General features: G+C 33.3%; 102 protein-coding genes and 1 riboswitch (1 of these 103 cut by a window edge). Of the genes, 56 read left to right on the plus strand and 46 right to left on the minus strand.

The window, feature by feature from the left end; translation table 11 throughout:
• From FT986_RS03085 to FT986_RS03105, 5 genes are all read left to right on the plus strand, one after another.
• Positions 1 to 1383 carry the 3' portion of an ATP-dependent DNA ligase gene (locus FT986_RS03085; protein WP_147863783.1) on the plus strand. It extends 213 nt beyond the left edge of the window, so 1383 of the gene's 1596 nt are visible here — the last part of the coding sequence; the start codon falls outside the window, past its left edge; it ends in the stop codon at positions 1381 to 1383.
• A 1-nt stretch (position 1384) separates the two neighbouring features.
• Complete coding sequence (locus FT986_RS03090) at positions 1385 to 3871, plus strand: ligase-associated DNA damage response DEXH box helicase (RefSeq protein WP_147863784.1); 2487 nt, start codon at positions 1385 to 1387, stop codon at positions 3869 to 3871.
• Between the two features lie 168 nt (positions 3872 to 4039).
• A complete protein-coding gene (locus FT986_RS03095) occupies positions 4040 to 4495 on the plus strand; it encodes a protease complex subunit PrcB family protein (protein ID WP_147863785.1) in 456 nt (151 codons plus the stop codon).
• A 3-nt stretch (positions 4496 to 4498) separates the two neighbouring features.
• The gene (gene pdeM / locus FT986_RS03100) at positions 4499 to 5128 is read left to right on the plus strand and encodes a ligase-associated DNA damage response endonuclease PdeM (RefSeq protein WP_147863786.1); all 630 of its coding nucleotides are present in this window, start codon (positions 4499 to 4501) and stop codon (positions 5126 to 5128) included.
• Between the two features lie 158 nt (positions 5129 to 5286).
• The gene (locus FT986_RS03105; RefSeq protein ID WP_147863787.1) at positions 5287 to 6075 is read left to right on the plus strand and encodes a tryptophan-rich sensory protein; all 789 of its coding nucleotides are present in this window, start codon (positions 5287 to 5289) and stop codon (positions 6073 to 6075) included.
• Positions 6076 to 6268: 193 nt separating this feature from the next.
• Here the strand turns inward: FT986_RS03105 and FT986_RS03110 are convergent, their stop codons facing one another.
• Genes FT986_RS03110 through FT986_RS03120 form a run of 3 tightly spaced genes read right to left on the minus strand, consistent with a single transcriptional unit; the run spans position 6269 to position 8852 of the window.
• Complete coding sequence (locus tag FT986_RS03110) at positions 6269 to 7624, minus strand: NAD(P)/FAD-dependent oxidoreductase (protein WP_147863788.1); 1356 nt, start codon at positions 7622 to 7624, stop codon at positions 6269 to 6271.
• Positions 7625 to 7639: 15 nt separating this feature from the next.
• Positions 7640 to 8419 carry an SDR family NAD(P)-dependent oxidoreductase gene (locus FT986_RS03115; protein ID WP_147863789.1) on the minus strand — a complete coding sequence of 260 codons (780 nt, stop codon included), beginning with the start codon at positions 8417 to 8419 and terminating at the stop codon, positions 7640 to 7642.
• Entirely contained in the window at positions 8397 to 8852 is a 456-nt protein-coding gene (locus FT986_RS03120; RefSeq protein WP_255505889.1) for a DoxX family membrane protein, read from the minus strand. The genes FT986_RS03115 and FT986_RS03120 overlap by 23 nt, the downstream gene beginning before the upstream one ends.
• 100 nt (positions 8853 to 8952) lie before the next feature.
• Between FT986_RS03120 and mfd the strand changes: the two genes are divergently transcribed.
• Together mfd and FT986_RS03130 are read left to right on the plus strand one after the other, a co-directional pair.
• On the plus strand, positions 8953 to 12342 hold the full coding sequence (gene mfd, locus FT986_RS03125; RefSeq protein WP_147863790.1) for a transcription-repair coupling factor: 3390 nt from the start codon (positions 8953 to 8955) through the stop codon (positions 12340 to 12342).
• Entirely contained in the window at positions 12332 to 12967 is a 636-nt protein-coding gene (locus FT986_RS03130) for a hypothetical protein (protein WP_147863791.1), read from the plus strand. The genes mfd and FT986_RS03130 overlap by 11 nt, the downstream gene beginning before the upstream one ends.
• Positions 12968 to 12975: 8 nt before the next feature.
• Here FT986_RS03130 and FT986_RS03135 read toward each other — a convergent pair whose 3' ends face one another.
• The 5 genes from FT986_RS03135 to FT986_RS03155 form a co-directional block, all read right to left on the minus strand.
• The gene (locus FT986_RS03135) at positions 12976 to 13335 is read right to left on the minus strand and encodes a YraN family protein (RefSeq protein ID WP_147863792.1); all 360 of its coding nucleotides are present in this window, start codon (positions 13333 to 13335) and stop codon (positions 12976 to 12978) included.
• Between the two features lie 31 nt (positions 13336 to 13366).
• A complete protein-coding gene (locus FT986_RS03140) occupies positions 13367 to 15451 on the minus strand; it encodes a TonB-dependent receptor (protein WP_187248560.1) in 2085 nt (694 codons plus the stop codon).
• A 17-nt stretch (positions 15452 to 15468) separates the two neighbouring features.
• Positions 15469 to 16770 (minus strand): sorbosone dehydrogenase family protein, encoded by a 1302-nt coding sequence (locus tag FT986_RS03145; RefSeq protein WP_147863794.1) that lies wholly within the window; start codon positions 16768 to 16770, stop codon positions 15469 to 15471.
• A 95-nt stretch (positions 16771 to 16865) separates the two neighbouring features.
• A complete protein-coding gene (locus tag FT986_RS03150; RefSeq protein ID WP_147863795.1) occupies positions 16866 to 17762 on the minus strand; it encodes an LD-carboxypeptidase in 897 nt (298 codons plus the stop codon).
• A 56-nt stretch (positions 17763 to 17818) separates the two neighbouring features.
• Positions 17819 to 18334 carry a hypothetical protein gene (locus FT986_RS03155; RefSeq protein ID WP_147863796.1) on the minus strand — a complete coding sequence of 172 codons (516 nt, stop codon included), beginning with the start codon at positions 18332 to 18334 and terminating at the stop codon, positions 17819 to 17821.
• Between the two features lie 368 nt (positions 18335 to 18702).
• On the opposite strand from FT986_RS03155, the gene metG reads away from it, so the two are divergent.
• Entirely contained in the window at positions 18703 to 20763 is a 2061-nt protein-coding gene (gene metG, locus FT986_RS03160) for a methionine--tRNA ligase (RefSeq protein ID WP_147863797.1), read from the plus strand.
• A 144-nt stretch (positions 20764 to 20907) separates the two neighbouring features.
• Positions 20908 to 21810 (plus strand): histone deacetylase, encoded by a 903-nt coding sequence (locus tag FT986_RS03165; protein WP_147863798.1) that lies wholly within the window; start codon positions 20908 to 20910, stop codon positions 21808 to 21810.
• On the opposite strand, the gene FT986_RS03170 is transcribed toward FT986_RS03165, so the two are convergent.
• The 4 genes from FT986_RS03170 to FT986_RS03185 all read right to left on the minus strand — a co-directional run bounded on the left by FT986_RS03170 (position 21807) and on the right by FT986_RS03185 (position 24490).
• Positions 21807 to 22271, minus strand: coding sequence for a CBS domain-containing protein (locus FT986_RS03170; RefSeq protein WP_147863799.1), 465 nt, complete (start codon positions 22269 to 22271; stop codon positions 21807 to 21809). The genes FT986_RS03165 and FT986_RS03170 overlap by 4 nt on opposite strands.
• 120 nt (positions 22272 to 22391) lie before the next feature.
• Positions 22392 to 23234 (minus strand): ferritin-like domain-containing protein, encoded by an 843-nt coding sequence (locus tag FT986_RS03175; RefSeq protein ID WP_147863800.1) that lies wholly within the window; start codon positions 23232 to 23234, stop codon positions 22392 to 22394.
• Positions 23235 to 23279: 45 nt separating this feature from the next.
• On the minus strand, positions 23280 to 24002 hold the full coding sequence (locus FT986_RS03180; protein WP_147863801.1) for a ferritin-like domain-containing protein: 723 nt from the start codon (positions 24000 to 24002) through the stop codon (positions 23280 to 23282).
• 152 nt (positions 24003 to 24154) lie between these two features.
• Positions 24155 to 24490 (minus strand): single-stranded DNA-binding protein, encoded by a 336-nt coding sequence (locus FT986_RS03185; RefSeq protein ID WP_147863802.1) that lies wholly within the window; start codon positions 24488 to 24490, stop codon positions 24155 to 24157.
• A gap of 200 nt (positions 24491 to 24690) precedes the next feature.
• Here FT986_RS03185 and FT986_RS03190 point away from each other — a divergent pair, with 200 nt between their 5' ends.
• Entirely contained in the window at positions 24691 to 25464 is a 774-nt protein-coding gene (locus FT986_RS03190; protein WP_147863803.1) for an amidohydrolase, read from the plus strand.
• Here FT986_RS03190 and FT986_RS03195 read toward each other — a convergent pair.
• Both FT986_RS03195 and FT986_RS03200 read right to left on the minus strand, forming a co-directional pair.
• On the minus strand, positions 25451 to 27070 hold the full coding sequence (locus FT986_RS03195; RefSeq protein ID WP_147863804.1) for an Ig-like domain-containing protein: 1620 nt from the start codon (positions 27068 to 27070) through the stop codon (positions 25451 to 25453). The genes FT986_RS03190 and FT986_RS03195 overlap by 14 nt on opposite strands.
• 50 nt (positions 27071 to 27120) lie before the next feature.
• Positions 27121 to 27585 carry a ComF family protein gene (locus FT986_RS03200; RefSeq protein WP_255505890.1) on the minus strand — a complete coding sequence of 155 codons (465 nt, stop codon included), beginning with the start codon at positions 27583 to 27585 and terminating at the stop codon, positions 27121 to 27123.
• A gap of 277 nt (positions 27586 to 27862) precedes the next feature.
• Here FT986_RS03200 and FT986_RS03205 point away from each other — a divergent pair, with 277 nt between their 5' ends.
• Together FT986_RS03205 and FT986_RS03210 are read left to right on the plus strand one after the other, a co-directional pair.
• The gene (locus FT986_RS03205; RefSeq protein ID WP_147863806.1) at positions 27863 to 28744 is read left to right on the plus strand and encodes a hypothetical protein; all 882 of its coding nucleotides are present in this window, start codon (positions 27863 to 27865) and stop codon (positions 28742 to 28744) included.
• A gap of 53 nt (positions 28745 to 28797) precedes the next feature.
• On the plus strand, positions 28798 to 30339 hold the full coding sequence (locus tag FT986_RS03210; RefSeq protein ID WP_147863807.1) for a glycine--tRNA ligase: 1542 nt from the start codon (positions 28798 to 28800) through the stop codon (positions 30337 to 30339).
• Positions 30340 to 30404: 65 nt separating this feature from the next.
• Here FT986_RS03210 and FT986_RS03215 read toward each other — a convergent pair whose 3' ends face one another.
• The 3 genes from FT986_RS03215 to FT986_RS03225 all read right to left on the minus strand — a co-directional run bounded on the left by FT986_RS03215 (position 30405) and on the right by FT986_RS03225 (position 39528).
• Entirely contained in the window at positions 30405 to 32606 is a 2202-nt protein-coding gene (locus tag FT986_RS03215) for a BspA family leucine-rich repeat surface protein (RefSeq protein ID WP_147863808.1), read from the minus strand.
• Between the two features lie 393 nt (positions 32607 to 32999).
• Entirely contained in the window at positions 33000 to 36056 is a 3057-nt protein-coding gene (locus tag FT986_RS03220) for a BspA family leucine-rich repeat surface protein (RefSeq protein WP_147863809.1), read from the minus strand.
• Positions 36057 to 36114: 58 nt separating this feature from the next.
• Entirely contained in the window at positions 36115 to 39528 is a 3414-nt protein-coding gene (locus FT986_RS03225; RefSeq protein WP_147863810.1) for a hypothetical protein, read from the minus strand.
• 111 nt (positions 39529 to 39639) lie between these two features.
• On the opposite strand from FT986_RS03225, the gene FT986_RS03230 reads away from it, so the two are divergent.
• Positions 39640 to 40401, plus strand: coding sequence for an exodeoxyribonuclease III (locus tag FT986_RS03230; RefSeq protein WP_147863811.1), 762 nt, complete (start codon positions 39640 to 39642; stop codon positions 40399 to 40401).
• A gap of 9 nt (positions 40402 to 40410) precedes the next feature.
• Entirely contained in the window at positions 40411 to 41385 is a 975-nt protein-coding gene (locus tag FT986_RS03235; RefSeq protein ID WP_147863812.1) for an OmpA family protein, read from the plus strand.
• Positions 41386 to 41431: 46 nt separating this feature from the next.
• Here FT986_RS03235 and FT986_RS03240 read toward each other — a convergent pair whose 3' ends face one another.
• Genes FT986_RS03240 through panC form a run of 6 tightly spaced genes read right to left on the minus strand, consistent with a single transcriptional unit; the run spans position 41432 to position 47403 of the window.
• Positions 41432 to 42562: a M23 family metallopeptidase gene (locus FT986_RS03240; RefSeq protein ID WP_147863813.1), complete on the minus strand. Its 1131-nt coding sequence runs from the start codon at positions 42560 to 42562 to the stop codon at positions 41432 to 41434.
• A 46-nt stretch (positions 42563 to 42608) separates the two neighbouring features.
• Positions 42609 to 43982, minus strand: a complete 1374-nt coding sequence (gene radA, locus FT986_RS03245; protein WP_147863814.1) for a DNA repair protein RadA — start codon at positions 43980 to 43982, stop codon at positions 42609 to 42611.
• Positions 43983 to 44014: 32 nt separating this feature from the next.
• Entirely contained in the window at positions 44015 to 45166 is a 1152-nt protein-coding gene (locus FT986_RS03250; RefSeq protein WP_147863815.1) for an alpha/beta hydrolase, read from the minus strand.
• Between the two features lie 39 nt (positions 45167 to 45205).
• Positions 45206 to 46171, minus strand: coding sequence for a lysylphosphatidylglycerol synthase transmembrane domain-containing protein (locus FT986_RS03255; RefSeq protein ID WP_147863816.1), 966 nt, complete (start codon positions 46169 to 46171; stop codon positions 45206 to 45208).
• Between the two features lie 10 nt (positions 46172 to 46181).
• Positions 46182 to 46532: an aspartate 1-decarboxylase gene (panD, locus tag FT986_RS03260; RefSeq protein ID WP_147863817.1), complete on the minus strand. Its 351-nt coding sequence runs from the start codon at positions 46530 to 46532 to the stop codon at positions 46182 to 46184.
• 19 nt (positions 46533 to 46551) lie between these two features.
• Complete coding sequence (panC, locus tag FT986_RS03265; protein ID WP_147863818.1) at positions 46552 to 47403, minus strand: pantoate--beta-alanine ligase; 852 nt, start codon at positions 47401 to 47403, stop codon at positions 46552 to 46554.
• Between the two features lie 112 nt (positions 47404 to 47515).
• On the opposite strand from panC, the gene FT986_RS03270 reads away from it, so the two are divergent.
• The 5 genes from FT986_RS03270 to FT986_RS03290 all read left to right on the plus strand — a co-directional run bounded on the left by FT986_RS03270 (position 47516) and on the right by FT986_RS03290 (position 53699).
• Positions 47516 to 48334, plus strand: coding sequence for a glycogen/starch synthase (locus FT986_RS03270; protein WP_147863819.1), 819 nt, complete (start codon positions 47516 to 47518; stop codon positions 48332 to 48334).
• 4 nt (positions 48335 to 48338) lie between these two features.
• Positions 48339 to 49868: a DUF4270 domain-containing protein gene (locus FT986_RS03275; RefSeq protein WP_187248561.1), complete on the plus strand. Its 1530-nt coding sequence runs from the start codon at positions 48339 to 48341 to the stop codon at positions 49866 to 49868.
• A 2-nt stretch (positions 49869 to 49870) separates the two neighbouring features.
• A complete protein-coding gene (gene glmS / locus FT986_RS03280; RefSeq protein ID WP_147863821.1) occupies positions 49871 to 51718 on the plus strand; it encodes a glutamine--fructose-6-phosphate transaminase (isomerizing) in 1848 nt (615 codons plus the stop codon).
• A 114-nt stretch (positions 51719 to 51832) separates the two neighbouring features.
• Positions 51833 to 53344, plus strand: coding sequence for a F0F1 ATP synthase subunit beta (atpD, locus tag FT986_RS03285; RefSeq protein ID WP_147863822.1), 1512 nt, complete (start codon positions 51833 to 51835; stop codon positions 53342 to 53344).
• A 76-nt stretch (positions 53345 to 53420) separates the two neighbouring features.
• A complete protein-coding gene (locus tag FT986_RS03290) occupies positions 53421 to 53699 on the plus strand; it encodes a F0F1 ATP synthase subunit epsilon (protein ID WP_111539645.1) in 279 nt (92 codons plus the stop codon).
• A 37-nt stretch (positions 53700 to 53736) separates the two neighbouring features.
• On the opposite strand, the gene FT986_RS03295 is transcribed toward FT986_RS03290, so the two are convergent.
• Genes FT986_RS03295 through FT986_RS03310 form a run of 4 tightly spaced genes read right to left on the minus strand, consistent with a single transcriptional unit; the run spans position 53737 to position 55504 of the window.
• Complete coding sequence (locus FT986_RS03295) at positions 53737 to 53949, minus strand: helix-turn-helix transcriptional regulator (RefSeq protein WP_147863823.1); 213 nt, start codon at positions 53947 to 53949, stop codon at positions 53737 to 53739.
• A gap of 3 nt (positions 53950 to 53952) precedes the next feature.
• Entirely contained in the window at positions 53953 to 54483 is a 531-nt protein-coding gene (locus FT986_RS03300; RefSeq protein ID WP_147863824.1) for a DUF2975 domain-containing protein, read from the minus strand.
• A complete protein-coding gene (locus FT986_RS03305) occupies positions 54480 to 54992 on the minus strand; it encodes a DUF2975 domain-containing protein (RefSeq protein ID WP_147863825.1) in 513 nt (170 codons plus the stop codon). Before FT986_RS03305 ends, FT986_RS03300 begins: the two co-directional genes overlap by 4 nt.
• Positions 54989 to 55504, minus strand: a complete 516-nt coding sequence (locus FT986_RS03310; protein ID WP_147863826.1) for a DUF2975 domain-containing protein — start codon at positions 55502 to 55504, stop codon at positions 54989 to 54991. Before FT986_RS03310 ends, FT986_RS03305 begins: the two co-directional genes overlap by 4 nt.
• A gap of 176 nt (positions 55505 to 55680) precedes the next feature.
• Between FT986_RS03310 and FT986_RS03315 the strand changes: the two genes are divergently transcribed.
• The 14 genes from FT986_RS03315 (at position 55681) to FT986_RS03380 (ending at position 68347) form a co-directional block, all read left to right on the plus strand.
• Positions 55681 to 57996: a putative monovalent cation/H+ antiporter subunit A gene (locus FT986_RS03315; RefSeq protein WP_147863827.1), complete on the plus strand. Its 2316-nt coding sequence runs from the start codon at positions 55681 to 55683 to the stop codon at positions 57994 to 57996.
• Positions 57997 to 58410, plus strand: a complete 414-nt coding sequence (locus FT986_RS03320) for a Na+/H+ antiporter subunit B (RefSeq protein WP_147863828.1) — start codon at positions 57997 to 57999, stop codon at positions 58408 to 58410.
• 1 nt (position 58411) lies between these two features.
• Positions 58412 to 58765, plus strand: coding sequence for a Na+/H+ antiporter subunit C (locus FT986_RS03325; RefSeq protein ID WP_147863829.1), 354 nt, complete (start codon positions 58412 to 58414; stop codon positions 58763 to 58765).
• The gene (locus FT986_RS03330; protein ID WP_147863830.1) at positions 58762 to 60273 is read left to right on the plus strand and encodes a proton-conducting transporter membrane subunit; all 1512 of its coding nucleotides are present in this window, start codon (positions 58762 to 58764) and stop codon (positions 60271 to 60273) included. Before FT986_RS03325 ends, FT986_RS03330 begins: the two co-directional genes overlap by 4 nt.
• A 3-nt stretch (positions 60274 to 60276) precedes the next feature.
• Entirely contained in the window at positions 60277 to 60753 is a 477-nt protein-coding gene (locus FT986_RS03335; RefSeq protein WP_147863831.1) for a Na+/H+ antiporter subunit E, read from the plus strand.
• Complete coding sequence (locus FT986_RS03340) at positions 60750 to 61058, plus strand: cation:proton antiporter (protein WP_111539635.1); 309 nt, start codon at positions 60750 to 60752, stop codon at positions 61056 to 61058. Before FT986_RS03335 ends, FT986_RS03340 begins: the two co-directional genes overlap by 4 nt.
• Positions 61051 to 61452: a monovalent cation/H(+) antiporter subunit G gene (gene mnhG, locus FT986_RS03345; RefSeq protein ID WP_111539634.1), complete on the plus strand. Its 402-nt coding sequence runs from the start codon at positions 61051 to 61053 to the stop codon at positions 61450 to 61452. Before FT986_RS03340 ends, mnhG begins: the two co-directional genes overlap by 8 nt.
• Before the next feature lie 7 nt (positions 61453 to 61459).
• A complete protein-coding gene (locus tag FT986_RS03350; protein ID WP_147863832.1) occupies positions 61460 to 62599 on the plus strand; it encodes an 8-amino-7-oxononanoate synthase in 1140 nt (379 codons plus the stop codon).
• Between the two features lie 2 nt (positions 62600 to 62601).
• Complete coding sequence (locus tag FT986_RS03355) at positions 62602 to 63015, plus strand: DUF2007 domain-containing protein (protein WP_147863833.1); 414 nt, start codon at positions 62602 to 62604, stop codon at positions 63013 to 63015.
• Positions 63012 to 63635, plus strand: a complete 624-nt coding sequence (gene bioD, locus FT986_RS03360; protein ID WP_147863834.1) for a dethiobiotin synthase — start codon at positions 63012 to 63014, stop codon at positions 63633 to 63635. The genes FT986_RS03355 and bioD overlap by 4 nt, the downstream gene beginning before the upstream one ends.
• The gene (bioA, locus tag FT986_RS03365) at positions 63632 to 64915 is read left to right on the plus strand and encodes an adenosylmethionine--8-amino-7-oxononanoate transaminase (protein ID WP_147863835.1); all 1284 of its coding nucleotides are present in this window, start codon (positions 63632 to 63634) and stop codon (positions 64913 to 64915) included. Before bioD ends, bioA begins: the two co-directional genes overlap by 4 nt.
• A gap of 214 nt (positions 64916 to 65129) precedes the next feature.
• Positions 65130 to 66290, plus strand: coding sequence for a beta-ketoacyl synthase N-terminal-like domain-containing protein (locus FT986_RS03370; protein ID WP_147863836.1), 1161 nt, complete (start codon positions 65130 to 65132; stop codon positions 66288 to 66290).
• An 89-nt stretch (positions 66291 to 66379) separates the two neighbouring features.
• Positions 66380 to 67468: a biotin synthase BioB gene (bioB, locus tag FT986_RS03375; RefSeq protein ID WP_147863837.1), complete on the plus strand. Its 1089-nt coding sequence runs from the start codon at positions 66380 to 66382 to the stop codon at positions 67466 to 67468.
• A gap of 48 nt (positions 67469 to 67516) precedes the next feature.
• Positions 67517 to 68347, plus strand: coding sequence for a cupin-like domain-containing protein (locus tag FT986_RS03380; protein WP_255505898.1), 831 nt, complete (start codon positions 67517 to 67519; stop codon positions 68345 to 68347).
• Between the two features lie 102 nt (positions 68348 to 68449).
• Here FT986_RS03380 and FT986_RS03385 read toward each other — a convergent pair whose 3' ends face one another.
• The 3 genes from FT986_RS03385 to FT986_RS03395 all read right to left on the minus strand — a co-directional run bounded on the left by FT986_RS03385 (position 68450) and on the right by FT986_RS03395 (position 71101).
• Positions 68450 to 68917: a regulatory protein RecX gene (locus FT986_RS03385; protein WP_255505891.1), complete on the minus strand. Its 468-nt coding sequence runs from the start codon at positions 68915 to 68917 to the stop codon at positions 68450 to 68452.
• A gap of 67 nt (positions 68918 to 68984) precedes the next feature.
• Positions 68985 to 70526 (minus strand): Rne/Rng family ribonuclease, encoded by a 1542-nt coding sequence (locus FT986_RS03390; protein ID WP_111539626.1) that lies wholly within the window; start codon positions 70524 to 70526, stop codon positions 68985 to 68987.
• Positions 70527 to 70810: 284 nt separating this feature from the next.
• Positions 70811 to 71101 (minus strand): HU family DNA-binding protein, encoded by a 291-nt coding sequence (locus tag FT986_RS03395; RefSeq protein WP_111539625.1) that lies wholly within the window; start codon positions 71099 to 71101, stop codon positions 70811 to 70813.
• Positions 71102 to 71241: 140 nt separating this feature from the next.
• Between FT986_RS03395 and mutY the strand changes: the two genes are divergently transcribed.
• From mutY to FT986_RS03420, 5 genes are all read left to right on the plus strand, one after another.
• Positions 71242 to 72306, plus strand: coding sequence for an A/G-specific adenine glycosylase (gene mutY / locus FT986_RS03400; protein ID WP_147863839.1), 1065 nt, complete (start codon positions 71242 to 71244; stop codon positions 72304 to 72306).
• A gap of 34 nt (positions 72307 to 72340) precedes the next feature.
• Complete coding sequence (locus FT986_RS03405; RefSeq protein ID WP_147863840.1) at positions 72341 to 72796, plus strand: single-stranded DNA-binding protein; 456 nt, start codon at positions 72341 to 72343, stop codon at positions 72794 to 72796.
• 16 nt (positions 72797 to 72812) lie between these two features.
• Positions 72813 to 74135: a gliding motility-associated protein GldE gene (locus tag FT986_RS03410; protein WP_147863841.1), complete on the plus strand. Its 1323-nt coding sequence runs from the start codon at positions 72813 to 72815 to the stop codon at positions 74133 to 74135.
• Complete coding sequence (gldD, locus tag FT986_RS03415; protein WP_147863842.1) at positions 74125 to 74736, plus strand: gliding motility lipoprotein GldD; 612 nt, start codon at positions 74125 to 74127, stop codon at positions 74734 to 74736. Before FT986_RS03410 ends, gldD begins: the two co-directional genes overlap by 11 nt.
• Before the next feature lie 147 nt (positions 74737 to 74883).
• Positions 74884 to 75777, plus strand: a complete 894-nt coding sequence (locus FT986_RS03420; protein WP_147863843.1) for a DMT family transporter — start codon at positions 74884 to 74886, stop codon at positions 75775 to 75777.
• A 68-nt stretch (positions 75778 to 75845) separates the two neighbouring features.
• Here FT986_RS03420 and FT986_RS03425 read toward each other — a convergent pair whose 3' ends face one another.
• The 4 genes from FT986_RS03425 to FT986_RS03440 form a co-directional block, all read right to left on the minus strand.
• Complete coding sequence (locus FT986_RS03425) at positions 75846 to 76478, minus strand: DUF6705 family protein (RefSeq protein WP_147863844.1); 633 nt, start codon at positions 76476 to 76478, stop codon at positions 75846 to 75848.
• A gap of 11 nt (positions 76479 to 76489) precedes the next feature.
• Positions 76490 to 77593: a hypothetical protein gene (locus tag FT986_RS03430; protein ID WP_147863845.1), complete on the minus strand. Its 1104-nt coding sequence runs from the start codon at positions 77591 to 77593 to the stop codon at positions 76490 to 76492.
• A 655-nt stretch (positions 77594 to 78248) separates the two neighbouring features.
• Positions 78249 to 80315 carry a pitrilysin family protein gene (locus FT986_RS03435; RefSeq protein WP_147863846.1) on the minus strand — a complete coding sequence of 689 codons (2067 nt, stop codon included), beginning with the start codon at positions 80313 to 80315 and terminating at the stop codon, positions 78249 to 78251.
• Between the two features lie 18 nt (positions 80316 to 80333).
• Complete coding sequence (locus FT986_RS03440) at positions 80334 to 81659, minus strand: pitrilysin family protein (RefSeq protein WP_111539618.1); 1326 nt, start codon at positions 81657 to 81659, stop codon at positions 80334 to 80336.
• Between the two features lie 175 nt (positions 81660 to 81834).
• Between FT986_RS03440 and FT986_RS03445 the strand changes: the two genes are divergently transcribed.
• From FT986_RS03445 to rpmA, 3 genes are all read left to right on the plus strand, one after another.
• The gene (locus tag FT986_RS03445; protein WP_147863847.1) at positions 81835 to 82302 is read left to right on the plus strand and encodes a DUF4199 domain-containing protein; all 468 of its coding nucleotides are present in this window, start codon (positions 81835 to 81837) and stop codon (positions 82300 to 82302) included.
• A gap of 106 nt (positions 82303 to 82408) precedes the next feature.
• A complete protein-coding gene (gene rplU / locus FT986_RS03450) occupies positions 82409 to 82882 on the plus strand; it encodes a 50S ribosomal protein L21 (RefSeq protein ID WP_147863848.1) in 474 nt (157 codons plus the stop codon).
• Between the two features lie 29 nt (positions 82883 to 82911).
• Positions 82912 to 83172: a 50S ribosomal protein L27 gene (gene rpmA / locus FT986_RS03455; RefSeq protein WP_111539615.1), complete on the plus strand. Its 261-nt coding sequence runs from the start codon at positions 82912 to 82914 to the stop codon at positions 83170 to 83172.
• A 120-nt stretch (positions 83173 to 83292) separates the two neighbouring features.
• Here the strand turns inward: rpmA and ahcY are convergent, their stop codons facing one another.
• Complete coding sequence (gene ahcY / locus FT986_RS03460) at positions 83293 to 84609, minus strand: adenosylhomocysteinase (RefSeq protein ID WP_111539614.1); 1317 nt, start codon at positions 84607 to 84609, stop codon at positions 83293 to 83295.
• A 62-nt stretch (positions 84610 to 84671) separates the two neighbouring features.
• On the opposite strand from ahcY, the gene FT986_RS03465 reads away from it, so the two are divergent.
• The 8 genes from FT986_RS03465 (at position 84672) to FT986_RS03500 (ending at position 91247) form a co-directional block, all read left to right on the plus strand.
• Positions 84672 to 85301, plus strand: coding sequence for a 4'-phosphopantetheinyl transferase superfamily protein (locus tag FT986_RS03465; protein ID WP_147863849.1), 630 nt, complete (start codon positions 84672 to 84674; stop codon positions 85299 to 85301).
• 11 nt (positions 85302 to 85312) lie between these two features.
• Positions 85313 to 86062 (plus strand): geranylgeranylglyceryl/heptaprenylglyceryl phosphate synthase, encoded by a 750-nt coding sequence (locus FT986_RS03470; RefSeq protein ID WP_147863850.1) that lies wholly within the window; start codon positions 85313 to 85315, stop codon positions 86060 to 86062.
• Between the two features lie 68 nt (positions 86063 to 86130).
• Positions 86131 to 86763 carry a nicotinamide riboside transporter PnuC gene (gene pnuC, locus FT986_RS03475; protein ID WP_147863851.1) on the plus strand — a complete coding sequence of 211 codons (633 nt, stop codon included), beginning with the start codon at positions 86131 to 86133 and terminating at the stop codon, positions 86761 to 86763.
• Positions 86764 to 86930: 167 nt separating this feature from the next.
• Positions 86931 to 88439, plus strand: a complete 1509-nt coding sequence (locus FT986_RS03480) for a DUF4301 family protein (RefSeq protein WP_147863852.1) — start codon at positions 86931 to 86933, stop codon at positions 88437 to 88439.
• Between the two features lies 1 nt (position 88440).
• Positions 88441 to 88845 (plus strand): alternative ribosome rescue aminoacyl-tRNA hydrolase ArfB, encoded by a 405-nt coding sequence (gene arfB, locus FT986_RS03485; RefSeq protein ID WP_147863853.1) that lies wholly within the window; start codon positions 88441 to 88443, stop codon positions 88843 to 88845.
• Between the two features lie 220 nt (positions 88846 to 89065).
• Positions 89066 to 89374 carry a hypothetical protein gene (locus tag FT986_RS03490; RefSeq protein WP_147863854.1) on the plus strand — a complete coding sequence of 103 codons (309 nt, stop codon included), beginning with the start codon at positions 89066 to 89068 and terminating at the stop codon, positions 89372 to 89374.
• Between the two features lie 46 nt (positions 89375 to 89420).
• Positions 89421 to 89759, plus strand: coding sequence for a hypothetical protein (locus tag FT986_RS03495; protein WP_147863855.1), 339 nt, complete (start codon positions 89421 to 89423; stop codon positions 89757 to 89759).
• 69 nt (positions 89760 to 89828) lie between these two features.
• Positions 89829 to 91247 carry a sigma-54 dependent transcriptional regulator gene (locus FT986_RS03500; protein WP_255505892.1) on the plus strand — a complete coding sequence of 473 codons (1419 nt, stop codon included), beginning with the start codon at positions 89829 to 89831 and terminating at the stop codon, positions 91245 to 91247.
• Here FT986_RS03500 and FT986_RS03505 read toward each other — a convergent pair.
• The gene (locus FT986_RS03505; RefSeq protein WP_147863856.1) at positions 91244 to 93664 is read right to left on the minus strand and encodes a response regulator; all 2421 of its coding nucleotides are present in this window, start codon (positions 93662 to 93664) and stop codon (positions 91244 to 91246) included. The genes FT986_RS03500 and FT986_RS03505 overlap by 4 nt on opposite strands.
• A 74-nt stretch (positions 93665 to 93738) precedes the next feature.
• A riboswitch (TPP riboswitch) is annotated at positions 93739 to 93829 on the plus strand.
• Positions 93830 to 93938: 109 nt separating this feature from the next.
• Here FT986_RS03505 and FT986_RS03510 point away from each other — a divergent pair.
• Together FT986_RS03510 and FT986_RS03515 are read left to right on the plus strand one after the other, a co-directional pair.
• Positions 93939 to 96335 (plus strand): TonB-dependent receptor, encoded by a 2397-nt coding sequence (locus FT986_RS03510; protein ID WP_147863857.1) that lies wholly within the window; start codon positions 93939 to 93941, stop codon positions 96333 to 96335.
• Between the two features lie 318 nt (positions 96336 to 96653).
• On the plus strand, positions 96654 to 97133 hold the full coding sequence (locus tag FT986_RS03515) for a T9SS type A sorting domain-containing protein (RefSeq protein WP_147863858.1): 480 nt from the start codon (positions 96654 to 96656) through the stop codon (positions 97131 to 97133).
• 65 nt (positions 97134 to 97198) lie between these two features.
• Here FT986_RS03515 and FT986_RS03520 read toward each other — a convergent pair whose 3' ends face one another.
• Entirely contained in the window at positions 97199 to 97639 is a 441-nt protein-coding gene (locus FT986_RS03520) for a hypothetical protein (protein WP_147863859.1), read from the minus strand.
• A 118-nt stretch (positions 97640 to 97757) separates the two neighbouring features.
• On the opposite strand from FT986_RS03520, the gene greA reads away from it, so the two are divergent.
• Positions 97758 to 98234, plus strand: a complete 477-nt coding sequence (greA, locus tag FT986_RS03525; RefSeq protein WP_111539604.1) for a transcription elongation factor GreA — start codon at positions 97758 to 97760, stop codon at positions 98232 to 98234.
• Between the two features lie 13 nt (positions 98235 to 98247).
• Positions 98248 to 98745, plus strand: a complete 498-nt coding sequence (locus FT986_RS03530) for a hypothetical protein (protein ID WP_147863860.1) — start codon at positions 98248 to 98250, stop codon at positions 98743 to 98745.
• A gap of 61 nt (positions 98746 to 98806) precedes the next feature.
• On the opposite strand, the gene arsM is transcribed toward FT986_RS03530, so the two are convergent.
• Genes arsM through FT986_RS03550 form a run of 4 tightly spaced genes read right to left on the minus strand, consistent with a single transcriptional unit; the run spans position 98807 to position 101685 of the window.
• Positions 98807 to 99775, minus strand: a complete 969-nt coding sequence (arsM, locus tag FT986_RS03535) for an arsenosugar biosynthesis arsenite methyltransferase ArsM (protein ID WP_147863861.1) — start codon at positions 99773 to 99775, stop codon at positions 98807 to 98809.
• 4 nt (positions 99776 to 99779) lie between these two features.
• Positions 99780 to 100589 (minus strand): purine-nucleoside phosphorylase, encoded by an 810-nt coding sequence (locus tag FT986_RS03540; protein ID WP_147863862.1) that lies wholly within the window; start codon positions 100587 to 100589, stop codon positions 99780 to 99782.
• A 1-nt stretch (position 100590) separates the two neighbouring features.
• Positions 100591 to 101190 (minus strand): TIGR04282 family arsenosugar biosynthesis glycosyltransferase, encoded by a 600-nt coding sequence (locus tag FT986_RS03545; RefSeq protein ID WP_147863863.1) that lies wholly within the window; start codon positions 101188 to 101190, stop codon positions 100591 to 100593.
• A complete protein-coding gene (locus FT986_RS03550; protein ID WP_147863864.1) occupies positions 101191 to 101685 on the minus strand; it encodes a rhodanese-like domain-containing protein in 495 nt (164 codons plus the stop codon).
• 194 nt (positions 101686 to 101879) lie between these two features.
• Here FT986_RS03550 and FT986_RS03555 point away from each other — a divergent pair, with 194 nt between their 5' ends.
• From FT986_RS03555 to FT986_RS03565, 3 genes are all read left to right on the plus strand, one after another.
• Entirely contained in the window at positions 101880 to 104198 is a 2319-nt protein-coding gene (locus FT986_RS03555) for an ATP-binding protein (protein ID WP_147863865.1), read from the plus strand.
• Between the two features lies 1 nt (position 104199).
• On the plus strand, positions 104200 to 104571 hold the full coding sequence (locus FT986_RS03560; protein ID WP_147863866.1) for a response regulator: 372 nt from the start codon (positions 104200 to 104202) through the stop codon (positions 104569 to 104571).
• 248 nt (positions 104572 to 104819) lie between these two features.
• Positions 104820 to 108890: a T9SS type B sorting domain-containing protein gene (locus FT986_RS03565; protein WP_147863867.1), complete on the plus strand. Its 4071-nt coding sequence runs from the start codon at positions 104820 to 104822 to the stop codon at positions 108888 to 108890.
• Positions 108891 to 109144: 254 nt separating this feature from the next.
• Here FT986_RS03565 and pilO read toward each other — a convergent pair whose 3' ends face one another.
• The 5 genes from pilO to FT986_RS03595 all read right to left on the minus strand — a co-directional run bounded on the left by pilO (position 109145) and on the right by FT986_RS03595 (position 115318).
• The gene (pilO, locus tag FT986_RS03570) at positions 109145 to 109579 is read right to left on the minus strand and encodes a type 4a pilus biogenesis protein PilO (protein ID WP_255505893.1); all 435 of its coding nucleotides are present in this window, start codon (positions 109577 to 109579) and stop codon (positions 109145 to 109147) included.
• A gap of 79 nt (positions 109580 to 109658) precedes the next feature.
• On the minus strand, positions 109659 to 110867 hold the full coding sequence (locus FT986_RS03575) for a hypothetical protein (protein ID WP_147863869.1): 1209 nt from the start codon (positions 110865 to 110867) through the stop codon (positions 109659 to 109661).
• Positions 110867 to 113014, minus strand: a complete 2148-nt coding sequence (locus FT986_RS03580) for a type II secretion system protein GspD (protein ID WP_147863870.1) — start codon at positions 113012 to 113014, stop codon at positions 110867 to 110869. The genes FT986_RS03575 and FT986_RS03580 overlap by 1 nt, the downstream gene beginning before the upstream one ends.
• A gap of 9 nt (positions 113015 to 113023) precedes the next feature.
• Positions 113024 to 114427 (minus strand): GspE/PulE family protein, encoded by a 1404-nt coding sequence (locus FT986_RS03585; RefSeq protein ID WP_187248562.1) that lies wholly within the window; start codon positions 114425 to 114427, stop codon positions 113024 to 113026.
• 489 nt (positions 114428 to 114916) lie between these two features.
• Positions 114917 to 115318 (minus strand): prepilin-type N-terminal cleavage/methylation domain-containing protein, encoded by a 402-nt coding sequence (locus tag FT986_RS03595; RefSeq protein WP_147863871.1) that lies wholly within the window; start codon positions 115316 to 115318, stop codon positions 114917 to 114919.
• Positions 115319 to 115343 lie beyond the last annotated feature (25 nt).

The raw sequence follows: 115343 nt of genomic DNA on the forward strand, positions 1-115343 counted from the left end.
TTTGAAGAATCCTACCATATTGTAGGAGATTTAGCCGAAACGATTGCATTGGTTATTCCGCCTTCAGAAGAAATTTCAGAAAAAAGTCTACATCAGTTTTTACAAGAAATTATAGAATTAAAGCCGCGTTCGGAAGAAGAGAAGAAAGAATATTTAAAAGAGAATTGGTTCAGTTTAAACTATTATGAGCGTTTTGTATTTACCAAGTTAATTACAGGTAGTTTTAGAATAGGCGTGAGTCAAAAATTAATGACTAGAGCTTTATCAAAAGCTACCGATATAGATGAGGATATTCTCGCTTACAAACTCATGGGTAATTGGGATCCTGCAACCACAACGTTTAACGATTTAGTACTCGAAGAAAAGCCAGAAGATTTTCTTTCTAAACCTTACCCTTTTTATCTCGCTTATGCTATTGAAGATAAGCCAGAAAGTTTAGGTAGTGTCAAAGATTGGGCGGCAGAACATAAATGGGACGGTATTAGATCTCAGGTCATTATTAGAAATAGCGAGCTTTTTGTGTGGAGTCGTGGGGAAGAATTGGTAACCGATAAATACCCCGAATTTGAAAAGTTTATTGATATAATTCCTGATGGAACAGTTATCGACGGAGAAATTTTGCCTTTCCCAGAAAATGAAATAGGCACGTTTAAAGATTTGCAGACCAGAATAGGTCGAAAAAATATCACAAAAAAATTACTAGAAAAAACACCTGTTATTTTAAAAGCTTATGATGTTTTGGAGTGGGAGGGAGAAGATATTCGAGAAAAACCATATCGCGAACGCCGAAATATCTTAGAAAAGCTTTATGCTAAAGTAGCTTCGGAAGAAATACCGCTGCACCTGTCTTTAACTATTTCATTTGAGAATTGGGAAGAAGCTGCAAAAGAAAGAGAACGCTCTAGGGAAGTAAAATCTGAAGGGTTAATGTTAAAGCGTTGGGATTCTCCTTACTTGGTAGGGAGAAAAAAAGGAGATTGGTGGAAATGGAAAGTAGATCCGTTAACCATAGATGCTGTTCTAACTTACGCCATGCGTGGCCACGGAAGACGTAGTAATTTATTTACAGATTATACTTTTGGGCTGTGGGATGAAAGTAAAGAAGAACTGGTCACCTTTGCTAAAGCTTATTCCGGTTTAACCGATGCAGAATTCCGTAAAGTAGATGCTTGGATCAAAAGAAATACTTTAGAACGCTATGGTCCTGTGAGAAGCGTGACACCACATCACGTATTTGAAATTGCCTTTGAAGGTATTGCCGAATCAAAACGTCATAAAAGCGGAGTAGCCACGCGTTTCCCTAGAATTTTGCGTTGGCGACAAGATAAAAAGATAGAAGACGCTAATACGTTAGAAGATTTAAAAGCTTTAATTCCTAAATAATATGGAAAATAAGCTGAGTACTAAGAAACAACTTTTAACAGTTGCCGAACATTGGTTTTTAGAACAAGAATGGAAACCTTTTACTTTTCAAAAACAAACTTGGAAAGCTTTTTTGTCTGGAAAAAACGGATTACTAAACGCGCCTACAGGAAGCGGAAAAACTTACGCCCTTTGGGTACCAATTGCTCTAGAAATATTAAAAGAAAAGCAAAAAACTAAACAGAAGAAAAAAGGGTTAAGAGCTTTATGGATTACTCCTCTTAGAGCACTTTCTGTAGAAATTTCTCAAGCAGCAACTCGGTTTTGTCAAGATATTGATCCAACGATTACTGTAGGGATTAGAACGGGAGATACTTCACAAAAAGAACGAGCGGCACAAAAGAGGAATATGCCAGATTTATTAATCACCACCCCAGAAAGTCTACAGCTATTGCTAACTTCAAAAAAATATGATCATCTTTTTCAAAATTTAAACGCGGTCGTTATTGACGAGTGGCACGAACTTTTAGGTACCAAGCGGGGTGTACAAATGGAGCTTGCGCTATCCCGATTAAAAACTGTATCTAAAAATCTAAAAATTTGGGGTATTTCTGCTACGATAGGTAATTTAAATCAAGCGAAAGATGTTTTATTAGGACCTACGGGTAAATCAAATGAAAATTCTGTTTTAGTAAAAGCGAAGCTGAAGAAAAAAATTCAAGTGGAATCTATCATTCCTGAAAAGATGGAAAAATTCCCTTGGCGAGGTCATTTAGGTTTACACCTCTTAGATGAAGTCGTGCCAATCATTAAAAAATCTAAAACCACTTTAATTTTTACCAATACTCGATCTCAATGTGAATTGTGGTTTCAGAAGTTAATGGAAAAGTATCCTGAATTTGCAGGTGAAGTTGCGATGCATCACGGGAGCATCAATAAAGAAACTCGACTATGGGTCGAGCAAGCCATTAGAAATGAGAACTTAAAAGCCGTCGTTTGTACATCGAGTTTAGATTTAGGAGTAGATTTTGCTCCTGTAGAAACTATTATTCAAATTGGCGGACCAAAAGGTGTGGCTCGGTTCTTACAACGAGCAGGAAGAAGTGGTCACCAACCAGGAAAAGTAAGTGTAATTCATTTTCTGCCCACTCACGCTATGGAATTAATTGAAGCTGCTGCTCTTCAAAAAGCAGCAAAAAATACCGTAGTAGAAGATAGGGTTCCATATTTACAAAGTTTTGATGTATTGGTACAATACCTCACCACCTTAGCAGTGTCTGATGGGTTTTATCCGCAAGAAATTTATCCTGAAATTAAATCTACGTTTTGTTTTCAAGCACTCACTCAAGAACAATGGGAATGGTGTTTAGATTTTATTACCACTGGAGGAGAAAGTTTAAAGACTTATGATGAATATAAAAAAGTAGAAATAGAAGAAGATGGCAAATTTAAAGTGAACCATAGAGGAATAGCAATGCGCCACCGTTTGCAAATAGGAACTATTGTAAGTGACGCGGTATTAAGTGTAAAGTACATCAAAGGAGGATATATTGGTACGATTGAAGAATTTTTTGTCTCCAAATTAAAACCCGGGGATGTGTTTACTTTTGCGGGAAGAAATTTAGAACTGGTTCGTATCAAGGGAATGCAAGTACAAGTAAGAAAATCTAAACAAAAAACAGCAAAGGTACCCAGTTGGATGGGCGGCAGGATGACCTTTTCTGCTCAAATGAGTGAACTGCTTCGAGAAGAATTATATGATGCGGCAGAAAGTGTTCATCAAACAAATACTAAGAAATCGAAGGAGTTAAAAGCCTTAGAGCCTATTCTAAAAAGACAACTTAAAGAATCCATCATTCCTAAACAACATCAATTTCTAATAGAAACCTTTAAAACCAGAGAAGGTTATCATGCAGTATTTTATCCCTTTGAAGGTAGATTTGTGCACGAAGCTTTAGGCAGTCTGTTGGCATATCGCATAAGTTTATTGTCTCCTATTTCTTTTAGCATTGCGTTTAATGATTATGGTTTTGAGCTATTATCAGATCAAGAAATCGATATGCAACAAGTGCTAGATAACAATTTATTTTCTGCTGATTTTTTGATGGATGATTTATATAAAAGTTTAAATGCTACCGAAATGGCTCGTCGAAAATTTCGCGATATTGCTGTCATTGCAGGTTTGGTATTTACTGGCTACCCCAATAAATTAGTCAAAAGCAAACATTTACAGTCGAGTTCACAATTACTATTTGATGTTTTTAGAGACTATGAGCCTCAAAATCTCTTATTTCAGCAAGCGTTTACAGAAACTTTTGAACATCAATTAGAGGAAGGAAGGTTGAGGTTAGCTCTAGAAAGAATAAATCATCAAGATATTATTTGGAAAAACTGCGATAAACCCACACCATTTTCTTTTCCTATTATTACCGATAGATTACGAGAAAAGCTTTCTTCAGAAAAATTAGAAGATCGTATTCAGCGTATGCTAAAACAACTAGAAAAATAATTTGGGCGTTACCCTAAAGGGTCAGGCTATACGTTTCAATTCCTCGTAAGTTGACGCTATCGCTTCTACTTACTGCGGGATTTCTCTTTTATCCTTAACGCAAAAAGTGTGTTAAATCAGTATTTATTCAAAGTTCAAAATATTACCTTAGAATCTTAATTCATAACAATGAAAAAACTTCTCTGTATAAGTCTTACACTTATTTTATTTAGCTGTAACTCTGCCCAAAAACCAATAGAACTTTCTCTGAAAAAAATTTCGCAAGGCAACCTTTATGGCAATGGAAAAGAACAGATTGATGAACAACAGATGGTAATTACTTCTCAAGAAGATTGGATAAATCTCAAAAAGAAGATAATTTCTACAGGTAAATCCTCTAATGATTTGCCTAACCTTTCAATAGATTTTAAAGAAAGAATATTGATTGTTCTTTTTGATAAACAACAAACCACCGGCGGACATTCTATTGAGATTGTAGAAAGTGAACAAACTCCAGATAAAATCATTTTTAAATACAGAAAATCACATCCAGAGGGTATGGCTACAAGCGTAATGACGCAACCTTATTATTTAGCTAGCATTATTAAAACTGAACGTAAAATTGTTTTTGAAGAAATTAAATAATCCTTGACTATAAATATCTTACATAATCATTTTCATTTTACACGTCACGGTGTTGCTTACTGGGAGGATCAAAAAGCATTACTAATTGCCGATGTTCATCTAGGTAAAATCTCTCATTTTAGAAAATACGGAAGTGCAGTTCCTCAAAGTGCTATTCAAAAAAACTTCGATAGATTAGATGAAGCGGTAAAAGAATTTCAGCCGCAAAAAATTATTTTTCTGGGAGATCTTTTCCATAGCGCTTTAAATATGGAATGGAATTTATTTGAAAGTTGGGTAAAATCTCAATCAGCTGAAATCATATTAATTACAGGAAATCATGATATTATTTCTCCGCTTCGTTTTGAAGAAATTGGAGTTGAGGTAATACCAGAACTTCATATGGGAAGATTTCGGTTAACGCACCACCCAGAAGAAAAAGAAGGTACTTTTAATATTTGCGGACATATACATCCTGGTTATCGATTGTCTGGAATGGGAAAACAACACTTCAAACTAAAATGTTTCTTCCAAAGTCAAAACCAACTCATACTACCTGCTTTTGGGGAATTTACAGGAGTATATGTAATGAATCCTAATGAAAATGAAAAAGTGTACGTTTGTACAAACACTAAAGTAATTCAGGTTGCTTAAAACTTTAACTTACTACTAACGTGGGTTTAATCAGCTCTTTAGTAAATTCGAGTGAAACTTCGTCACTCTCAAATCATTTTATGTTAATATTTAAAATAATTAAACTTGAGTAGGAGATTCTAGATCAAATTTAAAATGACGAATAAAGACATTCAACTATGAAACCAAAATTACTAGCTGTACTTAATTTCATTTCTGTTTTAATTACCCTTTTTGTAAGCTACTACACGCAAGCCATACAACTTAACGGAAATACAATGGGGAGTTTGAGTGATGAATATTATAATTTATTTACTCCTGCAGGTTATGCGTTTGCCATTTGGGGAGTTATTTATATAGGATTACTAGCTTTTTCTGGTTATCAAATCTATCAGGCATTCGGATCTAAAAATGATCTAAAATTTCTTCAGCAAACAAGTCTCTGGTTTGTGATAGCCAACCTTGCCAACGCAGCTTGGGTAATTGTTTGGCTATATGAATATACAGGATTCTCCATCTTTTTTATGTTGCTAATTCTGTTTTCCCTTATTAAAATTATTCTCAATACAAATATGGAACGATGGGATGCTCCGCTAAAAATTATAGCTTTTAGCTGGTGGCCTATTTGCTTCTACGCTGGTTGGGTTGCGGTAGCCACCATTGCCAATATTTCTGCTTATTTAGCAAAAATAGGATGGGATGGAGCAATTTTCACTGAAATACAATGGACTATAATTATGATTATTGTAGCCACATTCTTAAACATCATCATTATTTATACAAGAAATATGAGAGAGTTTGCAGCAGTTGGGATTTGGGCACTATTTGCTATCTACATACGTCATTCTTCCGAAGAAAATTTAATTGCATATATAGCTTTGGGCGGAGCAATTTTAATCGGTCTTAATATTGCTTATCATGGTTTTGTTAACCGAAAGCAGAACCCAATGTATCGATTGATGAAATAGTAGTTAGAATTGAGTAATTAGATCAGCTTCGCCTGTGAGAGATTAGGGTTTAGACCGCTGCATTGATAGGATTCAGGTGATTTTAAAATGTTTAAATGTGCTGATTTTAAAATTGCTAACTTCTACACTAATTTGAAAATCTACATTTGAGTATCTATCTTCTAAAATCTAATATCTCATTACTAAATACTAATTAAATCATCCCCTTAATATCATTTCCCCAAGTAGGATAAGCAAAAATCATTTTTTTAAGATCATAGCGTGTAAGTTCTCCGCAAATAGCCATCACAAAAAGATTAATCATTTCTCCCGCTTCCGGACTTATAATGTGAGCACCTAGAATAAGATCTGTTTTCTTGTCTACAATAGTTTTGTAACCATAATGACGTTCATTAATACGTTTTGCATTAAACCAATTTAAATCTGTTTTTTCTTCAATAATTACATCATAACCTTTTTCTCTCGCCTGTTCTTCTGTTAGTCCTACAGAAGCAATTTGGGGTAATGTAAATACAACCGAGGGTTGTGGCGGATATGTAGCTTCTTCTTTAATATTTTCTTCCGTTAAGTGAGAAAATACCACTTTAGATTCTTGCGAAGAAAGCGGAGTTAAAGGTAAGCCTTCACTATCTGAGACATCACCACAAGCAAACACGTTTTTATTGCTTGGGTTTTGTAAAAATTTATTCACACTTATCCCTTTTTTAGTAAAACTCACATTTCCTTTTTTTAAATCTAACTGGTCAATAGATGGAACTCTTCCTGCAGTATTAAAAACCAATTCAGCTTTTACTTCTAAGGTTTCGCTACCTTTTTTAGCGCTTACGCGGAAGTTTTTTCGCAATTTTTCAATTTCATTTACTGAAGCATCTGTAATAAATTCTATACCCAAGTCCTTACTAACTTCTACTAATGGATTTACAACTGCTTCTTCAAAATTATTAAGTGGTCTAGACTCCATATCGATCATAGTGACTTTGACTCCCATTCGTGCGGCGATATGAGCAAACTCCATCCCTATATATCCAGCGCCAATGAAAATCATACTTTCTGGGAGCTTTTTAAGTGATAAAAAATCATCACTTACCAAAAGATGTTCACTTCCAGGTAAATTTAATTCTAAGGGTTTGTTACCCGTAGCAATCACAATTTTTTTTGCTTTTATAGTTTTTCCTTCAACAGATAATGTGTTCTCATCTATAAATTTTGGAGATTGATGATACATTTCAATCTCCAACTCTTTTAAATCTTCTTCGGTCGCTGCCGGAACTTTATCTACAAACTTCTTTTTAAACTCTTGAATATCCTCCCAGCTTACTTTAGGCATCTCTGTAATTCCTTTGCCTAACATTTTATGTGATCTATCGATCACTTCTGCTAAACCCACCAAAACTTTTTTAGGATCACACCCTCTGTTGGCACAAGTCCCTCCATATTCTCTATTATCTGCAATCGCTACTTTTTGTCCAGCCTTAGCACAAGCTTTAGCTACATTTTTCCCTGCGGTTCCTGTACCAATTACAAATACATCATATTCTTTATAAGCCATGTTATTTTGTTTTAACTATATATATTTAACTACTCCACCATCTACTCGTAAACTAGCTCCATTAGTTGCCGAGGAAAGCGGACTCGCAACATAGGTAATCATATTTGCCACCTCCTGCGGATCTGCAAAGCGTTGTAATAGAGAAGTAGGTCTTTCGGTGTTGAAAAACTCTTTTTCAATTTCTTTCTTTTTATTGTCATCTGCATCTACCATCTTTTTAACTCCATCTGAAAATGTAGGACCCGGTAAAATGCTATTTACGGTAACATTGGTGCCTTTGGTAATTTCGGCTAGACCTCTAGAAACAGCAAGTTGAGCAGTTTTAGTAGTTCCATATTGAATCATTTCTACAGGAATATTCAATCCGCTTTCGCTGGAAATAAAAATAATTCTTCCCCAATCCTTTTTCAGCATAGCAGGCATTAAAGCTTTAGCTAAGCGAACTCCGCTAAGTACATTAACTTCATAAAAATTTTTCCATTCCTCATCAGAAATCTCAAAAAAATCTTTCGCATCAAAGATGCCTACATTATTAATGAGAATATCGATTTCTCCTAGCTCTTTAATTGCATTATCAATTTCTTCAATTTTAGAAAAATCGCAAGCAATTCCAGAAAGAAGTTCTTGAGGAACTTCTTTTTTTAATTCTAAAAGCGCTTGGTCTATACTTTCTTGAGAGCGTCCATTTATAATCACAGTAGCTCCTTCTTTTGCTAATGTTTTTGCTGTGGCAAAACCTATTCCTTTAGTAGAACCAGAAATGAAAACTCTTTTATTTTTTAGTCGTAAATCCATGAATATTTTTTTTAGAAATTTTTGTTAGATACCAAACATTAAATTCTTCATTTTTAATAAGAAAGAAAATAAATAAAGCGTAAAGCATTTGTGTGCTTACTCCACTCCAATTTTCTTGAAAAGCACTACCACTAATTAAGATAATAATAAATATAGCCGAAGCGACTAAGCTTTTTCGTGTCCAAATACCCAATAGTATCGCTAAACCTAAGAGGAGTTCTACGACGGGAATAGCGTAAGCTAAAGGCTTCACTAAAAATAATGGCAACATGGTTTCTTGAAAACCTTGTGTTACTCCTTCCGCGAAAGCGTTAAGTTTGGGAATACGAACTAACCCGTGAATAAAAAGGTTTATCCCTAAGGTAATTCTAGCTAATAAAAATGCGAGTTGTTGGTTAGACATTTTTAAGCTCAAATTACACAACTTGATCATGAATCTGTGTTAGGGAAATGATAAAAAATAAATTTAAAGATTACGTTAAAAAACTTTTTCCTTCTTGTGAAGAAAGTACTAAGCAATTATCTTTGCGTCAATGAGTAAAACAATTATCGCCCAAAAATTTGAACAACTCTCGCCACAGCAAGAGTTGCAAAAATCTATTGACCAGCCTAAAGAAATTAGAGCAAGAATACATGCCAAAGGTTTAATAGGATCGTCTTTATCTTTTATGGTTTCAGAAGCTTTTTTGGCAACTGACAAGCCTTTTTTATTAATCTTTAATGATAAGGAGGAAGCAGCATATCACCTCAACGATCTAGAAGAATTAATAGGAGAAAAGAATGTACTTTTCTACCCGGGAAGTTATCGTAGACCCTACCAAATTGAGGAAACCGATAATGCCAATGTATTGCTTCGTTCTGAGGTGTTAAACCGAATTAACTCTAGAAAGAAACCCGCTGTAATTGTCACTTATCCCGATGCGCTTTTTGAGAAGGTCGTTACTCGTAAAGAGTTAGATAGAAGCACATTAAAAATTACTTTAGGAGATCAACTTTCTATAGATTTTGTAAACGAGGTTTTATTTGAATTTAAATTTAAGCGCGTAGATTTTGTAACCGAACCTGGAGATTTTTCGGTTCGTGGGGGAATTATAGATGTGTTTTCTTTTAGTAATGATGAACCTTATAGAATTGAGTTTTTTGGTGATGAGGTAGAAAGCATTCGTAGTTTTGATGTAGAAACGCAACTTTCTACAGATAAGGTAAAGAAAATCTCGGTGATGCCGAATGTAGAGAACAAACAGTTGGAAGAAGTTAGAGATAGCTTTTTACATTACATTTCTTCTAAAACGGTGGTCTTTATTAAAAACTTAGACCTTTTTGGTGCTCAATTAGATAAATTATTCGCTAAAGCGGAAGAAGCTTTCCAAAAGCTTTCTGAAGATATTAAGCATGGGAAACCCGAAGAGCTATTTTGCAACGCCAACGAAATTAAAAAGCAATTATTAGACTTTTCTACGGTAGAAGTAGGGACTCAGGCTTTTTTAAACCCCACCGCAGTTCATCAATATAAAACTAAACCTCAACCTTCTTTTAATAAGAATTTTGACTTACTCATAGAGAACCTAAGACAAAACCACAACGAAGGTTATACCAATTATATTTTTTGCGCTAGTGAACAACAAGCAAAGCGTTTTCACGATATTTTTGAAGATCAAGAACAAGAAGTACACTATAAAACCATTGTACTTTCCTTGTATCAGGGATTTATAGAAGAGACAAGTAAAATAGTAGGTTATACAGATCACCAAATTTTTGAGCGCTATCATAAGTTTCAGCTTAAAAATGGGTATGCTAAAAAGCAAGCCATTACTATAAAAGAATTAACCAATCTGGAAGTTGGTGATTATGTAACACACATCGATCACGGGATAGGAAAATTTGGCGGTCTTCAAAAGATAGAAGTAGAAGGGAAACAACAAGAAGCCATTAAACTCATTTACGGGGAGCGAGATATTTTATATTTAAGCATACACTCGCTTCATAAAATTTCTAAGTATAATGGTAAAGATGGTAAAGCTCCCAAAATTTACAAACTAGGTAGTAATGCTTGGAAAAATTTAAAGAAAAAAACGAAGGCTAGAGTTAAGCACATTGCTTATAATTTAATTGAACTTTACGCAAAAAGACGATTAGAAAAAGGCTTTGCTTACGGTCCCGATACTCATTTACAACACGAGTTAGAAGCTTCTTTTATTTACGAAGACACACCAGACCAAAGTACTGCTACCCAAGCGGTAAAAGAAGATATGGAAAACGAACGCCCTATGGATCGTTTGGTTTGTGGTGATGTAGGTTTTGGTAAGACAGAAGTTGCCATTCGGGCAGCTTTTAAAGCGGTAGATAATGGTAAACAAGTGGCTGTTTTAGTTCCTACAACGATACTTGCATTTCAGCATCATCAAACATTTACAGAACGTTTAAAAGATCTTCCGGTAACGGTAGATTATTTGAACCGCTTTAGAACGGCAAAAGAGAAAAAACAAGTTCTTGAAGAATTAGAAAATGGTAGAGTTGATATTGTTATAGGAACACATCAATTAGTGAATAAAAATGTAAAATTCAAAGATTTAGGTTTACTCATCGTAGATGAGGAACAAAAATTTGGAGTGGCAGTTAAAGATAAATTAAAGACGATTAAAGAAAATGTAGATACGCTTACGTTAACAGCAACACCTATCCCTAGAACTTTGCAGTTTAGTTTGATGGCGGCTAGAGATTTAAGCACTATTACTACTCCGCCACCTAACCGATATCCTATTGAAAGTCACGTGATTCGTTTTTCTGAAGAAATCATTAGAGATGCTGTTTCTTATGAAATACAACGAGGCGGACAAGTATTCTTTATTCATAACCGTATAGAAAACATAAAGGAAGTAGCAGGAATGTTACAACGTTTGGTTCCCGATGCAAAAATTGGGATAGGTCACGGACAAATGGAGGGGAAGAAACTCGAAAAACTCATGATGAGTTTTATGAATAATGAGTTTGATGTGTTGGTATCGACCACGATTATTGAAAGCGGATTAGATGTAAGTAATGCCAATACTATTTTTATTAATAATGCGAATAATTTTGGATTGTCTGATTTGCACCAAATGCGAGGTCGTGTAGGACGAAGCAACAAGAAAGCATTTTGCTATTTTATTACGCCTCCATATTCTGCTATGACCGACGATGCTAGAAAGAGAATTGGCGCTTTAGAACAGTTTTCTGAGCTTGGCAGCGGATTTAATATTGCAATGAAAGATTTAGAAATTCGCGGTGCTGGAGATTTACTTGGTGGTGAACAAAGTGGTTTCATTAATGAAATTGGCTTTGACACTTATCAGAAAATTTTAAGTGAAGCGATTGACGAATTAAAAGAAAATGAGTTTAAAGATTTATATGCAGATCAGCAAAAAGAAGAAGATAAAATCTATGTAAAAGAAACTCAAATCGATACTAGTTTTGAAATTCTATTCCCCGATGATTACATTAATAATATTAGTGAACGTTTAAACTTATATACCAAACTCAATGAGCTTAAAACCGAAGAAGAACTTCAAAAGTTTGAAAGCGAATTAGAAGATCGTTTTGGAGAATTGCCAACCGAAGCTGTAGATCTTCTCAATAGTGTTCGTGTTAAATGGATAGCTTCACACATTGGAATTGAGAAACTTATCTTAAAACAAGGTAAGATGATTGGTTATTTTATTTCAGATCAACAATCGGCTTTTTATCAAACCAATACGTTTTCTAAAGTTTTACAATACGTACAAGCACACCCGCAGCAGTGTAAAATGAAAGAGAAACAAACCCGTAATGGATTGCGCTTACTCTTAAGTTTTGATAAAATTACCTCAGTTGACAAAGCTTTAAAAGTATTAGAACCACTTAATTTCACCAAAAAGACAGAAAATATAGTGAAAGATGAAGTATAGTATTACTAAGCAAAGCATTGGAGTTTCAATTTTTGTAATTTCAATGAGTTTAATCTTAATTTATTGGTTTGAAATTGAATTTTCAAGGGTATTATTATTATTTCCTATAGGAGTTTTAGGAGGCTTGAGCTCAGTTTTTTATTTGAAGTATTTTAATCCTTCCGTAAAGCTCTTTCCAAACAAATGGATGTTAGAAGGGGTTTTATTTGGTTTATTTTTCTCTTCTATTAATTTAATGAATGGAAAAGCTAAACATATGATTTCCTTATTTCTTATCGGAATAACTATAGGACTTTTAGTTAGGGGTCTTTACTATTGGTGGATGAAAAAGAATGTTAAGCGTTTGCTGAAACACCCTTCAGCTTTTGTTTTTGAAAAAGCAAGTCTTAGGGATATTAATCAAAATACAGTTTTAGGTTTTCTAATTGTTCAAGATAAAGAGCTTATCTTTTTAGATACTTCTAATGATGAAGAATTATGGCGAAAAGAACTGAAATCTATAGAAGCAGAGTTATTAACATCTAAGTGGAACATTCCTAATGAAATTCAATTACTTAAAGAAAATTACTTCATTCAAGTCAATTTTCCACTTTTCTTTATGGATTTGATAGAAGAAAAAAAGTGAATGGATTTTCAAAAATGTAAAAAAGCATTTTCAAAAAATTCGATTTTAGTACCCAATTTATTTTTGATGATGGCTACAATATCAAAGCGTACTTCTACATCTAAATCATTTTCGATAACATAGAAATCGATAGCTTTTACTAGCTGTTGTATCTGTTTTGGTTTTACAAAATCTTGCGGATTACCAAAATCTGGTGTGCTTCGGGTTTTCACTTCTACAGCACATAAAGTATCATTTAGCCGAGCGATAATATCTATTTCTGCTTTTTGATAACGATAGTTACGCTCTAAAATTTTATAACCTTTCTTCTGTAAAAAATCTACTGCAAGCTGCTCTCCTTTTTTTCCTAATTCGTTGTGTTGAGCCATTTATCATAATTTCTACTAAAGATAACCCATTTTACTGAATGTTATATTTTAGACTCACTCCTCCAAAGAAGTTTCTGTCATTCCCTGGATAAAAATAGCGAGGTTCCTTTCCGCCAAACCCAACAGCATTAGGCAATATGCTTATGGCATAAGCTTCATCAAAAAGATTGTTCACTCCTAGATTAAAATGAACATCAAAGTTTTCTAGAATATTTAATCGGTAAGAAGCTTTGAGGTCGATGACTTTATAATTTTCGCTATAAGCGGAATTTTCATCATTCAGCGGAATTTTAGAAACAAACAAAGCATTGCTAAACAAACGTAAGTTTTTATAAAAAATAGCATCTATACCTACATTAATTTTTTCGTTAGGAACTCCAGTAAGTTCATTGCCACTAAAATCGTCACCTTCATCTATAAATTCATCAAATTCATAATCGTTAAATTCTGCAGAAACAAAAGGTAATAGCTGAATTGATGGAGAAATATCCCAGGTATATTGTAGTAAAAGTTCGATACCGTTATGGTCAGTTTTCCCTGCATTTATACCTACATATTGGTCATTTCCTACCCGTTCAGCTACCAATAAATCATTGACCTGAATGGTATAAAGAGCAATTTCAGTATAAAAATTTCTTGTCCAATTTCCTTTAAACCCTACTTCATAATTCCATCCAGTTTCTGGTTGTAAGCTGTTGTTTATTCTCCCATCTGGAGTTAGAGTTTCATCTACAGTTGGAGGAGAAAAACCTTTACTTACATTTAAATAAACATTTTTTTGTTCCGTCAATTCGTATAAAGCCGCAAAGCGTGGAGCTAAAATAGTTTTAAAGCTACCTTCACTGCGCTGCTCTGTATTCGCTTCTGTAAAGAAATCTGTCAAAGTATAGTTGGTGCTATTTACGTTAAGTCCTCCTATTAAATTAAGTTTAGGAGTTACTTGAAAATCTATTTGGGCAAAGGCATTTATGTTATTTCGGTCTTGTTCTACATTAGCAATTCTATCTCCTTCTACGCTTCCTTGGTTGGGAAAATCTTCATACAAATTCTCAAAATTACTCCCCTCATAATTTTCTTGTAGAAATTCTGCTCCTAAGCTCGCTTTAAACGGAATTTCAAATACTCGATGTTGATAATCAAAACGAGATCTTGCTCCCCAATTAAATGTTTCTTGCTGTAAAATATCAAAAGGTCGTGGTTCGTAAGCGTCTTTGTAGTTAGTAAAAACACTTGTGGTTTGCTCTAATTGATTAGAAAATTGATAGTGATAAGAAAGCCCCAATAATAGTTTATCATAAGATTCATAACCTTTGGCCGATTTCCAAGTGAATGCAGCTTGTCGCGGATCTTCTTCATAAGCTGATAAACTAATAGAGCTTGGAATGAATGCCTTTAACCTTGTAAAGTTCCCTAAAAAACTAAGATTCGATTTTTCTGATAAATAAAGCTTTCCGTTAAGGTGAAAAGATTTTCTATCATAATCTGAGTTTTCCCTATAACCTTCTTGTTCTAAATGATTGTAGTTGGCAAAAATGGAAGCTTTTTGTGTAGCAAATCCTGCGCTTATAGATTTTTTAAGTAATTGATAACTTCCTACATCTGTAGAAATTTTAGCAAAAGTTTTTTCCTTTCCAGGATCTGCAGAAATCAAATGAATAACTCCGCCAAGTCCAGATCCATATAAGCTAGAGTTTGGTCCTTTAATAATTTCAACACGTTCAATAGCATCGAGATCGATGTCATTAATAACCGTTTCTCCGTCTCCGCTTGAAAGCGGAATTTCATTGAAATAAGCTTTTACCCTATTTGTACCGTATTGTGCTCTCGCTCCAATCCCTCTAATGGTAATTCTATTTGTGTTTAGTGCACCTGTTTGGGTATAAACCCCTGGAACTCGATTAAAAGACTGCGTGGTTAATGTTGGAGAACTTCTTTGTAGTTCGGTTTTATTTAGCAAGCTTACCGATGCTGGAGTTTTCTTCAATTCTCCCTTTACAGAACTACTTTGCAAATAAACTTCTTCTAGAGAAGTGCTGTCTTTTACTTGTTGAGCTAATGAGTTGTATACACTTATGCACGCAAGCGTAGTTCCGTAAAGAAAATTTTTAAATTTCAAAGGCTTAAATATAAAGGTTACTTTTCGGTTGAATTTGCTGCTACTCGCCAAACAATTCCAGAGTCATCGTCAGAGACAAGTAAAGAACCATCTTGTAATTGAGTAACTCCAACTGGTCTTCCTTTTACTTTTGCATCTTCTTCATTGGCGATAAAACCTGTTAAGAAATCTTGAGGCTTTTGCGGATTTCCACTCGCATCAAACGGAATAAAAACCACTTTATAACCGCTTAAAGTAGATCTATTCCACGATCCATGCTGACCTATAAATGCTCCGTTTTTATATTTACTAGGAAAAGCATCTGCTGTATAAAATGTAAGTCCAATGGAAGCCGTGTGCGATCCTAGAGGAACATCTGGTATAATAGCTTTGTTAACTAATTCATTGTGTGGTTCATCTTTCCAACGAGGATCTTTAATTTGACCATAATATGAATAAGGCCAACCGTAAAAACCACCCTCCTTTACACTCGTAGCATAATCTGGCACTAGATTGTCGCCTATTTCATCACGCTCATTTACTGCAGCCCAAAGTTGATTCGTTACTGGGTTCCAATCGATTCCTATAGGGTTTCTTATTCCTGAAGCATAAATTTTCTCTCCAGTTCCGTCAGGGTTGACTTCAAGGATTGCCGCTCTACGCTCTTCCTTTTCCATTCCGTGCTCGCCTACATTACTCGACGAGCCTACAGTGATGTAAAACTTACTTTTGTCTTTATTAGTAATCATGTTACGCGTCCAGTGATGATTGTAACCACCCGCAGGAAGTTTCACGACTAATTCTCCTTCTCCTCTTAATTGATTTTCTCCTTCTTGGTAGGGAAATTTAACTACGCCATCGACATTAGCTACATAAAAATAATCTTCGTGAATTAACATCCCAAAAGGCTGGTTAAGTCCTTCTTTAAACACATGTTTTTCTTCGGGTGAACCATCTTTATTGGTATCTCTAAAAAGAGTGATTCTATTGGCACTTTTTTTAGCATCGTCAGATTCGGCTATAAAAATATCTCCGTTAGGCCCTACATAAATCCAACGCGGGTGTTCTAAGTTTTCAGCAAACCTAGTAACTGTAAATCCATCTGGAGCGGTTGGAGTTTCACCGTCTTTCCATCCTACATTTTCTGAACGTTTGGTTACCGATTCAGATGAAAATGGTGCAGGTAGGGTTAAAGCACCTACTGCAGTTTCTACAGTAGTAGAAGTACTATCTTGAGCAATTTCTTTCTTTTCTTCTTTTGAAATCTTCGTTTCACTCTTACAATTGAACAAAAATATAGTGGTTAATGCTACGCAACTTAAAAGGAGTTTTCTTTTCATAATAGATCAATTTTCTACTAAAATACTTGAAAATTCACGACTTGCTAAAACATAACTTATAGATTAATAAATGTTTAACAGAAGAAGGTCTTTAGTTAAATGTAGCTCATATAACATTCGTTTGAAGTGACTTTTAAGGAAATTTTTCTCCCTAGCATAATAGCTCGATTGTCTTCAATATGACCGACAGGAAAGTTAAATGCGATAGGAAAATCATAATTGGTAACCGTTTCAGCAATAATTTCTTCGGCGGTTTTTCCAAAAGGAATTGCATTATCATTCATATCGCTCATCCCGCCAATGATTAATCCATTGAGGTTTTTAAACCAATCGGTACGTTTTAGGTTTTGCATCATTCGGTCGATATGATAAAGGTATTCATCTAAATCTTCAATAAAGAGAATTTTCCCTCGAGTGTCTAAATCAGATTTACTTCCGATAAGGGAAAAAAGCACCGATAAATTTCCGCCAATGATTTGACCTTCGCCAATTCCGTTTCGGTTCAGTTTATGATGAGAAAAGGTGTAATCCACTGCTTCCCCAAAAAGATTTTTTCTTAAGGTTTCTCGGGTGAGATTTGATTTGTTTTCTATGTTTATACAAATTTGCGCGTGTAATGTTGAAATCCCTATGTTATGAATATGAGAATGCAAAGCCGTAATATCGCTGTAACCTATAATCCATTTTGGATTTTTCAAGAAAGCCGTAAAATCTAATTGATCTAAGATTCGTACTGTGCCATATCCTCCTTTTGCACACCAAATCGCTTTAATATTTGGATCGTTTAGCTGCCGCTGAAAATCTTCTGCGCGTTCTTTATCGTGTCCTGCAAATTGATTTTCTTCTAGACCAATACTAGAACCAATCACCGCAGTTAATCCCCAAGTTTTTAATAGATTGATCACAGGTTGCAATTCTTCTTTTTTTACTTTTCTTGCGGTGGCTACAATGGCAACTTGGTCTCCGTTAGTTAGTATTTGTGGTATTTTCATTAAAAAAAAATAAAGCTTATTTTTAATAATTAATCTTGGTAATAGTATTATTGAATTTAATCATCAAAATTTTCAGAATTGAATAATTTACCTCTATAATATCCAGAAAAATCAAATTCTGTATCATCATCTATTCCTTGAGCTTTTTTGGCTTTTCCAGTTAATTTTACTGCATAATTTCCATCGTCAAATTTGGTAACCTTTAATTTACCATCAGATACATAATAAGCTTTTAAACTATCATTTTTTCCAGGTTCTACATTAATTGCAAATAAAGATCCTGTTATTAATCCGTTAGTATTAGACCCTTCAGATCTTGCTTTTACTTGGAAGGCATTATAGGGTTCATTTGTAGGTTTTCCCTCTTTATCTAAAGGGGAATTATATAAAACTACCTCATAATCATAAATAGGATTGAAATCAGTATACCTTAACATTTTTGCATCCATTAGGGGATAACTAATTCCATTCAAAGTGATTTCATTTTCTTTATTAATTCTATCATCAGGATTACAGGATATTATGCCCAAAACAAGAGATAATAACAATAAAAATTTACTTAGATTTTTCATTATTTTTAATATATAAGGTTAGTATCGTTAATCATTTATAAAATGCAATCGATATTCTAAAAAACCGAAGTTTTTAGCTTCTTTGCTTCGGTTATTTTAAAATATCTAACCAAATAACTAAACGTCTCCAAGAAATTTACCTTTTAGGTTATCGATAGATTTTGGTACTCTACATTATCATTTTTATTACAAGCAATATGATGAAACTAAAATGAATTAAGACGCATAATGATTTAAAGTCTTTCTTGTCTGTGTAATTAGTTTGATCATAACGAATATAAGAGATAATTATAATAAAAATAACAAGACTTACACAATTCATTTAACGTTTGTCTTTTCATACCTTTGCAACCTAAAATACTAAAGAAATGAGCACACCAAAAAGATATACGATTACCGCAGCATTACCTTATACCAACGGACCTATACATATTGGTCATTTAGCAGGAGTTTATGTGCCTGCCGATATTTATTCTCGTTACCTAAAAATGCGTGGCGAAGATGTGGTTTTTGTATGTGGTAGTGATGAACACGGTGTGCCGATTACCATAAAAGCCAAAAAAGAAGGGGTTTCTCCTCAAGATGTGGTAGATAAATATGACGGAATCATACGTCAATCTTTTCAAGATTTTGGGATTGAGTTTGATAATTACTCGAGAACTTCTGGAAAAACACATCATAAAACAGCTTCTGAGTTTTTCAAGAAATTATATGAAGAAGGTAAGTTTATCGAAGAGGTAACCGAACAATTGTATGATGATGAAGCGCAGCAATTTTTAGCCGATCGTTTTGTATTGGGAACATGCCCAAAATGTGGAAATGAAGAAAGCTATGGCGATCAATGTGAAAAATGCGGAACTTCTCATAATGCAACCGATTTAATTAATCCTAAATCTGCTATTACAGGAAATATACCGGTTTTAAAAGAAACTAGACACTGGTTTTTACCTCTAGATCAATACGAACCTTGGTTAAAAGAATGGATTTTAGAAGGTCATAAAAAAAACTGGAAGTCTAATGTGTACGGACAATGTAAATCTTGGATCGATGATGGATTACGCCCGCGCGCTGTCACAAGAGATTTAGATTGGGGAATTCCCGTTCCTGTCGAAGGAGGTGATGGTAAAGTATTATATGTATGGTTCGACGCTCCTATAGGGTATATTTCTGCTACTAAAGAATGGGCAGAAAAAGAAAATAAAGATTGGGAGCCTTATTGGAAAGATGAAGATACCAAACTGGTACACTTTATCGGGAAAGACAATATCGTTTTTCACTGTATCATTTTCCCGGCGATGTTAAAGGCCGAAGGAAGCTATATTTTACCAGACAATGTACCTGCCAATGAATTTTTAAACCTAGAAGGCAACAAACTTTCTACGTCTAAAAATTGGGCGGTTTGGTTACACGAATATTTAGAAGATTTCCCAGGGAAAGAAGATGTATTACGTTATGTACTCACAGCTAATGCTCCCGAAACTAAAGACAACGACTTTACGTGGAAAGATTTTCAGCAAAGAAATAATAGCGAGTTAGTAGCTATTTTTGGAAACTTTATTAATCGTGTGGCTGTTTTAACCCATAAGTATTATGATGGTAAAGTTCCCGCTGCTGCGGAATTAAAAGAAATAGACGAGCAAACCTTAGCAGAATTAAAAGCATATCCTGCAGTAATAGCTAGTTCTATTGAAAAGTATCGTTTTAGAGAAGCACAAGCCGAAATGATGAACGTAGCTCGACTAGGGAATAAATACTTAGCCGATGAAGAACCTTGGAAAACATTTAAAACCGATGCCGAGCGTACAAAAACAGTGATGTATGTAGCACTTCAAATTGCTGCGGCTTTAGCTACATTGAGTAAACCATTTTTGCCTTTTACATCAGGTAAGCTTAATAAAATGTTGAATTTAGAAGGTGCAAATTTCGATTGGAATGATATTTCTTCTGAAAAAGCTTTACTAGAAGAAGGACATCAAATCGCTAAAGCGGAATTGTTATTTAGTAAAGTTGAAGATGCCGAAATAGAAAAACAATTAGAAAAATTAGAAGCAACTAAAAAAGCCAATGCAGCCGAAGTGGAAGCAGCAGAGCCACAAAAAGAAATCGCCACTTTTGAAGATTTTACAAAAATGGATTTGCGTGTAGGAACTATTGTTGAAGCAGAAAAGATGCCTAAAACAAAAAAGCTTTTAATTTTAAAAGTCGATACAGGGATAGATACAAGAACAATTGTATCAGGAATCGCCGAAAGCTTTAAACCCGAAGATATTGTCGGTAAAAAAGTTACCGTTTTGGTGAATTTAGCACCAAGAAAATTGAGAGGTACAATGAGTGAAGGAATGATTTTAATGACCGAAAATGTAGATGGTAAATTAGTATTTGTCAACCCAGATGAAGAAAATGTAAAAAGCGGAAAAATTATTTCTTAGACTTTTAATTTGGTTAAAAACCTGAGGTTTTGGAAGATGCTATTTGCAAGTATTGCAAAGAGAGAGTAGAATATAGCTTAATAGATGAGTTAACTCGAGTTCAAAAAAATGAAAAACATTCTCAGAATATAGATATAATTTTAGATGCTTAAAATAGCTTTTCATCCTAGTTATGCTCACCCTTTGCCTGCTAAGCATCGTTTTCCTATGGAAAAGTATGAACTACTTCCGCAACAATTGCTTTATGAGGGAACGTGTGAACCTGATAATTTCTTTGAACCCGAAGTTTCAAATGATAAATATATTCTAGCCATTCACGACGCCGAGTATTACTATGATTTTTTAAACCTAAAATTAACTCAGAAAGAAATACGAAGAACAGGTTTTCCACTTTCGCGGAGTTTAGTTGAGCGTGAACGTTTAATTGCTGGAGGGACAGTTCAGGCTGCGCTATATGCATTAGAGCATGGGGCCGCAATGAATATTGCAGGAGGAACTCACCATGCTTATAGTAATAGAGGAGAGGGTTTTTGTATGTTAAACGATCAGGCTATTGCAGCGCAATATTTACTTGACCAAGGCTTAGCCACAAAAATACTAATTGTAGATTTAGATGTTCACCAAGGAAATGGAACAGCGGAAATATTTGAAAACAATCCCGCAGTCTTTACTTTTTCCATGCACGGTGAAAAAAACTATCCCTTCCGTAAAGAAAAATCAGATTTTGATATTGGATTACCTAATGGAACAAATGATGAAGTCTATTTAACCAAATTAAAAGAAATATTGCCTAATTTATTAGAAAAGGTAAAACCTGACTTTGTCTTTTATTTAAGTGGAGTGGATGTCTTAGCTACAGATAAACTAGGAAAATTAAGTTTAAGTATTGATGGGTGTAAAGAAAGAGATCGATACGTATTACAAAATTTAAATGATATGAATTTACCCGTGCAAATTAGTATGGGTGGAGGTTATTCTAAAGAAATAAAACATATTGTAGAAGCTCACGCTAATACTTATCGGTTAGCACAAAAAATTTGCTTCTAACTTTTCCAATTGTGACCTTGGAGTGCCATAGCAGCTTTTAGGACATCTTTTTGACTTATAAGTCCAACCAATTTTCCATTTTCACAAACGGGAAATCTTCTTATTTTTAAGGTCAAAAATTTATTGGCCATATCAAACAAATGCATATCTGGGGTTACGGTTTCTACATTTTTTATCATGTAATTTTCAACATTCATATTATCCATAGGTTGGTTGTAATATCGTGATTCAGAAACTTGTTTTATACAATCTCCTTCAGAAATTATCCCAATAACTTCATTATGTTCATTAACTACTGGACCACCAGAAATTCTATGTTTCAATAAAGTCTCCATAACTTCTAATACACTTTGACCTTTAGAAAACTTGTGCATATTTACGGTCATAAAATCTTTAACCGTAATATTTTCTGAGGCTTTAGGTTCTTGAGCTGTTTTGGCTTTAAAATTTTTGATTCCCATAATTTGTTTATTTGGAGTAACTTAAATTTAGTGAAATCAGCTCAATAATAAAAATTAAATTTATAAAATAAAAAAACGCTCCAATCTTGGAGCGTTTTTTATGATAAGTACAATATCTAATTATACTATGAACAATCCAGCTATCGTAGAAGCTTCATCTCCTGTTAAGGTTTCATCATATGCTTCTGTAGAAGAATCAACGGTAAATGGCGATCCACTACCCAAAGTAGTAACATCTACTCCACCTTGAATTATATTTTCTTCACCATTATAAACCGCTTGAGTATCTGCAGGCATACCTGCTCCTCTTTCATTACCAGTAATCCAACCTTGAAGTCCTCTCAATCTTCTAATTTCTGAAGCGTGTCTTGCTTCTACAGAGTGAATTTGCAAAGCAGCCGTTAGTAAAGCATCATTCCCCATTAATGCACCAGCTTGTCCTTTATAGGCTCTAACCCCAGTATCTTCAAAAGCTTGCGCTAATGCTAAAAGTTGAGCGTATGCTGTTGCCTGTCCTGTGCCATTCTCATTAAATGGATCAAAAGATCCTCCTGCCGTAAAATCGAAGGTTGGTTCATCAACTGGAGTTTCTCCTAAAGAGACTAAAGTATCTTGCAATAATGTAACGTGTGCAGATTCGTGTAAAGAAATTTGCTCATATATAGCGTTTGCTTTACCTGTTCCATCTTCATCTAATACATTAGAATTTAGCGCTTGTAGATAAAAGCTAGCTTCTAAATATTCTAACGTTAAGGCTAATTGTAATGCTCCCACAGCTTCTGTACTTTGAAACATCGTTGCAGCTTTAGCTTTATTTGTTACGGTAGCCATCCCAAATGGTACAGCAGCTAGAGCTGCTTTTTTTCCTAAAGAAGAAAAAGTACTTAATGCGTCTCTCCTAGAAGAACCTTTATTTGAAAGGTTTTCTGATGTAAATTCGTCTAAAAATTTTATAATATTCATAATGTTGTTTTTAAAAATTATTGAAAATGTGTTATTTATTGTTATTTACGGCAATTGGTTTGCTGTAAACGGTGTAACAATAAATCCTCCTGCTGCATTAATGATAACCGACGGGTCTTCTGCTCCATCTAACCCTGTATTGGGATCTACTGCATCATCTCCAGCAAAAAGCTTAAAATCTCCCATATCATTACCTCTAATGCTTCTAATCGCTGCAGCATGCCTCGCTTCTACAGAAACAATTTTACCTGCAATGACAAGGTAAGCGGCAGTTTCAATAATTTTTCCAGCACCATTATAAGCTTTAACTCCTGTGTCTTCTAGAAGTTGTGCAGTCTCGAGGACAGAATTTCTATTACTGAAATCTACACTTTCAAAATTAAATTCTAACGACTCTGGAAGTACTAAATCGGCGTCAAAATTTGCATTTAACGCGGCTTTAAAGAACTCTCTGTGGTTAACTTCATGGTTATACAAATCTTGTAAAATTTGTTTCTCTTCTGAAGCAGCACCATTCCAATACGAACCATTTACGACTCTAGTGTAAAACTCAGCTTCTAATTGTTCTAACGCATAAGCATAATTAAGAACTCCTAAATCTCCACCACCTAAATCAAATGTATTTGGGTCTGGATCTACCGGAGTAAAATCATCATCATTACTACAGGCAAGTAAAACACCCGATCCTGCAAGTGCGATACCACTCATTTTTAAAAATCTTCTACGATTATTATTAATCGCTTCTACTTTAATCTTTTTGTTTTTCATAATACTAAAAGTTTTGTTGATCGACTAAACTTACGCAGGAACAAAAGGTTTGGTTTTTAATTAGTTGCCAAATTTGTTGTGAAACTTGTTAAAAAGAGTTAAAAAGATTGATAATATCTCCTTATTATGTTTTCGTTATGAAATGTGGAGTGTTACTTCTCCCCAATCATCAATAATTCTTGACAAACTACTTCAGTAATATATCTTTTTTCTCCGGTTTTAGTTTCATAGCTTCTTGATGTTAATTTCCCTTCAATTACTACTTCTTTCCCTTTAGTGAGAAAGTTTTCTGTGAGTTCAGCTACTTTCCCCCACGCAATTACATTGTGCCATTGAGTATCGGTAATTTTTTCTCCTTGCGCATTTTTGTAAGTTTCATTTGTTGCAATAGAAAATTTGGCTAATTTCTTACCACTTTCTAAAGCAATAACTTCTGGATCATTTCCTAAGTTTCCAATTAACTGTACTTTGTTTTTTAATGAATTCATAATAATAAAATTTAAAAGTGTTGATTTTCGTTCGTTCATTTCAACAGGGCAAATATGGTAACAAACACAAATTTTATTAGGTTGATAAATAGTTGCTTACGTTTAATTTCGTTTGCAAACATTTGTAGTCGTTTAAAAACAGGTTTATTATGTTTAAAAAATTGAGCCGTTTTTCTCTTATAAATCAATAACTTTATAAAATGGAAAATCTAAGCGTAGCAATCATACAGACAGAATTAAAATGGGAAGATATTGATGAAAATCTTCTTCGGTTAACCGAAAAATTAAATCAAGTAAGTGATACAGACCTTATCATTTTACCCGAAATGTTTAGTACAGGATTTACGATGAATGCAAAACTTGTAGCTGAAAGAGAATCTGGTAAAGCGGTTAATTGGCTTATTAAAATGGCTACTTCTAAAAATACGGCAATAACGGGAAGTTTAGTGATTGAAGAAAATGGGAATTATTATAATCGGCTTTTTTTTGTATTTCCTAATGGTAAGTATGAAACTTATGATAAAAAACATTTGTTCACCTTAGCAAAGGAACACGAGCATTATTCCGCGGGAAGCGAAAAAATTATTGTTAATTATAAAGGTTTTAAAATTTGTCCTTTAGTATGCTACGATTTGCGATTTCCCGTATGGATAAGAAATGTGGAAGAGTATGACTTACTCATATTTGTAGCCAATTGGCCAAATAAAAGGGTCAAGGCTTGGGATGCTCTCTTAAAGGCACGCTCTATAGAAAATATGTGTTATACGATTGGCGTTAACCGAGTTGGCTTAGATGGTAATGATCATCTTTACAGTGGTCACTCTGCTGTTTATGATGCTTTAGGAGAAAAAATATCTAAAGAAAATAAAGAAACAGGGTTTATAGAAAAAGTGACTTTAAGTTTAGAGTCTGTAACAAAAACTAGAAAAGATTTCGGTTTTTTAAGAGATCGAGATGCTTTTAATTTAATATAAAAGATTCATTAATATCCCAATTGGCTCTCATTTCAATAAGTTTTGGGAAATAAATAATCTGCTCGGGTTTGGTCTGGTTTAAGTAATTACCAGTATCCCATTTTCCATTATCGTTGCGATCGTAAATTAGCCTTGCTTTGTATTTTCCAGGTTTTATGTGTTCAAAATAAAAGGAACTGCCGTCTTCTTCTTGGTGAATACTTTGTTTAATGACATTTCCTTTGTTATCGACCACCTCTACAATAATAGGATAAGTCTTTACATTAGAAATATTTAATGACAAGGTTCCCAAATCGGCAATAGCAGGGGTTTTTACTCGATATTTTAAAGTATCATTAGGCTTATCGTAAAAATCCGTAAAGGCACTAGGTAGCAATTGAATGTAGTAAGTTTCTTTTTCGGTTTTATCAAAATCAATCATTAACTTATTTTCTAAAGCTAATAATCGCGAAGAAAATTTTACCACAATAGAGTCTTTATTTAAAATGCTAATCTTATTACTATCAATAGCTTTAAAAGGAATATTAGCTGTGAGTCCAAAATCTTCTTTTAAGTTGATTGAACTCTCATTAAGCTTCTTTATTTCTATAGAATCTTTATACAATTCCTTCATTCTAGTAATTACCGTATCTTGATAATCAAGCTGAGTAATCTTTACAGTTAGACTATCCTCTTTAATAACGGGTTGATACCAAAAATGCAAAGTATCTTTTTCTAAATCTTTAACAATTTGTGTATTAAACTGACTGGGATCTGGATCTAAAATCTCAATCTCAAGACTGTCATTTAATAAGCCTTCATAACCATACACCACATGATTGGCAGCTATTTGTTTGCTTTTGCTTACGCGGAATTTTTTCTGTTCCTTAAAAATACTAAATTCTAAGTTTCTGTTTGTAGGCAGGGTAAGAGTATCTTCAAGAAAGTCAATTTTATCTTCTAAAGGATTGAATAAATAATTAGAGTTTTTATCCTTTAAGGCAATCACTCTATACTTTCCTTCCTTCATATTTTCAATCTGAAAAGAATTGGTAGAATCTTGAGTATAGCCTATGTAAGTAGGAGGTTCTTGATATATAATCGAATCGGTATAATTTTCATTTATTTCATATAATAAAACCGAAATAAATTCTTCAGTTTCTGACTCAAAAGCATCTTTTACTGTTCCAGAAACATTTAAAGAATCAATATAACTTCCTGTTGAAAATACATATTTAAAAAACGGTAAAGGGTTTTCTTCATTATTGTCTATAATACTGTTTCCAAAATTAATCGTGTACGTAGTGTTTTCCTTTAAAGAATCCCCTAGATGAATGGTTACGTATTTTTTCGGACTTCCTTGCGGAGAAATCGTAGGCCTAGGGTCTATAGGTGGCGAAATAATAATTTGCTTTTGGGCGTCCTCAAGTTTAATGAACTCATCAAAATAAATTCTTATTTCCTCATTTTTAAAATTGGTGCTAAAGTTTTCTGGGGAAGAATTTATAAACACAGGAGGGATCGTATCTAAATCTCCACCCGTAGGCATACCTCTTTTGGCGCAATTAGAAAATGCTGAAAATACCAAAAGGCAAATCACGAAGTATAAAAAGCGCTGTAATCGCATATCACCAAATTTTAGGCAAAGAAACGATTATTTTTTCAAAAATATTAGATTTATAAAGTGATCGCCATCGTTGCAATGCTAATATTTACGTTGGGAGCTTGTTGTAAAATTTGCGAACAGGTTTCTAAGGTAGTGCCGGTAGTTATAATATCATCTACTAACAAGATATGCTTATTGGCGATTAAATTTTGATTTTGTAATTTAAATAAATCGTGTTTCATTTCTGCTCTAGCACTTCTATTTTTAAACACTTGTGTAGCAGAAGGGTTGTCTTTTATTAATACCTTATCGGAATAATCACAACCTAAATGTTTGGAGATGCTTTTCCCAAATCCCGCTACCTGATTATATCCTCTTTTCTTCAATTTTTTTCGATGTAACGGCACAGGAATTACCATCTGAATGTCTTTTGCCCAGGTTACGGTTTTTAAATCTTCTGCGAGCCAATTTCCTAAAACACTGCTTATTTCTTCTTTCCCCTTATACTTTAACTGATGCATTAGTTTTTGTGTCATATTTTTTTTGTGAAAAACAAAAAGAGAAGTTATGTTTACCAAAGGAATTCTACCGTAGAATACTTTTTTTGCTGTATTTTCGTTATGGTAGTGGAAATTGGTTGTAGGAAGTTGATACCTGCAATAAAGACATAATGCTTTTTCTTGTTCTAATAAAGAAGTAGAACAGCAAACACATGTCTTTGGAAAAACAAACGCTATAAAATCTTTTGCAAGGTTCAATTAAATTGATTTTAAAATATATCAATTTAGTAAAAAATAGATTAACTATCTGTCTATGAGTGAAAAAAAGGACAATCGTGTACTTAAAATTTTGGTAGGGATATTGGCATTATTCTTAATTATTTCTATTATTTACACGTTTAATTTTTACCAAGAAAATCAAGAAAGTATTGAGGTTATTTCTCAAGAAAAGAAAAAATTGAAAAACGAGCTTGACACTCTTCAGAAGAAATACGAAGCCATTATTATTGATAACTCATCCTTAAAAGAAGATCTTTCTAGAGAGAAAAAGAGAATATCGATGCTTCTTAGCTCTTTAGATAGTTCTAAAATGACTAATGATCAATTACAACGTTATAAAATTGAAGCCGAGTTATTAAGAAGACAACGTCAAAAATTATTGAAAGTAGTAGACAGTTTTTCTCAAAAAAATCAAGAACTTCAAGAAGCAATAGATAGTACCTCAAATATACTTCAGCTTAATCAGCAAAAATCTGATTCTTTAATTTTTCAAAATCAAGAATTAGAAAATCAAGTTCAAAAAGCATCAGTTTTACAATTGAGCGATCTAAAAGCAGAAGGTGTTTACATTAAAAATAACGACGAGATAAATGTTACTTCTAAAGCAAGTAAAACCGAACAAATAAGAATTTGCTTTAATTTATTAGAAAATGCGCTTGCAAAAAGTGGGAAGAGAGACATCTATGTACAAGTTATAAATCCTAAAAATAATCTTTTAGGTGCCAAAAAGCTCATCTCTTTTGGAGATAAAAATTTAAATTATAGCGCGTTAAGCACTATAGATTACCAAAATCAAAAGACAGAAATGTGTATACTCTTTGCAATCTCTGCCCAAAAGCGAGTAGAAGGCCGTTATATAATTAATGTATTTGACGGCGAAAATAGAATGGCAACAGATACTTTTATTTTAAAATAAAAACTTAGCCCCCAAACTTAAATATAAGTCTACATTATTATTATTTTTGTCCTATGGCAAAACAACAAGATACTTTTAAGCAAGTAATATCCCATGCCAAAGAGTATGGGTATATTTTTTCGTCTAGCGAAATATACGATGGTTTAAGCGCAGTTTATGATTACGGTCAAAACGGAGCAGAACTTAAGAAAAATATTAAAGATTATTGGTGGAAAAGCATGGTTCAAATGAACCAAAACATTGTAGGCTTAGATGCGGCAATATTAATGCACCCTAAAACTTGGGAAGCTTCGGGACATGTAAATGCATTTAATGATCCTCTAATAGATAATAAAGATTCAAAAAAGAGATACAGAGCCGATGTTTTGGTAGAAGATTATGTAGAAAAAATCAACCAAAAAGCTCAAAAAGAAATCAATAAAGCCAAAAAAAGGTTTGGTGAGACTTTTAACGAAGAAGAGTTTGTAACCACCAATCCTAGAGTTATTCGTTATCACGCGGAGCAAAAAACCATCATGGAACGTTTGGCAAAATCCTTAACGGAAGAAAATCTTGCCGATGTAAAAGCTCTTATTGAAGAATTAGGAATTGCTTGTCCAGAAAGTGGCTCTAAAGACTGGACCGATGTGAAGCAGTTCAATTTAATGTTTGGTACCAAATTAGGCGCTTCCGCGGATTCTGCTACAGATCTATATTTAAGACCGGAAACCGCACAAGGAATCTTCGTTAATTTTGCCAATGTGCAAAAAACAGGAAGAATGAAAATTCCTTTTGGGATCGCACAAATAGGAAAAGCCTTTAGAAACGAAATTGTAGCTAGACAGTTTATATTCCGTCAAAGGGAATTTGAACAAATGGAAATGCAATTTTTTGTACGTCCAGGCGAAGAATTAAAGTGGTTTGAACATTGGAAAGAAACCCGCCAAAATTGGCATGCGTCTTTAGGGCTTGGAGAAGAAAACTACCGTTTCCACGATCACGAAAAAATGGCGCATTATGCTAATGCTGCTACCGATATTGAATTTAATTTCCCATTTGGGTTTAAAGAATTAGAAGGAATTCACTCAAGAACCGATTTCGATTTAAAAGCACACGAAGAACATTCAGGGAAAAAGCTTCAGTTTTTCGACCCAGAATTGAATAAAAACTACGTGCCTTACGTTATTGAAACTTCAATTGGTCTAGACCGTATGTTCTTGGCTATTTTCTCTAGTGCCTTAAAAGAAGAAGAATTAGAAGACGGTTCAACAAGAACGGTTTTAAAATTGCCTTCTATTTTGGCTCCAGTAAAGGCTGCCGTTTTTCCATTAGTGAAAAAAGATGGTTTACCCGAAATCGCTCAAGAAATTATTGAGGAACTTCAATGGGATTTTAATGTGATTTATGATGAAAAAGATGCTGTGGGAAGACGCTACCGTCGTCAAGATGCTAACGGAACACCATTTTGTATTACCGTAGATCACGACACCAAAGAAGACAATCAAGTAACCATTCGTCACCGAGATACGATGGAGCAAAAACGTGTACCTATTTCAGAATTAAAAAGCATTATTGCTCAAGAAATAGATTTTAAAACTTGGATGAAAAAAGCTTAATTTTTTCTCTGTATAAAACAAAAAACCCGTTCAAATGAGCGGGTTTTTTTTAGTTTTATAAGTTTCTAATTTTTAATGAAACGTTTATTCACTGTTCCCAAATTGGTTTGAATTTGAATAAAATAAACGCCAGTGCTTAAACTTTCTAAGTTTAATAGTTGCTTATTTTCTTCAACATTCATCAGTTCTAAACCGCTTAAATTATAGATTTTTAACTGCTCAATCTTTTGCTTGTTTTTAGCCTCAATATGCAAGATATTTTTTGCTGGGTTAGGGTAGATGCTAATGTTATTTTCTAATTCATAATTTGTAGAACTTAAATCGTCAATAATTTTGGTGGAAACCATATTGGTGATGATGGGAGCATTAAAGTCAAAATAGATATTGGCATCGCCCGTAATAAAATCTTCCACTGCTACATCACTTTTAGGCTTGATTTTATAGGCTACAAAACCGTGACTTGCGGGTTCGTTGGTGTTTTCATCGGGTAGAATGATACCATCAAAAATAAATTCTACTTCGTTTTTATTGTTTACTTCAATACGGTAGTTATGACTTGCATTTACAGGTCTTAAGGTGCTGTAATCTAATTTTGGATGTAGCGTGTCTAAAATTCTTACATTAATAGCGCTGGCAGTTCCCGTATTTTGGAAACGAATTAAGTAATTTAAATATTCATCGGCTTTATCAATTTCAATTTCTTCTCCCTGTAATACTTGCTTGTCATTAGGATCGTAAGAATTCACAACGGTTTGGTCGTAGATAAAGGTATTGTCACTCGGAGTAAAATCATTCGCACTCGGATTCACATTAGCGGTAAAGCTTAAAATGTCATCCCCGTTTACCGTGGGTGGTTGAAAGGTTTGCATCGTAATATCTACGGTCTGGAAAGTAAGCGGTTGCAAATTGGCAATATCAAAGGTTAGTTGATTCGCAGTAGTAGAAGTTGGTGCCGCACTACTGTTGACAAAGCTTTGCATGGTGTTATCAAAATCTAAAGTTACCGTAGCATTGGTAACGGCTTGTGTACCTAGATTTTCTACGACCAATTGGTAATCTGCATTGAAACCAGGGCGAGCCCCCCCTCTAGGAATTAATGTAATGTTTAGGTCATCAACACTTTGATTAGCAGTGACACAAAAATCAGCAGTTTGGCTATTTGAAGTTGTAAAAGTCACTTGCTGATTTGCTGGCGTTATGGAATAATATGTTGGCATGTTCATCACCGAAACAGTAAAATTATTTCCAATGACCCCTAATTCGTAATTGCCATTAAGAGTAAAAGTTTGCCAATTTTCAACCCCATCGGTAGCATCCACTAAAAAACCACTTACTCCAATATCTGTAGGGTCACAACCATTATTATTTTCATCATAAGTAATTTCACCGACAATAGAATTACAATTTTGCGATTGAGTATCACCTGTAATATTCCATCCTCTATTAATCAACTCATTACGAATCGTTGTATTACAATATTCTAAACCTTGTGCACCTAAATTAATTTGATGGGCTCCCAGAGCTACAAGTTGGGATAGGAAGTTATCATAATGTCTTACGCTTAAACCAGAATTATTTAAAAAATCAAATAGAGAGGGAGCTGTGATATTCCAATTATTCAAGGGTTGATTGTAGGAGCTTGCATTATGAAATGTACTGGTCATTTCAGTAACATTTGATACGTCCCAGTTATTTAAATTTTGATCGAAATTGGAAGCATTTTGAAACATACCATGAATAGTATTTACATTTGAAACATCCCAGTTATTTAAAGGCTGATTAAAAGAAGTTGCAGAGGAAAACATAAGTCTCATATTGTTAACACTTGACACATCCCAATTGTTTAGGGGTTGATCAAAAAAGATTGCTTCAGTGAACATTTTATACATACTTGTCACACTAGATACATTCCAAGTGCTTATACTCGAATTAAAACTACTTGCGTTTACAAACATTGCTTCCATATTTACTACGCTAGAGACATCCCAATTGTTTAGAGGTTGATCAAAATCTTCTGCAAAACCAAACACTCGTTCCATGTCTACAACACTTGACACATCCCAATTATTTAAGGATTGATTAAATGAACTTGCTTGATAAAACATATAGCTCATATCAGTAATGTTAGAAACGTCCCAATGATCAATTGATTGGTTTAAGTTATTGCAATTCCTAAACATAAATGACATATCTGTAACTTGGCTTAAATCCGGAGCATCTATAGCATTAATCACCAAATTATAACACCCTTCAAATGCAGATTCCATCGAAGTCCATTGAATATTCCCCCACTGTTCAACAGAAACAATATCGCCGTTGTAATTATGATCAAAATAAATTCTAGGGAAAGTTCCATTAATAGTAACTGTATAAACTCCTGGTAGATATGTATGAGATACATCTCCTGTTTGGTTGCTTAAAACCGTTCCATCTCCAAAATCTACTGTATAGTTGTAGGTTGATCCAGGATGAGTAGGAACAGTGATCGTTGTATTAGCAGTTGCATCCCAAGTCGTAATAAACGGTTGGTTTTGGGCTGAGATGTAGAAAAAAGAAAAGCTAAATAGTAAAAAAAGTAAAGATTTTTCATAAAACAGTTATTTTCTTAAATATAGTAATTTTTACTATTAATTAATAGCATATCATTTAAAACAAATACTTTAACTCTTTATAAATCTCCTATTTACTGTTCCCAAATTGGTTTGAATGTTGATAAAATAAACACCTGCACTTAAACTTTCTAAGTTTAATAGTTGCTTATTTTCTTCAACATTCATCAGTTCTAATCCACTTAAGTTATAAATCTTTATTTGCTCAATTTCTTGATTGTTTTTTACTTCAATATGCAAGGTATTTTGCGTTGGGTTAGGGTAGATACTAATGTTGTTTTCTAACTCATAATTTGTAAAACTTAAATCATCAATTATTTCGGTGGAAACCATATTGGTGATGATGGGGGCGTTAAAATCAAAATATATGTTCGCATCGCCAGTAATAAAATCTCCAATAGCTACATCACTTTTAGGTTTTATTTTATAGGCTACAAAACCGTGACTTGCAGGTTCATTCGTGTTTTCATCAGGTAGGTTAATTCCATCAAAAATAAACTCTACTTCGTTTTCATTAGTTACTTCAATGCGGTAGTTATGACTGGCATTTACAGGTCTTAAGGTGCTGTAATCTAATTTTGGATGTAGTGTGTCTAAAATTCTAACGTTAATAGCGCTCGCAGTTCCTGTATTTTGAAAACGTATCAAATAATTTAAATACTCATCGGCGTTATCGATCTCTATTTCTTCTCCTTGCAATACTTGTTTGTCGTTAGGATCATAAGAATTCACTACAGTTTGGTCGTAGACAAAGGTATTGTCGTTTGGAGTAAAATCATTCATACTCGGACTTACATTTGCGGTAAAGCTTAAAATATCATCTCCATTTACTGTTGGTGGTTGAAAGGTTTGCATCGTGATATCTACCGTTTGAAAGGTAAGCGGTTGCAAATTGGCCATATCAAAGGTTAATTGATTTGCAGTAGTTGAGGTTGGCGTCACACTTGCATTAACAAAACTTTGCATGGTATCATCAAAATCTAAGGTTACCGTAGCATTAGCTAGGGTTTGTGTTCCTATATTTTCAACTACCAATTGATAATCTGCTTCAAAACCGGGACGCGCTTCACTTATAGGGATCAAAACCACATTCAAATCTTCCATCGTTTGATTGGCGGTCACACAAAAATCGGCCACCTCAGTGTTAGAAGTTGTAAAAGTGACGTTCTGGCTTGCTGGAGTTACAGAAAAATAACTCGGGTAATTCATAACCGAAACTGTAAAGTTGGTGCCAATAGTTCCTAACTGATAATCTCCATTGTTGGAATAAGTAAAGATATCATCAGTACCATTATTAGCACTGACCATAAAACCAGAAATACCAGCATCATTAGGGTCACAACCGTTGCTGTTTTCATCATACGTAACATTACCCATAATGAAATTACAGTTTTGTGATTGGATGTCACCAGTTATATCCCAGCCTAAATTGTTAATAAGATTATGCCTAGAGTGGAAGTTACAGTATTCTAAGCCATCTGCTTCAAGATCTCTAGAGGGTAAATTTTGAGAAACTAAACTAGCTAGAAATTTATCATAATTTACATTATCTAAATTTGAATACTTTATAAACCCTGGAGTGGAAGGATATAAATGATCATTATCGAATGAAACATTTTGACTAAATACCCATGACGATATGTCTTGATTAAATGAGGAGGCAAAAGCAAACATAGCCTCCATTCTATCCGAATTTGTAACGATCCAATTATTAAGAGGCTGATTGAAAGAAGTTGCATTGTTGAACATACACCCAAAATCTGTAACATTGGAAACATCCCAATTATTAAGGGGGTGGTTAAAAGAAGTCGCATTTTGAAACATTCCTCCGTAAGGGGAGTTAATAAGAAACTCATATCTGCTACCCATGGCAGTGACATTGGAAACATCCCAATTATCAATGTTTTGATTAAATGAAGTTGCGTTTGCAAACATACCAACCATAGAACTTACATTGGAAACATCCCAATTGTTCAACGGATGATTAAATAAAATTGCTCCATCAAACATTTGATCCATGTTAATGACATTAGAAACATTCCAATTATTTAATGGTTGATTATAAGAAATTGCCCCTTTAAATATTTCACTCATATAAAGCACGTTAGATACATTCCAGTTATGAATGTTTTGATTAAAATTTATAGCATCAGCAAACATCCTACTCATACCAATGGCATTTGAAACATTCCAATTATTTAAAGGTTGATTAAATGAGGTTGCATTTTCAAACATTGAGTGCATTATAGTAGCACTACTAACATTCCAACTATTTAAAGGTTGGTTAAATAATGTGGATCCTTGAAACATTTGACTCATGTTGGATACATTCGAAACATTCCAATTGTTTAAGGGTTTGTCAAAAAGTGTTGCTAAACTAAACATAGCCATCATATTTGATACATTCGACACGTCCCAATTATTAATATTTTGATTGAATCCAATAGCATTACTAAACATTCCTCTCATATTTGTAACATTGGAAACATCCCAATTATTTAAAGGCTGATTAAAATCATTAGTATTACCAAACATTCCAGTCATATTTGTTACATTTCCCACATTCCAACCGTTAAGGGGTTGATTAAAAGATTTGGCGACAAAAAACATATAACTAATATTAGTGATATTTGAAATATCCCAATGATTAATAGATTGATTCATATTGTTACAATTAGAAAACATATAACTTAAATCAGTCACTAGGGTTAAGTCTGGTGCATCAGTAGCATTAACCATTAAGTTAAAACAACCTTTAAAAGCACTTGCCATTGATTCCCAAGAAATATCCCCCCATTGATCAATTGATTTTACTTTATATCTATTTATTCCATTATTATTAAAATATATTCTAGGAAAAGTACCTGATATACTTACAATATAAGTTCCTGCAGAATTATAGGTATGAGTAGTATCTCCTGTCTGATTGGTTAAAACTGTTCCATCTCCAAAATCAACCGTATAGTTGTAGGTTGATCCAGAGTGTGTGGGAATAGTTATACTCAAATCACTGGCATCAACCTCCCACGTGGTAATAAATGGTTGGTTTTGGCCTTGGGTGGAAAGCGTAGAAAATGTAATAAGGAGAAATAGGTAAAGATTCTTCATAAGATAGTTGGTTTATGCTTAGCAATATAGCATTTTTTTACTACCCGTTAAGAAAATCTTAAAAATACGCCCTTAGCTGTACGCTACCCGTATGGATAGCGTCTGCACTTTCACTTTTTCGCCCAAAATAGGAAAGGTTGAGATCTAAATAATTGGTGAGTTTTCGTTGTGCTAAAAGCGTCCATGTAAAGTTTTTATTGGGTTGTAAACCCTGCAACATTTGGTAGGCTACAGGAGAAAAAGCACTTCCTGTAAATTCATTAAAAATGTAATTAAACTCTCCGCTAACCGCATATTTTTGAGCGTTGGCAAAATTAAAGGAAGCGCCTAATTTTTGTTGTTGTAACTCTTCTTCATCGCCCAATCTATTGGTTTGGGTGTTGTATTGGTAAAAAACATCAAAACGGGTGCTTCTAGAGAGTAAATAAGAAACTTTAGGGTTAGTGGTGTAGCTTAAAATATCATAATTTCGGTTGCCAAAATTCTCTGAGGTACTTACCGTAGTGGTGGTTTGGTTGTCAAAATTAAATAACCAGCTTTCTTGTACTTTATGGTTAAACTTTAACTGGTGACTTTCAATATCGTTTTCTTGAAATCCTGTAGAAAGCAAATTTTTTGCTCGGGTTGAGATATACGTGTAAGAAGTGGTGTAACGCTGCTTTCCGCGATTAAAGAAAATGGTATTTCTAAAGTTGAGGTTTACGGCTAATTCTTCATCTCCGCTATCGTTAAACGGATTCAGGTCAAAGTTATCTTCCTCTCTTTCTATCTTTCGGTCTACCAAATAAGAGGTTTGGTTATAAAAATGTTTTAGAAATTTTTTGGTGCTCGCATCATCACTCAGTTGCATAAAGTTAAGCGTCACTACTTGACTGAATTTATTCTGATGTGTTTTTAAGAAGATTTGATTAGGTAACAAGACTCGTACATATTTAGCCTGATCGGGAAAGGGTGAAATTTCAAACTCTTCTAGTTCTTGTATGCCATTATCGTTATAATCGTTCCAGGTGTATTGTCCCTCACCTGCGTTTACTTCCACGTAAGTGAATTCTTGTTGGGCTAAGGTTCCGCTATTGGTCTCATAGGCAGTATTGAGGCTTATCAATTTATCAAATAAAAATTGATTGTACAACACTCGAGAGTTAAGCGATTGTTCATCTTCTACGTTTTCTTCTTCATTGATCAACTTTCTGTAATTAGCGAATACCGAAAGTTGCGTATTTTCATTTTGTATGAGTTGCGATTTTAAATAGTAATTGTTAGAATGACTCACTCGTTGCAAGTTATTGTTTCGCAAACTGTCATTTACCCGATGACGATAACCAATTTCGGCATAAACCGCCGTGCTGTCTCCAACACCAGTAAATACTTCGTAGCTATTAAACCTCTGACTAATACCTGTTAAATTTTGCGTGGCTTTTTCTTGCTGCTGATTGTCTTCTAGATTAATTCGGGTTCCTGTCCAAACCTTACCAAAATCATAAACGGCAAAGGCATTCATTCGTGAAAATTCTGAAGTAAACGTGCTGCCATCGCTTTCTAAGTAACTTCCGTAAAGTTGTGTTCTTAATTTTCCTAATTGGTGTTGTGAAGAAATAACATGACGGGTACCTGAATAGTTTTCCGAGTAATTGAGGTGTTCAAACCGGTATTGGGAAACACCGTTTTTAAGCGTTCTAAAATTGATTCCCGATTGTATATAATTTTGATTTCCTAACGGATTTATTAAATTCCAATCTCTATTAAACTCCACATTAAATAAACGCTCGATACTTTGAAATTCATCTTGCAAGTAATTAATTCCGGCGAAAGCTTCTATTTGCGAAGAATCTTTTAATTGAACCACGCGTTGAGTAACTTCTACTCTTGCAGCAAAGCCATCATTGTTATTGTCATCTAGATCTGAAAATAAATTTTCATCATTTTTGCTGGCGGCAAATTCAAAATCTACTTTTGTTTTTTCTGAAGGTTGATATTTTCCGTTCACCACACCTACTTGCAATTTGGTGGGTGCAAAAAGTCGAATAATAGGCTCATAATTTCCCTGCGGAATTCCGTTTACCGGAGCTATATACTCATAGGTTCGCGTTATAGCACTCGCATTGGTCAATACATAATCTCCTTGATTTTCGCCCACATTGCTAAAACGCACTTGAAATAATTCATCTTCTGGATTGGTGGAATACACAAAAACCTCTTCGTCGTTTATGACTTCTTTTGTGTAAAGCACTTTGTTTTCGTCAAACGTATCGGCAACTGCGCTAGGAGCTATCATTTGATTGGTGTCATCTCCAGCATCTGCCAGAATTTGAGCTTGCTCTTCGTTGAGGTTTTGTTGTAAGGGTTGACTTTTGATATCATTTTCTGAATATACAAAGGCGCCAATTTCTAATTTTTCACTAGTATGTTTTCCACCACCAGTAGCGACCACCCGAGAATAATTACGGTCTGAATATTGATATTCTACGGTAATTCGCATTTCGGAAGTAATAGGATAAGTGGCGTTAAAAATAATTTCCCCAGCATTATAATCTATTACATAATCTTCATTTTCTCCTCGCTCAAGGCGGATTCCATTCACAAAAACCGATTCGCTGCCCGATACGATTAAAACGAATAGCTCTCCGTTAGGTCCAGTTAATTTATACGGACCTTGATTTCCCTCTTGGCCTTGAAATTGATTTCTAGTAAACACACCGCGTACCAGTGCTCCAGCAGCAAAAATATCGGTGGAGTTTCCGTCAGGATTTAGAGTGGCTCCTAGTGAAAGTCCTTGTACTTTTTTTGTGTAAGAAGCAAAGTAAGAATCGGTCTGTACTAGGTCTACATCTCCAGCTCTTATGTTCCAGTTTTTTCCGTAAAGTTCAATAAAAATTTGGTCAAATTCATTTAGGTTTTGTGAATAACCATTCTGTTGAATAGGAATATTTGAGTCTTGTAAAGAAGCACGAAGATTTACATTATCTGAAATTTTTCCCGTGATTTGCAAATCTAATTCAGAATCTAAAACTGCATTTTGATTGGTACCAACGGTAATTCCTCTAGAAATACTTCCGCTCGTGGTTAATCCGTCAAAGGGAACAAAAGAGCTTTGATTTTTTTCTTCTCCTAATTGGTAAATTCGGTTCACCCGATTTTCATTTCCTACAATGATATTGGGGTCAAATTGGTAGTAACGTTTGGTGAAGAAATCGGGATATTTTCTATAGACTATTTTAATAGAATCGTTTTGTTTCCGTAAAGAATCATTAAGAACTAGGTAGCTTTTAGCAAAATCTACTTGGTAGGCTGTAGAATCGAGTAACTTTTCTTGTGAGTTGTAAACCTTAAACTTAAAAGGGTTTATACTTACCGAATCGATAAGTATAGTATCGCTAACTGCTATTTTCTTTTCGGAAAAATCATCCTCATATACCTGTGCGTCGACAGTTATGGCAAAGAGTAAAAAGAAAATAAATAGAAGTATGCGCATGTAAAGTAAAACTAATGCTTTTCATAAATATTTTATGAAATCTAAATCAATTTTTAAGAAACAAGTATTCTTAACGTTTACATTATTCTATTTTTGTGAAAAAATAAGTTTATGGTTATTGTTTCTTACAATGTAAATGGCATTAGAGCCGCATTGAGAAAAGATTTACTTACTTGGTTAAGCCAAGTAAACGCCGATGTAGTTTGCTTACAAGAAATAAAAGCAAATCCAGATCAATTTGATGAAGAAGTTTTTCATGAAATTGGTTATAAGTATTGCTATTGGTATCCTGCACAAAAAAAAGGGTATAGCGGGGTGGCCATTTTAAGCAAAACTGAACCTAAGAATGTAGTTTATGGAACAGGAATAGATTATATGGATTTTGAAGGAAGATCAATAAGAGCAGATTTTGAAGATCTTTCGGTGATGAGTTTATACCTGCCTTCTGGGACGAATATAGACAGATTAGAGTTTAAATTGACCTTTATGGATGATTTTAAAACCTATATAAATCAGCTAAAAGAAGAGGTTCCTAATTTGGTGATTTCTGGAGATTATAATATTTGTCATGAAGCTATAGACATTCATGATCCTGTACGTTTAAAGAATGTATCTGGATTTTTACCAGTAGAAAGAACGTGGTTAGGAAGCTTTTTATCACAAGGCTTTCTTGATTCTTTTAGGTATTTAAACCCAGATAGAGTAGAGTATTCTTGGTGGAGCTATCGTGCCAATGCTAGAGCAAATAACAAAGGTTGGCGTTTAGATTATCATTTAGTTAGTGCTCCATTACAAGAAAAAATAAAAAGAGCCGTTATCTTACCAGAGGCAAAACATAGCGATCATTGTCCTATATTAGTAGAATTAAAATAAAATAAAAATATGTTTAGAAAAATATTAATAGTTCCCATCGTAGCATTTATTTTGGCAACTTCTTGTGTGCCGGCTAAGAAATTTACCGATCTAGAAACGAAGTATGATGACTTAGAAGCAAAGTCGAACAGCCTTCAACAGAAACTAGATAATTGTGAAGAAGAAAATCTAAATAGTAGAAATGAGTTTGAACAAGCTCAAAAAAGAATGTCTGAACTTCAAACTCAAAATCAGGGGTATGAAGAGAAATTTAGAAATTTAGAAGAATTATATGGTAATTTACAAGAATCATACAATGCTTTAGAATCTAATAGTTCGAACTTGTTACAGGATATTTCTAAACAAAATAGAACCTTATTAGGAGATTTAGAAAATAAACAAAATGCTTTAGCTAAAGAAAAACAGAGATTGCAGTTATTAGAAGAAGATTTAAAATCACGTAGTCAACGAATTGATGAGCTAGAAACAATTTTAGCAGCTAAAGATGCTAAAATGAAAGCGTTAAAACAAAGTGTTTCTAATGCATTGACCAACTTTGAGGGTAAAGGTTTAACCGTGGAGCAGAGAAACGGAAAAGTATATGTTTCTATGGAAAATAAACTTTTATTTAGTTCAGGAAGCTGGGCTGTAGGAGAGCAGGGACAACAAGCTGTAAAGCAATTAGCAGCTGTCTTAGCCGAAAATAATGACATAAATGTATTGATAGAAGGTCACACAGATAATGTGCCTTACGGCGGAAATGGAGCTTTACAAAACAATTGGGATCTTTCAACAAAAAGAGCTACTTCTATTGTCAATTTGTTACAGCAAAATGGAAGAATTAATGCAGAGCGATTAACTGCAGCAGGCCGTGGGGAATATGCTCCTATTGCGAGTAATTCTAGTGTTGAAGGTAAAGCTAAAAACAGACGTATTGAGGTAATTCTTACACCTAAATACGATGAGCTTTCTCGATTATTATCTGAAGAGAATCGAGATAGATAAAACTTAAAGACACTCCCTTTTCTATTCATTTAGAAATGGGAGTTTTTTATAGTTTCTGCTTTAATTTTCCTCCTAGACTCTTGTGTAAAAAAGCTGCTTTTCCATAAGTCGATTTAATATGAAGCCAGTCGTGATGCTGTCCTAATAATTTAATAGTGTCATTTTGAAATAGGTTTGCTATAATTTTATGAGAAATACTAGGTCCGCTTCTCAAATTTGCTCGAGCAGTTTTTATCACCAAGTAGTCTTCCTTAAAACTTCTTGAAAAATCATTTTTTTGTATCGACTTGGATTTATATACAAATGGCAAAGGGTCGATAGCTCCATTACGATAAATTCCGAAATGAAGATGAGGAGCAGTTGTCCTTGCATTCCCCGAGTTTCCTACCAAACCTAAGGTATCACCGATCTTAACTCTATCACCAACATTTACCAGTATGCTGTCTAAATGAGCATAGTAAATAGAATTACCAAATAAACTTTCCTTTAGCCAAACTTGTTTTCCGCCAAGACCTCTATTTCCAGTTCTGGTTACTCTGCCTTCGGTTACCGCTACAGTAGGAGTTCCGCGTGAAGCGAAAATATCTATCCCTTCATGACTTCTTTTACCGCCATCTCTCGGATTTCCCCAAAAACTTTGTATAGCTTTATTATCTTTTCCTACGACGGGAAAATAATAGGTAGGTGAAGTATTTAATTGAATAAAAAAATTGCTGCTAGAAGCTATTTCGGGCTGGATAATAATTTTATACTCTCCGTCTTGTTTAGGAGTATAGCTAATTGTATTTTCTTGGATATCATTACTCAGCACTTCTTCCCATAAGGTGTCTTTCTTTTTTAGAAAATTGATAAAAACTCTATCCTGTAAAGAATCTAAGCTTACTTTTGCCGTGAACGAAGTTCCTCTTTTTAACGAAAAAGAATAGGTGGAAATTTCATTTTGAAAATATGAGAAAGCTCCTTTTTCACCATAAGGTAAATCTACTTCTATACTATCTAAAATAGCATTGCTGTAAGTAGATTGCCATTTATTAATAACAGCTTTTCTGTTTTTAAATTCTTTTTTATAGGTTTCTCTCGCTGTAGGTGAAGACAGTACTTCACTGATTTTTGTGCAAGAAATGAATCCGGCAAAAATTAAAATAGTTACGCTTATAAAAGTTAAAATTTTTTTCACATAAAATGAAAATGCATAAATCTTGCCATAAATTTAGAAATAGATTTTATCCAAAAAGAAGTTCAACCACTTCTTCTACTCGAGAAGCTAACTCTACTTTAATAGCATATTTTCCCGTATTTATTTTATTTTGGGTTGAAACTACAATAGTTTCAAAACCTAATTTTTCGGCTTCTAGAATTCGTTGTTCAACTTTAGTCACAGGTCTCACTTCTCCTGCTAAACCAATTTCTGCAGCAAAGCAAATATTCTTTTCGATAGATATGTCTTCATTAGAAGATAAGATGGCAGCGACAACCGCCAAATCTATAGCGGGATCGTCTACAGAAATTCCTCCCGTAATGTTTAAGAAAACATCTTTAGCTCCTAATCTAAACCCGGCTCTTTTTTCTAAAACCGCTAAGATCATATTTAGTCTTTTGGCATTATAGCCTGTGGTAGAGCGTTGAGGAGTTCCATAAACAGCTGTACTTACTAATGCTTGTATTTCTATCATCAAAGGGCGTATGCCTTCAAGAGTAGCAGCGATAGCAGTTCCACTCAATTCTTGATTACTCTTACTGAGTAATATTTCTGATGGATTACTTACTTCTCTTAGGCCTTCTCCTTGCATTTCGTAAATACCTAATTCATTGGTAGAGCCAAATCTATTTTTATGAGCTCTAAGGATTCTATATACGTGGTTTCGGTCTCCTTCAAATTGCAAAACGGTATCGACCATATGCTCTAGCACTTTTGGTCCCGCGATGCTTCCTTCTTTAGTAATATGTCCAATCAATAAAACGGGAGTATGGGTTTCTTTCGCAAATTTAATAAGCTCTGAAGTGCATTCTCTAATTTGAGAAATGCTACCTGGCGAACTCTCAATGAAATCACTATGTAGGGTCTGAATGGAGTCTATAATTACGATCTCTGGTTCTAATTTTTCTATTTGCTGAAAAATATGTTGTGTTTTAGTTTCGGTGAGGATGTAGCATTCAGAAGGGTTAGAATTGATACGTTCTGCACGCATCTTTATTTGCTGCTGACTTTCTTCTCCAGATACATATAAGGTTTTATATTTTAACTGAAGGGAAACTTGTAATAATAAAGTACTCTTTCCAATACCTGGTTCTCCTCCTAATAAGGTTAACGAACCAGGAATAAGTCCGCCGCCTAATACACGGTCTAATTCAGTGTTGTTGGTAGAAAGTCTTTTCTCCTTTTTGTACTCAATATCTTTGATAAGGGTTGGGCTAGCGTTTCTTTTTTTAGAAGAATTGCCAGAACTAGAAGAAGTTTTCCAGTCCTTCTCATCTTGCTTTTGAATAACTTCTTCTACAAGGGTGTTCCATTGTTTACAAGAAGAGCATTGGCCTTGCCATTTAGCGTGTTGATTCCCGCAATTTTGACAAAAAAAAGTAGTTTTGGTTTTAGCCATTAGAAGATATTTTTAGCTAAAATAGAGAAAGTTTATAAACCTAAATCCGCTTTAAGCGAGTTAATTTTTTCTATCATCATGTCTTTAGTGAGATATGAAGCTTCATTAAGAGAAAAGGCTTCTTGATATTCTTTAAGCGCTCTTTTAGGTTTTCCAAGCTCTTCATTGTAGCGTGCTAAAAAGTAACTTCCAATCATACTTTCAGGATGTTCTTTTTGTGCTAATTTCCCTAAATCTTCATATTGTTCAAATTCTTTCTTCTCTTCGATAGCCGATGAAATTGTCATAAAATCACTAACGCGAATTTTGATATCTAATTCGTATAATTTTTGAATCACTTCATATTTATCTACCAAATAATTATAAAAAGTTCCTTTGGTTTTAAGTACTTTTTCTTGGTAGTCTTTTGAAGTGATAGGACGATAAACTGAAAAAATATCTTCTATTGCTTTAGGAATAGCTCTCCCAACCAATGAGTAGTGAGTCGCTTCTTCAAAATTATCATCATAAAAATATAGTTTCTCATTTTCAATTTCTTTGAGGCTATTAATCATTTGCAGATTGCTTTCTTTTAAGAGTTCAGCATCATCTGTTCCTGTAGCTATATAATACCAAACTTTCTCTTTAGATTTTGAAAGAATACCTGGTAGATTGTTTTTTATAACATCGGTATAATCTGCGCTTAGATTAATATATCCATCAAAAATGGGATTTTCTTTGAGCAAATAGTAATTCATTAAATTCGCCGTAAGGTCGTGTCCCACAACAATCCTAAAATTAGAGATACGGTAATTTTTCTCTAAAAGAGGTAATAATTCTTCCCCTATAAATTCAAAAAAATCGGCGCCTTGATCTACGGGAAGGTAATTTTCTAAGTCATATTTGGTGTCATCCATTCTTGTTTTAGATTGATTGATTCCCACCACTAAAGCTTCAGGCATATCTTCCCAATAGCTATAATAATCTACATTACCAGCGACAGGTTCAAATAGATAATCACCGTCAAATACGAGTACTAACGGATACGATTTTTTTACATTGGATTTGTAATTCCGCGGAAGCTGTATTTTAAGTTCCCGCTTAGTTTGAAGTTTTTCAGATTCCAAAACTTTGTATTCTACTTGGCTGAATCCTAGTTGAGAAGAGGCTATAAGGGAGCATAGAAGTAGTATAGTTTTTTTCATTTAGTAGGCTTTGAAATTGCCTTATAAGATATGAAAAAATTACTTTTTATTCACTATAGGGATTAGAAAAATCGACAAACTACCGATAACTAGGTTTAAAAGCGTTTGGGATCCCCAGATAACCCATCCAAATGCTTCACCTGTTTGTTGGTTTATTCCGTAAAGTGCAAGCACTGCGCCAATTGCAATTGGATAAACGCCAACCCCTCCGTTGGTGACAGAGATTGCAAAGGAGCCTACTACAAATGCTACAAGAATTTGCCCTATGCTAATTATAGATGCTCCTGGAACAGCAAATTTGATAAGATAAAACATAAGAAGGTACATAAGCCAAATGAAAAAAGTATGAAAAATAAAGGCATACTTGTTTTTTATGGTAAGAATACTTTTCATTCCTTCTAAAATTCCTATTCCAAACTTTCTAATTTTTATAATGATGGGTATGTTTGATTTTTTAATGATCTTTAAAAACAAAAGGCCTAAAAAGAATAAACTAGCTAATACCAAAATTCCCATAAAGGGGTTAATTTGATAAGTTTCAATCACTAATAATATATATTGGGTTTGAGAAATAAAGGCGATCGTTAAAATGAGAAGGAGCATAACTAAGTCTGCTACTCTCTCTGAAATGATTGTTCCGAAGGCTTTCTCAAAGGGGACATTTTCGTAGGTAGCGATACTAGCTCCTCTTAATACTTCACCAGATCTTGGAATACCTAAATTGGCTAAATAACCAGACATAACCGCCATAAAACTATTGTGAAGTTTTATATTATATCCCATAGGATTCAATAGGAATTTCCATCGATAGGCTCTAGACAAGTGAGATAAAATACCACAAATAAGGGATAGAAATACAAAAAGCAAATCTGCATTTACGATATTTTCATAAAGTTGATTTCTTTCTTCTTGAGTGGATTTATATATAGATAGCCCAATTAAAAAAACTCCCAACAAAAGTGGGAGTATAATTTTAAGGGATTTTATAATTTTCTTTTTTTTCAAAAGAAAGGTATTAATTTAGGAGGTTGTTTTCTTCATTAGGAAAAACAATTGAGGGCTTAAATTTTTTTGCTTCCTCAAGGCTCATTATACCGTAAGTGATTAGAATAAGCACATCTCCTTTTGCAACTTTTCTTGCTGCAGCACCATTTAAACAAATTTCGCCAGAATTTCTAGGTCCGGGAATAGCGTAGGTCTCTAGCCTTTCGCCATTGTTATTATTTACAATTTGTACTTTTTCACCTTCCACAATATTAGCAGCATCCATAAGATCTTCATCAATAGTAATACTACCAATGTAATTTAAGTCGGCTCCGGTAACTTTTACTCGGTGAATTTTAGATTTTACAACGTGAATTTGCATTTCTTTTTGTTTAAAACTTTTAGTTTAGTGCAATGTTATCAATTAACCTTACATTTTTTGCGTAAGCAGCTATAAATGCGCGGTATTTTTCTTCTTGCTTTGACTCTGAAAAAGACTCTAGGGTTTGTGCGTTAGCAATTTCAAAATATTCTAATCGCAATAGAGGGTGTTTTTCGAAGGCAAATTTAATATCCTTTTCAATATCTTTAACAGATTTTATGCCAAAGTTATTCTTTGCTTCTTGTAAACTCTTGTAAATAAAAGCAGATTCTGCTTTATCTTCTATAGAGAGTAAAGAGTTTCTTGAGCTTCTTGCTAAACCATTTTCTTCTCTATTTATTTTGCATCCAATAACATCTACAGGAAGCTTTGTAAGCTCTACAAGTTTTTTAATGATAAGTAGTTGCTGGTAGTCCTTTTCGCCAAAAAAAGCTTTATCAGGTTCTACTACTTCAAATAATTTTTTTACAACAGTTCCTACTCCGTCGAAATGACCATCTCTATACTTGCCTTCCATAAAGGTAGCGACAGAACCAAAATCAAAATGAGAAGACAAAATTTCTTTTCCGTAAATTTCTTGCGCATTTGGGGCAAATATCACAATACCTCTAGAGAATTTCTCTTCTATTAATTTAATATCATTATCTAAAGTTCTAGGATATTTTTCTAGATCTTCTTTATTGTTAAATTGAGTAGGATTAACAAAAATACTTACAACAACAACCTCGCAAGTTGTTTGTGCAAATTCAATTAACGATAGATGACCTTCGTGAAGTGCTCCCATTGTAGGGACAAAACCTATAGTTTTATGACTTGTTTTTTCAGCAGATAGAAAGTCTCTAAGTGCTTTTTTTTCTTTGAATAGCTGCACGCGGTTTATGTTTAAGTTGTGCAAAATTAATATATTACTGGTAAACTGCATAAAATTTTGTAATTTTGCCTGTTTTTTATCGTTAATAGTTAATAGCAATAGTATATCATTTATGAAAGATAAACGCATTTTGTATGTATCTTCAGAGGTAATTCCTTATTTACCCGAAACCGAAATATCATCTATGTCATTTGAAGCACCGCGAATGATTAACAATCAAGGCGGGCAAATTCGTATTTTTATGCCAAGGTTTGGGAATATTAATGAAAGAAGACATCAATTGCATGAGGTAATTCGTCTTTCTGGAATGAATTTAGTCATTAATGACTTGGACATGCCTTTAATAATAAAGGTGGCCTCTGTTCCTAAAGAACGTATGCAAGTTTATTTTATTGATAATGAAGATTACTTTAAACGTAAAGCAACCTTTACAGATGAAGATGGTAATCTTTTTGAAGATAATGATGAGAGAGCAATCTTTTTTGCCAAAGGTGTAATCGAAACGGTCAAGAAATTGAATTGGTCTCCAGATATAATTCATGTTCATGGGTGGTTGGCATCTCTTCTTCCTCTTTATTTGAGGAATTATTATGGGAATGAACCTTTATTCTCAAATTCAAAAATTGTGACCTCTATATACAATAAAGGCTTTGATGATATGTTAGATACAGAGATGCAAAAGAAGGTTTTGTTTGATGGTTTGGAAGATGATGTAGTAGAGCATTTAGAAAATCCTACGTATTCAAACATTATGAAAACGGCTATTGATAATTCAGATGCTTTAATTAAAGGAAGTGAAGAAATTCCAGAAGAATTAGAAAACTATCTGAAAGAAAAAGACATGCCGGTATTAGAGTATAAATCTAAAGAAGAATTTGCTCAGGCTTATCAAGACTTTTATCTAACTGAAGTCTTAAATGAAAAAGAATAATTATATGAAAGAATTAAGCAGGTTAACTTTCTTACTTTTAGGAATAGTTTTATTCACCGCCTCTTGTGAAGATGATTTTTCAGAAACTGGAAGCAGCTTAGTAAACAATAATAATTTTAATGCGCTTTTGTATGACTCTTCGCAAATTGAAGTTTCTACAAAACCATTAGTTAGAATGCAATCTAATTTACTGAACAGTTATTCAGTAGGTTTCTACAGTGATAACATTTATGGAAATTATTCATCAAGCATACTAACACAGTTAAGCTTGCAAAATGCAAACCCTGATTTTGGAACATTTCCAGAATTAGATAGTGTAGTGTTGACTATTCCATACTATAGTACTGCTATATCACAAGATGAAGAAGGAACACAATATGAATTAGATTCTATTTATGGATCTACACCCATAAATTTGGAATTATACCAATCTAATTATTTTCTAAGAAGTCAAGACCCAGAAAATAATTATGAAGCTCAAGCATATTACTCTGACCAAGGAGATCTTTTTGAAAGTTTTTTAGAACCTACACCTTTTAAAACTATTGAGAGTTTTAAACCATCCTCACAGGAGGTAACTTATAGAGAAATTAATACTCAAGGGGAGTTTGATACTATTACGAAAAGCCCTAGGATGAGAGTTAATTTGCCTTTAGATTTCTTCCAAGAATTAATAATGAATCGTGTAGGAACTTCAGAATTGTTAAGTAATTCCAATTTTCAAAATTTCTTTAGGGGTGTTTATATAAAACCTGTAAACAGTTCAGGAAGTACTATTAACGCTCTTTCTTTATTAAATTTAAGATCTGAAGAGGCTAAAATAAGTTTATACTTCCATACTTCTGAGGTAGAAGATCCCTCTGATGATGAGATAGAACAAAAAGAATATTCCTTATTTTTTGGATCTAATATTATTAATGTCATGAATACAAATGGGCAAAATATTCCATCGGGTGATAATATATATTTAAAAGGAGGTCAAGGTTCTATGGCAATCATAGATTTATTTACAGATCCAGCAGAGTTGGAGACGTTAAGGTCTTCAGATTGGTTGATTAATGATGCAAATCTTACTTTTTATGTAGATGAGAATGAGATAAGTGAAGAACATAATCAACCAGAACGATTATTTATTTATGATATTAAAAACAATAGAGTTCTACAAGATTATACTTTTGATGTAAGTGCTAATGATAATAGTCCTATTGATTCTAGGTTAATTCATTTAAGCAGATTAAATGAAGATGATAGGGGAAGAAGATTTTATAAAATTAGGCTTACCTCTCATATAAGTGATATAATCAATAAGGATTCTACTAATACACGTCTTGGCTTGGTGGTTAGTAATAATGTAAACATTTTTAATGCTGTTAAAGCAGAGGTTGAAGGTGAAGAGAATGTAGATGAAGAGTATCAATTGGAAGTAATTCCTTCTCCCATGTTAAATACCCCTCAAAGTACCGTTTTATATGGACCAGAAGAGCCAGGAGAGAACAGATTAAAGCTTAATATATTTTATACTGAATCAAATTAATTATGTGTGGCATTGTAGGTTATATTGGAAAAAGAGATGCTTATCCTATTGTTTTAAAAGGATTGCAGCGTTTAGAATATAGGGGTTATGATAGTGCGGGAATTGCGCTTTATGATGGAGCAAATCTCAATGTTTGTAAAACCAAAGGAAAGGTTCTTGATCTTAAGAATAAGATGGAAGCTGAAGGTGTTTCTCAAGGAAATATAGGTATAGGTCACACACGTTGGGCAACTCACGGGGTGCCAAATGATGTTAATTCACATCCTCATTATTCTAATTCTGAAGATTTAGTTATCATTCACAATGGAATTATTGAAAACTATGATGCACTAAAAAAAGAATTAATTAAAAGAGGGTATACTTTTAAGTCTGATACAGACACTGAGGTATTAGTGAATCTTATTGAAGATGTTAAGAATAAAGAAAATGTAAAATTAGGAAAAGCAGTTCAGATTGCATTAAATCAAACTATTGGGGCGTATGCGATCGCTGTGTTTGATAGAAATAAACCCGACGAAATTGTTGTTGCTCGTTTAGGGAGTCCATTAGCTATTGGAGTAGGGGAAGATGAGTTTTTTATAGCTTCAGATGCATCTCCTTTTATTGAATTTACTAAAAATGCTATTTATCTTGAAGACGGAGAAATGGCTATTGTTCGTCTTGGTAGAGAAGTTAAAGTAAGAGAAATTAAAAATGACTCTTCTGTAGATCCTTACGTTCAAGAGTTACAAATTAATTTAGAGCAGATAGAAAAAGGAGGTTACGACCACTTTATGCTTAAAGAGATTTATGAACAACCAAATGCTATTGTAGATACCTATAGAGGTAGAATGCTAGTTGATAAGGGTATTATAAGAATGGCAGGGGTTGACGACAATATTGAAAAATTCACAAACGCCAAACGTATTATAATCGTTGCTTGCGGTACTTCTTGGCACGCAGGTTTAGTAGCTGAATATATCTTTGAAGATATAGCAAGGATTCCTGTTGAAGTAGAATATGCTTCAGAATTTAGATATAGAAATCCAGTTATTGATAAAAATGATGTGGTAATTGCAATTTCCCAATCTGGTGAAACTGCAGATACGATGGCAGCAATCAAATTAGCTAAAGAAAAGGGAGCGTTTGTATTTGGAGTGTGTAATGTTGTTGGATCTTCTATTTCTAGAGAAACTCATGCAGGAGCATACACACACGCGGGACCAGAAATTGGAGTGGCTTCAACAAAAGCTTTTACTACGCAAATTACAGTGTTGAGTTTAATAGCATTAAAATTAGCGAAAGCTAAAGGAGAGATTAATAATGCAGATTTTCATTATCATTTACAAGAATTAGATTTAATTCCTGAAAAGATAAAAAAAGCCTTAGAGGCGAATGATCATATTAAGGAGGTAGCTAAGAAATATATGAATGCTGCTAATTTCTTATATTTAGGAAGAGGATTTAATTTTCCTGTTGCTTTAGAAGGGGCATTAAAATTAAAAGAAATCTCTTACATTCACGCAGAGGGTTACCCTGCTGCCGAAATGAAACATGGTCCTATTGCTTTAATCGATGAAAAAATGCCTGTAGTGGTTATTGCCACTAAGAAAGGACATTATGAGAAGGTGGTGAGCAATATTCAAGAGATTAAATCTAGAGAAGGAAGAATTATAGGTATTGTAACAGAAGGAGATGAAGATGTAAGGTCTATGGCCAATTATGTAATTGAAGTGCCAGATACTATAGAAGCATTTACACCATTGTTAACAACAATTCCGCTTCAGCTACTTTCATATCATATAGCTGTAATGTTAAATAAGAATGTAGATCAACCTAGAAACCTTGCAAAATCGGTAACTGTAGAATAATAATTAATTTTCAAAAATAGGGATGTTTTATTTCATGAAAATAATCTATCTTTGCAGCCGGAAAAAGCAAGCATTTTTTTCTATATTAAAAACTATAAATTAAACAATTAGATAATGTCTAAAGTTACAGGTAAAGTTGCACAAATTATCGGTCCTGTTGTTGATGTTGAGTTTAACACAGAAAACGCTGAGTTACCAAAGATTTACGATTCGTTAGAAATCACTAATAAAGATGGCTCTATATTAGTTCTTGAGGTTCAATCTCATATTGGAGAGAACACTGTTAGAACTATAGCAATGGATTCTGCCGACGGTTTAAGCCGTGGGACAGCAGTTGTTGCTACAGGAAATCCTATTCAAATGCCTATTGGAGATGAGGTTTACGGACGTCTTTTTAACGTAACAGGAGATGCGATTGATGGTCTAGGAAACTTGCCAAAAGCAGGTAAAGATGGTCTTTCTATTCACCGTGAAGCTCCAAAATTTGAAGATTTATCTGTATCTACAGAAGTTTTATTTACAGGAATCAAAGTAATCGATTTAATTGAGCCTTATGCAAAAGGAGGTAAAATTGGATTATTTGGTGGAGCCGGAGTTGGTAAAACTGTATTAATTCAAGAATTGATTAACAATATAGCAAAAGGTCACGGTGGACTTTCTGTATTCGCAGGAGTTGGGGAAAGAACACGTGAAGGAAATGACCTTTTAAGAGAGATGTTAGAGTCTGGTATTATTAAATACGGAGATGACTTTATGCACTCTATGGAAGATGGAGGTTGGGACCTTAACAAAGTAGATAAAACTGCTATGAAAAGCTCTAAAGCAACTTTCGTTTTCGGACAAATGAACGAGCCACCAGGAGCACGTGCTCGTGTGGCGCTTTCAGGGTTAACTATTGCTGAGTATTTTCGTGATGGGGCAGGAGATGGACAAGGAAAAGATGTACTTTTCTTCGTAGATAACATCTTCCGTTTTACGCAAGCAGGTTCAGAGGTTTCTGCACTTCTTGGTCGTATGCCATCTGCGGTAGGATACCAGCCAACTTTAGCTACCGAAATGGGAGCTATGCAAGAGCGTATTTCTTCAACTAAGAGAGGTTCTATTACTTCTGTACAGGCAGTTTATGTGCCTGCAGATGATTTAACAGATCCAGCACCAGCAACTACATTTGCTCACTTAGATGCAACAACAGTACTTTCTCGTAAAATTGCTGAGTTAGGTATTTATCCTGCAGTAGATCCTTTAGAATCTACTTCAAGAATTTTAACAGCAGATATTTTAGGAGACGATCATTATAACTGTGCACAGCGTGTAAAAGAGTTGTTACAACGTTATAAAGAATTACAAGATATTATTGCGATTTTAGGTATGGAAGAATTATCTGAAGAAGATAAGTTAGCCGTATCTCGTGCAAGACGTGTACAACGTTTCTTATCTCAGCCTTTCCACGTAGCAGAGCAGTTTACAGGATTAAAAGGAGTTTTAGTAGATATTAAAGAAACCATCAAAGGATTTAATATGATCATGGATGGAGAGTTAGATAAATATCCAGAAGCTGCTTTTAACTTAAAAGGAACTATTGACGAAGCTATAGAAGCTGGAGAAAAGATGTTAGCTGAATCATAAAAATAGATAAGAGATAAAAGGTGAGAGGTATTAGATTATCTCATATCTTACATCTCACATCTTAATACTATAATAAATGCATTTAGAGATAATAACCCCAGAAAAAGTGTTGCTTAGCGCGGAAGTAGAATCTGTTGCGGTACCAGGTGTAGATGGAGAATTTCAAATGCTCAATAATCACGAAGCTATTGTTTCTGTTCTTGTAAAAGGAGAAGTGAAAATTGGTGGAAATGTAACTTTGAGTGAAGATCTTCAAAATGAATTTACTAAAGGGGAAGATGGAAGGTTAGAATACCACATTAAAGGTGGAGTTTTAGAGTTTAAAAATAATAAAGCTATTGTTTTAGCCGATTAAACTCATCTTACATATAGATATAAAAAAAGCCCAGACATTAGTTTGGGCTTTTTTTATACACAATAATATCTCCTGGTTGGCAATCTAGCGCTTCACAAATGGCTTCTAAGGTAGAAAACCGTATTGCTTTTGCTTTCCCTGTTTTAAGGATAGATAAATTGGCGGTGGTAATACCAATCTTTTCAGCCAATTCAACCGATTTCATTCCCCGTTTTTCGAGTACTTCCTCTAAATTAATCTCTATAGGCATAACTTAGATAGTTAAATCATTTTCTTGTTTATAAGTAGTGCCTTCTTCAGCAACAGCAGAGATAAATAACATCAATTTCCCTAAAATATAAAAAACAATAAACTGGGGCAATGCAGTAAAAAAAGCGTTAATGTCAACATAGAAAAAATAACTTATCATATGAAGAGTATACCATGATTTGGCATAAATAATTAAACCACTCCCAATAGATTTAATATTCTTAGTTTGCTTCATGTTTAGTAAGCTTCCAACTCGGTAATTTTTTAATAAAAGATTTGCTTTTAATAATTTTACTATTAAATATATATTTAATAAACAGAATAGGATTAAAAATATATAACCTACTATTGGATGGGGTTTATAATGTCCTTTTTTAAAATACTCTGATATTATATAATTATAGATACTATATTTTTCACTAATTATGGAGTTGGTTATTTCGTAAATTATACGTCCAGAAATTAGAGCATAATAAAGCTTAGCTAAGATTAAAATTATAGTCAATGAAAAAGTATTAAATTTTGAATTTTTCATATCGTTAAATCATTTTCTTGTTTTGCATCAATCGTTTCTTTTAAAATCCGACTAATCATGATAAAACAAAGACCTGTGATGAGCATAAATATTATTAAGTTGCCATGTCTCAACGATAAATCACCAGTATTGCAATGTTCTTTGGTAGTAAAAGTATAGATAAGGCTTGAAGCTAATCCTAGAATAGAAGTGATGGTTAAATATCTCCCTGATATGCGAAATTGTTTGGCAATGTATTCTTTGTACCATTTTTTCTTTAGAAAGCATTTAGCGACTTCTCGCAAATAACTAATACCTAAAAAGAAAAATATAGGTGTCAATATGTTAAGAATAGTTATTGGAATAATCCAATTGTTTTCTTTTTGAAAAAAGTAAGAAATATATGCTATTGTTTCAAAATTTAAAGTAAATACACTTATTAAAGTTATTATAATAGAACCAAGTGCGCTTAGCCCTAAAATATAAAATAAGATATCAATAATCTGTTTTAAAATAAAGTTAGTTCTCATACGGTAAGTTCGTTTTCTTCTTTGTGTTGTTTAGCGATTTTGAATATTTCCGATAAGAAAATAAAAAATAGGCCTACAGCGATAATGAAGAAATAGTTTTCAAATAAACCGCTAGTTTTTATACTGGCTTCAATCCTATTATTATAAAATATTTTCAATAGAAAATCGACAGTTATTTCAGTGATTGTAATTCCTATAATAAGTTTACCAATGCGATTGAGGTAAAAAATTTGTAGCGAGGTAAAAATATTTGTAGGGCTAAAATCGTAAACTAATTTTTTAAATAAAAATAAGGTGTAAATATAGGTAGACACTATGATTGCATATACACTTAAAATAAATTTAATTTGAATTTTATTGGTTACTTCATAATTGTTAAATGTGAAATCTTCAGAAAAACCATTGCCAAAAATAGACATATAGAAAATAGCGAGAATAACAAGAATAGACACGGTCATAAACAGGCCGTAAATAAAACTAATCAATTTTCTTAAAATACTTAGTGTTTTCATTTATTATCGTTTTTCGATAACAAATTTATGAAAATTATTGATAAACGATAATTAATACTTCAAATGAGGTTCATTAAAATGTTATTAGCGTGTTAAACCTTAAGATAAACCAAGGCATTTATAAGTGTACTATGCTTTTCCTTTTTATATTTGTAATTCGTAATTTTAGGTGACCTATGCTAATTGCAATTTTAATAGGATTTGTCTTTGCACTCTTTCTCGCTTTCGCTGGAAAATATTTAAAAGGCAAACTTTCTATACTTATTTCATTAATTCCTTTAGGGCTTTTCGTTTATTTTTTGCAATACATACCAAGTATTTCAGAAGGTAAATTATTAGTAGAAAACCATCAATGGATCCCTTCATTTGGAGTTAACCTTAACTTTCGATTGGATGGTTTGGCTTTGCTCTTTAGCCTAATGATTACTGGGATTGGAACCTTGGTTTTTGCTTATACTTCTTCCTATTTGAAAAACCATATTTACTTAGATAGGTTTTATGCTTATTTACTGGTGTTTATGGGGGCGATGTTAGGCTTGGTTCTTTCAGATAACCTTATTACATTGTTTGTTTTTTGGGAGTTAACGAGTATTAGCTCATTTTTCCTTATCGGATTTAATAACACCAACCCAGATTCTCGCCGTTCGGCACAAACAGCGCTGGCAGTCACAGGAATAGGAGGTTTACTCTTCTTAGCTGGAGCTTTAATCCTTGGTAATATAGCAGGTACCTATCAAATTTCTGAAATGATTCCGCTTAGCGAAATGATAGGTCAAAATGCACATTATGTATTGGCGGTGGCTCTTATTTTTGGAGCAGCCTTTACAAAATCAGCACAATTTCCTTTCCATTTTTGGCTTCCAGGAGCGATGAAAGCTCCTACACCAGTTTCAACTTACTTGCACTCTGCAACCATGGTAAAAGCAGGGATTTATTTATTATTTAGACTTTCACCCGTCTTAGGCGGACAAGCATTTTGGAACACGACCTTACTTATAGTTGGAGCGGTAACCATGTTTTATGCTGCATTTCATACGCTTTTTAGAACCGATTTAAAAGGAGTTCTAGCTTATTCTACCATAGCCGCATTGGGAATTTTAACTTTTTTAATAGGCTTAGGAACTCATGAAGCATTACTTGCGGCAGGAGTATTTATTTTAGTACACGCCCTATATAAAGCCACCTTGTTTTTAATGACAGGAGCTATAGATTTGGGAACAAAAACGAGAGATATAACCGCACTCTCTGGACTTAGAAAAGTGATGTTGCCTATTGCCGTTGCCGGAATTTTAGCAGCAATCTCAAATGCAGGAATTCCGCCAAGTGTGGGGTTCTTGGGGAAAGATCTTATCTACGAAAGCACGTTACATTTTGATCACTCATCGGCTATATTTTTAACAATTTTAGCGGTTGCTACCAACGTGTTAATCGCCTACGCAGGTTACGTCGCAGGAGTAAAACCTTTTATAGGAAAGTTGCCTACAGGGATGGAAAACGTAGATTTTCCGCCGTTATTAATTTGGTTGCCTCCAGTGCTATTAGCAGTTTTAGGTTTTGTTTTTGGGATATTCCCAGGTCTTATTCAAGAAAGTTTAATTAAACCTATATTGACATCCGTAGGACAAAACGCTTCAGATGTCCACTTAAAGCTATGGCACGGTTTTACGCCTATTTTAGGATTAAGTGTACTAACAATCAGCCTTGGTTTGCTTCTTTACTTCTTATGGAAACCTACTAAAAGTAAAGAAGATTTTATAGAAAGGTTTGAACGTATCTCTCCAAAAAGTATATTAGAAAATTTAGCCATTCTATTTGAAAGAGGATCTGATTTATGGACAAGAATTTTTCAAAATGGTTATCTGCGTAATTATATTTCAGTAATAATTATCTTTTTAGTCGGTTTAGTATCGGTTACTCTATTAAAGAATACCACCTACAATATTGATTACTCCTCCTTTTCTCGCTTAACCGTTTATGAGGTAGTCACATTAGTGATTATGATTCTATCTATAGGTTTTGCTGTATTTACAAAATCTAGGTTGGCTGCGGTTGCAGCAACAGGAGTTATGGGTTATTCCATATGTCTCTTCTTTGTGTTTTACTCTGCACCAGATTTGGCAATGACTCAATTTACCATAGATACCTTAACTGTTATATTATTTGTATTAGTACTATATAAGTTACCAAAGTATTTAAAGCTGTCAGATTATAAAACGAGAGTTAAAGATGCGGTAATTTCAACTGCTTTTGGCGGATTAATTACCATACTTGCTTTAGAAGTTTTAGCACAGCCAGTTAATGAAGAAATAAGTAATTATTATGCAGAAAATTCATATATTCTTGCTCACGGTAAGAATGTGGTGAATGTAATTTTAGTAGATTTTAGAGGAACTGATACCATGGTAGAAATTTCGGTATTAACCATTGCAGCTATTGGAGTATTTGGACTTTTAAAATTGAGATTAAAATCATCTGAAAGAAAACAAAAGTAAATGAAAACAATCATATTAAGAACGGCTTCCAACTATCTGCTACCTATATTGCTGCTGTTCTCTATATTTATATTGTTAAGAGGTCACTATTTGCCTGGCGGCGGATTTGTAGGAGGACTCATTGCATCTATTGCATTTGTGCTTCATGCATTCGCTAACGGATTAAAAGATACCAAAAAACTATTAAAATTTCACCCAGGATATTTGATGCCTGTAGGTCTAGCTTTAGCGTTTTTAAGTGGTCTATTACCCGTTATAGGCTTTGATGAAGCTTTTATGACAGGTCTTTGGATGCACGACCCTATTCCTGTTATTGGGTCTATAGGGACAGCTCTATTTTTTGATATAGGGGTTTATATCGTTGTGCAAGGAGTTACATTAACCATTATTTTCACTATTTCAGAATCAGCTTAATATGGAGTTTTTATTAGCAATTATGACAGGGATTCTATATGCAGCAGGGCTGTATATGATGCTTAGGCGTAGCTTGGTAAAACTTATAATAGGTTTGATCATGATAAGTAACGGGGCAAATTTATTAATTTTTCTTCTAGGAAGAATCACTAAAGGACATCCGCCAATTATTAAAGGAAGTGCAGAAGTTTTTGCTGATATTTATGCAGATCCCGTTCCGCAAGCTTTAATCCTTACCGCTATTGTAATTAGTTTTGGATTACAATCTTTTGCTATTATTTTGGTGAAGAGAGCTTATAAAGTGGTGAAAACAGATGATTTGGATGAAATGAATACAACAGACGAGGGAATATGATGCAACAATTATTATTATATCCGCTTTTGTGGCAACTCTTTATGAGTATTGCATTGATGTTTGCATGGCAGCATATTAATATCCAGCGAGTGATGAGTATCGTCGGTAGTGCGATAGGACTGGTTTTTTCAGGAATGTTGTTTTATAAAGTTTTAGTATATGGTACGCAGACTATACAAGCAGGTGGCTGGGAAGCTCCATTCGGAATTACTTTTGTTGCCGATACCCTTTCTGCTACTCTAGTTTTATTAACTTCTATTGCTGGCTTAGCTGTTTCTAGTTTCTCTTCGGCATCTATCATTCCGGCTCGATTAAGGTTTGGGTATTTCGCCATATTTCATTTCTTACTTTTAGGCTTAATAGGTGCTTTCTTAACAGGAGATATCTTTAACCTGTATGTGTGGTTTGAAATTATCATCATTAGTTCATTTGTATTGATAACCTTAGGGGGTGAAAAAGCTCAAATTGAAGGAGCTGTAAAATATTTTACTTTAAATATACTTGCCTCCATTATCTTTCTTACAGCTATAGCAGTTTTATATGGCTTAGCAGGTTCTTTAAATATGGCCGATTTAGCCGTGCTTATCCCAAAAATTGAAAATAGAGGTTTAGTAAAAGTAGCTGCGATTTTATTTTTAATAGGTTTTGGTATTAAGTCTGCTGTATTTCCATTATACTTTTGGTTGCCGGCATCTTACCACACTCCGCCATCTGCAGTTGCAGCAATTTTTGGAGGCTTACTAACAAAAGTTGGTGTCTATGCATTAATTAGAGTCTTCACACTCATCTTTGTAGGTGATGTTTTATTAGATGAAATATTAATTGTGATAGCTGTTCTTACGTTGTTTAGTGGAGGGATAGGAGCTTTAGTGCAAAAGAATATGCGTAAAGTATTTTCTTACCTTATCATTTGTCATATTGGATTTATGATTGCTGGTTTGGGAATGTTTACAGAGCTTGCCATAGCAGGAGCGATCTTCTATTTAATTCATGATATCGTGGTGAAAACCAATTTATTTATGATTAGCGGTATTATATATAGAATTAAAGGAAGTAACAATATAAAATCATTAGGAGGATTGTATAAGGAGTATCCTAAATTAAGTCTGTTGATGACGATACCTTTCTTTTCTTTGATCGGGATTCCGCCTTTATCGGGATTTTGGCCAAAAATATCTTTAATTGTTTCTAGTTTTAATACTCAAAATTATTTGGTATTAGGAGCTGTTATTTTTGCCAGTTTTCTTACTTTAATTGTAATGGCAAAATTATGGTCAGAAGTGTTTTGGAAAAACCCTGTTGATTTACCAAAAAGAGAACATTTTCTTTATTTTAATAAAATGACTACCACGAGAAAACTTCAAATGCTTTTGCCCATTGTTTTTTTAACAGGAGTTTCTTTATATATTGGTTTTGGAGCAGAAAGCATTCAGCAGCTTTCAACTAGAATCGCAGGAGAATTAATGAATAGTCAACAATATATAGAAGCAGTAATGCCTAAAAGCTAAGCTATGAAGAATAGGTTTTTATCCAACATATTGTTAACTTTTATCTGGGTAGCTATCACTGGAAGCTTCGAGTTTGCTAACTATGTTTTTGGTTTTATACTAAGCTTTATCATACTTTATGTAATTACTCAAGGGAGGGGGAGTGCTAAGTATTTTAAAATTATACCTAAGCTAATTTCTTTTATTCTATTCTTTTTATATGAATTATTAAAAGCAAATTTGCAGGTAGCTTATGATGTGGTTACTCCAACTTTTTATATGAAACCAGGGATTGTAAGGGTTCCTTTAGATGCAGAAACTAATTTAGAAATTACACTTTTAGCTAATTTAATAACACTAACTCCAGGAACGTTGAGTTTAGATGTTTCAGATGATCGTAAAGTGTTATATGTACATGCTATGTATATTTCCGATAAGGAAGCATTTATAAAAGATATTAAAGAAGGATTTGAAAAACGCTTACTTGAAATTTTAAGATGACCGTAGAAGAATACTTATATTATATAATTTTACCCATATTGGCCATTTCGGTTTTATTGGTATTTTGCCGTTTTGTGATAGGTCCTAAAATAGCCGATCGTGTGGTAGCTTTAGATTTATTAATCACCATTGGGATTACCATCATCTCTATTTATAGTATCGTATACGATCAATCTACTTTTCTAGATATTGCGATGATTCTAGGCTTAATCGCTTTTTTGAGTACAGTAGCTTTTTCCTATTATTTAGAGAAAAGAAATAAATCAAAATTAGACGAAGAAAAGAGAAAACATAACAATGACTGATGCTTTAATAATCATATTATCTAGTTTAGGTGCGATATTTATTTTATTGGCGGCTGTGGGATTCTTGCGTATGCCAGATACCTATTTAAGAATATCGGTTACTACTAAGGCTGTTACTTTGGGAGTAGGGCTTATTTTGGCAAGCGCAGCTATTTATTTTGACGACTTATCGGTTACTTCTAGAGTGCTTGCTATTATTTTGTTTATTATTCTTACCGCTCCCGTAGGTGCACATTTAATTGGGAGGGCCTCATACTTCTTAGGAGTTAAAATGTGGGATAAATCGGTGATGGATGAATTAGAAGGAAAATATAAAAAATTCTCTCACAAATTAAATAGCGGAGACGATTTAAAAGATGATGAGGAGAAAGTAGAGCAGCAAGAAAAAAACTAATTGTTCTATGAAACAATTAGCCAAAAACCTTCAATCAAAACTTCAAAATCGTAAAGAAAATCATCTTTATAGAAGCCTAGGGAAAACTCAGGCAAAAGAAATTAATTTTTACTCTAACGATTATTTAAGTTTTAGTAAAAACTCTTCTATTTCGCTTAAAGCGGAAAAAATACTGCAACAATTTCATATTTCTCAACACGGATCAACGGGATCTCGATTAATTTCTGGGAATCATAAACTGTTTCAAGTTACTGAAGAATTTATTGCTCATTATCATAAAGAAGAGTCGGCTTTATTATTTAATTCGGGTTATGATGCTAATGTAGGAGTCTTGTCTTCGGTGCCGCAGCGCGGAGATGTCATTTTATACGACGAGTTTTCGCACGCATCTATTCGTGATGGAATACAACTTTCATCAGCTAAATCATATAAGTTTTCTCATAACAACTTAGCCGATTTAGAACTTAAATTAGAGAAATTCTCTAAGAGTTCTCAAAATATGTATGTAGTTACCGAATCTGTCTTTTCAATGGATGGAGATTCTCCAGATTTAAAAAAACTCGTTGATATTTGCTCTAATAAAAATGCTTTTGTCATTATAGATGAAGCACATGCACTTGGGGTTATTGGTGATAAAGGAGAAGGTTTAGTCCAAATTTTAGGCTTAGAAAAGAATGTATTTGCGAGAATTGTAACATTTGGAAAAGCATTGGGCGCTCACGGAGCAGCCGTAATAGGAAGTCATCAATTATGTAACTTTCTTATTAATTTCGCTAAAAGCTTTATTTATACCACGAGTTTAGCGCCACATACGGTAGCGATCATTTATGCATCTTATCAATTTTTAGCTAAAACGGAGCAAAGAAAAAACTTAGAAAAAAACATTAACTATTTTAAATCTCAAATTGATGTCTTTCAATTAAACTCAAAATTTATAGCGAGTGTCACTCCCATTCAGTCATTTATCATTAGTGGTAATGAAAATGCATTGCGTTTGGCAAAAACTTTAGAAGAAAATGATATTTCCGCGAAAGCGATACTATCACCCACAGTCAAAGTGGGAGAAGAGCGAATAAGAATTTGTCTTAATGCTCAACATACTTTAGATGAAATAAATTGCTTATTACAAATAATAAAAAATCATTAAGTATGGATACAAGTTGGGTGGTGGTCGCGAAATATCCTTATTCCTCTGAGGCGCAAATCTATAAAGGAAGATTAGAAGCAGAAGGAATTCAGGTGCATTTGCAAGATGAATATACGATAGATACAGACCCTTTAATGAGTCACGCGATTGGTGGTGTAAAACTAAAAGTACGTAAGGAGGATGAAGATTTTGCTTTAGAAATTTTAGAAAAAATGCCTAAATATTCTCTAACCAATGAGGGAGAGAAAATTCATTGTCCTAAATGCAATAGCTCAAAAATAGATTATTTTACCACCATACACGATTTAAAAACTTTTCTTGCCTTTTTAGGTAGTTGGATTGTCGCAGCTTTACCTTTTTATGCCGCTTACGAGTATCGTTGTGCCAATTGCAAAACAAAATTTAAAAAATTATGAGTCATATATTTATTACAGGAATAGGAACCGAAATAGGAAAAACGGTAATTTCTGCTATTGTGGTAGAAGCTTTAGAAGCCGATTATTTTAAACCTATTCAGGCGGGCGATTTAGATAACTCTGACACACATAAGGTAAAGAAACTGGTAAGTAACACTAACTCGAAATTCCACGAAAGTGCCTATAAGTTAAATACACCTATGAGTCCGCATGCTTCCGCGGAAATAGATAATGTAATCATTGATGCTAAAAACTTAAAAAGACCTAAAACAGAAAACACATTAGTAATTGAGGGAGCAGGTGGAGTTTTAGTTCCGTTAAACGGAACAGAAATGATTATAGATTTAATTTCTAAAGACGATCAGGTAATTGTCGTTTCTAAACATTATTTGGGGAGTATTAACCACACATTGCTTACCATCGAAGCTCTTAAAGCAAGAGGATTAAAAATAGCAGGAATTATTTTTAACGGAGAAGAAAACCCTACAACAGAAGAAATTATTCTTTCTCAAACCCAATCAAGTTTGTTGGGAAGAATAAAAGAAGAACCTTATATAGATGAAGCGGTAGTGCGCTATTATGCTGCCCAGTGGAAAGAAAATTTAAAGAAAATAAAATGAGTATTTTAGAAAAAGACAAAAAATACATTTGGCATCCGTTAACTCAACACAAAAAGAAACAAGAGATTTTGCCTATAAAAAAGGCTAAAGGAGTTTTTTTGTATGATGAAAATGATAAATCTTATGTAGACGGGATTTCTTCTTGGTACACAGCGGTTTATGGCCATTGTAATGACTTTATTATAGAAGCGGTAAAAACTCAAATGGAAACTTTAGATCAGGTGGTTTTTACAGGGTTTACGCATGAGCCTGCTGCAAAACTTGCTGAAGCTTTAATGGAAATCCTTCCAGAGGGTCAGCAGAAAGTTTTTTTTAACGACAACGGTTCTACTTCTACTGAAATCGGAATTAAAATGGCGTTGCAATACCATTATAATTTAGGTAAGGATAGAAAAACCATGCTTGCTTTTGAAGAAGGTTTTCATGGGGATACATTTGGAGCAATGTCGGTATCTGGGCTATCGGTTTATAACGGAGCTTTTGAAGATCATTTTATTAAAGTAAAACGCATTCCTGTTCCTAATGGTAAGAATACAGACGAAATTCTTCAGAAAATAAAAGATATACATAAAGAAACTCCTTTAGCAGGGTTTATTTATGAGCCATTAGTGCAAGGAGCTGCTGCCATGAAAATGCACGACAAAAAAGATTTAGATCAAATTTTGAGCTTGTGTAAATCTTTAGATATTGTTTTGGTAGCCGATGAGGTGATGACTGGTTTTGGAAAAACAGGAAGTTATTTTGCTTCAGATTTTATGGAAACCAAACCCGATGTAATGTGTTTGTCTAAAGCATTAACAGCGGGTCTTTTACCCATGGGTGCTACCACATGCTCTCAAAAAATATATGATGCTTTTTATGATGATGAGATTGCTAAAGGACTATTTCATGGGCATACGTATACAGCAAATCCGTTAGCTTGTACTACAGCTTTGGCGGCAATTCAGTTGTTGACTAGTAAAACCATACAAGAAAATATAGAAAAAGTAATTAAGAGCCACAATGCTTTTGGACTGCATATTAAAACTCACGCTAAGGTAAAATCTGTGAGGCAGCAAGGAGTAATTTTTGCTTTTGAATTAGACGTCGAGTTTTCTAGGTACGGAAATATGCGCGATAAAATATATCAGTTTTTTATGAACGAAGGAGTTTACCTAAGGCCTTTAGGAAATACGATTTATATTTTAGCCCCTTATATAATTGAAGAGAAAGAATTATTGAAAATTTATAATTCTATTGAAAAACTTTTAAATTCAGATTTGCTAAATAGAAGTGATTAAGCTGTTTTGTTAAGGAATGTCTTAATTTTTAATAAATAAAATTGTATATATTCTTATTTTTAGATAAATATTTGTTATTATTGAGTATTAATTTTTAGTAATTGAGATTTTTCTAAAAATTAGGATTTGGGGTAACCTAATTTTTACTTGAAGCTCTGGTGTTTGCCGGAGCTTTTTTTTATATTTTTGAATCCAAAATATAGAAACATCTTATTTGAAAACTTTCCCCATTTATATTGAAGCTATAAATTCTATTTCTGCCTTAGGAAATTCCTCCGAAGAAGTTTTAAAAAGCTACAAAAACGAGAAACCTTTGTTTACAGTTAAAGATTATAAGCACTTTAAGAATGCTTATGTTTCTTGCTTATCAGAAAGTTCTACAAACTGTTTGGAAGAAATTAAGGGGGAGAATAAATTTTATGCTTCTTTAGATGATTCTGTATTGTTAGCTATTTTTTCGGCAAGAAAAACTTTAAATCAGCTAAATTGGAAGAAAGACTTTGGCGTTAACATAGGCTCTTCAAGAGGTGCAACAGGTTTATTCGAAAAGTATCACGAAGAATTTATCACTACAGGAAATACTTCCGCATTAGCGTCACCCACTACTACTTTAGGGAATATTTCATCTTGGGTGTTGCAAGATCAACAAAGTAAAGGACCAGAGATGAGTCATTCTATCACTTGTTCTACCGCTATGCATTCTGTTTTAAATGGTATTGCTTGGATTAAAAGCGGGATGAGTGATCAGTTTTTGGTTGGTGGAAGTGAAGCACCCTTAACCGATTTTACCCTGGCGCAAATGAAAGCCTTAAAATTATATGCTTCATTTAATGAAAATGAAGTTTTTCCTAATAAGAGTTTAGATTTTAGCAAAGATAGAAATACAATGATTTTGGGTGAAGCTTGCTGTACTATCGCTTTAAGCGGAAAGAAAACCAAAAAAGCCATTGCTAAAATTACTGGAATAGGTTATGCTACAGAAAGCTTAACTCATAATATCTCTATTTCCCCTGAAGCAGATTGTTTGCAAACCTCGATGCGAAAAGCTTTAGACGATGCCGAATTAACTACAGTTGATGCAGTAATTATGCATGCGCCAGGAACAAAAAAGGGAGACACCTCTGAATTAAAAGCTATTGAAAATTTATTTAAAAAGGAAATGCCTTTATTAACCTCTAATAAATTTATGATAGGTCATAGTTTTGGAGCTTCTGGAGCTATGAGTTTAGAAATGGCGGTATTAATGTTGCAACATCAGCAATTTTTTTCAAATCCTATGTATAATAATAACTTCAGTAAAAAAGAATTGAAGAATATTATGGTTAATGCGGTGGGTTTTGGAGGAAATGCAGTGAGTATAATTGTTTCAGTATAGCGTAAAACAGTTAATTATTACAAAGTATATTATTTTTAGATATAAATAACCACTTCATTTCTTATTTTTGAAGTATTAATTATCAGGATATGATCACAAAACACGATTGGACAAAAGAAGAAGTTCTAGCAATATATAATAAACCTTTAATGGAGCTTCTTTATGAGGCTGCTACGGTTCATAGAAAATATCACGAAGCTAATACCGTTCAGGTTTCTACATTATTATCAATTAAAACAGGAGGATGCCCAGAAGATTGCGGTTATTGTCCGCAAGCAGCTAGATATCATACCGATATTGAAGGAAATGACTTAATGAGTGTGCAGCAAGTAAAAGCACAAGCTTTAAGAGCAAAATCTTCAGGTAGTTCTAGAGTTTGTATGGGGGCAGCTTGGCGTAATGTTAAAGACGGACCAGAGTTTGATAATGTACTAGAAATGGTAAGAACTATCAATAAGCTAGATATGGAGGTTTGTTGTACGCTAGGTATGATTACCGAAAACCAAGCTAAAAGATTAGAGGAAGCAGGTTTATACGCTTATAACCATAACTTAGATTCTTCTGAAGAGTATTATAAGGAGGTGATTTCAACTCGCGGTTATGAAGATCGTTTGGAAACTTTAGACAACGTGAGAAAAACGAATGTTACTGTTTGTAGTGGAGGAATAATAGGAATGGGAGAAAGGGAAGAAGATAGAGCAGGAATGCTGGTAGCTTTAGCTAGATTAAATCCCCAGCCAGAATCTGTACCTATTAATGCATTAGTGCCCGTAGAAGGAACCCCTTTAGAAGAGCAATTAAAAGTACCTATTTGGGATATGATAAGAATGGTGGCAACCACTCGAATTGTAATGCCACAAACACAAGTACGTCTATCTGCAGGTAGAACAGATATGAGTAGAGAAGGACAAGCTATGTGTTTCTTTGCAGGAGCAAACTCTATTTTTGCTGGAGATAAATTACTTACCACACCAAATCCAGATGTAAACGAGGATATGAAAATGTTTGAACTTCTAGGATTAAATGTTCAAAAGCCTTTTGCTAAACACGCACAGACTAAAAGTGTTGAGGCAGAAGATTCTAAAATTTCAGCTTTAGGTGAAAAACCAAAATGGTCTAGACCAGAACATAAAATTGAAAAGAATTTAGAAGCTCAAAAGAAAAGGGTTAAAGCATAAATTGAAATTAAAAAGATACGGTTAAAAGATGTAGATGTAGTAGACTCTATTGAAGCAAAAGAATTTTTAACCAATTATATAAACCCTCTAATGCCTTTGGTTGTTAGGGGGTTGTCTAAAGACTGGAAAGCTCATCATAACTGGAGTTTAGATTATTTTGCACAAAATGTAGGGGAGGTAGAAGTGCCTTTATATAATAGTGAACCAGCAAAAGGAAAAGAGCTTTCTAGGAAACCAGTTACTAGAATGCTCATGAAGGATTATATTGAGCTTTTAAAAATAGGTCCGACCGATCTACGAATATTCTTCTTCAATATCTTACAAAAAGCTCCTCAATTAGTAGATGACTTTAAGTACCCAGATTTGGGAATTAAATTTTTTAAAAAATTACCAGTTTTATTTTTTGGTGGTGCAGAATCAAAAGTTTTACTGCATTATGATATTGATTTTGCTAACAACTTGCACTTTAATTTTATAGGAGAGAAAGAGGTGATTTTATTTCCGTACGATCAAAAACCTTTTTTGTATCACGTGCCTTATTCAATAGTTTCAATGGAAAGTATAGAATTTGATAAACCAGACTATAATAAATACCCAGCTTTAAAATATGCTAAAGGTTATAGAGTAAGATTAAAACCTGGGGAAATGCTTTATATTCCTAGCGGTTATTGGCATTATATTCGTTACATAACTCCTAGTGTTTCACTAACTTTAAGGTCTTTCCCTGATTCTTTTAATAAAAGAATGAAGTTTCTAAAAAGCATATTGTTTACCATGCATTATGATAATCTTATGCGTAAATTTAAAGGACAAAATTGGATTGATTATAAGAATAAGAAAGCTATTGAGAAAGCAGAAAAAGCAATACAAAGTCGTTAATTTGTAATGAAGAAGTTGTAAAAGTGTTCAGTAATAAGGACTGTATAATAGATTAGGAGGTAGAGTAATTGCTAGATGAATTTTAGAAAAACTCTATGTTGACTATATTTCAGCTAACTTTTCATAAATGAGATGACTTTCCCAGCCTCTATACAGTAAATAATCTGCTATTTTCTTTTTTAATTTTACCGGATTTTTTTCTGTTAAGCTATCACGTCTTTTTTCAAAAAGTAGACTAAGGGTTTCGTGGTAGTCTTCTTCGTCAATTTCTTTAAGTGCTGTAGTGATATTAAACCTAGAAATTTTTCTTTTTTTTAGCTCTTGCTGAATTCTTAATTTACCCCATTTTTTTATTCTGAATTTGCCTCGTGCGAAGCTTTGTGCGAAGCGTTCTTCATTAAGGAAGTCTTCTTGTATAAGAGTATGAATTATTTGCTGTCTGGCTTCAGGAATCATTCGTAATTCAAATAGTTTTTTTTCAACATCTTGATGACAGCGATCTTGATAAGCGCAATAATTCATAAGCTTTATCGTAGCTTCTTTAAGGGTGTATGTTTTATGGGTATTCAATTTATATTTAATATATAGTGTAAAAATAAAAAACCCTGTAAAGAATATCCTTACAGGGTTTAGTTTTTTAGAGTATTTCTTCCCCGTTTTTATCGTGAAAGTGATATTCTAGATACGTGTAAGCATCTCTTGGTAATATTTTTACCCAGCGTTTATGGTCAAAAAACCATTTGCTTCTAGGTGATGGAATGCCTCTGGTTAAAAAGGCGGCCACAAAAGGATGAGCCGTGAGACTCATTTTCTTATGTCCTTTTTTAATAATTTTTTGTAAGTCGGCGTTTATCTTATTAATTACAACAATAGGAGCTTCAATTTCCCCTCCCGTTCCGTTGGGGTTTTCTTCTCTTGTTTTAATATTCATTTCCGGTCTTACGCGTTGTCTTGTAATTTGTATCAATCCAAATTTGGTAGGAGGTAAGATTTTATGTTTAGCACGATCATCACTCATTTCATCTCTTAAGTGATTGTAAAGGGCTTTACGGTTATCGGCTTTATTCATGTCAATAAAATCGACTACAATAATTCCTCCCATATCCCTTAATCGCAACTGTCTTGCAACTTCAGAAGCACTTATTAGGTTTACTTCTAAAGCGGTTTCTTCCTGATTTTTGGCTTTGCTACTTCGGTTACCGCTATTTACATCTACAACATGCATTGCTTCTGTATGTTCAATAACTAAATAAGCGCCTTTACTCATAGAAACGGTTTTACCAAAGGCTGTTTTTATTTGCCTTTCTATCCCAAATTTTTCAAATATGGGTACATTGGATTGGTATAACTTTACAATAGACTCTTTTTCAGGAGAAAACTCTCCTACATAATCTTTAATTTGAGTGTAAAGCGCTTCATCATCGGTACAAATAGAAGTAAAGGAGTCGTTAAACATGTCTCTCAAAATAGAAGAGGCTCTATTTAATTCACCTAACACTTTTGTAGGATGGTGGGCTTTATACAATTTTTTGCACATTCCTGTCCATCGACCCATTAAATTCTGTAGGTCTTTGTCGAGTTCTGCTACTTTTTTGCCTTCTGCTACGGTTCGTACGATAACACCAAACCCTTTGGGTTTAATGCTTTTTACCAATCTCTTTAAGCGTTCTTTTTCATCTTTACTTTCAATTTTTTGAGAAATTGAAATTCGATTAGAAAAAGGAACAAGAACGATATATCTTCCAGCAAATGAAAGTTCGCTACTTATTCTAGGTCCTTTGGTAGAGATAGGCTCTTTTACAATTTGTACCAGTAAAGATTGATTTGATTTAACGGCATCTACAATGCTACCATCTTTATCAATATCGGTCTCTAAAGGAAAATCCTTTAGAGAAAAGTCTTTTAATTTACCTGTGCTTACACGTTTTACGAATTTCAATAAAGAACCAACTTGTGGGCCTAGGTCGTGATAGTGTAAAAAACCATCTTTTTCATAACCTACATTTACAAATGCAGCGTTAAGACCAGGTATAGCTTTTCTTACTTTAGCGATAAAAATATCACCTACAGAAAAATTGCTATCGTCGTTTTCTTTATGTAATTCTACTAGTTTTCCATCTTTTAATAAGGCAAAATCAACAGCAGAGGAATTTGATCTAATAATTAATTCTTTATCCATTATTCCTAGCTAATTAGATTTTTATCCATATATGATAAATCATATATAGATGGATTAAACAATAATTTTTCACAGGGTTTGTAAAAATCCTGATAAAGCTTTTTTACGGCTTCAATTTCAATGAACGTTTTTAATAAAAAAAAGTAGTTTGAAAACTACTTTTTCTTGTGTCGGTTAGCTCTTCTTCTCTTCTTACGCTTGTGCGTAGCTACCTTATGTCTTTTTCTTTTTTTACCACTTGGCATAAAAATATGTATTTAAATTAATAATTCGTTTTAACTTTTTTATTTTACTTCTACGTTGGTTTTTACACCTTCTACAAAAACTTTTGCTGGTTTAAATGCAGGGATGTTATGTGCAGGAATTTTAATTGTCGTGTTCTTAGAAATATTTCTTCCTGTCTTTTCTGCACGGGTTTTAATGATAAAACTTCCAAAACCTCTTAGGTAAACATTATCTCCACTTTCCAAAGAATTTTTTACCTCGTCCATAAAGGTTTCTATAGTAGCTTGTACGTCACCTTTTTCCATTCCTAATTTCTCCGAAATGTTTGCTACAATATCTGCTTTCGTCATCTTACAATTATTTTTTGTTATATAAGGGTTATCATTTTTAGAGGGGGCAAATATACTAATTTAATTATCAATAAATCAAACCTAAATGTTTAAATAGTAACGGAATAAACTTTTATGTTCGCATTTTAATAAAAACATCCATGAAATTTCATAACAAGCTCATAGATTGGTATTTAGTGAATGCAAGAGATTTACCTTGGCGTAAAACTCAAGACCCATATCCTATTTGGTTGAGTGAAATTATGCTTCAGCAAACGAGAATAAGTCAGGGTTTACCTTATTTTTTCAAGTTTATAGAAGAATTTCCTACTGTTTTTCACCTCGCAAATGCTAGTGAAGACCAAGTTTTAAAACTTTGGCAAGGCTTAGGTTATTATTCTAGGGCAAGAAACCTTCATTCTACTGCAAAACATGTCGCTTATAACCTTAACGGAATTTTCCCTAGCACTTATAAAGAATTAAAGACCTTAAAAGGAGTTGGAGATTATACAGCTAGTGCTATAGCTTCTTTTTGTTATCGAGAGCCAGTTGCTGTGGTAGATGGTAATGTATATAGAGTGTTAAGTCGTTTTTTTGGAATAGACACTCCTATTAATTCTACCGAAGGGATTAAAGAGTTTAAAACTTTAGCACAAAAATTACTCGATAAAAAGCAGCCTCACATTTACAATCAGGCAATTATGGAATTTGGAGCCTTGCAATGTTCGCCAAAATCTCCCGATTGTAATTCTTGTCCTTTACAAGCCAACTGTGTCGCATTTCAGCAAGATTTAATTCAATCGCTTCCGCGGAAGCTAAAAAAAACAAAGGTTCAAGAAAAATTCTACAATTACCTCGTCATAGTAGATTCTAAAGAAAATGTGCTTATTGAAAAAAGAACAGGGAACGGAATTTGGAAAAATTTATATCAATTTCCATTAATAGAATCTCCAAAAGATTGTAACCTGCCTAAAGATTTAATTTCGTTTGATGAAAATAAAATTTCTCAAGAGATTTTACAAAAAGCTTCACTTTATAATGAAGAGCCTATAAAACACGTGCTTTCTCACCGAAAGTTATGGGTGAAATTTTGGGTGATAAAGATTGAAAACTTAAATTTTATAGAAAATCTTTCAAAGTCATTTATTATGACTAATCAAATAGATACTTTTGCAGTTCCTGTAGTGATCGAAAAATTTATTGACACTTACGGTTTTAGCAAATAATACTTTTTGCTTACATTTACTAAAAAGAGAAATTATGGCAGGTACATTAAATAAAGTAATGCTTATAGGACATACGGGAGATGATGTAAAAATGCATTATTTTGAAGGTGGAGGTAGTATAGGTAGATTTCCGTTAGCAACCAACGAAGATTACGTGAACAAAACTTCGGGAGAGCGCGTGAGTAATACCGAATGGCACAATATTGTTGTGCGAAATAAAGCCGCCGAAATTTGCGAAAAATACCTTAAAAAAGGGGATAAAGTATATATTGAAGGAAGAATAAAAACTAGAAAATGGACCGATGATAAAGGTTTAGATCGTTATTCTACAGAAATTCAATGTACCGAGTTTACATTTCTAACTCCAAAAGACCAAGCTGGTGCACCAGCAATGAATCAAAATCAACCTCAATCACAGGCTTCTAGCTCTCAGGGTAATTATAAAAAGCCCGATATGCAAACCGAGGATGACGACGATTTACCATTTTAATTAAAATTTATAACCTTTGGACCCTGACCCTTCCAGTTTAATTACCTTTTTGTCGCTAGGATTTTACGATGTTCTTAGCTTTTTCTTGTTGTTTTTTCTTTTAGCTTGTTCTGCTTTAATTTCAGGCTCAGAAGTGGCTTTATTTTCTTTAACTCCGTCAGATTTTGATGTAGATGAAGGAAAGATTTCCGCTAAGCAACAAATATTAATTCGTCTTTTAGATCGACCTAAAAAATTATTAGCGACTATTTTAGTGGCCAATAATTTTGTGAATATTGCCATTGTTTTATTGTTTGATGCGCTTGCAGATAGTTTATTTGCAGGGATTAATTCAGTTTTCTTTGGGATTAATATTCGGTTTGTGGTAGAGGTGGTTATTGTAACCTTTCTTATTTTACTCTTTGGGGAAATCTTGCCAAAGATTTACGCCAATAGAAACAAAGTAAAATTCTCGCATTTTATGGCCTTTCCACTTGGAGTTTTAGATAAACTTTTTAGTGTGTTTAGTTTGCCTATGCGTTATGTTACGGTGTTAATTCATAATAAACTAGGGAAACAAAAATCTAATTTAAGTGTAGACCAACTCTCACAAGCTTTAGAGCTTACGAGTGAAGAAGATACAACTAAAGAAGAGCAAAAAATTCTTCAGGGAATTGTTTCTTTTGGGAATACGGTTACTAAGCAGGTAATGAAAAACCGAATGGATGTTTTTGCTCTTAATAAAGAACAGCCTTATAAAGAAGTAATTGAAGAAATTGTAGAGCAAGGGTATTCTAGAATTCCTGTATACGAAGATAGTATAGACAATATTTTAGGAATCCTTTACATTAAAGATCTATTGCCTCATCTAGATGAAACCAATTTTAAATGGCAAGATCTAATTAGAGAAGCTTTTTTTGTTCCAGAAAATAAAAAGTTAGATGATTTATTAAACGATTTTAAAGAGAAGAAAAACCACCTAGCTATAGTGGTGGATGAGTATGGAGGAACAAGCGGAATCATTTCTTTAGAGGACATTATTGAAGAAATAGTTGGAGATATTAGTGATGAGTTTGATGATGAGGATTTAGTGTTTTCAAAACTAGATGATTACAATTTTGTTTTTGAGGGTAAAACTCCAATGAAAGATTTTTATAGAGTCATTAAGCTAGAAGAAAACGATTTTATTGAAGAGAAAAGGGGAGAAGCAGAAACTTTAGCAGGCTTTCTATTAGAAATTTCGGGAGAATTCCCTAAAAAAAATCAGGAGCTTAAGGTAGAGCATTTTACCTTTACGATTGAGGCGGTAGATAATAAACGAATTAAACAAGTTAAACTGAATATAGCTCATGAAATATAGCCTTATTCTTATCATTATTAGCAGTTTTTTTGTAAGCTGCGGTGACGATGCAGCGCAACCTAAACCTAAAGCATTTTTAGCCTTAGAATATCCTACACCCATTTATAAGAAAGTTGAATTTCCTTGTTCTTATTCTTTTGAAATCAATGAAATAGCCAATTTAAAATCTCCGAAAATTAAAAATCCTTGTTGGGTAAATATTGATTATCCTCTCCTTGACGGAACTATATTTATTACCTACCAACCAGTAAATAGCAATTTAAAAGAGTTATTGATGGATGCTCAAAAGCTTCCGCTAGAGCATACCGTAAAAGCCGATGAAATTGAAGGTGATACTTACATCAATAAAAAGAAAAGATCGTTTGGTACGTTTTACGAAGTTTATGGCGACGCCGCCTCGCAAGCGCAGTTCTATTTAACCGATAGTCTTAATCACTTCCTGACAGGTTCAATATACTTTAAGAGTAAACCTAATTTTGATTCAATTGTTCCTGCTGCAAATTACCTAAAAAACGATATTAAACATCTTATGGAAAGTGTGACTTGGGAGAATTGGTCGCCTCAACATCAACCTAAAGACAGCCTTTCTGTAAAAGAATAAACTACAACTAATAAAAACTAAAAGATGTTTTTAAGAATGGTTTTTGTTTTTAAAGCATTAACTTTTTAGGCAAAATAATCTTTCTTAAAAAGGTAGTACACCTCATAAATAAATAAGATTTTTGCAACTTCTTAAAAAAAGGAGGCTATGCAACAATCACATTACAAATGGCTTTATTTAATAGCACTTTCGCTAGTTTGGGGAAGTTCGTTTATACTTATCAAAAAAGGATTGGTAGGTTTAACCGCTATGCAATTGGGAGCGCTAAGAACCGTTTTAGCTTCTATCTTTTTATTAATTATAGGCTTTAACAGTATTAAGAAGATTAAAAAAGAACAGTGGAAATGGATTACTGTTTCTGCATTGTTGGGTAGTTTTTTTCCTGCTTTCTTTTTCGCTTTCGCGGAATTAGAAATTGATAGCGCCATTGTTTCAATTTTGAACTCTACCGTTCCTATATTATCCATTATCATAGGATTTTTAATCTTTTCGGTACAGTCAACCAAAAATCAAGTGATTGGTGTATTTGTAGGTCTGTTGGGTTCTATTTTCCTTATCGGAAGTGGAGCAACGCTCAATACCGATCAAAACTATTGGTATGCCTTATTACCATTGGCAGCTACTACCATGTATGCATTTAATGTGCATATTATAAAAAGACATTTGCAAGAAATACCAGCCTTAAGCATTACAGTGGGTTGTTTTACTATTTTGTTTTTTCCAGCTTTACTAGTATTGTACTTTTCAGACTTTTTTCAAACCGAATTATTGCAACAAGAAGAAGTGCAAATTTCTATAGGTTATATCGCTATACTTTCGGTAGTAGGGACGGGGATTGCTAAGATTTTATTTAATCGATTGGTGCAATTATCCAACCCAGTGTTTTCTACTTCAGTAACCTATTTAATTCCTGTAGTAGCATTGACTTGGGGAATTTTAGATGGAGAAACTTTTAGCCTTTGGCAAGCCCTTTCGGGTATCGTGATTTTAATTGGTGTTTATTTTGCCAATAAAAAACGGAAAGTGAAAGTTAATAGCTAATATTAATTCTTATAAAACTAACCTCTACTCCAAAATATTTAGAGCAGAGGTTAGTAATTTAAGCAATTTTATTGCTTTATTAAAGTGTATTCTTCCCTATAAGGCAATCTGTTATCATTTGGTTGTCCCGTGGGGATGATGGCCATAATATTATTATAAATAAATATTTTTATCTTTTCTGGATTAAACGTATCGGCTGGTATATGCATGATTTGCATGCTATACTTAAAATAGTCTCGTTGTGGGTCTTCTATAAAAACTTCAACAATCCTTTTATTCGGATCACATGAATTACAAGGGATATACCGGGCGGCACTTCTAATAAAATTACCATTAATTAGGTGTTGGTAAATATCATTTGAGAAATTATTGATATCTGGTAAGGTATTAACCATTTCATTTCCATTAATATCTACATAACGATATTCACCATATAAGACATCTTTATAGTAAGAAATGTTCCTATATGTAATATCTACAAAATGATTTAACTTTTTACTCAAAATGATTTTAAAAACTTCATTTCCATCACTAAACTCCCACGTTCCAACTAATTTTGACAAATCTCCTTGAGTGTCTTTATAATAGGCATTATTGGTGTCTAAATAATCAGACCCATTATATAAAGGTATGATTGGTTGTTGCGCTTTACAGGATAAAAGAAATAAAAATATTGATAATATAGTAAGTGTGTTTTTCATGGTGTTTAATTTTAGCTGCATGTTTCATCACCATTTAAGTTATTGCTATTGTCTAGCTTTAATCGTTTCCAATTAGAGGTTTGGGGCATATTGGGTCTAGGGTCATGTTTAATATCGTCATGGGTGCTTCTATAAAGGGAAATACCCAAATCATATTCTTCCATAATTCCCAGTAAGGCTTCCGCAAGTTGCCCTTGTGAAAGGTTAACAGGATCACTTGGTCCTGGAGAATAAGCTTTTTCAAATTTATTTATAAAGTCTTCTAATTCTTCATCATCACTAAAAATATCCCCAATTTTATTCAATTTAGTCAAATTGTTTATTTTTAGGGCATAGGTATAATTATTTACCATCATATACACCGTGTAAATAGAAGTGCCAGAGGGTAGGTTTGGGGCTATATTAGGGTTGTAGGTTTGTGTTAACTGATAAAGCGTATGTAAATCACCTATATAAAACATAGGGTAAGTACCTTGCCCATTACAATTATTGGGATGGGTATGCATTATCGCAAAAACTAAAGGGTTAGGAGGTATGTGAATTTCTGTACAGTTTTCACTCGAATTAATAGGGTAAGGTTCAAAATATGGGAAATCATTTATAGCTTTTATTAAGTAACCTTTTTCTTCGGTTGAATTTATATTATTTTCAAGATTAGTAAATGCAGTGCTAGAATATGCTGAAGTGGAGAAATTATGTAGATCGTCACAATTATCACCCGTGATGTATAAATTATTATTTGTTTCTATGGGTGTAGATATAAAACCTCCATTTCCATGAACATCAGGATCACTAGGGTCTTGATCATTACCATCCCCACTATCTCCAGTACCACCTCCAGAATTATTACCTGTAGGAGTATAGAAGCCTCCTTCCTCTGCACCGCCGCCACAAGAAATATAACCACAACTAATACCTGTAAGCACCCAGCCTGAAGTCCATTGTTCATGATTATCTGCGCCTACGACTTGACCTTGAGTACCATCATCATCAACTCCCCAATCATAACTTTCGATACATTCATAAGTTACTCCAGTACATTTGCCTGCTAAATCTATTTCTAAATCAGCTATATTAAAATCAATTGGCTTTATTGATATATTAAGAGGAGGCATAGAGTTACTTTGGTCATATCTATCGTAATCCTCTTTAGGAAAACCATAATCTATAATATAAGTTTGGTAATGATTGGTAGAGTCAAAAACAACAACTAAATTTTCTAAAGTTTCGGTTATAGTATCTCTTTTAATCTCAAAGTTGTAGGAATATAAGTTTCTTTCTAGATCTTTAATTAAAACACCAAAAGTGGTGTCTACTAAAAAACTATATTGTTCACTGTAAATATATCTATTTGCTGTAGATTTATTTTTAAAAAAATAACCTAAGTTATTAAATGTTTCTTCTAGTTTTTTATTATTTGAAATTTCTTTACTTGAAATAGTTTCAAAATCAAACCTATTTAAACCTGTATTGGTAGATGAGGCATACTCATCTTTTTGACAACTATAAAATACAAGTGGAAGTATAAATAAAAAGGCGAAATACCTAAGCCAGTTTATACGTTTAGGCTTAAATTTTGATGGGGGGGATTTTTGTGGTGTCTTTTTAGTTCATAAATACATTGGTTTTTAGCGTATTAAGTTTTAAAGCTAAACCAAATAATTTGTAAAACCAAATTGTTTTACAAATTAACTACCTTATAAACTGAAACTTTACCATAAAAAAACCCGACTGTTGTAGTCGGGTTTTAAAAATATGATTTAAAAAATCTTAGTTAAAGTCTGAGTCTTTTACGTCTTCATTAATTTTAACTTCATTCATTTTGATATCTACTAATTGCGGGCCAAAACTTACGTTTAATGTATGTGGAAACTTCACGCCATTCACGGCTTTATAATCTCCATACATTGTAGTATTTTCTGCTGTTTGTCCCATTTGTTCAATGGTAGTAACACTTTTTACTTTTAAACCACTTTCAGTACTGTAGTATCTTTTCTTATCATCAGAAACTTTTACTACATAAGCATCTTTACCGTCAACTTTTTCTATTCCGGTAAGCTTAGCATCTTTTTCTACAGATAATTCAGTAAATAAAGAAGCATCTTTTTTAGCTTCTGCTACTTCTTCTTCCGTAAAGTCTTTTCTTTGACCTTGTGCTTCATTGTAACCTTTTTCTCCGTTAAAGGCAGATTTTTGAATAGTCATCCCATTCATACTCACCATTTCTAAAGATTTACCAGCACTGGTCTTCTTTCTAATTATAGAAAGACTCATTCCTTGGATGCTAGCACTACCTGTCATAGAAACAGACTTCACTTTGTTAATAGCGTCTTTGCCACCAATAGCTTTAATATAATTGTCATAAACTGTATTTACAGTTACTCCTTCTGGAACTGGTTTTTTAAGAACAGGCTTATCTACTTTATTTCCCTCTTTGTCAAAATAAAGAACTGGCACTTTTTTTCCGTTAAGCTCTACTTTTTCTAAATTCTCTATAACCTCTGCACCTTTACCAGCTACTACGATTTGCATATTGCTAGTTTTGTAGTATTTGTTGGCTACTCTCATAATGTCTTCTTGAGTAACAGCATTGATTTTTTGTAAGAATTTTTGATAGAAATCTGAAGGTAAATTTTCAGTTTCGATATTTAATGCATAGCTAGCAATCGTTGAAGGACGCTCTAATCTTAATACGAAATCTCCTGCAAACTTGTTTTTTGCGTTGCTTAAATCTTCATAAGATACCTTTTCGGTTTTAATACGATTAATTTCTTTGAAAGTTTCTACGATAGCACTATCGGTTACTGCATTTCTAACACTTGCCGAAGCAACGAATCTACTTGCGTACCTGTCATCTCCTGTAGAGGTTCTAGCTCCATAAGTATACCCGTGCTCTTCTCTTAAATTCATATTTAAGTAGCTACCAAAGCTACCTCCTAAAATTTGGTTAGTTACCAATACTGGGAAATAATCTTCATCTGCCATCTGTAAGTCAATTGTATTTTGAATACGTAATTCACTCTGTACAGCATTAGGTACATCTATAAAATCAATTTGAGTGTATTGTACTGGAGGTAAATTTGGTAAAGAGCCAGAAGGAGGAACGTCTGCTTTCCAATCGCTAAATAATTTTTTAGTTAGCTTTTTAACGTCTCTTTCTTTAATATCCCCAACTACAACTAAGTAAGCATTTTTTGGAGAAATGTAGTTTTCGTAATACTTACTTACGTCGTCTAGAGTTACATTTTCTACTGAAGATTCAGTTTCAAATTCCCCGTAAGGGTGATTTTTACCATAAGCTAAAGCTGCACTCACATTGCTAGCAATTACACCTGCACTTTTAGCATTACTTTTTATACCTTCAATTAATCTTTCTTTTTGTGTTTTAAATTCTTCTTGGTCAAACTTAGGTTGTAATAAACCTTGAGCCATTAACTCCATTACTTCTGGGAAGAATTTTGATAAAGAACTCGCTGAAGCACCTCTTGTACTATAATTTACGCTAGCACCTAAGAAATCAATACGTTCATTGAATTCGTCTTTAGACATCTTCTTTGTTCCGTTCCCCATCATTGCGCTATAAAGAGATTTTAAACCTTCTTTATTTCCTTCTGAGCTAGGTTTGTTGTCTATAATTAAGCTCGCACTTACTCTAGGAAGTTTATGGTTTTCTACGACCATTACTTTTAAACCGTTATCTAATTTGAAAGATGCTGGTTTTCCTAAATTAATTTTTGGTGCCGGACCTGGTTGAGGTTGTTTAGAACGGTCTACTTGAGCTTGAGCTCCAACGACCATAAGGCACATAATAAATATTGAATATAATTTAAATTTCATTTTTTTGCTTTTTTAGAATTATTCAGAATCTGGAGTTGGTAAGTAATCTAAGTCTAAACGTTGGTTTTTGTTTAAATACTTGCTAGCTACTTCTTTAATATCTTCTCTTGTAATTCCTCTGTAGATTTCGATTTCTTTATTGATTAAGTCAGTATCTCCGTAAAGCATATGATAAGTTGCTAATGAACCAGCAATTCCTTGTACGCTACTATTAGAGTTTACAAACCTGTTCTCAAATTTGTTTTGAAGCTTTTGATATTCTTTTTCAGAGATTAATTCTGTCTGAAGTTTTTTAATTTCTTCATCCATAGATTCTCCTAATTTGTCTAAAGGAGTTTCTCCCATAGCTAAGGCACCCATTACGTACATACCATAGTCTTCTTGAGATCTAGGGAACGCTAATACTTGTAAAGCCTCTTTGTCTTCATCTACCATTTTTTTGTACATACGAGAGCTTTTTCCATCAGTTAAAATAGAAGAGATCATATCTAATACATAAGCATCACGATCTTTCATAGAAGGAGTTCTATAAACATATAATTTAGCTGGTATTTGAATGTTATCATCGTATTCTGTAGCAGTAATTGTCTTTTGAATAGGCTCTTCTTTGATGTTAACACGTTCTACTTTAGGTCCTTTAGGGATAGTAGAAAAGTATTTTTTAATCATTTCTTTTGTGTCCTTAGCATCAATATCACCAGCCACCACTAAAGTAGCATTGTTGGGTCCGTAATACTTATCAAAAAATGCTTTAAACTCATCTAATTGAGCTGCATCAAGATCTTCCATCGTTCCAATAACCGAATTTTTGTAAGGATGTTTGTCGAACATATAAGGACTAATTCCTGTACTGTAAATAATCTTACCGTAAGGAGAATTGTCTATTCTAGATCTTTTTTCTTCTTTTACAACTTCGTTTTGAGTGTCTACACCAATTTTATTGATCACTGGGTGAAACATTCTTTCAGATTCCATCCATAAACCTAATTCTAAGTTATTAGAGGGGAAAGTTTCATAGTAGTAAGTTCTATCTTGTGTGGTATTAGCATTATTGCTTCCTCCATTGGCAGCAACTACATTAAACCACTCTCCACGAGCAATATTTTCTGTACCTTCAAACAATAAGTGTTCAAAAAAGTGGGCAAAACCTGTTCTGCCTGCTTCTTCATCTTTAGCACCTACGTGATACATCACCCCTACCGTTACAACTGGAGCTGTATTGTCTTGATGCAAAATTACGTGTAGTCCGTTGTCTAAATCATACTCCGTATATTCTACCTCTTGGGCGAAACCAGAGAAAGTTAAAAATAGAGCACAAAAAGCTGAGCTAATTTTTTTAATCATTTTTAGTTATTTTAAGTTTTTTAATAAGTCCTCAAAAATACCATTTTGTTACATAAAAAAGGAGGAATTCTAAAAACTTCCTGTAAGCTAATCCACATATTTACAGAAATTAACATGATGTTGTAAATTATATTCATCATTTTTTTAGAAATTTATAGTACAAATAAAATTTATTATGAAAAATCAAACTATTTCAATACGTTACGGACTTTTAATTGCAGCAGCATTAATTATCTATTTCTTACTTCTATCCTTATTAGGATTACATACCGAACCTATCTATAGTTTGTTTAATGGGGTGATCACAGGAGCAGGGATTTATTTGTGTATTAAGAATTATCAAGCATATAAAGGGGTGAAGTTTAAATATCAAAAAGGATTTATGGCGGGAATCATTTCTGGATTTCTAGCGACTTTTGTTTTTACTTTATTTTTTGGTATTTATGCTACAAATTTTGATGCTAATTTTATTACTGAAATTTTAGAAGGTTGGCAAAATGATAATAATACCAGTATAGCGATGCTCTTATTTGTAGTAACCACTATGGGGTTTGCTACATCATTAGTGCTTACGTTGGCTTTTATGCAATTATTTAAAAGTAGTTGGAATACCAAGCGGGCTCAAAAAGATCTAGCATCATAATCGTGTTTTCATTTTTAGTGTCTAATTTTGTGGAAAATAGACTTGTGCGTTAAGAAAAATAGATTTATATTTGCAACCGTTTTAAACAAATTTAATAAGTTACGCTATGTACGCAATTGTAGAGATAGCAGGGCAGCAATTTAAAGTTGCAAAAGACCAAAAGGTTTTTGTTCACCGTTTAGCAGGAGAAGAAGGAGATTCAGTTTCTTTCGATAAAGTTCTTTTAGCTGGTAACGGAAATGACATTACTTTAGGCGCCCCGGCTATAAAAGGAGCTCTTGTTGGAGCTAAGATTACACGTCACCTTAAAGGAGATAAAGTAATCGTATTTAAAAAGAAAAGACGTAAAGGTTACCGTGTAAAAAATGGTCACCGTCAATCTTTAACTGAAATCGTTATTGAAGATATTTCTTTTGATGGAGCTAGTAAAAAAGCTACTAAAAAGAACGAATCTAGTAAAGATGAATCTCAAGACTTAAACAAGCACACTGTTGCTGAATTAAGAGAGATGGCTAAAGATAAAGGAGTAGAGGGTTATTCTTCTATGAAAAAAGCAGAACTAGTTGAAGCTTTAAGTTAATTATTAATTTACGAAAAACCTAAAATAAGATGGCTCACAAAAAAGGAGTTGGTAGTTCTAAAAACGGTAGAGAATCAGAATCGAAACGTTTAGGCGTTAAGATTTTTGGTGGTCAAGCTGCCATTGCAGGAAATATCATCGTAAGACAAAGAGGTACTGCGCACAATCCTGGTGAAAATGTGTATGCAGGAAAAGATCACACTTTACATGCTAAAGTTGACGGTCTAGTAAAATTTACGAAAAAAGGAAATAACAAATCATACGTTTCTATTGAACCGTTTGAGGCTTAGTATTTTCTTCTGAAAATAAAAAACCCTTCAGTTTTATAACTGAAGGGTTTTTTTATATCTCAAACTAAAAAAAGCCTCTCAAATATATTGAGAGGCTTTTTCTTTTAGTGCTAAGGAAATTTAATACCTGTAATATTCAGGTTTAAATGGTCCTTTTACTTCTACACCAATATATTCTGCTTGTTCTTGAGATAAATCTGTAAGTTCTACTCCAATACGTTCTAAGTGTAATTTAGCTACCTTTTCATCTAAATGTTTAGGTAACATATAAACTTCATTTTTGTACTGATCGGTATTTTTCCAAAGCTCAATTTGCGCTAGAGTTTGGTTGGTAAATGAATTACTCATTACAAAACTAGGGTGACCTGTAGCACAACCTAGGTTTACTAACCTTCCTTCTGCAAGTAGAATAATATCTTTTCCGTTAACGGTATATTTATCAACTTGAGGTTTAATTTCGTCTTTAGTATCACCAAAATTGTCATTTAACCAAGCGACAGCAATTTCATTATCAAAATGGCCAATATTACAAACGATGGTTTTGTCTTTCATCGCTTCAAAATGTTCACCTCTTACAATGTCTTTATTTCCAGTAGTGGTAATAACGATATCGGCTTTAGGTAAAACAGTTTCTAATTTTTTAACTTCAAATCCGTCCATTGCAGCTTGTAAAGCACAAATAGGATCAATTTCGGTAACCGTTACAATAGATCCAGCTCCTTTAAAAGAAGCGGCAGTTCCTTTACCAACATCTCCGTATCCACAAACAACTACACGTTTTCCAGCAAGCATAACATCGGTAGCACGACGAATAGCATCTACAGCACTTTCACGACATCCATACTTGTTATCAAATTTAGATTTAGTAACAGAATCGTTTACATTAATAGCTGGCATAGGAAGCGTCCCGTTTTTCATTCGCTCATATAAACGGTGAACTCCAGTAGTAGTTTCTTCAGAAAGACCTTTAATATCTTTTGCCAATTCCGGGTAACGGTCTAACACCATATTGGTTAAATCTCCACCATCATCTAAAATCATATTTAATGGCTTACGATCTTCTCCAAAAAATAATGTTTGTTCAATACACCAGTCGAATTCCTCTTCTGTCATCCCTTTCCAAGCATAAACAGCAACACCGCTATCTGCAATGGCAGCAGCAGCTTGATCTTGTGTAGAGAAGATGTTACAAGAACTCCAAGTTACTTCTGCTCCTAAAGCGGTGAGCGTTTCAATTAAAACTGCAGTCTGTATAGTCATATGTAAACACCCAGCAATTCTAGCTCCCTTTAAAGGTTGCTCATCTTTATATTCTTCACGTAAAGACATTAATCCTGGCATTTCTGCTTCAGCAAGCTCTATTTCTTTTCTACCCCAAGCAGCTAAAGAAATATCTTTAACTTTATGTGGTGTGTATGTTATTGTTTTCGTACTCATATTCTTATATTTGTTATTAAGCAATTTTATGCCACAAAAATACATAATATCTACTTAAATTCATGGCTCTTTACAAAACAATAACAGTTGACGAAGGTACTAAAGTTCTCATTTGGAAGATAGAAGAAAGTTTTGAATGGCTTTGTGATGGAATCCAATTGACTTCGCATTGCCAAAATCGAGTAGATAGCATGAAAAGTGACCTCCATCGAAGAGGCTTTATGAGTATTAGACATCTGTTAGCTGAGGAGGGTTATGTAGATGAGGATTTATTTTATGATGATAATGGTAAACCACACCTTAAGGATGGTAAACATATTTCAATTACACATTCTTTTACGTTTTCTGGAATAATCATTAGCGATAAACCAATAGGTATTGATATAGAGAAACAGCGTGAGAAAATCATGAAAATCGCTCATAAGTTTACACCACTTAAAGAATACCATACCTTAGCAAATGATGAAGCTATAATAAGAAAACTGACTATTGTTTGGGGTGCCAAAGAATCTATATATAAGTATATGAGTATTCCGGGATTGTTATTTTTACACCATATCTACGTAGAAGATTTTGATTTTGATATGATGACAACTACCGCAAATGTAAATTACCAAGGAAAGGAAGAGAAATTCAACATTCACTATTTAGAGTTTGAAGGTTTTACTTGCGCTTACGCTCTACCCAAATAAATTTGGTTCTTATGAGTTTAGCTTCAGGCATTTTGTATCAAGAAATCTTAGATACACCACGTAATTTCGCCATTCTTATTGACCCGGATAAAGTTGAAGTAAATGAAGTACATAGGTTAGTAAAAAACCTCCCTTCAGTAACCACACATCTTTTGGTGGGAGGAAGTACCGTAGAGAGAGGTAAATGCGAGGCTATTGTAAAAGCATTAAAAGTTTATACAAAAATTCCTATTGTATTATTTCCTGGAGATTATACCCAAGTCACTCCTGAAGCGCAAGCCATCCTATTTTTGAGTTTAGTCTCTGGAGAAAACCCCGAATATTTAATCGGTCAGCAAGTTAAATCCGCGAAAGCGATTAAGGGAAGCAAGTTAGAAGTAATTTCTACAGCTTATTTACTTATCGATGGAGGAAAAGAAACAGCTGTACAGCGGGTAAGTCAAACAAGTCCTATGTCACAATTAGATATAGATAAAATTGTATCTACCTGCTTGGCGAGTGAGTTAGCTGGAAAGAAAATCATTTATTTAGAAGCCGGAAGCGGAGCTCTTTTTTCGGTTAAACCGGAAATAATTAAAGCCGTTAAAAAGGAAGTGAGTATTCCTATTATTGTGGGAGGAGGCTTAAGAACAGAATCTCAAATAGAAATGTGTTATGAGGCTGGTGCCAATATGGTAGTGGTAGGAACTGCATTTGAAGAGCAAATGAAAAATATGGTTGATGTCACTTCAAGGAGCGTTACTAATCTCGCTAATTCTTAATCAATAGAAAAAAGAAAACTTATTTTAAAAAGTAATTAATGGATGATTAAAAATATTAAAAACTACTAATGAGTACCATTTTTGATTGGCTTTTTTCGCAATATGAAGGGATAGATATACATCTCATCGTTTTAGAACTGTTTGGAGTTTTTTTTGGAGTACTAAGTGTTTTATATTCTAAAAACAATAAAATTCTAGTATACCCAACAGGGATCATAAGTACCTTGTTATATGTCTACATTCTATATGTATATGGATTATTGGGGGATATGCTTATAAATGTGTACTATTTTACTATGAGTGTGTATGGGTGGTATATTTGGACTAGAAAAACAGATGGCACACACGTGACTCCTGTCACTACAGTAACTAAAAAAGAAAATAAGATTATAGCGATCATTTTTATAGCTACCATGCTTTTTATTACATTGGTGTATGAATTGTTTAATAAATGGCAAGGATGGTCTTCTTACGTAGATATTATTACTACGGCTTTCTTTTTTTCGGGTATGTGGCTTATGGCTAAAAAGAAAATTGAATATTGGATTTACTTAATGATAGGAAATATTATTTCGGTTCCGCTTTACTTTTATAAGGGACTAACATTTAGTGCATTTTTATATATTTTCTTAATTATTGTTGCCATTATTGGGTTCTATTCTTGGAAAAAACTTTTATATAAAAAAGTCGTTACCATTTAAAATATATTCAAAGTAGAGAAGGTTTTTAACCTAGATTAAACGCGATACTTGAAAATCATAAAATAATTTATATTTGCTTGTCTTTATAGAAAAGTGCCTTATCACAAAATCTATAAAAGATTGGAACGGATAGAAATTTCATAAGAAGAAAAATTTAGCAGAGGAATATGAAAGATATTAGTTGGAGTAAAGAAGATTTTTTGCAGATAGAAGCAAAAGGGATAAATGAAGAACAGTTAGAACTACAATTAAAGCAATTTGTAGAAGGAATCCCTTATGAAAATTTAATAGCACCAGCAAGTATAGATAATGGTATTGTTAAACTCGAGAAAGATCAGAAAAAAAACTGGATAGAGAAATTTGAAAATTCTTTTGCAAAGAAATTGAAATTTGTTCCTGCAAGTGGAGCTGCAACTCGCATGTTTAAAAATCTATTTTTCTTTTTAGAGCAATTTGATCACGATGAGGAATCTCTAGAAGATTTTGTAAAGAGAACCGATAAAAAGGAGCTTAGAAAGTTTTTTCAGCAAGTAAAAAACCTGCCATTTTATGAAGAAGTGATAAACAGTCAGTATTTTAAAAATAATTTGACCTTAGAAGGTTTTGAAACTGCATTTTTAAAAGCCCTTTTAAGTGAAGAAAGTTTGGGTTATGGCAATTACCCTAAAGGATTAATCCCATTTCATAATTATAAGGACGAGATTTTGACCGCTTTTGAAATGCATTTCTTAGAAGCTGTAAATTATGCTAAAGATAAAAATGTAGCTCAATTGCACTTTACAGTGTCCGAAAAACATATTGAGAAATTTAAGAGGACACAATCACAGATAGAAGAAAAATATAAAGACAGCTCTTTTGTTGTTGATTATTCATTTCAATTGGCTACAACCGATACTCTGGCAGTAGATAACGATAATCAGCCTTTTAGGGAAAAAAATGGTGAATTGTTATTTAGACCAGGCGGCCATGGGGCTTTGATTGAAAATTTAAATAATGTAGATGCCGATATTATCTTTATAAAAAATATAGATAATGTTTGTGTGCACGAATTTTTAAATGAGATTGTAGATTACAAAAAAGCCCTTGGCGGAAGTTTACTAGAAATTCAAGAAAAAGTTTTTGAAACTTTAGAAAATCTAGATAAAGAAAAACCTGAAGCTATTAACGATGCTCAAAAGTTGCTGTCTCATTGTTTTCATCAAACTGCTAAAATTGAAGACTTTACGGAAGCTAAAGCGTTATTAAACAAGCCTATTCGTGTATGCGGTATGGTTAAAAATGAAGGAGCGCCTGGAGGAGGTCCTTTTTGGGTAAATGACATAGAAGGTAAAGCATCTTTGCAAATTGTAGAAAGTGCTCAAATTGATATGAGTAAGGAAGATCAAAAAGAAATTGTATCTAAATCTTCTCATTTTAATCCCGTAGATTTAGTTTGCGGAGTTAAAAATTATAAAGGGGAGAAGTTTAATTTACTAGACTTTGTAGACCCTGCTAAAGGATTTATATCAGAGAAATCTAAAAATGGAAAGACTCTAAAAGCTTTAGAACTTCCTGGTTTATGGAATGGAGCTATGGCCAATTGGAATACCATTTTCATAGAAGTTCCTTTAGTAACATTTAATCCTGTAAAATCTGTAGTTGATTTATTAAAGCCTTCACATCAACCCAATACTTAATATGTTTTCTAAAGAAAAACTTTTAAAAGAAGCAGATTTTAAAGCAGTACTCAGTGGAGGTCCTGGTGGTCAACATGCCAATAAAACAAGTACTAAAGTAGTCTTGAGTTGGGACTTAGGTAATACTCAACTTTTTACTGCCGAAGAAAGAGAAAGACTCCAGCAAAAACTTTCTTCTAAGCTTACAAAAGATTTGATTCTTCAACTTTCATCAGATCACAGTAGAAGTCAGCATAAAAATAAGGAATTGGTGATTACTAGATTTTTTAAATTAATTGAAAAGAGTCTTATAATTCCGCGAAAACGAAAAAAAACTAAACCAAGTAGAGCTTCTAAATTGAGAAGATTGGAGGGAAAAAAGAAGCAAGCTCAAAAAAAGGCTAATAGGCAAAAGCCTAAAATTTAAACTATTATTCTAAAAAGTGTGTAAAAAATCTACAGTTAACCTGTGGATTTTTTTGTTTTCTACACTCGTATTTCTTCATTAAAACAGCTGGGAAATCTTTTTAAGTGTAGCGGTCTAAAGGGGATTCAAAGGTTTTTAGCATTATTTACCATTTGGTGGCATAATATTTCTATTAGGTTAATTGAATTTGATTACGAATTATTAAAAACGCCAGAAGAAGATGAAAAGATTTATGATTAAAGTTTTAGTAGCAGGAGTTTTTACAATTACTACTGCTGGAGCACAGACTTTAGCAGATGGAAATTCAAATTCAACGGAAGAAAGCGTAGAAGAGTTCAAAAAAATAAATGCAACTAGTTTACCTGAAACTATAAAGAAAGATGTAAAAAATGATTTTACAAAAGCTGAAGTACAAGAAGCATATGTAAATGATAAAATGGAATATAAAATAATACTAAGATTAGAGGAAACAGAAGTTCCTAAAATTGTATTTGCTAATGCAAAAAGAGGACTACTAAATATAGAATAAAACTAACCAACCAAAAATTTAATTAAACAACAAAAAACTATTGAAAATGAAAAATTTAATGATGACAGCTGCCGCAGCAGCAATGATTTTTGCAACAGCAAACACGAATGCACAAAGTACTCAAGCAGAAAAAACTCTAGTGAAAACAGAGGTAGCGGTACAAGAGGGATTTCAAAAAATTGAAACTAGTAACGTGCCAGATACAGTAAAAGCTGCTGTACAAAAAGATTTTGAAGGAGCGAATATTGCTGAGGCATATATTAACAAGAAAAAAGAGTTTAAGTTAGTATTAGAATCTGAGGGAGCAGAGGCAAAAACAGTCTACGCAAACGCAAAAGGTGAATGGATTAAGCCAAGCTCGAAGATGAGTAAAATGAAAAAATAGTTAACTACCCCCAGTTAATTTATTTAGATTGAGATGAGAAAAGGGCCTTTTTAAAAAGGCCCTTTTTTTATGATAAATTTGAGCGTCCCTACAAAGCTTATTAATAAATTTGTAAAAAATACTTTTGTGCATCATATTTTAATTGTAGAAGATGATTTGGCATTTTGTAAAATGCTAGAAACCTTTTTAAAGAAAAAAGGTTACCAAGTAACGACTAGTTCTAGCAGTGAAGAGGCAATAAAGAAAATAAACTCTGAGTCTTTTCAAGTGATTCTAGCCGATGTTAGGTTGCCCGAAAAGGAAGGGACAATCTTATTAGAAACGGTAAAAGAATTACAATTAGCTACCAAAGTAATTCTAATGACAGGCTATGCTGAGGTTAGTAAAGCTGTAGAAGTCATGAAAATGGGAGCTTTTGATTATATCTCTAAGCCTATTAATCCAGAGCAGATGCTTGATTTAATTCAGAAAGCGGTTGGATCTTTATCAGAAAATGTTTCATTAAAATCTATTGAAGATCAAGAAAAACCAGTTCCTGAAACAAAAGAAGAGTTAGAAGTTAATAGTAGTTATGTGGCAGGGGTAAGTGATGCCTCTAAAAAACTGAATGATTATATTAAGTTAGTTGGACCTACAGATATGTCGGTTCTAATTATTGGTGAAAGCGGAACAGGAAAAGAATACGTAGCAAAAAATATACACGAAAAAAGCAGACGTAAAGATGAGGTTTTTATTGCAGTAGACTGTGGAGCTATTCCAAAAGAAATCGCATCAAGTGAATTTTTTGGGCACGTTAAAGGTTCTTTTACAGGAGCAATTAATGATAAAATCGGTCATTTTGAAGCAGCAAATAACGGAACACTTTTTTTAGATGAAATAGGAAATTTAAGTTATGACTTGCAAGTTCAATTACTTCGAGCTTTACAAGAGCGAAAAATAAAACCGGTAGGGAGTAGTAAAGAAATAGAAGTTGATATTCGGGTGATAGCCGCTACGAATGAAGACCTAAAAAAAGCTGTAGAACTAGGAGATTTTAGACAAGATCTTTATCATCGCCTTAATGAGTTTTCTATTCAGGTGCCAGCACTCAAACATAGAAAAGAAGACTTGCTGTTATTTGCTAATTATTTTTTAGATAAAGCCAACCGACAGTTGCAAAAAGAAAGTGTAGGCTTTTCAGAGGAAGCTTTAGAAGCTTTAAAAAATTATGATTGGCCAGGAAATCTTCGTGAATTACAAAACAGTGTTAAACGCTCGGTATTACTATCGGAGACTAAAGTTATAGAAAAGAAAGACCTGCCAGAAAACATTGTTAATCATACTTCAACAACAACTTCTTATAAGTTATTTAAAAATCAAAATGAGGAACAATTTATTCTAGATGCCTTAGAAGAAGCTGGAGGGAATAAAAGTAAAGCTGCTAGGATTTTAGATGTAGATCGTAAAACACTTTATAATAAATTAAAGCAGTATAATATTAAGCTTTAAACCTTCTTTTTAATCTCTTCCAATAGTTTTTCTAACGCAATTTTTGCTTCACTTGCCGTTTCTATAACTTCTGTAGATTTTAATCCAAATTTCTGTTGGTGCTCTAGTTTTTCAAATAATTGAGCTACTTTTTCGGCTTTCAACTGTCTTAACATAGGTAAAACCTTATGTGCGATTGCTGCAATTCTTTGAGTATTCGCTTCCGCGGAAGCATAATCTAGTGCTATTAAATTTTCTTGAGAACTTTCTATAAAACTGCTTAAAATTATTTTTAAAGAATCTTGATCTCCATCTGTAAACCGAAGTAATTCTGAGGTATCATAATTTTCTGAAGTCCTTCTTACAGTTTTCCTTTGTTGTTCTCGTACAATTTCTAAACCAAGAATATGAGCTATTTCTAAATAGAGCTCGTTGGTATTGAATGGTTTTATAAAATTGGTCGTAAACCCTTTTTGAAGGTATACCTCGTCGGGTAAATCGGTTTTTCCAGACAGAGAAATAACTGGCAATTTTTTAAATTTTGGAAGGGCTCTAATTTTTCTAATCAGTTCAAATCCATTCATTTTAGGCATTTGAATATCAGTAATTACCAAATCAATTTTTTCTTTTTTAATGATTTGTAAACCTTGCTGACCATCATTCGCAGTGAGAACCTTAAAACCACATTGAGATATTACTTCTTTAGTAAGGGTTTGTTGAGAGGGTTCATCGTCTATAATTAAAATGGTTTTTCCTTTAGCATTTTTGATTGAAATCTCTTCATTAATGTTCGTAGTTTGGGAAGTTGTTTCTACGGGAATTTTAATAAAAAAAGAAGTTCCTTTGTTAAGATCACTTTCTAAATGAATATTTCCTTTTAGTAATTCTACAATCTTTTTTGTGATAGCTAATCCTAAGCCAGAACCTCCATATTGCTTTTCAATATGAGCATCTGCTTGAGAAAATTCTTCAAAGATATCTTTTTGCTGTGCTTTAGAGATACCTATTCCCGTGTCACTTATTTCTATTTTTAGTTGTTTTATTTTACGTGTTGTAGATTCTAATGATGCTTTAATATGAATAGAGCCTTTCTCTGTGAATTTATAAGCATTACCTAACAAGTTGGTAAGTACTTGTTGTATTCTAAAAGGATCGCTTAAAAAAGTGGCTTCTATGCTTTCATCTAAAGTGGTGTGAATTACAAGGTCTTTCTTTAAACTGGCAGGAATCGTGGCTTGAATACTGTCTTCAATTAGGTTTTTTGGCTGAAAGGGAAGTTTTTCAATATGCATTTTACCTGCTTCTAGCTTAGAGAGATCTAACAAGTCATTTACCAAATGTAAAATGTAGGTAGATGATTTTTTTAAATGATCTAGATGATATTGCTGTTTTTCAGATAGGGATGTTTTCTTTAGCAAGTCTGTATAACCCATAATCGTGTTTAAGGGAGATCGTAAGTCGTGTGTTACAGCTGCCATGATTTGTTTTCTCCTTTTAAGTAGAAATTCCGCGTAAGCGTTACTCTTCTCTAGCTCTTCTTTATAGCGTTGGCTGCTGTTGGTGTCTTTTATAATGAGAATTACAAAAAGTAAAATAGTGAGCACACAAGCAATTCCCAAAGCTGCAATTATGGTAGAGGTTTCTTCTATAACTTCTCTAGAATCATTTACCTGCTGTACCGATTTTTGAATTTGTTCTCGTTCAATTTCAGATCTTATTTTTCTTAATTGAGAGGAGAGTTCTTGGTCATTTTTAAGAAGTTCATTTTCCTTCTCAATCACTTCTTGTTGATACTTTCTTTCTTCTACTTCTAGTTCGCTGAGTACGTTTTTTACGGTGCTAATTAATGAATCTGCCGATTGTTGCGTAAGCGTTTCTGCATTGTCTTTATCTGCATATTCTAACCACTTTACTAGTGCTTGGCGAGCCTCTGGATTGTAATCTTTAAGAAGTTCGTTATAATTATCTTCCTCAAATAAATAATTTACTTTTTGAAGGTTGTTGAGTACCCTATCATAATAATTTTCACTAGAGTTATTTTTCCTTACTTCTAACAACTCTAACAAGTTTTGCTCTTTTAAAAGCAATAAATTTTGAAGACTGTCTAATTCGTTTTTAATTTCTTCCTCTTCATAAATTTGCTTTAAATTATCAATGAGAGTAGAAATGGTGTCTAACTGCTGATTAAACTGAGGTAAATTTTCTGGTTTTTGATTTTGAATAATATCCCGACTTATAGCTTCCGCCGAATATACATTCGTTACGGCTTCACTCATGAGTAACAATTTTTGTTGATTATTGTCACTTATTTTATTGGCACCATTTAAACCGATTACCTTGCTATAAATAAACCAAATAGAAATTGCAGCAAAAGCGGTAAGAAGTAGGTAGCCAACCACTACTTTGTAGGTAATAGAACGTTTGGTATTTTTTGCCATATTCAAAAGTAAAATGCTTTCTTCAAAATCTACTTAAAATTATGGTAAATTAAAAAATAACATTAGTTTTGCAGCCAATCTCAAAGGGGTGCCTTTTTAGGCTGAGATCATACCCAATGAACCTGGGCAGGTAATGCTGCCAAGGGAAATGCAAAAGCTTGCTAGCGGCTTTTGTTGTATGCGCTCCTGAACGACTATCGTAGTCTTCAGGATTTTTTATTTAATTTAAAACCAAAGAATAATCGCCCCTTTTATTCGTAAAAAAACATTACGAATGAAAAATGTATTATTTGTGGCAGCTTTGTTGCTTGGTCTTCAAAGTTTTGCTCAGCAATCCTATCAATTAAAGGGAAAAGTAAGCCGAGAGGGTGAAGTTTTACCCAATGTAAATGTCCAGGTTGTAGGTACTGGTCAAGGTACTGTAACCAATTTGTATGGAGAGTATCAACTCACTTTACAAGAAGGAAATTATGAAATTAGCTTTACGTATGGAAACATAAAAACTATAGAAGTTAATCTTACTTCTAACCAAACTTTAGACGTTACTTTAGACAAGAGCGAAGAGGCTTTAGAAGAAGTTTTTTTATCCTCCATTAGAGTAGATGCAGATTCTCCTATTACGTTTAGCAATTTAAGCAATAAAGAGATTGAAGAACGTAATTTAGGTCAGGATATTCCTGTTTTGATGAATTATTTACCATCGGTGGTGACTACGACAGATGCAGGTAACGGAGTTGGTTACACCGGTTTGCGTGTCCGCGGAAGCGATGCAACTAGAACCAATGTAACCATTAATGGTATTCCTTATAACGATGCCGAAAGTCAGGGATCTTTTTGGGTAAATTTAGGCGATATTGCATCCTCTGTAGAAAATATTCAGTTACAGCGAGGAGTGGGAACTTCGACCAACGGAGCTGGTGCTTTTGGAGCAAGTCTTAATATTTTGACAGATCGTTATAGTGAAGAAGCTTACGCGGAAGTTTCTAATAGTTACGGTTCTTATAATACTCATAAACATACCGCTAAATTTAGTACGGGTTTATTTAATAATCATTGGGAGTTTGCAGGAAGAGCTTCTTTAATTAAAAGTGATGGTTATATAGATCGTGCAGAGTCTGAGCTAAAATCTTACTTTTTACAAGGAGCTTATGTAAATAATAACACTTTGGTAAAAGCACTTGCTTTTGGTGGAAAGGAAAGAACCTACCAAGCTTGGTATGGGATTGATGGAGATCAATTAAAAGAAGATAGAAAATATAACCCTGCAGGGGAATATACCGACGAAAACGGAAACGTAAAATATTACGATAATCAAACCGATAACTACCAACAAGACCATTATCAATTGCTATGGGATCAAAAATACGATAGAAATTGGTCTTCAAATGTAGGTTTGCATTATACTTATGGTAGAGGTTATTACGAGGAATACCAAGAAGATGCAGTATTGGGAGAATACGGTTTATCCGATTTTACAGCAAATGGAGAAGATATAACCACATCAGATTTGGTAAATAGAAGTTGGTTGGATAATCATTTCTACGGAGTTACCTTTAATGGAACTTACCAAGATGAAAAGATGGAATTTATTCTTGGAGGAGGAATTAACAAGTACGAAGGCGATCACTTTGGAGAAGTTATTTATACACGTTTTGCACAAAACAATGATCCTTATGAAGATTACTATTTTAATGTAGCCGAAAAAACAGATTTTAATATCTATGGGAAAGCTACAGTTGCTGTGATAGAAAATTTAAAAGCCTTTGGAGATTTACAATTAAGAACCATAAACTATACTACAGAAGGACCATTAGAAGAAGGAGTTGAACTTCCTGTAGATGATAGCTTTACTTTTTTCAACCCTAAAGTAGGATTAAATTATAAGCTAACTACCGCTAGTCAACTTTATGCTTCTGTAGCTGTTGCGCATCGCGAACCTACAAGAACAGATTATGAAAACGCTCTTTTTAATGGTGCCGATCAACCTGAAGAAGAAAAACTAACCGATTATGAATTAGGTTACCGTTTAAAGAGAGAGAAGTTTCAGGTGAATGCTAATTTGTACTTTATGAACTATAAAAATCAATTGGTTTTAACTGGAGAAATTGATGATGAAGGAGCAGCAGTACGTGAAAATAGCGGAGATAGTTACCGTTTAGGAATAGAGGTAGAAGCTTCAGTACAATTGTTAGAAAAATTGAGCATCCATCCTAATGTGGCTTTAAGCCGAAATAAAAACAGAGATTTCAATACTCAATTTGATGGCGAGTTACAAGATTTTGGTGATACCGATATTTCTTTCTCTCCAGAAGTAGTAGCAGGTAATAGAATAAGTTATTCTCCCATAAACGGTTTACAACTAAATTGGCTAAGCAAATTTGTTGGGGAGCAATATATGAGTAATATAGAATCGAGAGCTTCTTTATTAGAAAGCTATTTTATTAATGATTTTAATGTGCAGTACGTTTGGAAAAAAGCACCTTTATTTAAAGAAGTTGTTTTTACAGGATTAATCAACAATATATTTGATGTAGAATATGTATCTAACGGATACTACTTTTCTTATGATGACGATTTTTCAAATCCGGGTACAGTAACCACTATAGAAGGAGCAGGTTACTATCCACAAGCTACTATCAACTTTTTAGCTGGCATTACTTTAAAATTCTAAATACTTTAAAATTTCCTTATAAATTTAAAAAACGGTTTAGATTTTTCTAAGCCGTTTTTTTTATACTTATATTTATAAAACTAACACCACCAGATAATTATGAGGAAAATTACTTTTATACTTTTTTTATTGTTCAGCTTTAAGAGTTTTACGCAAGTAGCTCCGCTACAAGATTACACTTAGTATTTAGAAAAATTAGTTATTAGCGGAAATGATATTTTACCTCCTACTGATTATCAAAATTTTTATACAGTAACTTTTGACAATAGTTACCCTTATTGTTTATTTGATGCTCCATGTTACCCGTTAGATACTGATTTGGTCTATAATCAAAATCAAAGTTTTAATATTAATAATACGAGTTGTCCTCTAGATTGTGGAGGAGTACCAGTTTATGCTATAGATTTTGAAGAAATATTTATGGATGATTTTACAAACTTAGGTTTGCCTGGCTTTAATCCCTATATCTACGTATTTAGTACTTTTTCTAATTATATAGAATTGACAATAACAAATGGCAATGGAGATCAAGCTGTCTACCGTAATCAACAACTTGCGGTGTCTAAGAAGGAGAAACTAGAGGTGAATCTCTACCCTAACCCTGTAAGCAGTAATTTTCAATTAGAGTGTAAAGAAGAAATAAAATCAGTTCGTGTTTTTTCCGTTAACGGAAAAGAGATTTTAAAATATAAAGAAGCCAAATCTAATTACGATATTTCTCATTTCAACTCTGGTATCTATTTTGTAGAAGTTGAGGGTAGACGAAGTAAGAGTATTCTTAAGTTGATAAAACGCTAAAAACAAAACAAAACCCCTGAAAAGATAATTTCAAGGGTTTTTAAAATTTAAAGAAGGAATATATTTTAATTTCTCACATTTAATAATCCGTTACCGCTACTGACCACACGGTATCTAAATAGAGGATACTCTAAATCCTCTTCCTCTCCTTCAACTACTCCACCAGTAAATAAATCGTATGTATTTCCCTCACAAGAACAGTAAAGTTGTACACCGTCAACTTCCATAACTACACATTCATTTTTTCTAGGGTGGTTAGGATCAGCAGCATCATAAGCTACAAACGCGTCGGTTCCACTTTTCATAATTACGACTCCGCCATTTCCATAGTTAGGAACATACACAGGACTAGAAGGGAAATTGAGACTATTGTATTGTGGTAAACTTAGATCAATTTGAAAGTTCACATTTACATCTAATAAGTTAGGATTATTGTTTAAAGTATCATCGTCGCTACAAGCTACAGTTGCAGTAATTAGTAACATTCCGATAAGGAAATTTTTCATGAGAATTATTTTTGGCTGCAATTTAATATAATTGCTAAGCTTGTTAAAATTTATTATCTTTGTTTGTATCGGAATCCCATGCGAGTGGGATTCTTTTTGTTATATAAACGATGAAGTTATGAGTAAAGTATCTTATTATACTGCAGAGGGTTTAAAAAAATTAAAAGACGAATTAAACCAGCTAAGAGACATTGAAAGACCTAAAGCTTCTCAGGCTATTGCCGAAGCTAGAGATAAGGGAGATTTGAGTGAAAATGCCGAGTATGATGCTGCTAAAGAAGCGCAAGGTTTACTAGAAATGAAAATATCTAAATTAGAAGCTGTAGTTTCTAATGCAAGAATTATTGATGAATCTCAATTAGATACTTCAAAAGTATTGATTCATAGTACGGTAAAAATAAAAAATACCACCAATGGTATGGAAGTAACTTACAAATTGGTAGCTCAAAGTGAAGCCGATTTAAAGTCGGGTAAAATTTCTGTAGATTCTCCTATTGGTAAAGGTTTATTAGGAAAAGAAGTAGGTGATAATGCCGAAATACAAGTGCCTAACGGAACCATGACTTTTGAAATTCTTGAAATTTCTAGAGTGTAAAAATTTTTAATGAATGATCTATAAAAAATTAATTTTAAAAGTACCATTGTTTTTACTAAGCTTATTTTTAGTTTTAAGCTGTTCTTCTGATGATGATAAAGCACAGGATTACCCAGTAGGGTATGTTTTAAATTACACAGCAAAGTTAACTAATACTGAAGGTGTTTATGAAGTAAGCTTTATAAACGATGATATTAATAGTGCGGAAGATAATACCATAACTCATGATGTTGAAGAAGACGGAATAGCATCAGATTCAAATATCGGAGCTGGTACTTTTTTTGAGATTGAAAATAATATTGTAGGTGTCAAATTTGAAGTAGTTTCTGGGGATATTAATTTGTCAAATTTTCAAGTTACAGTAAAAGAGAATAATGAAACCGGAAAAACTTTGGGAGTTTTTGAAGAAGGGATAGATACTATATCTGTTACCAACGGAGAGTCTTTGTATTCAAGTATTGAAATTTTGTTTAATACTGAAACAAGAAGTTTCATGAAGAATTTAGAATAGAATTAGAAATACATATAAAAAAGCCTTTTCATTTCTGAAAAGGCTTTTTTATATGAAATTTTTAGCAACAACCGCCTCCATCATAATGGAAGGTAGATTCGCTAATAAAAATATCATCTCTTTTGAGATTTTGTAATGCGCCAGCTGTTTTGTCACAAATGGCAATAGGTTGATTTTTTAGAAGTATATGTCCTTTTTCATCATCAAAAAAATCATCTTGTCCAAAATAGATAGCTGCTTTCCCTGTAAAAACGCAAGGACCATCTTCTGGCATAGGGTCTTTGATTGCAGCCACCTCTATACTTTCAATATAGATCATTTCTTCGGTTGGGTAGTTTTTAGCATCTAAAATTCGGTAGGGTTTTTTAGCTCTAATTTCTATCGTCCCAAAGCCAGCATCGGTAAGCATTTTTACGTATTCTTTTAAAGGAAGACTTCCGCTAAGGCAAAGGGCACGCAAACGCTCATCATTCCGTAAAGTTTCATTCATCTCCTGTTCGCAAATAGGATCGCTCATCACTAATTTCCCATTGGGTTTTAATACACGATACATTTCGGCAATTGCTTTTTTAAGTTCTTCTGTTTTAAAAATGTTGAACAAGCAATTTTGAGCAGCAACATCTATAGAATTATCTTCTACTGGTAAACGCAAAGCATCTCCTTTTTTAAGATCTACAAATTCAGATTTAAACCAAGGGTTAGTTTCTTCGGCTTCTTTAAAGTTTTTACGAGAAGCTTCTAACATTTCATCGACAACATCTACGCCTATAACTCCGTTTTTTTGTCTAGAAAAGTAAGCAAACTGTAAAAGCTCCATTCCGCCACCTACGCCTACATATAAGGTTTTGGGATTATTTACTAAATCTCTTGCATGGACTGTACTACCACAACCATAGTTCATTTCTTGCATTATCTTAGGGATTTTTAACCCTGGCAATTCCCATACGGGATTGGTAGTACAACACAAACCTACATCTGGTGTAAGTGCAGCTTCTTTGTACACATCTTTTGTGGTTTCTAGATAGCTCATATAATTATAGAGATTTAATTAATTCTTTAAAAAGGGTAATCATTTGCGGTTCAGCTTTCGCAGCCATCGCCATAATTTCTTGAATATCTACTGGCTTTAAATGATCTGGGTCGCATTCATCTGTTAAAACGGAAACAGCAACTACTGGGAGTTTTAAATGGTTGGCCACTATAATTTCGGGAACTGTACTCATTCCTACGGCATCTGCTCCAATAATTTTTAGGTAACGATATTCTGCTCTGGTTTCAAGTTGAGGTCCTACTACAGAGGCATAAACTCCTTCGTGCAAATTAATATTATTTTCTTTAGCAGTCTTCTTTAGGATTTCGCCCATTTTTTGGTCGTAAGGCTGACTCATATCTACAAAGCGCTCTCCATATTTAGAGACGCCCTTAAAGGCAAGAGGAGAGTCTCCTAACAAATTAATATGATCATCGATAAGCATTAATTCACCTTTTTTAAAGTTGGTATTGATGGCTCCAGAAGCATTAGAGACTAGTAGCTTTTTAACGCCTAATTGATGCATAATTCTTACAGGAAAGGTAACATCTTTTAGGCTATAGCCTTCGTAATAATGAAAACGACCTTGCATAACTACCGCTTTTTTGCCTTCAATAATACCGTAGATTAGTTTTCCTTTGTGAAATTCTACAGTGGCGGTGGGAAAATGCGGAATGTGATTGTAGCTTACTTCGTGAATAATTTCCATTTCATCAAGAAGCTTTCCTAATCCAGTTCCTAAAATAATTCCTATTTCTGGGTTTTCAAATCCTCGTTGTTGTAAGTAGCTGGTAGTTTGTTCTATGTATTGCATATTATAATAAGTTCATTAATGTGGTATTGTCTTTCATATCTTCGTATTCGTCGATATCGTTGAGGGTTTCTAACAGCGTAACTGTTTTATCTTCCATACTTTTAAGCGTATCGTTAAATACTGTAGAAGTACTCCAATCTTTATTTTCAAAAATTTCTTTACGGAATGTGTTCATTCCTAGTAAATAGTAGCCCCCATCTTGTGCTGGTCCAATTACAAAATCGGTTTCTTTTAGTTTTTGAAAGGCTTCTTCAATAATTACTGAAGAAATATCAAACAAGTCACTCCCTACAATAATTATATGATCGTAACCTGCACGAAATCCTTCCGCGAAAGCGTAAGCCATACGCTCTCCTAAATCTTTGCCTTGTTGAGCTTTTTTTGAATAAATGTTACTATCCCAAATATCATTTACAACTGGTTGAGTGGCGTACCATACTTGCTTATCTACAGGGATATTCTTAGTAATATTTGCTGTATGTTGTAGTAAATATTTATAAACGCTTAGTGCTTTTTGATCACCTATTTTTTTTGCCAAACGGGTTTTACACTTTCCTAATTCTGGATGTCTAGTAAAGAGAAGTAATAAGTTTTGTGACATTTAATATACTTTTATTCCTTGATGTAAATAGTGGCTCCATTTTTTGTTATAGGTATGAACGCTGTCGGTGGGTTGAGATTGTAGATTATAAACTTCATATCCTTGATTTTTCCACTCAAAAATACCTCCGTAAAGGTTTTTTACATTCGTATAACCTGCATTTTTAAGCTTCTTAGCAATTTTTTCTGATCGTACCCCAATAGAACAGTATACTACAATAATTTTATTTTTTTTAGGAAGCCTATCTTTTGTAGCTTCAATATCAAAGTCCTTAAAACCCACATAAATAGCATTACCTAGATGACTTATTTGATATTCTTTAATTTGTCTAGCGTCTAATATAGTAATGAAATTATTATGTTTTAAATCTTCTTGAAGCTCTTGTACAGTGATGTAAGGAATATTTTCGTCATTATATTGTTTTAAAACTCGTTTAAAATCCTTTTGAGCCATAATAAAACTTGGTAAGAATAAGATGCATATTATTATTTTCATAAGGAATTATTGATATGATTACAGTTCGTAAAGCTTAGAAAACCTAAATAGATAAGGAGATTACCGATTGAATAAAATACATTGTAATTTTATATATTTATAAACTCCAATTTTATTTACTTACGAAATGTTTAAATAAATGGTTTACTAAGGTAAGTAATTGTGAACCTAATATACATTAGAAATATATATTAATGAACAATAAATTCAGCAGTTTTTTTTCTTGGTTTGTTAACCGACCTAAAGTGATAGGCTTTATTTTGTTTATTATTATTTTTTCGATCTTCACTTATATTGTATATCAGGAATATTCTCTTGCCAAAGAATCTGAAAAAGAGAAGGAAAAGCAGGTTTTGACTATTGTAAAACAGAATATCGAACAATCTTTAAAGACTAGTTATGTCTCTGCTTTAACATTGGCATTAACTATAAATGATGAAGGTGAACCTAAAAATTTTGAAAAAGTTTCAGAAAAGATTATCTCCTCGAGTGTTACTATTAGTGGGGTAGAGCTAGTTCCTAATGGTGTAATATCCTATGTGTATCCTTATGAAGAAAATAAAGAAGCTTTAGGATTAAATGTTCTAAAATACCCAATTTCTCAAAAGGAGGCTAATAAATCAATTAATAGCGGAAAAATGGATTTTGCAGGTCCAATTCCATTTAAACAAGGGGGGAAAGGGGTAATTGGAAGAATGCCTGTATTTATAGAAAATCAGTTTTGGGGTTTTTCTGCAGTAATAATTCATGAAAAAGATTTTTTATCTAATGCAGGTATATATAAATTTCTAAAAGAAGGGTTTAAATTTAGATTATCTAAAATAGATGATGAAACATCTAATGAAAGTTTTTTCTTTGGTGAAAAGGAAGATTTTAATGTCAATGAAGCTCAAAAATCATTTGTAAAAGATGGGAATTGGAATATTTATATCTACTCTGCAAATAAGGAAAACTTATTAATTTCTTTACTCCCTTTAATGTTTTTAGCCTTGTCATTTTCAATTCTAATAAGCATTTTTATTGTAAGATTTTTAAAGCAACCTAGAGAATTACAACGAAAAGTAAATATCCAAGCGGCTAAGCTATTAAACTCAGAACTTAAATTTAAAACTATTTTTAATCGTGCTCCAATTGGGATTGTACACGCACAGGCGAATGATTTTAAATTTATAGCAGCAAATGAAAAATTTCTGATAAAAACGGGATTGAGCATAAATGAAATTAAGGATGTTAAATTTGATTCGGTGTGGAAAAATCCTAGTGAGTTAAGCACATTAGTGGAGAAAAGGGAAAAAATAAATACTGTTTTTTTAAAGAAAAATGGTTCTCAAATTGATGTTAGAGTAGCTATTAATTACTTGAAACATAATAATCAAGATGCTTATATTTTTATTATAGAAGATATAACTGAAATTAATAAAGCTCAAATTCATTTAAAAGAATTAGAATCGAGAGTAAAGATGGCTGTTGAGATAGCTCAGTTAGGCTATTGGGAGTGGAATATACAAACCAATGAAGTTATATGGTCTCCTATGATGTATAAGATTTTTAGAATTCCTGAGGATTTCAAAATCACACCAGATTTTATTATATCTAAAATTCATCCTTTAGATGCTAAAAGATATATTGATAATCTAAAATCTCTTATACATGGAGAAAATGTCCATCCATCTTATGAAGCGAAAATTCTAGATCCAGAAAACAATCCTATTTATGTACTTGGACATTTAGAAAGTGAGAAAAATAAAAGAGGAGAAGTTATAAAGGTCAAGGGAACCTTGATAGATATAAGTAGTGAAAAAAGAACAAAAGAAGAATTAGATCAATCTTATGATGTGGTATTACAGCAAAATAAGCGATTAATTAACTTTTCTTATATAGTATCACATAACTTAAGATCTCATGCAAGTAATATCAAATCTCTAGCCCATCTACTTTTGGAAATGGAACACAGCCAAGAACAATTAGAGATGTTTGATATGCTTAATTCGGTAGCCCACGCGCTAGATCAAACTCTCTTTGATTTAAATGATGTAATTAACATTCAGCAGAATACATCGATTTCTGTTGAGGATATTCTGGTAATAAAATATATTGAACGTGTATTAGAAGTTCTTCAAGTAGAAATAATGCAAAAAAAGGCTCAAATAGTTATTAATGTACCTGCAGAAACTAAAATTAGTTTTAATCCCGCTTATTTTGAAAGTATTTTACTTAACTTTATATCAAATGCTATTAAATATAGACATCCTAATCGACCTTCAATAGTAATGATAGATTTTTTAATTATAGACAATCAATCTGTGATTCAAATTAAAGATAACGGTATTGGAATTGATCTTAAGAAAAATGGCGATAAATTATTTGGTATGTATAAAACTTTTACAAAAAATAATGAATCGAGAGGGTTAGGATTGTTTATAAGCAAGAGTCAAATGGAAGCTCTAGGGGGTAAAATCACGGTTGAAAGTGAATTAGGTAAAGGGAGTACTTTTAAGCTTTTTTTTAATTAGTATGGAAGTTTGTATAATCGATGATGATAAAATTTACCAATTTCTTTTAAGAAAAACAATTAATATTGTCAATCCAGAGATTACAGTAAACTCTTATTTTAATGGTTTAGAGGCCATAACAGCGTTTGAAAAAATAGACTCTTGTTGTGATGTCATCCTATTAGATCTAAATATGCCTAAGATGGATGGTTGGGAGTTTATTAAAGAATATCAAAAATTAAAAAACAAGGCACAGCCATTTCCTCAAATTTACATTTCTACCTCTTCTATCGCAGAAGAAGACAAAATTAGAGCCCTTTCTTTTCAAAATATTATTAAAGGATACCTTACAAAGCCTATCACTATTCAAGTGATAAAGAAGATTATAAGTTAGATTAACTATTCTATCAATATCTGAAAATCAGCATTTTAATTTTTAAAAATTAAAAATTTAACATTTTTATTGTTAGGGTTTAATGTATTGAAAATCAAATATTTAAATCTATTAATGTCTGAAAATTTAATTTAACAGTAAGATAATAAGCACTTAATCGACAAAACATAACATTTTATCGATTATATTTATATGTTTGTAGTTTAAACTTCATGAAAGATTTACTGCAGTAATTAATAAAAGTGTTTATGAATAAATTACTTTACCCTCTATTCATCCTAATATCATATGTTGGGATTGGACAAACTGTTAGTGTTAATCAGAATAACTCTGCGCAAACTTTGGCAAATATTTTATTAGATAATGCTTGTGTTGAAACTTCTAATGCAACAGTTTCGTCATTACAATCGGTTTCTTATTTTAATAATAATTCAGGAAACTTTCCTATACAGGAAGGGGTAATTATTAGAAACGGAAATGCCAGCTATACTGCTGGAAGTTATACTGGTAATAATTTGAGTTCACAAAATAATACGAATACAGATGTATTTTTAGAGAACTTAAATAATGCTTCGGGACAAACCTCTCAAGTTACAGATGTGGCATATTTAGAGTTTGAGTTTATACCACTATCAAGTAATTTTAGTTTTGATTTCTTATTTGCATCTAATGAATATGGACAATGGCAATGTGTTTCTAGTGATGTTTTTGCCTTCTTGTTAACTGATTTGTTTACGGGAAAAACAACCAATTTAGCTGTTATACCTGGTACTCAAACGCCAGTTTCTGTTAAAAATATTAAAGATAGCGCGTATAATAATTCATGCTCATCAGATAATGCTTCATTATTTGATGTTTATAATGTAAATAATCCTTCCCAATCAACTATTAATATGCGAGGTCATACGAAGATGATGAATGCTTCGGCAAAAATTACACCTGGTAATCCATATAAAATTAAACTTGTTATAGGCGATTCTAACGATTCAGATTTTGATTCGGCTATTTTTCTTGCAGCAGGAAGTTTTAACGCAAACGTAGATTTAGGAAAAGACACTACAATCTGCCAAGGTAGTAGCAAAACAATTACAACAGGTTTAAGCACTCAAAATTATTCTCACATTTGGAAAATGAATGGTTTTGTAATTCCAGGGCAAAACGGAAATTCAATTACTGTTACTAATCCAGGAAATTACAGTGTACTGGTCTTGGGTAATAATTCAAGTTGCTCCCTCACCGATGAAATTCTCTTGACGGAAGTAACTATTCAGGAACCAAAAGATATTAAGGTTTGCCATGACCCATCAAGAAATTATAGTTTTAACCTATTAGAAAATTCATATCAATCTCTGGGAATTTCTGCGGCAGCGTATACTATAAATTATTATGCATCTCTAAATGATTTAAATAATGACATAGCAATCCCTTCAAACTTATTACCTAACTATTCGGGGAAAAATAATCAAACTATATATATTCAATTAAAAGCTGTAGATACTAATATGTATTGTGATGTGGTGTATAATTTTCAATTATTGATTAATGATCCAATCCATCTTAATACTGACAATATAGAGTTGTGTGATATGACGGACGTAAATCATATAGTAGATTTAAATCAAAACAATTCGACTACAATTTCCAACTCTAATGGATACAATTTTTATTTCTTTCGTGATTATTTTGATGCTCAAACTAATAGCAATGCTATTTTAGATCCTGAAAACTTTACACCGGTATTTAGTAAATTCAAAACAAAAAAACAAACTATATGGGTAAGAGTGGAAGATAAAAATATGACCAATTGTTTTAATATTTCAAGTTTTGATATCATATTAAATCCTTTACCAATTGTAGACGAAATTGCTGATGTGGTAGAATGTAGTCAATATATTTTACCACCGATCATTAATGGTAATTACTATACGGGTTCACAAGGAACAGGAGCTATGTTATTTGCAGGAGATATTGTGGAGCACCCCGGTACCTATTACATCTACAATGGACCAGATGCAAATGGTTGTTATAATGAAAGTAAATTTAAAATAATTTTAGTTGAAAAATATAGAGTTAGAAAATTATGGTGTGGACAAATGACAGTACCATCACCACCAGCTGGAACATTTTATACAGAACCAGGAGGTCCAAATGGTAACGGTCAAGTAATTTCTCCTGGGACTGTTTTTACCACTAATCAAACTCTTTACTATTATGCTGATGTAAATGGAGTTTTCTGTAAAGAAGATGTGTTTCCTATTAATATATTGCCTCTACCACCTGTAGATGCGCCTTTAGATGTGGTAACTTGTAATTCTTACACACTTCCAACTTTACAAAACGGAAATTACTATTCAGAGCCTGATGGAGAAGGGACTCAGTTTTCTGCGGGCGATGTTATTAGTAGTTCCCAAACCATGTATGTTTTTAATTATGACGGATTTTGTACTAATGAAAATTCTTTTGAAATTATTATTACCCCAAATTTTCAGGATTTGAACATTTGCGGTACATATACTCTACCAGATTTAGAAATAGGAGGGTATTATACACAAGCTGGCGGTAACGGTCAAGTTATCCCAGAAGGTCAGGTAATATCTTCTTCGCAAACTGTTTATTATTATGCAGTAACCACTACCAGTCCTAATTGTACACTTAATGAAGGGTTTTTTATCAAAATAAATTCTATTCCACAAGTAGATAGTTTAAATGATGTTATGGTCTGTGAAGATGATATTTTCACATTGCCAAGTTTAGTAAATGGACAATACTTTTCAGAACCAAATAGAGAAGGGGATCAGCTTTTTGAAGGTGATATTGTTATGGAAACAAGTACAATTTACATCAACAATTTAGAAAATGGATGTACGAATGAAGCTAGCTTTTTAGTAGAAATAATTGAATTGCCACCTATCGAAAATTTTACTGATGTTTATTCTTGTGAGACTTATGAATTACCTCCTTTAGCTAATGGTAGTTACTTTACCCAACCTTATGGTACAGGGCAACAACTACAATCAGGGGATTTGATCACCACCACACAAGAAATCTATATCTATAATTCATGGCCCCAAATTAATTCTTGTGACAATCAAGATTCTTTTACTGTGTATATTGAAGGGGTGGAAGTAGGTAATTTTAATGATATTCAAGCATGTGATAATTATACATTACCATCATTAAAGAAAGGGAATTACTTTACTCAAAGTGGGGGTCAAGGTAGAATGCTTCATGCGGGGAGTCAAATTAGTACTTCTCAAGAAATCTTTGTGTATGCTGTAAGCGGAGATCGTTTTACGTGTGAAAGTGAAGCTAGTTTTCAGATAAATATTTCTCAAACGCCTAATTTACAAGAATTCGAAAATATCGAAGCTTGTGGGAGTTATGATTTGTCAATGCTTACTACAGAAAATGCAGAGGTTAAATTTTATAGATCTCCTAATCAGCAAGGATTATTGACACAAGAAGAGTTACTGTTTAATGAGGCAGGTACTTACGTGGTGTATGTTTATGCTTCCGCGGAAGCGAATCCGAACTGTACTATTGAAAAAGTAATAGAAATTACAATTCATCCTTTATTGCCTCTAAATATAGAAGAAGCGACTATATGTAAAGATCCTAGAACTGAAGAAGTGATTTCACCTGCATTTCTAAGCTCTGGTCTCCCTGATAGTGAATTCGAAGTCAACTGGTATTTAGATGGTAATTTGATGCATACGGGTGAAAATTTTGAAGCTACAGAGGCGGGTATTTATACGGTTAGAAGTACTGTTCTAAACCCAATTTCTACTTCCGATTGTGGTTATGAGGTTACTTTGGTAACAGTGACCGAATCCAGCAAACCTATCATAGAAACTTTAGTAACCGAACCCTTCGAAGATGTGGCTGTGATTAATGTGATTGTAAAAGATGCTATTGGAGAATTAGAGTATCAATTGAATAATGGAATATTTCAAGAGAGCAATGAATTTTACGATGTAAAGCCAGGAGTGCATACGGTGAGAGTGAGGGGGATGAAAGGTTATTGCGGAGAAGCGATAACAGAAGTAGAGGTGATAAAATATCCCAAATTTTTTACACCTAATTCTGATGGTATAAACGATGAATGGAATATCAAAGATTTAAAAGAACATCCAGAAGCTCAAGTCTATATTTTTGATAGGTTTGGTAAGCTAATTACGACTTTAAGTCCACGAAAGAGAGGATGGGATGGTTCGCTTAATGGAAAAAATTTACCTTCAAATGATTATTGGTTTCAAGTAGTGTTTAAACAAGATGGAAACGAAAAAGTTTTCAAATCTCACTTTACACTAAAAAGGTAAAAATTAAACAAATAAGTTAATTAAGAAAAGTCTCGCTTATACAGCGAGACTTTTTTATAAATAACAAAAAACCCCGATCGTGAGATCGAGGTTTTGCGGTGGTGCCTCCAGAATCTTATTCATTTGCACACTCTTGTACTTATTCAGACTTAAATGTATACTAACATAGTATTCTTATTTAGCTAAAGAAATACCTTATACATATCTACACTTAAAAAATCACGAGCATATTCGAGAGCAATTTTAAATAAGCTCTATTCACGATTGCTGAAATTCCTGATCAAGACTTCCGCTTGAAGATAAGTAGAGTTCTTTTTGAAGTTCTTCTCCTTTTCCAGATGCAGATTGATAATTTCTCCAAAACGAGTTTTTTGTTCCAAATGGTGAATTAATTTAACGATAGAATTATAATCTCCTTCAATCGTAAAAGAGTAAGATTTGGTAATTAAATTATCTTGCTCATACTGATGAGGTTCTATGAAACTGGTAATGTCCAACTTGTTCTCTTCTGCATACTGGTTTAAAGTTTTCAAAAGGTTGTTTTGAAGAGAACTTTCCTTTAGCTGATATTTTGTGAGAATAGAATCATAGTAATGTTCTTTTTGCTTCAATAAGGAAAACTGCTTGGGAATATTTTTAAAAATAGCTTCTTCTTGTAGAAGTTTCTCTTTTTGCTTTTTTAATTCCAAAGTTTTAGAAAATGCCAATTGATAACAGATTAAGAGGCTTAATATAAAACCAAAGACCAGTATGATATTTTTATGATTTTTATTCATTATCAGCAATATCTAATTTGATTATGAATTCAGTATTATCTTCTATATCTCCGTAACTTAAAATACTTACTTTACTTATCCAGTTCATCTTTTCTAACTCATAAACCCAATAAGAAAAGCCCTCCCTTTCAGTTGTAGTTCCAGAGATTGTTATACTGTTATTAGTGAATTCAATAGGTTTTTCTTTCCTAATTCTTTTTTCTAAAGGCTGGTAATCAAACTCTGTTAAAAGCACCGTAGGAGGCAAGGAATGGATAACCTCATTAAGAAACAGAGAGCTAGTGGAGGAGGAGCTATTCAGAATATTCTCTACGATCAGTTGTTTCTTTTCCACTTCGGCATTTAAGGCATTAATGCTGTTTTTGGTGTTACTGTTTATTTTAGAGGTTTCCTGTAATTCTTGCACAGCAGTATAATTACTGTTAAAGAATATAAAGTTGATTAATAGCGAAATCAACAAGAAGGCAATCGCAAAATTGGAAAACAATTTATAAAAGCGTTCTTGCAAATATGCTTTTTGTAGCTTTTTATTGCTTTCTAAAAGGTTAGTATGTAAAGGTTCAAAATTCAACAGCAACGAAATGGAAGCAAGAAAAGACAAGAGGTGATGATTGGAAACAGACAATCCTTTGAAATCATAACCTTCTTTTACACCCCCTAAATTTTGTCTTTTAATATATTTTATACTGTCGCCCTCTAAACTTATAATAGAGTTGGAAGTTTTAAATGTTTTATTTTCTGAAAAAAGGTGGAGGTATTGCGTTAAAAAGTTACTCAAGTTTACTTCCACGACTTGGTATTTTAAAGCAGTAAATTGATTAACTATTTTCTCTAACTGAATTTTCCTGCAAAGAAAAATGTGTACGTTAGAATTGTTGGAAATGATTTGATAATAAAACTCTGTGATATTAATATTCGGAAACGCAATATTAATTAAGGTCTCTCCATCTTTTTGGTTACTGTGGATACATTTATAGAGGACGTCCTTAGTGTTAATAATAAGTGATATGGCTTTATTTTTAGAAACATATTCAGGTAAAGATTCTACTCCATCTACTTGAAAGGTTTTATCGATATCTACCTCGTTTTTGGTTTTCTTTAAAACAGTCCCATTCAATATAGAGCCATTTGGAGACTCGATAAGCTCGATCCCATAGACGGTATTCCCATAGTATAGATATGCCTTTAACCTCTCAAACATTAATAAATAATTGTGGGTTTGATCAATACGGTCAATTTTGATTTGGAATCCTCCCTTCTTCTGGAGCTAAACAACCATTTGATAATTGGAATCCTTGAAAGCAATGGGACACCTGTGCCAGAATCATCTTTTACCTGTTCTTCCAATCCTCCAAGAACTACTATATCCTGATCTTCCACCCTGATGATGGAACTAAACTCTCTTGAATTAATATTGGGAGGAGCATTTTCTTCTATCCTGCTACCGAAATCGGATTGAATGACAAAAATATCCAAGGTAACCTGTCCGTCACCAGAAACCAAAGGTTTGATAGTCAAGCCTAATTCCGCGTCAATGGGTACATAGTTGGTTATTTCAGAAGTTTGAGGGTTATCCGTGCCATAGATATTTCTCTGGGTAACCGCATAATAGGAGGTCTGTCCATTGGAGAAAGTCGCCCGATGCCCATTTAAAGTAGATAGTTTCGGAGTAGATCTAATTTTCAGGTTGCCATTTGCTTCCATAGCTTTAATGGTGGCATAAAAATTCGGAACCACTTTTCCCAGATTGAAAGAACCAAACCCATCAAAACCACCAATAACTTTATTTATGGTCTTTGAACTCAAGGTCATATTGGTGGAAGGAAATATAGACCCTTGGGTTTCTACTGGTTCATCACCGATACCCCAGCTTACGCCAGTTTCCACGGTAGCACTTCTGCTTACTTCTATGATCATAACCTCTATAAGTACAACAGGTACGGGTTTGTCGATCTTGGCAATAAATTTTTTAAATCTTTTTATTTTCTCGCTTGTACCGTTGACATAGAAACTATTCATCTCAAAATCAATTTTAATGTCAAGCCCTTCCTTTATTTCATCGGGGAGGATACTGATAAGTGCCTCTGCTTTAGAATTATAATTACCGAAATTATTATTTTGAGAGGTAGCTACCTGCTCTCTATTTCTATTGGAGTAGTTATCAAATTGACCAGAATTCTGGTAATTATTGTTATAACTGTTATAGTTTCCAGTTGGGATATTCCCCGCTGTTCGGTTGGTCGTATTTCCTTTTCCAGAAGGATCAGCTAATAATTCGACGGAACGATGCTGTAGGTGAACAATCTCCACCTCTCGAACGCTTAATTGATCTTTGGTGCCAAAGAAATATAGGTTGCCCTCTTTTTTATAGGTGAAAATGGCATTGTTAGAATTACCTCCTTGAGGATTGGTTATATTTCCACCTGAGCTGTTTCCTTGTACTTTGAATATTTCAGAAAGCAATTGATCAAAATAGATGGTTTTAGCTTTTAAAGTGGCTGTACCTGCTTGAGAGAGGTGAGAAGCTGTGAAGATATCAATTCCCAGTTCTTCCCCGATGGTGTAGACAATATCTTCAATGGGAGTGGATGTGAAATCTACGCTTAATAACTTAGATTCAGAATGTAGGATCTCATAGTTAAAACCAGCCCTTCTTTGTCTTTTGGAAACAGGGGTATTATTGGTAGAAGAGGAAGACGGCGAGTCGTCCTCAAATAAATAAAAATTATCTTCTGTTTTCTCTACATACAGGTTATTGGCATAAGCTAATTTTTGCATAGCACTTCCAAAAGGAGTGTCCTTCATATATACCGTTAGCTTTTTATTTTCGATACCTGGAGAAAACACCAAGTTCTTTCCAGACTCGTTTATTATCTTTTTAAAAACCTCATATAGCTTGTCGTTATTTAGATCTAGGGAAATAAGGTTTTCATTGGGATTATAGGAAATGGGAATAACTCTTTTTTCAGGGATGGGTTCTGGTTCGTAGTATTTCTTTACAGATAATATATTTCCTGTAAAGTCAATTGTTAAGCTGTATTCCTTGCACAAAAAGACCAAAAGGTCGGCAACGGTAACATTGGAAAAATTATTTACAATGTTTATTTGATTGAGTTCGGGGGAAACGTTTATATTTAAGTTATGAATGTCAGAAATAGCCAATAAGAGATTACTTAAATTTACATTGGTTACATTGATTTCCGTTTTTACATTCTCTGTTAATCCAGGCTCCTCTACTGCCAAAATAGTCAGTTGATTCTGTATACGCTCAATCCTATTAGGTTCTTGAGCGTTTAAGAAAGAGCTATAAATTAAAAATAAAAGAGTATATAGGAGTTTCTTGGACATGGTATATAATTAATCGGTTAAAAGCGAATATACTTCTTCTATAGAAGTCGTTCCAGATTGTATTAAATGAATAGCATTGCTTTTTAAAGTTTCTATATTATTCTCTTCCAAATAACTATCGATAGATAACTCATTGTCTTTGATATAAGGTATTAATCCCTTTGTAATGGGTACGATCTCATAAACAGCTTTTCTTCCCTTATACCCCGTATAATAACAACTACTACAACCAATAGCTTTAAAATGGGTATGTAGAGTTTTAGGTATAGAAAAGTTCTCGGGGAACAGGTTAGGTGAGATTTCTTCTTGTTTCTTACATACCTCACAAAGCTTTCTTACCAAACGTTGTGCAATACTGACATTGAGCGTGCTTGCAATTAAAAAGGGAGGGATCCCCATATCGATCAATCGGGAAATGGTTGCCCAAGCAGAATTGGTATGAATGGTAGATAGTACCAAATGCCCTGTAAGAGAAGCCCGGATAGCCATTTGAGCGGTTTTTACATCCCTGATCTCACCGACCATAATGATGTCTGGGTCTTGCCTTAAAAATGTCCGTAGTGCACTGGCAAAATCTAGACCTATGTTTTCTTTTAATTGAACTTGATTTACTCCTTCTAACGTATACTCTATAGGATCTTCAATAGTTAAAATATTGGAAGATTCATCGTTTAAGACTTTTAATGTGGCATAGAGAGTAGTGGTTTTTCCAGAGCCAGTAGGTCCAGAAATAAGCACAATGCCATTGGGGTTTTTAATGCTCTCTTTGTAGGTTTTAAGCTCCCTAGTGTTAAAACCTAAATCTTCAAGATTTAAATGATTGGTTTCCTTGCTTAAAATCCTCAGCACTATTTTTTCACCATAAAGCGTGGGAAGGGAAGAGACCCTGATGTCAAATTCTTCATTATGAGATTTAAAAGTAATCCTTCCATCTTGCGGAAGTCGCTTCTCGGAAATATCCAGTCCAGCCTTAATTTTAAGTTTGTTAACGATTATCGGGTATTCTTCAAAAGAAATAGAATAGTATTCTTTTAACTTTCCGTCCAATCGAAAACGAACCCTACAACTTTCTTCATAGGGTTCAAAATGGATATCACTGCTACCAATATCTTTTGCGGTAAATAAAAGTTTCTCCAAAAAATCGTTGCTATAATGAAAATCTCGATTTTGGTAGGAGGACTCCCGATAGTTCTGAGATAAGTATTTCTGTAAGATTTCCTTTGTGGTCAATTTTAAATCGATGGAAAAACCTAATAAGATTTCCAGCTCTTGTTTTAAATCTTCGGAATTGTTTTCACCATAAAGCGTTAAAACATTGTCCTTGAAGTCTACAGGTACAATGCGGTAATGATATGCCTGTTTACTGCTGATCTTTTGTAGTAAAGAAGTTGATATGTTATATTTCTCTTCCAAATGATCCTAATTAAATTCTATAAAGTGAATCTACTATCCCCATCCAATAGGCAAGATAGGTAGACAGAAAAAACAAACTCATGTAGCCTGCTAAGGGAACAGAAGAATGGGATGACTTGTTTTTTAAAATTATGTGTAATGATAAAGAAAAAATCAACGACATCACAAATAATACAATAAAAGAAAATGTGCTAAACGAAAATGTGATAGCAATAAAAAACAGAAGGTCTCCATAACCAAAAACATGGCTGAACTTTTCTTTTAATTTTAATTTTATATACAAAAGGGTTAGCATGAAAATAAATAATACGAAGAGAATATTGTAGATCAACGTAAGTAGGAAAACTTCTCTCAACACTTCGTTAAAATGCAAAAAACCTGTAAGAATACCTACTATGGGAAATAGAAACCAATACACTTCCCTATCCTTAAAATCCTGAAGAAAAATATATAGGAGAACAGTAATAAGGATGAATTTAATGACAATGATCAATCTTTTACCGTTTGTTTTGGGTTTCCGTTTTGATCAATTTCCCAAACGTTAAAAACACCGTCTCCATCAAAATCAGTAACGGCAGTAGCTCTAGCTTTAAAAGTGTTGTTGTCCGCTTGAATGATATCATAACTATAATTGGCAGCCCCACCATCTTTCACGGTTTTTGGTGCTTCAAAATCCAGTTCGCTCAAGTCAGAGGAGTATTTGGAATACATATACCTGTGAGTGGTTTGTGAGTTATATAAATATTTTAACTGGGTCTGGGCTTCCACGCTTTTAGCTTTGCTGATTAAAGGCATCAAGTTAGGTAGCGCTAAGAGAAGCAATATCCCGATGATTGCTAAAACAATTAAGATTTCTTGCAGGTTAAATGAAGGTATTTTTTTCATTTTCATCTCATTAAATATTTTGTAAATGTAA

The sequence above is a fragment of the Mesonia sp. K4-1 genome (assembly GCF_008017825.1).
Taxonomy (GTDB): Bacteria; Bacteroidota; Bacteroidia; order Flavobacteriales; family Flavobacteriaceae; genus Mesonia.

What these genes read in the sequence shown, in the direction of transcription:
- FT986_RS03090 (WP_147863784.1), top strand. Translation starts at nt 1,385, where the DNA reads ATGGAAAATAAGCTGAGTACTAAGAAACAACTTTTAACAGTTGCCGAA.
- FT986_RS03095 (WP_147863785.1), top strand. Translation starts at nt 4,040, where the DNA reads ATGAAAAAACTTCTCTGTATAAGTCTTACACTTATTTTATTTAGCTGT.
- FT986_RS03105 (WP_147863787.1), top strand. Translation starts at nt 5,287, where the DNA reads ATGAAACCAAAATTACTAGCTGTACTTAATTTCATTTCTGTTTTAATT.
- FT986_RS03110 (WP_147863788.1), bottom strand. Translation starts at nt 7,624, where the DNA reads ATGGCTTATAAAGAATATGATGTATTTGTAATTGGTACAGGAACCGCA.
- FT986_RS03115 (WP_147863789.1), bottom strand. Translation starts at nt 8,419, where the DNA reads ATGGATTTACGACTAAAAAATAAAAGAGTTTTCATTTCTGGTTCTACT.
- FT986_RS03120 (WP_255505889.1), bottom strand. Translation starts at nt 8,852, where the DNA reads ATGATCAAGTTGTGTAATTTGAGCTTAAAAATGTCTAACCAACAACTC.
- mfd (WP_147863790.1), top strand. Translation starts at nt 8,953, where the DNA reads ATGAGTAAAACAATTATCGCCCAAAAATTTGAACAACTCTCGCCACAG.
- FT986_RS03130 (WP_147863791.1), top strand. Translation starts at nt 12,332, where the DNA reads ATGAAGTATAGTATTACTAAGCAAAGCATTGGAGTTTCAATTTTTGTA.
- FT986_RS03135 (WP_147863792.1), bottom strand. Translation starts at nt 13,335, where the DNA reads ATGGCTCAACACAACGAATTAGGAAAAAAAGGAGAGCAGCTTGCAGTA.
- FT986_RS03145 (WP_147863794.1), bottom strand. Translation starts at nt 16,770, where the DNA reads ATGAAAAGAAAACTCCTTTTAAGTTGCGTAGCATTAACCACTATATTT.
- FT986_RS03150 (WP_147863795.1), bottom strand. Translation starts at nt 17,762, where the DNA reads ATGAAAATACCACAAATACTAACTAACGGAGACCAAGTTGCCATTGTA.
- FT986_RS03155 (WP_147863796.1), bottom strand. Translation starts at nt 18,334, where the DNA reads ATGAAAAATCTAAGTAAATTTTTATTGTTATTATCTCTTGTTTTGGGC.
- metG (WP_147863797.1), top strand. Translation starts at nt 18,703, where the DNA reads ATGAGCACACCAAAAAGATATACGATTACCGCAGCATTACCTTATACC.
- FT986_RS03165 (WP_147863798.1), top strand. Translation starts at nt 20,908, where the DNA reads ATGCTTAAAATAGCTTTTCATCCTAGTTATGCTCACCCTTTGCCTGCT.
- FT986_RS03170 (WP_147863799.1), bottom strand. Translation starts at nt 22,271, where the DNA reads ATGGGAATCAAAAATTTTAAAGCCAAAACAGCTCAAGAACCTAAAGCC.
- FT986_RS03175 (WP_147863800.1), bottom strand. Translation starts at nt 23,234, where the DNA reads ATGAATATTATAAAATTTTTAGACGAATTTACATCAGAAAACCTTTCA.
- FT986_RS03180 (WP_147863801.1), bottom strand. Translation starts at nt 24,002, where the DNA reads ATGAAAAACAAAAAGATTAAAGTAGAAGCGATTAATAATAATCGTAGA.
- FT986_RS03185 (WP_147863802.1), bottom strand. Translation starts at nt 24,490, where the DNA reads ATGAATTCATTAAAAAACAAAGTACAGTTAATTGGAAACTTAGGAAAT.
- FT986_RS03190 (WP_147863803.1), top strand. Translation starts at nt 24,691, where the DNA reads ATGGAAAATCTAAGCGTAGCAATCATACAGACAGAATTAAAATGGGAA.
- FT986_RS03195 (WP_147863804.1), bottom strand. Translation starts at nt 27,070, where the DNA reads ATGCGATTACAGCGCTTTTTATACTTCGTGATTTGCCTTTTGGTATTT.
- FT986_RS03200 (WP_255505890.1), bottom strand. Translation starts at nt 27,585, where the DNA reads ATGACACAAAAACTAATGCATCAGTTAAAGTATAAGGGGAAAGAAGAA.
- FT986_RS03205 (WP_147863806.1), top strand. Translation starts at nt 27,863, where the DNA reads ATGAGTGAAAAAAAGGACAATCGTGTACTTAAAATTTTGGTAGGGATA.
- FT986_RS03210 (WP_147863807.1), top strand. Translation starts at nt 28,798, where the DNA reads ATGGCAAAACAACAAGATACTTTTAAGCAAGTAATATCCCATGCCAAA.
- FT986_RS03215 (WP_147863808.1), bottom strand. Translation starts at nt 32,606, where the DNA reads ATGGAATCTGCATTTGAAGGGTGTTATAATTTGGTGATTAATGCTATA.
- FT986_RS03220 (WP_147863809.1), bottom strand. Translation starts at nt 36,056, where the DNA reads ATGAAGAATCTTTACCTATTTCTCCTTATTACATTTTCTACGCTTTCC.
- FT986_RS03225 (WP_147863810.1), bottom strand. Translation starts at nt 39,528, where the DNA reads ATGCGCATACTTCTATTTATTTTCTTTTTACTCTTTGCCATAACTGTC.
- FT986_RS03230 (WP_147863811.1), top strand. Translation starts at nt 39,640, where the DNA reads ATGGTTATTGTTTCTTACAATGTAAATGGCATTAGAGCCGCATTGAGA.
- FT986_RS03235 (WP_147863812.1), top strand. Translation starts at nt 40,411, where the DNA reads ATGTTTAGAAAAATATTAATAGTTCCCATCGTAGCATTTATTTTGGCA.
- radA (WP_147863814.1), bottom strand. Translation starts at nt 43,982, where the DNA reads ATGGCTAAAACCAAAACTACTTTTTTTTGTCAAAATTGCGGGAATCAA.
- FT986_RS03250 (WP_147863815.1), bottom strand. Translation starts at nt 45,166, where the DNA reads ATGAAAAAAACTATACTACTTCTATGCTCCCTTATAGCCTCTTCTCAA.
- panD (WP_147863817.1), bottom strand. Translation starts at nt 46,532, where the DNA reads ATGCAAATTCACGTTGTAAAATCTAAAATTCACCGAGTAAAAGTTACC.
- FT986_RS03270 (WP_147863819.1), top strand. Translation starts at nt 47,516, where the DNA reads ATGAAAGATAAACGCATTTTGTATGTATCTTCAGAGGTAATTCCTTAT.
- FT986_RS03275 (WP_187248561.1), top strand. Translation starts at nt 48,339, where the DNA reads ATGAAAGAATTAAGCAGGTTAACTTTCTTACTTTTAGGAATAGTTTTA.
- glmS (WP_147863821.1), top strand. Translation starts at nt 49,871, where the DNA reads ATGTGTGGCATTGTAGGTTATATTGGAAAAAGAGATGCTTATCCTATT.
- atpD (WP_147863822.1), top strand. Translation starts at nt 51,833, where the DNA reads ATGTCTAAAGTTACAGGTAAAGTTGCACAAATTATCGGTCCTGTTGTT.
- FT986_RS03290 (WP_111539645.1), top strand. Translation starts at nt 53,421, where the DNA reads ATGCATTTAGAGATAATAACCCCAGAAAAAGTGTTGCTTAGCGCGGAA.
- FT986_RS03295 (WP_147863823.1), bottom strand. Translation starts at nt 53,949, where the DNA reads ATGCCTATAGAGATTAATTTAGAGGAAGTACTCGAAAAACGGGGAATG.
- FT986_RS03300 (WP_147863824.1), bottom strand. Translation starts at nt 54,483, where the DNA reads ATGAAAAATTCAAAATTTAATACTTTTTCATTGACTATAATTTTAATC.
- FT986_RS03305 (WP_147863825.1), bottom strand. Translation starts at nt 54,992, where the DNA reads ATGAGAACTAACTTTATTTTAAAACAGATTATTGATATCTTATTTTAT.
- FT986_RS03310 (WP_147863826.1), bottom strand. Translation starts at nt 55,504, where the DNA reads ATGAAAACACTAAGTATTTTAAGAAAATTGATTAGTTTTATTTACGGC.
- FT986_RS03315 (WP_147863827.1), top strand. Translation starts at nt 55,681, where the DNA reads ATGCTAATTGCAATTTTAATAGGATTTGTCTTTGCACTCTTTCTCGCT.
- FT986_RS03320 (WP_147863828.1), top strand. Translation starts at nt 57,997, where the DNA reads ATGAAAACAATCATATTAAGAACGGCTTCCAACTATCTGCTACCTATA.
- FT986_RS03325 (WP_147863829.1), top strand. Translation starts at nt 58,412, where the DNA reads ATGGAGTTTTTATTAGCAATTATGACAGGGATTCTATATGCAGCAGGG.
- FT986_RS03330 (WP_147863830.1), top strand. Translation starts at nt 58,762, where the DNA reads ATGATGCAACAATTATTATTATATCCGCTTTTGTGGCAACTCTTTATG.
- FT986_RS03335 (WP_147863831.1), top strand. Translation starts at nt 60,277, where the DNA reads ATGAAGAATAGGTTTTTATCCAACATATTGTTAACTTTTATCTGGGTA.
- FT986_RS03340 (WP_111539635.1), top strand. Translation starts at nt 60,750, where the DNA reads ATGACCGTAGAAGAATACTTATATTATATAATTTTACCCATATTGGCC.
- mnhG (WP_111539634.1), top strand. Translation starts at nt 61,051, where the DNA reads ATGACTGATGCTTTAATAATCATATTATCTAGTTTAGGTGCGATATTT.
- FT986_RS03350 (WP_147863832.1), top strand. Translation starts at nt 61,460, where the DNA reads ATGAAACAATTAGCCAAAAACCTTCAATCAAAACTTCAAAATCGTAAA.
- FT986_RS03355 (WP_147863833.1), top strand. Translation starts at nt 62,602, where the DNA reads ATGGATACAAGTTGGGTGGTGGTCGCGAAATATCCTTATTCCTCTGAG.
- bioD (WP_147863834.1), top strand. Translation starts at nt 63,012, where the DNA reads ATGAGTCATATATTTATTACAGGAATAGGAACCGAAATAGGAAAAACG.
- bioA (WP_147863835.1), top strand. Translation starts at nt 63,632, where the DNA reads ATGAGTATTTTAGAAAAAGACAAAAAATACATTTGGCATCCGTTAACT.
- bioB (WP_147863837.1), top strand. Translation starts at nt 66,380, where the DNA reads ATGATCACAAAACACGATTGGACAAAAGAAGAAGTTCTAGCAATATAT.
- FT986_RS03390 (WP_111539626.1), bottom strand. Translation starts at nt 70,526, where the DNA reads ATGGATAAAGAATTAATTATTAGATCAAATTCCTCTGCTGTTGATTTT.
- FT986_RS03395 (WP_111539625.1), bottom strand. Translation starts at nt 71,101, where the DNA reads ATGACGAAAGCAGATATTGTAGCAAACATTTCGGAGAAATTAGGAATG.
- mutY (WP_147863839.1), top strand. Translation starts at nt 71,242, where the DNA reads ATGAAATTTCATAACAAGCTCATAGATTGGTATTTAGTGAATGCAAGA.
- FT986_RS03405 (WP_147863840.1), top strand. Translation starts at nt 72,341, where the DNA reads ATGGCAGGTACATTAAATAAAGTAATGCTTATAGGACATACGGGAGAT.
- gldD (WP_147863842.1), top strand. Translation starts at nt 74,125, where the DNA reads ATGAAATATAGCCTTATTCTTATCATTATTAGCAGTTTTTTTGTAAGC.
- FT986_RS03420 (WP_147863843.1), top strand. Translation starts at nt 74,884, where the DNA reads ATGCAACAATCACATTACAAATGGCTTTATTTAATAGCACTTTCGCTA.
- FT986_RS03425 (WP_147863844.1), bottom strand. Translation starts at nt 76,478, where the DNA reads ATGAAAAACACACTTACTATATTATCAATATTTTTATTTCTTTTATCC.
- FT986_RS03430 (WP_147863845.1), bottom strand. Translation starts at nt 77,593, where the DNA reads ATGCCTCCTCTTAATATATCAATAAAGCCAATTGATTTTAATATAGCT.
- FT986_RS03435 (WP_147863846.1), bottom strand. Translation starts at nt 80,315, where the DNA reads ATGAAATTTAAATTATATTCAATATTTATTATGTGCCTTATGGTCGTT.
- FT986_RS03440 (WP_111539618.1), bottom strand. Translation starts at nt 81,659, where the DNA reads ATGATTAAAAAAATTAGCTCAGCTTTTTGTGCTCTATTTTTAACTTTC.
- FT986_RS03445 (WP_147863847.1), top strand. Translation starts at nt 81,835, where the DNA reads ATGAAAAATCAAACTATTTCAATACGTTACGGACTTTTAATTGCAGCA.
- rplU (WP_147863848.1), top strand. Translation starts at nt 82,409, where the DNA reads ATGTACGCAATTGTAGAGATAGCAGGGCAGCAATTTAAAGTTGCAAAA.
- rpmA (WP_111539615.1), top strand. Translation starts at nt 82,912, where the DNA reads ATGGCTCACAAAAAAGGAGTTGGTAGTTCTAAAAACGGTAGAGAATCA.
- ahcY (WP_111539614.1), bottom strand. Translation starts at nt 84,609, where the DNA reads ATGAGTACGAAAACAATAACATACACACCACATAAAGTTAAAGATATT.
- FT986_RS03465 (WP_147863849.1), top strand. Translation starts at nt 84,672, where the DNA reads ATGGCTCTTTACAAAACAATAACAGTTGACGAAGGTACTAAAGTTCTC.
- FT986_RS03470 (WP_147863850.1), top strand. Translation starts at nt 85,313, where the DNA reads ATGAGTTTAGCTTCAGGCATTTTGTATCAAGAAATCTTAGATACACCA.
- pnuC (WP_147863851.1), top strand. Translation starts at nt 86,131, where the DNA reads ATGAGTACCATTTTTGATTGGCTTTTTTCGCAATATGAAGGGATAGAT.
- FT986_RS03480 (WP_147863852.1), top strand. Translation starts at nt 86,931, where the DNA reads ATGAAAGATATTAGTTGGAGTAAAGAAGATTTTTTGCAGATAGAAGCA.
- arfB (WP_147863853.1), top strand. Translation starts at nt 88,441, where the DNA reads ATGTTTTCTAAAGAAAAACTTTTAAAAGAAGCAGATTTTAAAGCAGTA.
- FT986_RS03490 (WP_147863854.1), top strand. Translation starts at nt 89,066, where the DNA reads ATGAAAAGATTTATGATTAAAGTTTTAGTAGCAGGAGTTTTTACAATT.
- FT986_RS03495 (WP_147863855.1), top strand. Translation starts at nt 89,421, where the DNA reads ATGAAAAATTTAATGATGACAGCTGCCGCAGCAGCAATGATTTTTGCA.
- FT986_RS03500 (WP_255505892.1), top strand. Translation starts at nt 89,829, where the DNA reads ATGATAAATTTGAGCGTCCCTACAAAGCTTATTAATAAATTTGTAAAA.
- FT986_RS03505 (WP_147863856.1), bottom strand. Translation starts at nt 93,664, where the DNA reads ATGGCAAAAAATACCAAACGTTCTATTACCTACAAAGTAGTGGTTGGC.
- FT986_RS03510 (WP_147863857.1), top strand. Translation starts at nt 93,939, where the DNA reads ATGAAAAATGTATTATTTGTGGCAGCTTTGTTGCTTGGTCTTCAAAGT.
- FT986_RS03520 (WP_147863859.1), bottom strand. Translation starts at nt 97,639, where the DNA reads ATGAAAAATTTCCTTATCGGAATGTTACTAATTACTGCAACTGTAGCT.
- greA (WP_111539604.1), top strand. Translation starts at nt 97,758, where the DNA reads ATGAGTAAAGTATCTTATTATACTGCAGAGGGTTTAAAAAAATTAAAA.
- FT986_RS03530 (WP_147863860.1), top strand. Translation starts at nt 98,248, where the DNA reads ATGATCTATAAAAAATTAATTTTAAAAGTACCATTGTTTTTACTAAGC.
- arsM (WP_147863861.1), bottom strand. Translation starts at nt 99,775, where the DNA reads ATGAGCTATCTAGAAACCACAAAAGATGTGTACAAAGAAGCTGCACTT.
- FT986_RS03540 (WP_147863862.1), bottom strand. Translation starts at nt 100,589, where the DNA reads ATGCAATACATAGAACAAACTACCAGCTACTTACAACAACGAGGATTT.
- FT986_RS03545 (WP_147863863.1), bottom strand. Translation starts at nt 101,190, where the DNA reads ATGTCACAAAACTTATTACTTCTCTTTACTAGACATCCAGAATTAGGA.
- FT986_RS03550 (WP_147863864.1), bottom strand. Translation starts at nt 101,685, where the DNA reads ATGAAAATAATAATATGCATCTTATTCTTACCAAGTTTTATTATGGCT.
- FT986_RS03555 (WP_147863865.1), top strand. Translation starts at nt 101,880, where the DNA reads ATGAACAATAAATTCAGCAGTTTTTTTTCTTGGTTTGTTAACCGACCT.
- FT986_RS03560 (WP_147863866.1), top strand. Translation starts at nt 104,200, where the DNA reads ATGGAAGTTTGTATAATCGATGATGATAAAATTTACCAATTTCTTTTA.
- FT986_RS03565 (WP_147863867.1), top strand. Translation starts at nt 104,820, where the DNA reads ATGAATAAATTACTTTACCCTCTATTCATCCTAATATCATATGTTGGG.
- FT986_RS03575 (WP_147863869.1), bottom strand. Translation starts at nt 110,867, where the DNA reads ATGTTTGAGAGGTTAAAGGCATATCTATACTATGGGAATACCGTCTAT.
- FT986_RS03580 (WP_147863870.1), bottom strand. Translation starts at nt 113,014, where the DNA reads ATGTCCAAGAAACTCCTATATACTCTTTTATTTTTAATTTATAGCTCT.
- FT986_RS03595 (WP_147863871.1), bottom strand. Translation starts at nt 115,318, where the DNA reads ATGAAAATGAAAAAAATACCTTCATTTAACCTGCAAGAAATCTTAATT.